This window comes from Micromonospora sp. NPDC049081 (assembly GCF_040648835.1).
GTDB classification, from domain to species: domain Bacteria; phylum Actinomycetota; class Actinomycetes; order Mycobacteriales; family Micromonosporaceae; genus Micromonospora; species Micromonospora antibiotica.
The window spans coordinates 57,672-173,014 of sequence record NZ_JBEZEK010000001.1; the positions used below are offsets into that span (position 1 = coordinate 57,672).

The window sequence follows — 115,343 nt, forward strand, 5'->3', positions numbered from 1 at the left end:
CGGTAGGATCAGCCGGTGGACCTGGACGACACCGCCGCCCGACTCGGGGTGCCCGTCGCGGAGGTCGAGCGGGTGCACCGGCTCGCCGGTGACCGGCCGGCGGCCCCGCTGCCCGCCAAGGCCGACGCGCCCCCGATCCTCGACCGGCTGGCGGTACGACCGGACGACGCAGCCGAGATCATGGCCGGCTGGCCGGACCCCGGCTCTCCGTTGTGGACGCCGGAGCTGCGCTGGCTGCTCGACCGTTCGACCGCCCTGGTCCGCGCCGACCTCGGCGGGCACGAGTGGCTGTCGCCCGGCCCGGAGCTGCCCCGCGACCGGGGGCCCGCCTGGCGGCACCTCTACGTGTACGCCTACCTCGCCCTGGTCGACGTGGTCCGTGGGTTCCACCGCGAGCACGGCGTCGCCGGGTCCGTCACCTGGGCGACCCTCGCCGACCTGGGTCGCAACCTGGCGATCGACAGGCGGATGCGTGGCGAGGGCTGGCCGGTCATGCAGAGCTGGCTGACCCTGCACGTCCGGGGCGGCCTCTACGAGCTGGGCCGGCTCCAGCACGAGCGGTCCGGCACCACCATCGGCCTGCACGTCCCCGATGCGGGGCCGATGAGTCCGGCGGCGGTCGACGCGTCGCTCGACGAGGCCCGCGAGTTCTTTCCCCGGCACTTCCCCGACGAGCACCACACCGCGTTCTCCTGCGGCTCCTGGCTGCTAGACCCGCAGTTGCGCGACTACCTGCCCGAGGATTCCAACATCATCCGGTTCCAGCGCCGGTTCGAGTTGCTCCCCTACGTGCCGGCCGACGGGCCGGACGCCGACGTCGAGGTGCGCCGGTTCGCCTTCCGTACGCTCAGCACCCCGCTCGACCAACTGCCCCGGCGTACGGTGCTGCAACGCGCGATCATCGACCACCTGGCGGCCGGCGGCCACTGGCACTGGCGACACGGCCAATTCCCGATCTAGCGATGTCCCGACGCCCGGTCTGTGGGTCGGTGCTCATTTGATCCATTCATCGCCGACCGCAGTGCCGTCGCGAGGTGTCGGATGTCCGACCCGGTTCGGAGGCATCCTCACCGACATCGTCACGCATCCCTGAGGCATGGAGTCCCTTTGCGACATTCCCTGGCAACCCGGGCCTCGATCCATGATCATGCCGGTAACGTCTCCCTTTGATGATTGGGTGACTCACCGACCGGGTACCGGTCGCCACGCACCGTCGCACCACGGTGGGCCACCAACGCGTCCGCCGGCACCGCTTCTCATTCCCCCCGGAGGACACCGATGACGACATTGCGAAAACGTGCCCCGAACGGCGAATAGCCTCTGTGGACACTGCACGGCCGCCCGTTGACCCGGAATGGGATGATAAGATAACAATCCGTACAGATCGGCATTTCAGGAGCTGATCATCATGGGCACGAACACATCGACGTCCGACATTCAGGAGACCGAGCAGGGCGATTCCGTGCACCTTCGGGTCTCCGGGCGCGGGGCAGACCGGGAACTCGACGCGCTGGCCAGCTGGCTGCGGGGTAACGCCCTGCTCGGCGGCGGTTGGCCGGTCTCCCGGCTACGACCGGACGATGATCCGGACGGCACCCGGATGGGTGTCGGCGACCTGGACACTCTGCTGGTGATCCTCCAGTCGACGCTGGGGCTGGCCGAACTGATCATGGCGGTCAGGACGTGGCGGGAGGCACGCGCGATCAGGGGCCGACCCGATCTCGTGGTCACGATCGTCCACCAGGGAAAGACCGTCGTCGTCAGCGACGACGGCGACCACGTGGATGCATCCGGTCGAAGCCCACTGCCGGCGGCCGAACCCGCGCCGCAAACGCCGACGGAGACCGACGATGACGAATGCTGACCGGGATCCGGTCGGCGATCCCGCCCTGTCGCACGCCGTGCTCATCGGCACCGCCGTCTACCGGCACCCTTCCTACCGTGGCCGGAACCTCCCCGGGGTCTCCGCCAACGTGGCCAAGCTGGGGTTGACACTGCTGCAGGACGTGCCGTGGGGCCTGGAGCCGGCACGGTGCACGGCAGTGATGAACCCGGCATCGGCGGACGAGATCCTGACGACCATCGAAAGTGCCGGTGCCCAGTGCCGCGCCACCCTGTTCGTCTACTACGCCGGGCATGGGTTCTGCTCGTCGACGAGTCCGGACGAGCTGTACCTCACCCACTCCGGGTCGGCCGAGGACCGGCAGGCGACGGCGCTGGAGTACCGGCACCTGCGTGACGCACTCATCCACTGCGGCGCCCCGAACAAGATCCTGGTGCTGGACTGCTGCTATGCCGGCAACGCGACCCGGGCCATGGGGTCCCTCAACGGGCACCTCGCCATCGAGGGCACGTTCGTGCTCGCCGCCACCGGTCCGAACCGGGCCGCCCGCGCCGACTCCGCGACCGGGCTCACGGCCTTCACCAACGAGTTGGTCGGCGTGCTGGGCAAGGACGGCGTACCGGATGCCGGGCCGTTCGTCAGCATCGAGGAGATCGCCGCGCGAACCCACGAACGACTGGAGGCCAACAATCTTCCGCTGCCGACCAGGCAGGCACACGGATACGCCGGCCGGAGGCCGATCTTCAAGAACTACGCCCATCCGACGATCATCGCCGGGATGCTGGACAGCCTCACGGAGCCGGAACCGGAGCCGGCCGCGCGCAGCCCGCAGGTGTCGCTACCGCACCTGTTCTGGGGGCTGCTGTGGTCACTCGTCGTCGGCGTCGCCTGCGCTGCGATCGTGCGGTCCGGTCACTCCGAGGTCTGGGCGCTTCGTGCCGGGGTCGCCACCGGTGTGCTGGCCTGCGTGGCCTTCTTCACCACCGGGGCGTGGATGGCACTCCCTCGCACCCGACCCGTCACCGCCGGACGCCGGAGCACCCCATGAACCTGCCGACGAGACGGCTGTCGCCGCCACTCCTCCTCCCGCTCACCGCGGCGACAGCCGTGGGGGTGATCATGACCGCGCTCTCGATGGTGGTCCTCCCGAAAGAGACCGGACCGACGCCCACGTCGTCGGCGGACCCCGCAGCGGTCGAGCTCACGCCGCTTCCGGCCGGAGAGGAACTGCTCATCGCCAGCGGAGTCGACCAGAGCAGAAACAGGGCCCGGCAACAGGCGGTTGACGAATGGAACCGCCGGCACGGGGACATCCGGGCACGCATCGTCGAGGTCCGCGGCGACACCGATGAGCAACGTCGCAGGTTCAAGAATCTGCTCGGCCCGCGGGAGCCGGAGCCCATCGACATCGTGAATCTCGACTCCGCGCACCTGGCGGAATTCGCCGAAGCCACCACGGAGGAAGGTCAGCCGTTACTCGCCGCACTGGATGCGAAAGCTCCGGACATCCCCAACCCGATCACCGGGGACCTGCTCCGGACCTTCCTCCGCAACCCGCTACTGACCTGCTACTGGGATAACACGCTATATTCCCTGCCATTCAACTCTGATGTCGGTCTGCTGTTCTTCCAGGCGGGCACCACACCTCCGGAGACGGCGGAGGATCTCCCCCGGGCGCTGTCCGCCAACCCCTCGGTGCCACACCGGATCGCCATCCAACTCAGCCCGGACGAGGCTTTCGTGGTCAACATCCTCGAGCAGTTGCTGGCGGTCAACCCGAAGCTGTTGAGGGAGAACGGCACTGCCCCGACGATCGTCCAGGAGGAGTGGGAAGAGGCGTTGGCGGTGGTGCGGGACAAGGTGAAGTCAGGTCTGCTCTACTATCCCGACGACCTGAAGGCGGATTCCGCCGAGGCGAAAACCACGCTGGCCTTCCAGAACAAGACCGTCGCTGCCATGCGCAACTGGCCGGTGTGGTTCGGCGAGATCCAGCCGGAGCCCGAGGTACGCAGGTTGTTCGGACCCGGCATCCTGGGTGGGCAGAACCTGGCGGTGGCCGCGAAGAGCCGGCACAAGGCCCAGTCGATCGAGTTGATCAAGTTCCTCACCAGCGCCGAGATCCAGCAGAAGCTCCTGCTCGACGGACGGTTCGTGCCGACCACCGAATCGACGTACACGTCATCGCCGGCGCAGGCCATTCCGTACATCGACCAACTGCTCGAGGCGGTCAAGCAGGCCCGACCCCGCCCGATCACGCCGAACTACTACCGGGTCTCCTCGGTCATCATCGACAACCTGTACCCAGCCGTCTGGGGGAAAGCGGAGATCCCGGCGACCTTCGAGCGGCAGATGCAGGACGCCCTCGGCTGATCCGGACCGGGTGGCAGCGAACCTCACGGAGTTCGCCCCGCGAGTCGCACCCGGACGGTGGAGGCGGTCGGGCAACGCGCGGGCCGTGCTGCAACGCGCGATCGTCGACCATCTGGCCGCCGGTGGCGACTGGCAGTGGCGACAGGTCCGGTTCCCGCCCTAGACCCCGTTCGCCCGGGTCTCTCCCGAGGGTCGGCCCGCTCCTGCCGGCGGTGGCCCGTCGGGGTCGTCGTCGGGCCGGGGCTGCGCCAGCCGACCGGCGATCCGTTCCAGGGCGGCGAGGTCCTGCGGGGTGAGCCGGTCGACGAGGTGCCGTCGTACCGACTCGACGTGGACCGGTGCGGCGTCGCGCAGGGCGGCCATCCCCGGCCCGGTCAGCACGAGCAGGCAACCCCGCCCGTCGGCCGGGTCCGGTGCGCGGCGCAGCAGTCCGCGCGCTTCCATCCGGCTGGCGTGCCGGGACAGCCGGCTGCGCGACCAGCCCATCTTGTCGGCCTGCACGCCGAGGGTGCTGGTCTGCGCGGGCTGTTCCGACAGGGTGCTCAGCACCTCGTAGTCGGCCTCGGACAGGCCGATCGCCGCCAGGTCGTGCGCGGTGCCGGCCTGGACGGCGACCATCACGCGCCGCAGGGCCCGCCAGGCGCGTTCCTCGGCGGGCGTCAGCCACCGCACCGACCCCGACTTTGTTGACATGTAATCAATCTAGCATCTAGCCTTCGTTTCCATGTCAACGAAATCGCTCCGTGTCCTCGTGCTGACCTGCGCCACCCGTCCCGGCGCACTCGGTCCCGCCGTGAGCCGGTGGCTGCTCGACGCGGTCACCCCCCGGGCTGCGGCACTCGACGTCGAGGTGGTCCCGGTGGCGCTCGGCGACCTTGACCTGCCGTTCCTCGACGAGGAGGAATCACCGTCGTCGGGCGTCCACCGGCACGACCACACCCGCCGGTGGAGCGCGACAGTCGACGCGGCGGACGGCTTCGTCGCCGTCACCCCGGAGTACAACCACGGGATGCCGGCGACGCTGAAGAACGCGCTGGACTACCTCGCCGTCGAGTGGGCGTGGAAGCCGATCGGTTTCGTCAGCTACGGCCACACCTCGGCCGGCACCCGCGCCGTCGAGCACGCCAAGCAGGTGGTGACCGCCCTGCGCATGGTCCCGACGGGCACCACGGTCGCCGTCCGCATCGGCGACGCCCTACGCAACGGCCGGCTGCGGCCCGACGCCGACCGCGACGCGGCCGGTGCCGCCCTGCTGGACGAGGTGGTCCGGCTCGCCCACGCCCTGCGGCCGATGCGCGAACGCGAACGGGCCACCCCCGGCCCGCTACCCGGCTCCTACGCCCGACGGCTGACCGGCGACGACGCGCCCGAGGTCACCGTGCTGCAACGGTGCTGCTGGACGGAGGAGGCACTGGTCAACGACACCCTGGCCATCCCCCCGCTGCACGAGTCGGTGCCGGAGGTGCGGCAGTGGCTGGCGGACTGGCACACCATCGGCCTCTGGCGCGACGGTCGGCTGCTGGGCATGGTGCGGACCCGCACCGACGGCACCGACTGCCACCTCGGGCGGCTCGCCGTCGTACCCGACCTGCGCGGTCGGGGGCTGGGCCGGTGGCTGCTGCGCGCCGCCGAGGCGACCGCCGGGCCGCAGTGCCGCCGCATGCTGCTGTTCACCGGCGTCCGGAGCCGGCGCAACATCGACCTCTACCAGCGGATGGGCTACCGGCCGGTGCCGGTGGCCAGCCCGGACGGCACCGTCTGCCTCGCCCGGGACCTGTCCGACGGCTAGCTAACCCAGGGTGGCCGCCAGCTCGGCGGCGTTCTCCCGGACGGACGCGGCCCGTCGCGCCTCGTCGGCGGTGAGCACCACCCGCCCGGCACGGTCCAACAGCTCGGCCGCGGTCGCCGGGTCGTCCAGGCCCAGCGCCAGTTCCGCACGGTAGACCAGGGCCTCCACGTGGACGACCGGGTCGTCGGCCGCGCCGGGGCGGGTCAGGGCGCCGTCGAGGATCCGGACGGCCTGACGCAGGTCGCCCCGCGAGTCGGCCTGCACCACGGCGTCGGCCAACGCCCGGGCCAGCCGACCGACGGGCGGTGCCGACGAAGCGCCACCCCGGTGGACGACACGGACCCAGTTGCCGCCCGGGTCGACGATGCTGAACCCCGTCACCCCGTCGGCGTTACGCCGCGCCCGGGGCCGGGTCATCCGGGGCCGGCCCGACACCGGCACCCTGCCGTAGGCGGCGCGCAGTCCGGCGGCGAACGCCCGGTGCATGCCCTCGATGTCGGGGGTGACGACCAGGCACGAGCCGTACGACTGCTCCGGGTCGAAGCCGGCGAGCTCGAAGAAGTGCAGGCACAGGTCCTCCCATTGGACGACCACGTACGGGTTGGGTCGGCGTTGCCGGTAGGTGGTGTGGAAACCGAGCGCCTCGTAGAAGGCGAGGGTGTCGTCGATGGAGGCACAGGGCAGCAGCGGAACGGTCACCTCGTCGGCCATGCCTCCGTTCTACGCAGGTGACACCGCCCGACGCACATGGAATTGACCTTTCGTCCAGATCGGACACCCGGACGGTGGAGGTGGGTCGGGCGGTGCGGGTCAGCGGGAGCCCGCGCCGCGTCCTGTCGTCCCCGCACGGCCCTGCCAGTCCTCGGCCGAGGTGAGCGGCACGGGGTGGGGTCGCCGCACCGTCGTGCCCAGTGCGATCCGCCGGCCCTCGGCCGCCGACCGCAGCAGCCCGGTCATCGTGTCGAGGACGTGCAACGCCAGGTCACCGCCCGCCCGGGGGGCCCGGGTGGCGTCGGCGCGGACCGCGTCGATCAGCCCCAGGCCCCGGGCACCGGCCTGGTAACCCGCCGACGGGGCGAGCGCCTGCCAGCCGTCGCCGCCGAGCGGGCACAGCCGGACCTCGCCGTCGAAGTAGTTCGGGTCGGGCACGGCGAGGGTGCCGGTCTCCCCGTGCACCTCGATCGGCGCGGCCGTCGTGGTCACCCCCTCGAAACTGGTGGTGATGGTGGACAGCACCCCGCTGTCGTGTTCGAGCACGCCCGACACGTGGGTGTCCACCAGGACGGGGACGCGCTGGCCGAGGCGCGGGCCGTTGCCGATGACCCGTTCCGGGCGCAGCCGGCTGGCCGCCCCGGTCACCGCGCGCACCGGGCCGAGCAGGTGGATCAGCGCCGACAGGTAGTAGGGGCCCATGTCCAGCAACGGGCCGCCACCCGGGGCGTAGTAGAAGTCGGGGTGGGGGTGCCACCGCTCGTGCCCGGGGGTGACCATGACGGCCGAGGCGGCCAGCGGACGCCCGATCAGCCCGTCGTCGATCGCCGCGCGGGCCGTCTGGGTGCCGGTGCCCAGGACGGTGTCGGGCGCGCAGCCCACCCGCACCCCGGCCGAGGCGGCCCGGTCGAGGACCGTGCGGCCCTGCGGTAGCTCCACGGCGAGCGGTTTCTCGACGTACACGTGCCTGCCGGCGTCGATCGCGGCGAGCGAGACCTCCACGTGGGCGGCGGGGATGGTGAGGTTGAGCACCGTCTGCACGTCGGGGTGGTCGAGCAGGCGCGCGACGCTCATCGCCTCGGCGTCGGGGAGGGCCGCGGCGGCCGCGGCCGACCGGTCGGCGTCGAGGTCGGCCACCGCGACGATGCGCAGCTCGGGGTGGTGGGCCAGGGTGTCCAGATAGGCGCGGGAGATGACCCCGAGCCCTACGACGCCGACGCGGTGCGGGTCGCCCACAGCATGCCCCTCTCGATGACGGTCCGCACGGACGGGTGCTCCAGCACGTCGAGGCTGTGCCCGGGGGTCGTCACGACGACCCGGCCGGCGCCCCAGCGCCGGGTCCAGATCGCCGGCGAGGTGACCGGCCGGTGCCAGGGGTGCCAGTCCCGGGTGGGGTGGACGGTGGTGGCGAGGACGTCGACCAGGTCGTCGTGCAGCACCCAGTACTGCTCGGTGACCAGCTCGAAGTCGGCGATCCCGGCGGTGATCGGATGCTCCCGGCCGAGGTCGGTGACCGTCACCGTGTGCGGCAGGAAGTTGTCCTGCTCCCCGCCCTGCCGCTCGCAGGGCTCCCGCCCGGGGTGGGTCGCGAACTGGCCGCCCACCAGGTGCAGGTAGTCCGACGAGGCGCGGAACGCGTCCACGATGCCGCCGTGCCAGCCGGTCAGGCCCGTCCCGGCGACGACCGCCGCGCGCAGGCCGGCCACCTGGTCGGCGGTGATCTCGGCCATCGTCATGCACTGCACGACGAGGTCGGTGCCGGCCATCGCGTCGGCGTCGGCATAGACCGCGGTGGACTCCTCGATGCGTACGGAGTAGCCGTTGTCCTCAAGGAACGGCAGGAACAGCTCCGTCGCCCGGACCGGCTGGTGTCCCTCCCAGCCGCCGCGTACCACCAGTGCTCTGCGCTGCGTCACGCTCGCTCCCTCCACGGTCGACCGCCGGTCGGCCGGCGACGTGCCGCCGGCGGGCGTGCCGGCCGGGCACCGGAAACCGTACCCGGATCCGCCGACACGGTCGGCCCCGCGCGGATCACGGCACCGCCGACGGACCGGCCCCGGGTGGGTGGGGCGCGGCTCAGGGCCGGGGCATCCACGGGCGCAGGGCGACCTCGGTGGCCTGCTGGAGGGACGCGCGGATCGCGGCCGGGTCGGCGCGCCGGCGCGGGTCCTCCAGGAGCGTGGTCAGGGCGGCGGTGGCCGCGCCGACGAACGCGCCGACCAGGGCGGCGGCGCTGACCTCGTCGAGGCGGTCGGGATAGGCGGCGGCGAGGTGCCGGGCGATCTCGCGTTGACTCTCCCACTGCAGTTGCAGGGACCGACCCCGGACGGCGGGCACCTCCATGGTCAGCCGGATCCGCAGTGCGGCGAGAGGACCGGTCATGTCCCCGCTCTCGTCGTTCGCCTGCCGCAGGGCACGCAACAGCACCTCGGCCGGTTCCTCGTCCGGCGACCGGCCGGCGATGGCGTCGACCGCGACGCGCACCCGACGGTCGGCCTCCGGGAAGAGCAGATCCTCCTTGCTCGGGAAGTAACTGAAGAAGGTGCGGGTGCCGATGTCGGCGGCGGCGGCGATCTCGGCGATCGTGGTCGCCTCGTAGCCCTGGCGTCCGAACAGGTCGACGGCGGCGTCGACAAGCGCCTGCCGGGTGCGGGCCCGCTTGCGGTCGCGGAGGGACATCGGCACACCTTAGCGCACCGAACGCAAATCCGCACTCATTGCATTTCTGCACTGAGTGCGGAAAAGTTCGGGTCATGCGTACCGTACTCATCTCCGGAGCCGGCGTGGCCGGCCCGACCCTCGCCTACTGGCTGGCCCGCGCGGGGTGGCGGCCCACGGTGGTCGAGCGCGCCGCCGGGCAGCGCTCCAGCGGCAACCCGGTCGACGTCCGCGGACCGGCCCTGCCGGTGGTCGAACAGATGGGCGTGGTGGATGCCCTGCGGGCGGCGGCCACGCACGCCACCGGGCTGCGGATCGTCGACCCGGCTGGCCGGCCCGGTCGCCGCATCGCGATGCCCGCCACCCGCAGCCCGGCCGGCACGGCCGAGATCGAGGTGCCCCGCGCCGACCTCGCCCGCATCCTGCACGACGCGGCCCGCGACGACGCCGAGTTCCGGTACGACGACACCGTCACCCGACTCGACCAGGACCCCGACGGGGTGGACGTCACCTTCGCCACCGGCCCGCCCCGCCGGTTCGACCTGGTCGTCGGCGCGGACGGACTACACTCCACGGTCCGCCGGCTCGCCTTCGGGCCGGAGCGCGACGTCGTCCGCCACCTCGGCCTCTACGTGGCCACCACACTGCTCGGCGAGGCACCGGAGCACCCCCACGACGTCCTGCTGCACAACACACCGGGCCGGCTCGTCGCGATCCACCCGGTCCGGGGCGAGGCCGGGGTCGCCTTCATCTTCCGGCACCCCGCCGTCGTCGACTTCGACCACACCGACGCGGCCCGGCACCGGCAGATCCTCACCGACGCGTACGCCCGGGAACGTGGCTGGCGGATCCCCGAGTTGCTGGCCCGGGCCCGGCAGGCGGACGACCTCTACTTCGACGCGGTCACCCGGGTGGTGCTGCCGTGCTGGTCCAGCGGGCGGGTGACCCTGCTCGGCGACGCGGCGGCCTCGGTGTCGTTGTTCGGCGACGGGTCGAGCCTGGCCATCGCCGGGGCCCGTACCCTGGCCGCCGCCCTCGCCGGGAACAAACCCGCCGCCGCCCTGCGCCGCTACGAGGCCGAGCACCGACGCCGCACCGACCGTCGCGGGCGGTCCACCGGCCTCGTGGCGTCGGTGCTGGTCCCGAGGAGCCGCCCGGGTGTCGCCGTCCGCAACGCGCTCGCCCGGTTGCTGCCGGCCGGCTGACCCCGGGAGGGGCACCCCGACGACGCTGCCCACCCGCGCCGCCGGGGCACCGGACAGATGCCCGCCGCCCGTACGATTTCCCCGTGCGCGAGCTGCTGCGATCCTGGTGGCGTGAGCCCCGCCCGGCACGCCCTGCGCCGCACGGGTGGCACGACGGTGCGCTGGTCGCCCTGCTCGCGACGGCGGCGCTGGTGGAGGGGCTCGCCCGGTGGGGCACCCTGCCGCAGCCGGCGGCCGTGCCGGTCCTGATCGGTGCCGGTCTCGCCCCGGTCCTGCTGTGGCGGCGGAGCCGGCCGCTGCTCGTGACGCTCGTCGCCTTCCCGGTCTGCGCCGTGGGCGAGGTCGTCGTCGGTGGCGACCTCGGCCTGCACACGCTTGCCTACCTGCTGCTGGCGGTGTTCGCGCTGACCCGCTGGGGGTCGGGGCGGGAGGCCGGATTCGGTGCGATCCTCGTCGCCACGAAGATCACCTGGTCGACCGTGGTCGGCCACCTCGGCCCGGACGACGCCCTGGGCGGGGCCGGGGTGGTCGCGGCGGCGCTCGCGGTCGGGGCCGCGCTGCGCTGGCGGGACCGGGCCCGACGGCGGGAGGTCGAGCAGGTGACGCTGCGCGAGCGGGAACGGCTGGCCCGCGACCTGCACGACACCGTCGCCCACCACGTGTCCGCGATAGCCGTCCGGGCCCAGGCCGGGCTCGCCCTGCTGGAGACCCGACCCTCGGCCGCCGCCGACGCGTTACGGCTGATCGAGACGGAGGCGAGCCAGGCCCTGACCGAGATGCGCACCCTGGTGCGGGCCCTGCGCCGCGACGAGCCGGCCGACCGGGAGCCGAGCCCCCGCATCGCCGACCTGCGGCAGTTGGCGAACCGGACCGGTGACGGTCCGGCCGTCGAGGTGGACCTGGTCGGCGACCTGGACGGCCTGCCGGCCCCGGTGGCGGCCACGATCTGCCGGCTGGCCCGGGAGTCGGTCACCAACGCCCGCCGGCACGCCCGGGACGCGACCCGGATCACCGTCCGGGTGGTGGCCGACGAGGACACGGTGCGGCTGCGGGTCTACGACGACGGCGTCGGCCCGCCGGCACCCGGACGCGACGGCTACGGGCTGGTCGGGATGCGGGAACGGGCCCACCTGCTCGGCGGCTCGCTCGACGCCGGCCCCGACCGGGACCACGGGTGGACGGTCACCGCCGCGCTGCCCCGGGCCGTGGCGTGAACGGCGGGACCCGGGTACGGGTGCTCGTGGCCGACGACCAGGAGATCGTCCGGACCGGGCTGGCGATGATCCTCGCCGCGCAGCCCGACGTCGAGGTGGTCGGCGAGGCGGCCACCGGACAGCGGGCGGTCGAGCTGGCCCGGCGGCTGCGCCCCGACGTGTGCCTGTTCGACATCCGGATGCCCGGCGTGGACGGGATCGAGGCGACCCGGCTGCTGGCCGGTCCGGGGGTCGCGGACCCGATGGCGGTGGTGGTCATCACGACGTTCGACCTGGACGAGTACGTCTACGCCGCGCTGCGCGCCGGGGCCCGGGGCTTCCTGCTCAAGGACTGCGGCCCGGCCCTGCTCACCCAGGCCGTCCACGCGGCGGCCGCCGGGGACGCGCTGATCGCGCCGCAGGTCACCACCCGGCTGCTCCGGGCGTTCGCCGACGCCGGCCCGGCCACCCCGCCCCGCCAGCCGGTCGACCGGCTCACCGACCGGGAGGAGCAGGTGCTGGGCGCGGTGGCCCGGGGACGCACCAACACCGAGATCTCCGCCGAGCTGCACATCACGCTGAGCACGGTCAAGACGCACGTCGCCAGCCTGATGGCGAAGCTGGGGGCCCGTAACCGGGTCGAGGTCGCGATGTGGGCGTACGAGACCGGCCGGCTGCGCGGCGGCTGAGCCGATCCCCGACGGCGGCGTGGCCCCGGCGGGACGGTCGAGGGTGGACGCCGCCGAAAGTACGGCCCACGACCCCGACCATCGGCCGGTCCGACGGCGGCCCGCGGACCGATGAGCCGGCCGGCCCCGGTCGCCATGCTCGGGTCATGACGACGCGACGACGGGACTGGCCCCTCCTCACCGGGCTCATCGTGCTCAGCGCGGCCCCCACCCTCGGCAGCGCGCTGCGGGTGGCATCGCTCGCCGGTGCGGCCGAGATGACCCCCGCCAACGAACGCTTCTTCGCCGCGCCGGTCCCGGTGCTGCTGCACATCGTCGCCGCCGTCACGTTCAGCCTGCTGGGGGCGTTCCAGTTCGCGCCGGGGTTCCGGGACCGCCACCGGGCCTGGCACCGCCGGGCGGGCCGGGCGCTGGTCGGCTGTGGGCTGGTGGTGGCCGCGTCCGGATGGTGGATGAACGCCACCTATCCGCTGCCGCCGGGCGACGGCCCGCTGCTCATGGTGCTGCGGTACCTGTTCGCCGCCGGCATGTTCGTCGCCGTCGCCGCCGGTTTCGTGGCCGTCCGACGGCGACGGCTGTCCCAGCACCGGGCCTGGATGATGCGGGGTTACGCGATCGCGCAGGGTGCGGGGACACAGGCGGTGCTGCTGTCGACCTGGGCGCTGGCGGTGGGGCCGACCACCGAGCTGTCCCGGGCGCTGCTCATGGGGGCGGCCTGGACGCTCAACCTGCTCGTCACCGAGTGGCTGATCAGGCGGCGGCCCAACCCGGTCGCGGCGGCCCGCCCGGCGACGCTCGCCGCCACGGGATGACGGGCAGGCCGGACCGCCCCCTCCCCGGGGTGGACCGGTCGGCGGGTCAGGCGAACCGGTCAGCGAGCGCGGTCAGCTTGGCGACGTACGCCGGCCACTCCTGGTCGTCGATGACCTGCGGGCTGTCCCGTCGCCAGCCGACCGTCGCGTCGTGCTGCTCGCGCAGGATGTCGGCGTGGCCGGCGTGCCGGGCGAGATCGCAGGTCACGTGGATGATGATCTGGTGCAGGGTCACGTCCTGGTGCCCCGGCCGCCACCACGGCACCCGCCCCGGCGCGTCGAGCGGCAACTCGGCGATCGTCTGGTCGGCGAACTCGGCCACCCGGCGGTACAGGTCGATCAGGCCGTCCTTTGTCTCGTCCGCCCGCGCGTACCAGTCCGCCTGCGGGTCCTCGTCGTACGCCGCCAGGGGGAGCAGTTCGCCGGGCGACGGAAACTCCCGGCCGAAGGTGGGGCCGAAGTAGCCGGCCTCGACGTTCAGGCAGTGCTTGAGCAGGCCCAGCAGGTTGTTGCCGGTGGCGGTGCGGGGCAGCCGGGCCTCGCGTTCGTCGAGCCCTTCCAGCTTCCACACCAGGTCGTCGCGGGTGGTCTGGAGGTAGTGCCGCAGTGCCGCCTTCGGATCGTCCCGTTCCGTCATGCCCGGCAGTCTCCCCCACCGGTACGACACCCGTGGGGCAGGCCCGTCGCGGCAAACAGCTTCCTGACAGTCGACGGTGATGCTGGGCCCCGGCGAGATCGCCGTAGAGCTGACCGGAGGCGTGACGATGAGGAAGCAACTTATGGCTGCGTTGTGCGGCGCCGTACTGCTGGTCGGCGGGTGCTCGACCGCCGAGGAGGCCCCACCCGCCGCCAGCAGCACCGGCGGGGCGGAGGTGGCCACCCTCCAGACCGGCACGCCCACCCCCGCCGCGTCGGCGACGACGCCGCAGGACGAGCGGCCACGGGAACGCCTCGACGACACCCCGGAGGACACGAAGGAACGCCTCAAACCGTATACGAAGTGCCTGACCGAGCATGGCGTCGACATCACCAGGCGGCGCAGCGACGGCACCGGCGCGGACGGGACCGATGAGGCCAACAAGGCGTGTGAGCACCTGATGCCGCTGCCGCCGTGGGAGTTCGACCCGGCCAACCCGGAGGCGAAGGACTTCGCCCGGGACGTGGTGAAGTGCCTCAAGGACAAGGGCGTCCGGTATGTCGAGGTGGGTGCCGACGGCACGGGCTGGGCCTTCGGTGGCAAGAACAACGACTCCGAGTCGATCTCCAATGGGTTGAAGTACTCCCCGGCGTGTGAGCGTGAGGTCGCCGCGAAGCGGAAGTAGCCGCCCCGGCCGGCGGCGTCGCCCATCCCCGGGCGACGCCGCCGACGGTCGTCCGCCGGCGATGGTGCCACCGGTTTGTCAGGAACCGGTCAAGGCGGGGCATGACCTTTTTCTCACGAACGTCGGATCTCCCCGTCACCCGCCCGACGAACTGCGCACGGACCGAGAGGTGCCCGGTGTCACCGCCTTCCGCTGGATCCGCGTCGCCCCTGACCTGCTCTATATTCCCCAGCATGTGCGCACACGTGATGCTCGCGGAGGACGATCCGCGGCAGGCCGAGGCGCTGCGCCGCTACCTCACCGCAGCGGGTCACCGGGCCACGGTGGTGGCCGACGGTGAGACGGCGCTGCGTCAGGCCCGGGAGCAGGCGTTCGACCTTCTCCTGCTCGACGTGATGCTGCCGAAACTGGACGGCATGCAGGTCTGCCGGATCCTGCGGCAGGAGTCGGACGTGCCGGTGCTGATGCTGACCGCGCGGTCCGCCGAGGACGACCTGCTGCGCGGGCTGGACCTGGGCGCCGACGACTACATGACCAAGCCGTACAGCCCGCGTGAGCTGGTGGCCCGGGTGCGTACCCTGCTGCGGCGGGTGCGCACGACGCCCCAGGAGTCACCGGTGCACCGGCTCGGGCGGCTCACCGTCGACGAGTCCCGACGCCTGGTCACCGCCGGGGACACCACCGTCGACTGCACCGCCGGTGAGTTCGCCATCCTCGCCGCGATGATCCGGCAGCCCGGCCGGGTGTTCAGCCGGGTGCAACTGCTCGAACACACCCGGGGCGTCGACCGGGAGTCGACCGGACGCACCATCGACGTCCACGTGATGAACCTGCGCCGCAAGATCGAGTCGAATCCGCGCCGGCCGCAGCAGCTGCTGACCGTCTACGGCGTCGGCTACAAGCTCAGCGCCGGCACGTCGTGACCGGGCAGCAGCGGGTCCCTCTGCACCGCAGCCTGGTGGTGCGGCTGCTGGCCACCTCGCTGCTGGTGGCGGTCTGCGCGATCCTGGCGACGACCTGGCTGGCCGTGCAGTCGACCACCCGGGCGATCCAGCAGGAGCAGGGGCGTTCGCTCGCCGACGACAAGAGCATCTACGACACGCTGCTGGACCACGCGGCGACCCACCGGGACTGGACCGGGGTCGACGCGGTCCTCGCCGAGCGGGCCGACCGGCTCGAACGGCGGATCACCCTGATGACCCCGGACCGGCAGGTGATCGCCGACTCCGCGCCGGACGGCCCGTCGTTGCAGACCGCCCGGCCGTCCGCGACCGTCGACCCGCTGCAGGTCGACCTGGGGCTGACCGGCGGGACCGAACGGGTCGATCCGCGCGCGGTCGGGCCGTACCGGCTGACCAAGCGGGAGAGCAACAACATCCGGGAGCTGGCCGAGCGGCAACTGGGCTGCGTGCGCGCCGAGTCCAGGGCCGACGCGCGGGTCGTGGTGGATCCGGCCGGCCGCGCCTCGGTGCAGGTGAGCGACCCGAGGGACCGGGGCATCGTCGGGTTCTGCCTGCCCGACGAGCTGACCCGCCCGATGCCGAGCGAGGCCGCCGGGATCGCCCAGTTGGAGACCCTGACCAAGACCTGCCTCAGGGAGCTGGGGGCACCGACCCGGGTCGACATCCGCGCCGACCGGACCGCGGCACCGAGCCGCGACGCCCGCTTCGACCAGCAGGTCGCCGGCTGCCTGCAGCAGGCCCGGACGACCCAGCTCCGGGCGTACGTGGCGCCACCGGCGTTGCTGTTCGTCACCGACGAGGCGCAGGGCGGCTCCGAGCCGGTGTTCAACCTGTCCCGGGCCAACGTGGTCCGCATCGCCCAGGTGACCGGGGCGGTGCTGGTGGCCACCGTGCTGATCACCGTGCTGGTCGGGCGGCGGCTGGTCCGGCCGTTGCGGGCGCTCACCGACGCGACCCGGCAGCCGATGGACGAACCGGCCCGGGTGCCGGTGACCACCCGTGACGAGATCGGCATGCTGGCCACCGCGCTCAACGATCTCGCCGCCCGGCGGGAGCAGACCGAGGCGTTGCGCCGGAGCATGGTCAGCGACGTGGCGCACGAGTTGCGGACGCCGTTGACCAACATGCGCAGCTGGTTGGAGGCCGCGCAGGACGGTCTGGCGCAGCTCGACACGCAGCTGCTCACCCTGCTGCTCGACGAGGCGCTGCTGCTGCAGCACATCATCGACGACCTGCGTGACCTGGCCGCCGCCGACGCCGGTGACCTGCGTATCCACCGCGAGCCGTACTTCGTGGCCGACCTGCTGGAGCAGGTCGTCGAGGCGCACCGGGGCGCGGCCGAGGCGGCCGGGGTCCGGCTGGGCACCTCGGTGGGCGCGGACCTGGAGATGGCCGTCGACGGGGCCCGGCTGCGCCAGATCGTCGGCAACATCGTCGCCAACGCGGTGCGGCACACCCCGGCGGGTGGGTCGGTCGTCGTGCGCCTGGAGGTACGCGACGACCAGCTCGCCATCGCCGTGTCCGACACCGGCACCGGCATCGCCCCCGCCGACCAGGCGAAGATCTTCGACCGGTTCTGGCGGGCCGACGACTCCCGTACCCGCAGCACCGGTGGCAGCGGGCTCGGGCTGTCGATCGCCCGCAAGCTCGCCGAGGCGCACGGCGGCACGATCGGCGTCGAGAGCGTCCCGGGTCAGGGCAGCACCTTCACCGTCCGGCTGCCGATCGTCGTCCCGGCGCGGGGCTGAACCCGCCGCCGGTCCGCCCCTTCCGGGTACGACCGTCTTCCGGGTGGTGCCGGCTTTTTACATTGCAGTTGCACTGCAACCCGCGTACCTTCTTTGCAATGCAGTCGTATTGCAAAAGGGAGGCGCAGGTGTCGGTGATCCCCCTGTCGGAGGCACACGCCGACCTGGTCCCGCTGGTCGGCGGCAAGGCGGCCGGTCTCGGCGAGCTGATCCGCGCCGGCGAGCGGGTACCCGAGGGTTTCTGCGTGACCACCGAGGCGTACCGCGCCAGGGTGGTGCCGCGGGACGAGGTCCGGGCGGCGTACGCGCGGCTGGGCGGCGGCCCGGTGGCGGTGCGGTCGAGCGCGACCGACGAGGATCTGCCGGACGCCAGCTTCGCGGGCCAGCACGACACGGTGCTGGACGTCGAGGGCGAGGCGGACCTGCTGGCGGCGATCGGCACCTGCTGGGAGTCGCTGCACGGCAGCCGGGCGGCGGCCTACCGCCAGGCGCGCGGGACCGACCCCGCCGACGTGCGCATGGCGGTGGTGGTGCAGCGGATGGTCACCCCGGTCCGGGCCGGCGTGCTCTACACGGCCAACCCGGTCACCGGCAACCGCACCGAGATGCTCGTCGAGGTCGGGCCGGGCACGACGGTCGTCGACGGCCGCACCGACGTGACGCGCGTCGTGCTCGCCGACCCGGCCGGTAGCGACGGGCGGCGGCCGGAGCCCGGGTGGCAGGGCGACCTGTGGGCCGTCGGCCGGCGGGTACAGGCGCACTTCGGCGGGCCACAGGACGTCGAGTGGGCCATCGACCACGACGGGACCCTGTGGTTGCTCCAGTCGCGGCCGGTCAGCACGCTGTTCCCGGCGCCGCCGCAGACCGACGACCTGCGGGTGTACGTCGAGTTCGGCAACGTACAGGGGATGCTGCGACCGGTCACCCCGATGGGCATGGCCACGCTCCGCGCGATGATCGCCGCCATGGTCGCCTCGCTCGGGATGCGGGTGGAGATCGTCGACATCGGCGGACGGCTCTACGGCGACCTGACCGACCTGGTCCGCCGGCCGGCCAGCCGCCGACGGCTCGTCCGGCTGATGGCCGTCGACTTCGGGCCGCGCGCCCAGGCGGTGATGGAGCACGTCCTGCGGGACCCCCGGTTCGCACCGTCCGGTGACGGCTCCCGCCGCCGCGCGGCGGACGCCTCGTCGGGCACGGCGCTGCGGGCCCTGCGGGGCATCCTGCGGGCGCTGACGCGACCGGACGCGGCACGGCGTCGGCTGGTCGCCGCCGTCGACCGGCTGCGGGCCGAGTCGGTGGCACCGGCACACCTGCGGACGGCCCACGAGCGGCTGCGGTTCGTCCGCGACCACGGCGACGGCGACGGCGGCGTCGCCGACGACATCACCTGGCCGATCGTGGCCGGAATGCTCGCCTCGGCCCTGCCCGCCCACCTGCTCAAGGGGGTCGCCACCGAGGACGACGTCCACGCGGTGCTGCGTGGCGTCCCGCACAACGTGACCATCGAGATGGACCTCGCACTGTGGGCGCTGGCCAGCGCCGCCCGCGAGCACCGCGACCTGCTCCTCGACACGCCACCGGCCGAACTGGCGGCCCGGTACCTGCGGGGCGCGCTCCCCGAGATCGGCCTGTCCGGGTTCCTGTCCCGCTACGGCCACCGGGCGGCGGCCGAAGCCGACGTCGGTGTGCCGCGTTGGGCCGAAGACCCCACCCCGGTCTTCGCGGCCGTCGCCAACTACCTGCGGCTGACCGACCCCGCGCAGGCACCCGACCGCCGGTTCGCCGAGGCCGCCGCAGCAGCCGGGGCCGCGCTCGACGAGTTGGCCGCCCGGGTCCGCCGACGTCGCCCGGTCCGGGGCCGGATCGCGATCTTCCTGCTGCGGCGGGCACGACGGCTGGCCGGACTGCGGGAGGCCGGCAAGTTCGCCGGGCTGTACCGGCTCCGGACCGTACGCGAGCAGTTGCTGCTCATCGGGGCGACACTGTTCCCGACGGCGGACGACATCATGTTCCTCACCCTCGACGAGGTCGGGGCGGCCCTCGACGGTGCCGACCTGACCGGGCTGGTCGCCCGACGCCGGGCGACCCACCGGCGTGAGCTACGCCGCCGGGTCGTGCCGGTGGCACTACTGTCCGACGGGACCGATGTGGAGAGCACCCTGCCGGCCCCCACCGACGGGGCGGGACTGCTGCGGGGCGTGGGGGCGGCGACGGGTAGGGTGACCGGCCCGGCCCGGGTGGTCACCGACCCGGCCACCGCGTACCTCGAACCCGGGGAGATCCTCGTGACCGCCACCACCGACCCGGGCTGGACGCCGCTGTTCCTGACCGCCGGGGCGCTGGTCACCGAGACCGGCGCGATCATGGCGCACGGCCCGACGGTGGCCCGCGAGTACGGCATCCCGGCCGTGATCAGCGTGCCGGGCGCCACCTCGCGGATCGTCACCGGTCAGGTGATCACCGTGGACGGCGCGGCCGGCACCGTGACGACGGCGCGGTAGGCCCCGATGCCCAGGAAGGTCGATCCCCGGCAGCGCCGCACGCTGATCGCGGACGCGCTCATGCGGGTCGCCGCCGACCGGGGTCTGGAGGCGGTGAGCCTGCGGCACGTGGCCGCCGAGGCGGGGGTGTCCGCCGGCATGGTGCAGCACTACTTCACCACCAAGGACGAGATGATGGCCTTCGCGCTGTCCGTCGTCCGGGACCGGGGTCGGGCCCGGGTCGAGGCGGCGGTCGCGGCGCTCGGGCCGGACCCGCGGCCCCGGCTGCTGCTGCGCACCCTGCTTGCGGCGCTGCTGCCGTTGGACGAGGCGGCGCGCGCGGACGGACGGGTGGCGTTGGCGTTCCTGTCCTGGACCGCCCTGCACCCGGCGGCGGCCCCCGGCCTGCGGCCCGACACCGCGCAACTGGTGGAGTTCATCGCCGGGCTGCTGCCGCGGCCACCGGCGTCGGACGCCGCGGCCGGGCTGCTGGCGCTGGTGGAGGGGCTGGGGGTGTACCTGCTCGGCGGGCAGTACACCCCGGCACAGGCGACCGCGGTCCTCGACCACCAGTTGGACCTGCTCTTCGCCTGACCGCAGGCGGCGTCCCACGGGTCGGCGGTGCCCCGGCGCGGACCGCTCGCCGTGCGGGCGCGGCCGACCCGTGAAATCCTCTGTGGACAGTGATCGTCACCTATCGACAGGAGACTTCCATGCGATCTCGGCTCCTCTCCATCGCCTCCGCGCTGACCCTCGCCGCGAGCGGCTCGGTGCTGGCCCTGATACCCGCCAGCCCGGCCAGCGCCCACTGCGACGGCCACGGGCAGCACCCGGACCTGTACAGCGGCGGCGGGATCTCCTGGGGCGACGGGACCTTCATCCGCGCCTACCCCCACCAGGACTGCCAGCCCAAGGGCCAGGGGTACCCGAGTCAGAACATCGACGTCCACTGCGCCACGCTGACCGGTGACCTGTGGTTCTTCGTCCGCAACACCTCCACCGGGATCAACGGGTGGGCCCGCCGGGACGCGCTGCGCTTCTCGCAGACCGTCACCATCGACGACTGCGCCAACGGGCTCGCCCCGCACCGCGTGGCCTGACCGGGGCTGCCGGCCCGGCCCGGCACGGCGTGCCCCTCGACGATTCGAGCGGTGCGCAGGTGTGACGGGACCCGGCAGCCCGGGGTGGACGGCAACCGCGTCCACCCCGGGCAGGCCGGCCCCGCAGGTCGACCCGACGGCGTCAGGTCAACAGCGCCGGGCGCAGCTCACCACCCACGTTGATCGTGCCGACGACCCGGTCGCCGGTGAGGTCGAAGACGTCGACCGCCCGGTTGGTGCGCATGAGTTCCCGCACCGACGGCGGCAGCGGCGGGGGTTCCTTCATCGCCGCCCGGACGTCCCGGGTGGTGGAGATCAGCCGGCCGACCAGTGACGCCCCGTCGTGGTCCACCCGGACCCGGCCGTACTCCCAGCCGCAGGTGGTGAGGTCGAGCACCTCGAACAGGCGGGCGAGCAGCGGATGCGGGTCGGTCGCCCGGACGAACTGCGTCGCCCTCGTCCCGACGACCGTGGCGGCGGCGGCGACGTGCACGTACGGGTGCAGGCCGCCCGGCAGCGCGAACAGCGGCCAGTGCAGCCGGCCACCGGCCGCCCGCCACAGTGGCCGGTAGTTGCGCCGGTCCACCGGGAACCGGTGACCGGTGCGCCGGTACAGCTCCGCCGTCTGGGCCGACAGGTCCGCGTGGGCCGCGTCGGCGAACTCGCCGACGATCCTGGCCGCCACCGCCAGGCCGTCACCGTCGTCGAGCAGGCCGACGATCCCCGCCACCTGGTCGGCCGGCGCGACGGCCACGTGGGTGCCGTACCGCTGCCGCACCTCGGCCGACAGCGCCGCCTGCCGGACCGGATCCTCCTGGACCTGCCGGCCCCCGCCGCCCAGCACCCGCCCGAGCCATCCCATGTCGCCTCGTCTCCGCCACCGTCACCGACCGCAGCCATGCTAGTGCGACCCTGCGTCAGAGATAGCTCACGCCGGTCAGTTCCTCGGCCGCCGTCCACAGCCGCCGGCCGACAGCGGGATCGGTGGCCTCCGGGCTGGCCCGCACCTCGGTGACCGGACCCCAGGTCTGGAAGAGCCGGGCCGGGCCGAAGAACTGGCCGCCACGGACCGCCGGGTCGGTGGCGGCGCGCAGCTGGGGCAGCGCACCCCGCTGCACCGGCTGGGTGGCCAGCAGGCCCAGCCAGGCGACCACCCGGCCACGCCGGCCCCGGTGGGCCATGGCCCGGGGGGTCAGGTTGGTGCGGGTGACACCGGGATGGGCCAGCACGCTGAGCACCGGTGCTCCGGCGGCGCGCAGCCGCCGGTCCAGCTCCACGCCGAAGACGGTGGTGGCGAGCTTGGACCGGCCGTACGCGGCGGCGCCCCGGTAGCCGCGCTCGCCCATCAGGTCGGCGAAGTCCAGGTGTGCGTTGCGGTGGGTGATCGAGCTGAGGTGGACCACCCGGGCCGCCCACGCGGCGGCCAGGTTGTCCAGCAGCAGACCGGTCAGCGCGAAGTGGCCCAGCAGGTTGGTGGCGAGGTGCAGCTCGTGGCCGTCGACACTGGTGCGGCGCGGGCCGAGCAGCACCGCACCGGCGTTGTTGACCAGCAGGTCGATCCTCGGATGGGCGGCGGCCAGTCCCGCCGCGAACGCCCGGACCGAGGCGAGGGAGGCGAGGTCAAGCTCACGTACCTCGACGTTCCCGCCGATGCGCCGGCCGGCCTGCCGGCCGGCGGCGGTGTCGCGGACGGCGAGCACGACGTGCGCACCACGGTGGGCCAGCGCGGTGGCGGTGACCAGGCCGAGGCCCGAGTTCGCGCCGGTCACGACGGCGGTACGGCCGTGCTGGTCGGGGATGTGGTCGGCGGTCCAGGTCATCTGCTGCTCCTGAGCGGTCGGGGTGGGACGCCGACGTTAGGGGCCGCCCGGCCGGGCTCGGTCGTCCCCGGTCGCCTAGGTCCCGCAGTCCTACCCACCCCGGTCCGGGCCGCGTCACACTGGCCCCATGACCCATCCGTACGCCCGCGAACTCGGTGACTTCCTGCGCGCCCGACGCGGCCGGCTGCACCCCCGCGACGTCGGCCTGGAGCCGGGCGGGCGACGGCGGGTCACCGGGCTGCGCCGCGAGGAGCTGGCGCTGCTGGCCGGGTTGAGCACCGACTACTACCAGCGGATGGAGCAGGGCCGGGAGGTCCGCCCGTCCGACCACGTGCTGGACGCGCTCGCCGCCGCGCTCGCCCTCGACGACGAGGAACGCCGGCACCTGTTCACCCTGGCCCGCGCCGCCCGCCGGCCGGTACCGGCCCGGGTGGACCACGGCCCGGAGCGGGTGCCGGAGCGCACCCGCCGGCTGCTGCGGGTGCTGGACACCCCGGCGGTGGTGCTCGGCCGCCACCTGGACCTGCTCGCCTGGAACGCGTGGGCGGTGGCGCTGCTCGGCGATCCGGCGGACCTCCCGCCGGGCCGGCTCAACATGCTGCTGCTGATGTTCGACGAGGCGGCGTCCCCGGTGCGGCGCTGCGCGTCCTGGGAGCAGCAGGCGCTGGACTACATCGGCATGATGCGTGCCGCCGTCGCCACCGACCCCACCCATCCCCGGGCCACCGCGATCGTCGGTGAGCTGAGCATCCGCAGCGCCGAGTTCCGGCGGCTGTGGTCGCGGCACGACGTGCGCGGGTCGGTCACCGGCACCAAGACCTTCCAGGTCCCCGGGGTCGGTGACATCGTCCTGGACTGGGACACCTACCCGCTGCCCGGCAACCCCGGCCCGGTGCTGCTGGTCTTCACCGCCGAGCCCGGCAGCGCCGACGCGGACGCCCTGCGGCTGCTGGCGTCACTGCGGGCCACCGACCGGTCGGAGGAGAGTTATCTGACACGCCGACGCGACATCTAGTGTTGCCTCTCCCCCATCCACGCCATATATGGTGTGCCACGCAGCTGGTTCGACCGGGCCCGGTGGTCCGGTCGAGGCAACAGGGAACCCGGTGGAAATCCGGGACTGCCCCGCAGCGGTAAGTGGGAACGACCGCCGTCATCGAGCACTGGACCGCCAGGTCTGGGAAGCGACGGCCAGTAGGCGACCGGCGACCCCGGTCACGCCCGCGAGTCCGAAGACCTGCCAGTGCGCCGTGCGCTGCTGCGCGCGGCGGTCGGAGGTCGCGCGGGACGACCGACGCCAGCACCCGGGCCGGCCGTCGCGCCGTGCCCGTTGGCGTTCTCCCGCGTCCGATGACCATCGGTGACAGCGAGGAGAGGTCATGACGAACGTAGCGGAACGCCCACCGTCCGAGGTCGACGGCGCGGAGTCACGCCGGCCGGCGATGCGGGTACGCAAGCGCGACGGCGACACCGAGCCGGTCGACGTCAACCGGATCGTCACGGCGGTCGCGCGGTGGGCCACCGACCTGGACGAGGTCGATCCGCTGCGGGTGGCCACCAGGACGATCAGCGGCCTCTACGACGGGGCGACCACCGCCGAGCTGGACAAGCTGTCGATCCAGACGGCGGCGGAGCTGATCGGCACGGAACCGCAGTACTCCCGGCTGGCGGCCCGGCTGCTGGCCGCCTACGTGGACGAGGAGGTCCGCGGGCAGGAGGTGACCTGCTTCAGCGAGTCCATCCGGTACGCCCACGGCCTCGGCCTGATCGCCGACGACACCGCCGCGTTCGTGGCCCGGCACGCCCGGCAGCTCGACGACGCCGTCGACCCGGCCGGTGACCTGCGGTTCGAGTATTTCGGGCTGCGGACGGTGGCCGACCGCTACCTGCTGCGGCACCCGCAGTCGCGGCTGGTGGTGGAGACCCCGCAGTTCTGGCTGCTGCGGGTGGCCTGCGGGCTGTCCACCACGCCCGACGAGGCGGTCGGGTTCTACCGGCTGATGTCGTCGCTTGCCTACCTGCCGAGCTCCCCGACGTTGTTCAACTCCGGCACCCGGCACACCCAGATGTCGTCGTGTTTCCTGGTCGACTCGCCGCGCGACGAGCTGGACTCGATCTACGAGCGCTACCACCAGGTGGCGAAGCTGTCGAAGTTCTCCGGCGGCATCGGCATCTCCTGGTCGCGGGTGCGGGGCCGGGGCGCGCTGATCCGGGGCACCAACGGCCGGTCCAACGGGATCGTGCCGTTCCTCAAGACCCTCGACGCCGGGGTGGCGGCGGTCAACCAGGGCGGCCGGCGCAAGGGTGCCGCCTGCGTCTACCTGGAACCCTGGCACCCGGACATCGAGGAGTTCCTGGAGCTGCGGGACAACACCGGTGAGGAGGCCCGGCGTACCCACAATCTCAACCTGGCCAACTGGATCCCCGACGAGTTCATGCGCCGGGTCGAGGCCGACGGCGACTGGTCGCTGATCGACCCGTCGGACGCCCCGGAGCTGCCCGACCTGTACGGCGAGGAGTTCGACGCCGCGTACCGGGTCGCGGAGAAGAAGGCGGTCCGCACGGTGAAGGCCCGGGACCTGTACGGGCGGATGATGCGCACCCTGGCGCAGACCGGCAACGGGTGGATGACGTTCAAGGACCCGTCGAACCGGCTGTCCAACCAGACCGGCGTGCCGGGCAACACGATCCACCTGTCCAACCTGTGCACCGAGATCCTGGAGGTCAACAGCGACACCGAGACGGCGGTGTGCAACCTGGGGTCGGTCAACCTCGGCGCGCACCTCACCGACGACGGCGTCGACTGGGAGAAGCTGCGCGCCACGGTCCGGACGGCGGTGGTGTTCCTGGACCGGGTGATCGACATCAACTACTACCCGGCCGAGCAGGCGGCGGCGTCGAACCCGCGCTGGCGCCCGGTCGGGCTGGGGCTGATGGGTTTGCAGGACGCGTTGTTCGCGCTGCGCCTGCCGTTCGACTCGGCCGGGGCCCGGGAGCTGTCCACCCGGGTCCAGGAGGAGATCTTCCTGACCGCCCTGGAGACGTCGGCCGGCCTGGCCGAACGGTTCGGCGCGCACCCGGCGTACCCGCAGACCCGGGCGGCCCGGGGTGACCTGCACCCGGACCTGTGGGGGGTCGAACCCACCCAGACCGCGCGGTGGGCGGCGCTGCGCACCCGGATCGCGGCGCACGGCCTGCGCAACTCGCTGCTGGTGGCGATCGCCCCGACCGCCACGATCGCGTCGATCGCCGGCTGCTACGAGTGCATCGAGCCGCAGGTGTCCAACCTGTTCAAGCGGGAGACCATGTCCGGGGAGTTCCTCCAGATCAACACCTATCTGGTACGCGAGCTGAAGGCCCGCGGCCTGTGGACGGCGGAGATCCGCGACCAGATCAAGCGGGCCGAGGGTTCGGTGCAGGGCATCGTCGACCTGTCCGTCGAGGTGCGGGAGTTGTTCCGGACCGCGTGGGAGCTGCCGCAGCGGGCGCTGATCGACCTGGCCGCCGCGCGGGCGCCGTACATCGACCAGTCGCAGTCGCTGAACCTGTTCCTCAGCGCGCCGACCATCGGCAAGTTGTCCTCGATGTACCTGCACGCCTGGAAGTCCGGGCTGAAGACCACCTACTACCTGCGGTCGCGTCCGGCGACCCGGATCCAGCAGGCCACCGTCACCGTCGCCCCGGTCGTCACGGCCGATGCCGAGGCGTTGGCCTGTTCCCTGGAGAACCCCGAGAGCTGCGAGGCGTGCCAGTGACCACCGTCGACGAACCCCGCACCGCCGGGCGGCAGCTGCTGCTCGACCCCGGCATGGACCTCACCCTGCGGCCGATGCGCTACCCGCACTTCTTCGACCGGTTCAAGGACGCCATCCGCAACACCTGGACGGTGGAGGAGGTCGACCTGCACGGCGACCTGGCCGATCTGGAGCGGCTGTCACCGGCCGAGCGGCACCTGGTGTCCCGGTTGGTGGCGTTCTTCGCCACCGGTGACACGATCGTCGCCAACAACCTGGTGCTCAACCTCTACCAGCACGTCAACTCTCCCGAAGGCCGGCTCTACCTGTCCCGGCAGCTGTTCGAGGAAGCCGTGCACGTGCAGTTCTACCTGAACCTGCTCGACACGTACGTCCCCGACGAGCAGGAGCGGTTCGCCGCGTTCGCCGCGATCGAGAACATCCCGTCGATCCGGCGCAAGGCCGAGTTCTGCTTCCGCTGGATCGACTCGGTCTTCGAGCTGCGGGAGCTGCGTACCCGGGCGGACCGGCGGGCGTTCCTACTCAACCTGATCTGCTTCGCCGCCTGCATCGAGGGGCTGTTCTTCTACGGCGCGTTCGCCTACGTCTACTTCCTGCGGTCCCGGGGCCTGCTCAACGGGTTGGCGTCGGGCACCAACTGGGTGTTCCGCGACGAGTCGATGCACATGGCGTTCGCCTTCGACGTGGTGGAGACCGCCCGGCGGGAGGAGCCGGACCTGTTCGACGCCGACCTGGAACGTCAGGTCACCGAGATGCTCGCCGAGGCCGTCGAGTGCGAGGTGCAGTTCGCCGAGGACCTGCTCGACCAGGGCGTGTCGGGGCTGTCGCTCACGGACATGCGGGCCTACCTGGAGCATGTCGCCGACCGGCGGCTCACCCAGCTCGGCATCGCGCCGCGCTACGGCGCGCAGAACCCGTTCGCGTTCATGGAGCTACAGGACGTGCAGGAGCTGTCGAACTTCTTCGAGCGCCGGGTGTCGGCGTACCAGGTGGGGGTCAGCGGCAGCGTCACCTTCGACGACGAATTCTGACCGGCGCGGCCGGGGCCCGGTCCGGTGGTGGGGTGTGCGACCACCGGACCAGGCCCCGGCCGCCCGCTCAGGGGCCGGCGTTGCCGAACACCTCGATCTCGGCGAGGCCGGCGTTGACGGTGCCGCCGCCGACCCCGGTGACGGTGAGCGTGACGCTGGTCACCGTCTTCGCCGCCGGGAGGATGACCTCGGTCGGGCCGCCGCCGTTGTCCAGGGCGCCGACGGCCGTGGAGGTGCCGTCGCTGAACAGCAGGGTGCCGCCGGTGATCTGGTCGTTGGGGTTGGGCCGGTCGTAGAGGACGACCCGGCGGATGGTGCGCGGGCCCGACCAGCTCAGGGTGAGCTGGGTGCCGACCCCGCCGAAGACGGTGGCCCACTCCCGGGTCGGGTCGTCGGGCCAGCCGGCGATCACCCCGTCGACGGCCTTGGCCGCCGTCTGCCCGCTGCCGGTGTCCTGGCTGGTCGCGGTGACGGTCGCCGTGCGGGCCAGGTTGGGGCCGAGGACCTTGTACTGCCGCTGGAGGAAGGCCGGGTAGTCGTAGCCGGCACAGGTGGGCAGGCTGGTGCAGGCTCCGTCGTCGTACTGGCCGTAGGCGAAGAAGGCCGCGGACTTGCCGGCGACGTCGGTCGATCCCAGGTTCACCGGATAGTTCTTGATCTTGTAATCGTGGTAGCCGGTGAACGTGGGCGACCCGACGTACGCCTGCTCGGCGGCCTGGGCGAAGTAGGCCGCGCCGTGGTGGTCGCTGTGGTCACCGTCGCCGAACCCGCCGACGTGGTCCTGGGTGTTGACGGCGGTCGGCTGGTAGGAGGCCATCAGCCCGGCCAGGGTGCTGATCAGGGCGGCCCGGCTGTAGCTGGACGCGCCGACGCCCAGCGACGTGATCGTGGAGATGCCGTTGAGCCAGAGCTTCTGCAGGCTCTGCGAACCGGTGTTCGGGTGCCCGGTGCCGCCGGGATAGCCGTCCGGGAGCCGGAGGAAGACCAGCGAGACGGTGGGCCTGCCGGTGAGGGTGAAGACCGGGATCGGATGCCCGCTGATGCCGGCGTCCGCCTGGGTCCAGGTGTTGGCGACCCCGGCCATCTGGGCGTACGCCACCTTGGCCCCGGTCTCCCGGCCGCCCCAGTAGGTGCTGTCCCGGCCGGCGTCGCCCGCCGTGACGAAGACCGTCCGGACGCAGCGGCCGGCCTGTACGTCGTGCAGCAGGTCCGGGCTGAGGAAGAGCAGGTCGTCGTCCTGGTGGGCGACCACGTTCATGACCGCTCCCGCCGGACAGCCCGGCCCGGCCTGGGCGGCGGGCGGGCCGGCCAGGGTCGCCGCCACGCAGGCGGCCACCATCCCGACGGCCAGCGACCATCGGCCCGGACGACGGCGATCTGTTCGCATGACAAAGTGACGCACGGTTACCTCCCCGTAGCAGCAGCGTGCGTCCTCTTTCTACCATGGACGAACGTCTACCTCTGCCCCGTCACGACGGCCCCCGGCGTCGGACGGCCGGGCCGGATCACTCCGGCAGCCCGGCCTCGGTGAGCCGGCCGTCGGCCAGCCGGAGCCAGCGATCCACGCCGATCCCGGCCAGGAACCGGTCGTCGTGACTGACCACCACGAACGCCCCCCGGTACGCCAGCAGCGCGCTCTCCAACTGGGCCACGCTGACCAGGTCCAGGTTGTTGGTGGGCTCGTCGAGCAGCAGCAGGTGCGGTGCCGGTGAGGCGTTGAGCAGGCAGGCCAGGGTGGCGCGCAGCAGCTCACCGCCGGAGAGCACCCCCGCCGGCAGGTGGACGCGGGCACCCCGGAACAGGAAGCGGGCCAGCAGGTTCAGCCGCTCCGCCCCGGTCCGCGCCGGGGCGAACCCGGCGAGGTTCTCCGCGACCGTCCGGGTCGGATCGAGCAGGTCGAGGCGCTGCGACAGGTACGCCACCCGCCCCGACGCCCGCGCGACGGTGCCCGCCTCCGGCTCCTGCCGGCCGCCGACCAGCCGCAGCAGCGTCGACTTGCCCGCACCGTTGGGCCCCGTCAGGGCGATCCGTTCGGGACCCCGGATGGTCAGGTCGACCCCGTCACCGGCGAAGACCGACCGGCCCGCGTAGCCGGCCCGCATCCCGTGGCCGGCGAAGACGGTACGACCGGCGGGCACCGTGGTGTCGGGCAGGTCCAGGACGAGCTGGTCGTCGCGACGGGCCGCCTCGCCGGCCTGGTCCAGCCGGGCCTGGGCGTCGGCGACCCGGGCGGTGTGCACGTCGTCGGCCCGGCCCGCCGACACCTGCGCGTCCCGCTTGAGGTTGCCGGCGACGATCCGGGGCAGCCCCGCGTCGGACAGGTTCCGGGCGGCGGTCGAGGCCCGGCGGGCCGCCCGCTCGCGGGCCTGCTGGAGTTCCCGCCGCTGCCGCTTCACGTCCTGCTCGGCCTGACGCACCTGCCGCTCGGCGACCTCCCGCTCGGCCCGTACCACCTGCTCGTAGTGGGTGAAGTTGCCGCCGAAAAGGCGGATCCCGCCGTGGTCGAGGGCGGCGATGCGGTCCATCTCGTCCAGCAGCGCACGGTCGTGGCTGACCACGAGCAGCGTGCCCGGCCAGGACCGCAGCACGGCGAGCAGTCGTTCCCGCGCCGGCCGGTCGAGGTTGTTGGTGGGCTCGTCGAGCAGCAGCACGTCGGGCCGTTTGAGCAGTTCGGCGGCGAGGCCGAGGGAGACCACCTCGCCGCCGCTGAGGGTGCCGAGCCGGCGGTCCAGCGTCACCCCGGTCAGGCCGAGCCGGTCGAGGGCGACCCGGATGCGGTCCTCGACGTCCCAGTCATCGCCGACGGTGGCGAAGTGCTCCTCGGCGGCGTCGCCGGACTCGATGGCGTGCAGCGCGGCGACGACGCGGTCGACCCCGAGCACCTCGGCGACGGTCTGCCGCGTCGCGAAGGGCAGGTGCTGCGGCAGGTAGCCCAGCACCCCCTCGACGGTGACGCTGCCCGTGGTGGGACGCAGCTCGCCGACGATGAGCCGCAGCAGGGTGGACTTGCCGGCGCCGTTCGCCGCGACCAGACCGGTGCGGCCGGCGGGAACGGAGAACGACAGGTCCTCGACGACCGGGGTGTCATCCGGCCAGGAGAAGGACAGGTGGGAGCAGACGACGTGAGTGTCGGACATGGTGAACCTCGGAGACAGGTGATCCGGGCGCGCGGGCGCTGCCCGGGGTGAACAGGGCAGGACGACAGGAGCGACGCGACGGGGCGGTCATCCGCCGTCGGTCACCGCAGCCGGGTGTTCACCCGGAGATGTCGTCGTCACCTGCCACGATCTGCTCCCTGCCCTGGTCGAACTGTTAGCTGCCTGGTCGAACCGTGCCCTGCCTGGTCGACCGGACCAGGATAACCCGGTCCGCCCGGCACCGGCGGCCCGGCGCACGCCCGGCGTGGGCGGCTAGCACGGCTCGTAGTCGAACCAGTCGAAGGCGACGTCGCCCCGGGCGGCGTACATGCCGATGACCCGGCCGGTGAAACCGCCGGCGACCTCGGTGGACAGGTACCTGCCGTCGAGTTCGGCCAGCACGTCGAAGGCCCCGTCCGGGTGCTCGACGCCGAGCCGGAGCAGGTCGGGTTCCTTGGCGGGGTGCCAGTCGCCGGGCGACGGGGCGAGCACCTCGATCCGCAGCCGGACCGGGCCGGCCCCGACCGGGCGGGTGGCGAGCGTCGACCGCACCGACCCGATCCGCGCGACGACCCGTACCTCGCCGCCGCCCACCTCGATGTCGTAGTGGTGGCGCTCGTCGAGGCGCACCACCAGACCACCGTGCCCGTCGGCCGGGTCGACCACGGTGCGGACCCGGCAGGACGGGTGCTGCTGGCGGCGGCCGACGAACGTGACGTCCGGTGCGTCCGGCGACGCGCCCCGGGCCCGCAGCGTGAGCCAGCCGGGCCGTTCGGTCAACGACCACACGTCGGCCGGCCGGGACCGCACCGAGACCCACCGGGGATGCAGCCGGTCGGCGTCGAAGTCGTCGCGGACGGGCGGCGGCGCGACGGGGTACGCGGCCCACGGCGGCGCGGCCATCTCCGGCGTGACCGCGCCGACCACCGGCCAGCCGTCCACCCAGGTCACCGGGGCCAGGAACGTCTCCCGCCCGAGCACGTGCCAGCCGGGGGTGCCGCCGCCGGGGCGGACCCCGAGCAGCACCAGCCACCACGACCCGTCGGGCCCCTCGACCAGGTCGGCGTGGCCGGTGTTCTGGATCGGCCGGTGGGTGCCCCGGTGGGTGAGGATCGGGTTGGCCGGGCCCGGCTCGAACGGGCCGTCGGGCGTGCCCGCGCGGGCGATCGAGACAGCGTGCCCGCGCTCGGTGCCGCCCTCGGCGATCAGCAGGTACCAGTGGTCACCGATGCGGTACAGGTGCGGCGCCTCCGGGGCCTGCGCGCCCGGCGCACCGGACCACAGCTGCCGGGGCGGGCCGACGGTGTGGCCCGTCGCCGGGTCGAGGCGCACCTGCGCGATCCCCGCGTAGGTGCACCAGCAGGTGCCGTCGTCGTCCCAGGCCAGGTCGGGGTCGATGCCGTCCACTCCGGGGGCGCGGACCGGGTCCGACCACGGACCGGCCGGGTCGGTGGCGGTGCAGATCAGCGTGCCACCACCGTCGGCGCAGTTGGTGACGATCAGCCAGAACCGGCCGTCGTGGTGGCGTAGCGTCGGCGCGTACACCCCGGCCGACGACGGCATCGTCACCGGCAGGGTGAGCTGGCCCGGCCGGTCCAGCACGTTGCCGATCTGCTCCCAGTGCACCAGGTCCCGGCTGTGGAACAGCGGCACCCCGGGGAAGTACTCGAAGCTGGAACACGCCAGGTAGTAGTCGTCGCCGACCCGGCAGACGCTCGGATCGGGATGGAACCCGGCCAGCACCGGGTTGGCGAAGGTGCCGCCGACCCAGCCGGCCGCCCCCTCGGGCACCGCGTCGGCCCCGACCGGATTCATCCACCAACCCCCTGGGATCGTGATCGGGAGGGATACCCGCTCACGATCCCATGTGGGCGGCACCGTCTGCTGCCCCACCGGATTCCGCCCGCCGGGCCGGGCCCCGACTTTCCGGCCCCCGTCCCACCGGGCCCCGACGTTCCGGCCCCCGCCCCACCGGGCGGCGGGTTCCGGCGTCGCCGGGCCGGCACCGGCCGGGAGGAGCCAGGCCCCTCCCGGCCACGCGGTGGCGTGTCAGCCCACCGGCACGGGCCGCCGGGTCGGACCGAAGTGCCGGGCGTACGCCCCGGTGGTGAAGAACGCCGGCAGGTCCTCGCCGAGGGCGGTGTCCTCGACGATCCGGGCGGCCCGTTCGGCGCGGTCCCGGTTGGCACCCACCCGCCCGTCGACCAGGGCGGCCAGCTCCGCCGCGAGGATCGACCGGACCAGGTCCTCGGTCACGCAGCCGCCGTCGGCCAGCGGGGTGCCGTGGTGCAGCCACTGCCAGACCTGGCAGCGGGCGATCTCGGCGGTGGCCGCGTCCTCCATCAGGTTGCCCAGCGCCACCGCGCCGGTGCCGCCGAGCCACGCGTCGACGTAACGCACGGCGACGGCGATGTTGGCCCGCACCCCGGCGGTGGTGACCTGGCCCGGGGTCTTGTCGACGGCGAGCAGGTCGGCGGCGGTCACGGCCACGTCGTCGCGCAGCCGGTCGAGCTGGTGCGGGCGGTCACCCAGCACCGCGTCGAACTCCCGACGGCAGGTCTCGACCAGGCCCGGGTGGGCCACCCAGGAACCGTCGAACCCGTCGCCGGCCTCCCGCCGCTTGTCCGCCCGGACCCGGTCGAGGGCCACCTCGTTGACCTGCGGGTCCCGGCTCGGGATGAACGCGGCCATCCCGCCGATCGCGTGCGCCCCGCGCCGGTGGCAGGTCGCCACCAGCAGCTCGGTGTACGCGCGCATGAACGGCACCGTCATGGTGACCTCGGACCGGTCCGGCAGGACGAAGTCCGGCCACTGCCCGAAGTTCTTGATCACGCTGAAGATGTAGTCCCACCGGCCGGCGTTCAACCCCGCCGAGTGTTCCCGCAGCTCGTAGAGGATCTCCTCCATCTCGAACGCGGCAGTGATCGTCTCGATCAGCGTGGTGGCCCGGATGGTGCCCCGGGGCAGGCCGAGGCGCTGCTGGGCGAAGACGAAGACGTCGTTCCACAGCCGCGCCTCCCGGTGACCCTCCAGCTTCGGCAGGTAGAAGTACGGTCCGGCGCCCGCGTCGAGCTGCCGCTGCGCGCAGTGGAACAGGTAGAGCCCGAAGTCGACCAGGCTGGCCGAGATGGGCCGGCCGTCCACCACGATGCCCTTCTCCACCAGGTGCCAGCCGCGCGGCCGCACGACGATGGTGGCCAGGTCCGCGCCGAGGGCGTACCGCTTGCCGCGCGGGTCGGTGAAGTCGATGCGCCGGTCCAGGGCGTCGATCAGGTTGAGCTGGCCGGAGATGACGTTGTGCCAGGTCGGGGCGGTGGCGTCCTCGAAGTCGGCGAGCCACACCCGGGCCCCGGAGTTGAGCGCGTTGACCGTCATCTTGCGGTCGGTCGGTCCGGTGATCTCGACCCGCCGGTCGAGCAGGCCGGGTGCGGGCGGGGCCACCCGCCAGTCGGGGTCGGCCCGGATCGCGGCGGTCTCCGGCAGGAAGTCGGGGAACTGGCCGGTGGAGTAGCGGTCCCGGCGGGCCCGGCGGGTGTCCAGCAGGGCCACCCGGCGGGCGGCGAACTCACTGTCCAGCGCCACCAGGAACTCCAGCGCCCCGGGGGTGAGGACCTCGTCGAACCGGTCGGCCAGCGCTCCGATGATCTCGTACCTCATGCGAACTGCTCCTCTTCGGTGGAGCCGCGCAGGGCGGTGGTCTCGGCGGCCGGGTTGAGCACGGTGCTGATCAGGTCGAAGTAGCCGGTGCCGACCTCGCGCTGGTGCCTGACGGCGGTGTAGCCGGCCGGTTCGGCGGCGAACTCCCGTTCCTGCAACGCCACGTAGGCGGACATGCCGTCGGCGGCGTAACCCCGGGCCAGGTCGAACATCGAGTAGTTGAGGGCGTGGAAGCCGGCCAGGGTGATGAACTGGAACCGGTAGCCCAGGTGGCCGAGCTCGCGCTGGAACTTCGCGATGGTCGAGTCGTCGAGGTGCTTGCGCCAGTTGAACGACGGCGAGCAGTTGTAGGCGAGGAGCTGGTCCGGGTACTCGGCCTTGACCGCCTCGGCGAAGCGGCGGGCCACCTCCAGGTCGGGGGTGGAGGTCTCCATCCACAGCAGGTCGGCGTGCGGGGCGTAGGCCAGCCCCCGGGCGATGCACGGCTCGATGCCGTTGCGCACCCGGTAGAACCCCTCGGCGGTGCGCTCGCCGGTGACGAAGGGCCGGTCCCGCTCGTCCACGTCGGTGGTGAGCAGGGTGGCGGCCTGCGCGTCGGTGCGGGCGATCACCACCGACGGCACCCCGGCCACGTCGGCCGCGAGCCGCGCCGCCTCCAGGGTGCGGACGTGCTGGCCGGTCGGGACGAGCACCTTGCCGCCCAGGTGGCCGCACTTCTTCTCGGCGGCGAGCTGGTCCTCCCAGTGCACGCCCGCCGCGCCGGCCCCGATCATGGCGGTCATCAGCTCGTAGGCGTTGAGCGGGCCACCGAAGCCGGCCTCGGCGTCGGCGACGATCGGCGCGAGCCAGTCGACGCCGCCGTCGTCGCCCTCGGCGGTGGTGATCTGGCCGGCGCGCAGCAGCGCGTTGTTGATCCGGCGCACCACGGCGGGCACCGAGTTGGCGGGGTAGAGGCTCTGGTCGGGGTAGGTGTGCCCGGCGAGGTTGGCGTCGGCGGCCACCTGCCAGCCGGAGAGGTAGATGGCCTTGAGCCCGGCCCGGACCATCTGCACGGCCTGGTTGCCGGTGAGCGCACCCAGGGCGTGGATGTAGTCCTCGGTGTGCAGCAGCTCCCACAGCCGTTCCGCCCCGCGTCGGGCCAGGGTGTGCTCCTCCTGGACGGCCCCCCGCAGGCGGACCACGTCCTCGGCGCGGTAGCTGCGGCGCACCCCCTGCCAGCGGGGGTCGGTCTCCCACTCGGTACGCAACCGCTCCACGTCGTTCTGCATGATCTCGTCTCCTCGGATGTCGTGACGCCGGCACCGGCCGTCGTGCCGTCCGGCGGTGCGAACGCGTCGCCCGGCCGGCGTGTCACCCACGGTCACACGGTGTCGCAGGGGTGGTCGAGGGACGGAAGAAGCCAAGTTCTGAGAAGTTCACCCCCGGTTCTGCGAAGTTGCGAACAGGTATATTCGCACTCTGCCAAGGGGTGCTGGGCTGCTGAAAGAGCAGTGGGGAGGTGAGCGTGGTGAGCAAGACCTTCGCGGGTGCCCGACTGCGCCGGATGCGCGAGGACCGCGCGTTGAGCCAGTCCCGGCTGGCCCGGCTGCTCAACATCTCCCCCAGCTACCTCAACCAGATCGAGCACGACACCCGGCCGCTGACCGTGCCGGTGCTGATGCGCATCACCGAGGTGTTCGGCGTCGACCCGACCGTGTTCGCGCCCCGGGACACGCCCCGGCTGGTCGCCGGGCTGCGCGAGGCGCTGCCCGGCCGGCCGGGCGTCGCCGACCTCACCGAACTCGCCACCCGGCTGCCCGAGGTCGCCGAGGCCGTCCTCGACCTGCACCGCCGCTATCGGCAGGCCGACGAGCAGCTCGCCGAGCTGCTGGGCGACCGGGAGACGGTCGGGCGCAGCCCGCACGACCGGGTGACCGAGTTCTTCTACCGGCGGCAGAACTACGTGCCGGATCTGGACGAGGCGGCGGAGCGGCTGGCCGCCACCATCGACCTGCGTCGTGGCGAGGTCCGGGCCGGGTTGCAGGACCGACTCGCCCAACGGCACGGCGTGCAGGTCCGCCACGACGACGCCAGCCTGCTCGGCGACGAGCTGCACCGCTACCGGCCGCAGACCCGCACCCTGCACCTGTCGACGTCGCTGCGCGCCGGGCAGGAGGCGATGCGGATGGCCGCGCAGATCGCCCTGCTGGAGTACGCCGACGTGATCGACGAGGTCGTGGAGGAGGAACGGTTCGACGACCCGCAGACCCAGATCCTCACCCGGGTCGGCCTGGCCAACTACTTCGCCGCCGCGCTGATCCTGCCGTACGGGCCGTTCCTCGCGGCGGCCGAACAGCACCGGTACGACATCGAGCTGCTCTCCCAGCACTTCACCATGGGCTGGGAGACCATCTGCCACCGGCTCAGCACCCTGCAACGGCCCCGGGCGCGCGGGGTGCCGTTCTCCTTCGTCCGGGTCGACCGGGCCGGCAACCTGTCCAAACGCCAGTCCGCCACCGGCTTCCCGTTCTCGCTCACCGGCGGCACCTGCCCACTGTGGAACGTCTACGAGGCGTTCGGTGCGCCCGGCCGGGTGGTGGTGCAGGTGGCGGCGATGCCCGACGGGCAGCGCTACCTGTGGATCGCCCGCACCATCACCCGGCACCACGGCGGCTACAACCAGCCCGGCAAGGTCTACGCGATCGGGCTCGGCTGCGAGATCCGGCACGCCGACCGGCTGGTCTACTCCCGGGGCATCGACCTGTACGCGGCCGACGCCGTCACGTCGATCGGCCCGGGGTGCAAGACCTGCGAGCGGATGACCTGCCCGCAGCGGGCCGCCGCGCCGATCAGCGGCCGGCTCGACCTCGACGAGAACCGCAGCACCTTCATCCCGTACCCGTTGAAGGGCTGACGGCGGCGGCGTGCGGGCGTCACTGGGTCGGGCTGGTATAGAAGATCACCTTGGCTTCGGCGAGCTTGCCCAGCTCCACCGGACGCCACTGGCGGAACCCCTGCCGGCCGGTCAGCTCCCCGCTGATCCCCACCGCCGGGCAGTACAACCAGTTGCCGTTGCTCAGGTTGGGGAACTCCGCCCACGCCTGCACGTGCACGTCCCCCTGCGGGAACGACAGCGTCTCCGACAGGTGCACCATCGGCATCCCGTCGGACCCACGGTGCATGACCAGCCGGTACCCGCCGTCGACGATGCCCACCCGGCCCTCGTCCGGGACCACCAGGTCCGCCTTGTACCACCCGCTCTGCCCGAGCTTCGGGTCCTCGAAGTCGATGTCCGCGCCGAACGAGGTGAGGATCTCGTGGAGGTTGTCGTACATGGTCGCCTCTTTCCGTGGTGGGGGGTCAGGCCTTGCGGAAGACGTCCTTGACCAGGATCTTGCCGTCGCGCAGCGTGAACACGTCCACGCCCCGTTCGAGCACCTCGCCGGTCGCGGACTCGCAGCGGAACTCCAGGAACTCCCGGTCCGCCACGACGACGCGCTCGCCGTACACCATCCGGGCACCGGCGGCGTCGAGTTCGTCGCGCTTACCGATGATCTCGGCCAGGAACCCGGGTATCTCCTTGCGGTGGTAGGTGTGGCCCGGTTCGGGGCCGGCGGCGACGATCCACACCCCGTCGGGGGCGAAGCAGTCGGCGGCGGCGTCCAGGTCGTCGGCGTCACAGGCGGCGAAGAACGCCGCCACCGGGCTGGTGTCGGTCATGGGGTCCCCTCTGCTCGGATGGGTGGTGGGGTTCAGTCGAAGCGCACGGGCAGCGACTCGATGGCGCGGAACTGGAGGCTGTGCCGCCAGGCGACCTCGTCGTCGGCGACGGCCAGCCGCCAGTGCGGGTGGCGGGCCAGCAGCCGCTGCAACACCACCCGGCCCTCCAGCCGGGCCAGCGGTGCGCCCAGACAGTGGTGGATGCCGTGCCCGAACGCCAGATGGCCGTCGCGGTCGAGGCGGACCGCGTCGGGATCGGGGAACCGGTCGGCGTCGCGGTTGGCCGCGCACAGCGAGATGAACACGATCTCCCCGGCCGGGATGACCGTGTCGCCGACGGTCACCTCCTGCTCGGTGAACCGGATCGTGCTCAGGTTCAACGGGCTCTCGTAGCGCAGCACCTCCTCCACGAACGCGGGCACCCGCCCCGGGTCGGCAGCCAGCTCCGCACGCAACTCCGGCCGCCGGTGCAGCAGCAGCACAGCGCTGCTGAGCATCGCCGCAGTCGTCTCGTAGCCGGCGTTCATCATCAGGAACACGGTGGACAGCAACTCGTCGGTGGCCAGCCGGCCGCCCTCGTCGTCGGCGGCGATGAGCGCGCTGATCAGGTCGTCGGCCGGCGCGGTGCGCTTGACCGCGATCAGGTCCCGCACATAGCCGTAGGCGTCGGCGATCACCTGCTGCTTGTCGGAAAGCGAGGTGCCGACGCTGCCGAGTTCCGCGCTCCACCGGCGGAAGTCGTCGAACGCCTCCTCGGGGATGCCCAGCAGCGAGCCGATCACCGCCATCGGCACGGGCAGCGCGACGTCGGTCACGAAGTCGACCGTCTCCCCCGCGACGATCCGGTCCAACGCGGCGTCGGTGAACCGTTCGATAACCGGAATCAGGCTCTGCACCCGCCGGGTGGTGAACGCGCCGCCGACGATCCGGCGCAGCCGGGTGTGGTCGGGTGGATCACTGAACAGCATGCTCGGCGGGTTGTCGGTGACGTGCTCGTCCGGGTCGACGGCCTGGGCGCGGATCACCGAGGCGATACGTCCGGCGTCCTTGGACAGCCTCGGGTCGGCCAGCAGCCGGCGCGCGTCGGCGTGCCGGGTGACCAGCCAGGCGTACACGGCGGTGGAGAACGTCTTGAGCCGGAACCGGTCCACCGTGCCGCCGTCGCGCAGCCGGGCGAACCCCGGGTACGGGTCCTGCGCGAACTCCTCGGTGAGCATGTCCGTCGGGTGGGGAGTAGAGGTTTCCTGCTGTCCGATGGTCATCGGCTCCGCCCTGTCGGTGAGGGGATCAGTGGGGTGTTCGTCGGTGCCGGCGGCAGGCAGTCGGCCAGCGCGGCGGCCGTGGTCGGGGCGTCGCCGGTGAGGACGCCCAGGTGGTCGCCCGGCACGGTGTGCCACCCGGTGTCGGCCGCCCAGCCCGGTTCCCGCCCGCCGGGCGCCGCTGCGGCCCGCAGATGGGTGACGGGGACCGCCAGCGGCTGCGGTCGCCAGTCGGCGAACAGCGCCAGGTGCCGTCCCATGGCCAGCAGCTGCCGGTCGGTGACCAGTTCGGTGACGCTCCGGTCGGCAGCCATCCGGGTGAACAGGGTCGGCATCGTCGCGTCGTACCAGGACCCGCCCGGGACGTGCACGTCGACCAGCACCACCCGCTCGGGCGGTGTGCCGAGGTCGGACAGGGCCGCCGCCACGGCATGCGCCAGCCAGCCGCCCGAGGAGTAGCCGACCAGCACGTACGGCCGGTCGCCGAGGTGCGCCCGCAGCGCCGCGACCTGGGCGTCGACGACCTCGGCGCGGGTGGTCGGCAGCGCCTCCCCCGGCCGGTAGCCGGGCAGCGGCAGCACCACGGCGGGCCGGTCCAGGCAGGCCAGCAGCCGGGCGTACTGGTAGGGGCTGGCCGGGGCGACCATGCTGGGCAGGCAGACCAGCAGCGGGCCGTCGCCCTCGGCGAACACCAGCGGCGGCGCGGGGGCGGCGGTGCCGCCGGCCGACGCCCGGTCCGCCGCGGCGGCGAGCAGGTCCAACCCGGCGGGTACGTCGCCACTTGCGCACGCCGCCGCGAACGCCGCCCGCACCGCGCCGTCGTCGGGGTCCTCGTCGGCCCGCCCGGCGAGGGTGCCGGCGAGTTCGTCGGCGGTGACGGCGGTGAGCAGGTCGGCGGTGCCGACGGGCAGCCCGGTGGCCTGGGTCAGCCGGTCGCGCAGTTCCACCGCGCTGAGCGAGGTCAGGCCCAGCTCGGCCAGTGACCGGTGCGGGTCGACGGGGGCCGCACCGTGGCCGAGCACCGCCGCCACGTGCCGCAGCACCACGTCACGCAGCGTGCCCGGGGCCGGTGTGGTCGCCGGGGGTGCCGACGGCACCGACGGCGGGCCGCCGGTGGCGGACCCGAACCGGCCGTCGGGCCAGAACCGGGTCCGCTGGAACGGGTAACCGGGCAGCGCCACCGGTGCGGCACGGGTGCCGGCGAACACCGCCGCCCGGTCCAGGTGCCCCCGGACCAGCAACGCACCCATCGCCACCGGCACCGACACCGGATCGGGCACGTCGGGACGCAACGTCGGGACCGCCACCGCGTCGGTGGGCGTACGCAGGCAGTCCACCACCGTGCCGGTCAGTGCCGGGGCCGGCCCCACCTCCAGGAAGGTGCGTACCCCGCGCCGCTCCAGCACGCGTACGGCGTCGGCGAACCGCACCGGCCGGCGGGCGTGCGCCAGCCAGTGCCCCGGCCCGGCCAGATCCTCGACGGTCAGCACCGCCCCGGTCAGGGTGGACACCACCGGCAGGCGGGGCGCGGTGAACCGTACCCCCGCCAGCACCTCGGCGAACCCGGCCAGGGCCGGCTCCATCAGCCGGGAGTGGAAGGCGTGGCTGACGTCGAGCCGCCGGCACCGGTGACCACCGGCCCGCAGCAGCCGGGCCGCCTGCTCCACCCCGTCGACCGTGCCGGAGAGCACCACCGCCCGGGGACCGTTGACGGCGGCCAACTCGACGTCGTCGCCGAGCAGCGGGGTCACCTCCGCCTCGTCGGCCCGTACGGCGAGCATCGCCCCGCCCGCCGGCAGCGCGGCCATCAGCCGGCCCCGGGCCGCGACGACGGTGGCCGCGTCGGCCAGCGACAACGCGCCCGCCACGTGCACGGCGGTCAACTCGCCGACGGAGTGCCCGGCGACGGCGGCCGGGGCGAGCCCGTACGACGCCAGCAGCCGGTACAGGGCGACCTCGACCGCGAAGATCGCCGGCTGCGCGGTGCCCGTGTCGTCGAGTCCGCCGCCGTCGGCGACGGCGTCGGCCAGCGGCCGGTCCAGCAGCGGATCGAGGTGCCCGCAGACATCGGCGAACGCCTCCGCGTAGGCGGGGAACCGCTCGCCCAGCGCCAGGCCCATCCCGACCCGCTGCGCGCCCTGCCCGGTGAACAGGACCGCGAGGTCACCCCCGCAGGTCGTGCCCGCGCCGACCCCGGCATCGGCCAGCTCGGCGAGACCGGCGAGCAGCCCGGCGCGGTCGGTCGCGGTGACGCACGCCCGGTGTCGCAGGGCCGCCCGCCCGGTGGCCAACGCCAGGCCGAGCCCCGCCGGGGTGAGCGTCGGGTCGGCCCGCACCAGCGTCGCCAACCGGCCGGCCTGCTCCCGCAGGGCCTGCGGGTCGGCGGCGGAGAGCAGGCAGGGCACTGCGGGCAGCGGGATGACCGCCGGCCCGTCGGCGGCCGGTGCGGGTGGTTCCTCGACGACGACGTGGGCGTTGGTGCCGCTGATCCCGAACGCCGACACCGCCGCCCGGCGCGGGCGCGGCCCACGGGGCCACGGCTGGGCCGCGGTCAGCAGCCGCACCGGGGAGTCGTCCCAGCGCACCGCCGTGGTCGGGGTCGCGGCGTGCAGCGTACGCGGCAACCGCCCGTGCCGCAGCGCCAGCACCAGCTTGACCAGCCCGGCCAGGCCGGCGGCGGCCTGGGTGTGGCCCAGGTTGGACTTCACCGAGCCCAGCCACAGTGGCCGGTCCCGATCCCGGCCGTAGCTGGCCAGCAGCGCCTCGGCCTCGATCGGGTCGCCGAGCCGGGTGCCGGTGCCGTGCGCCTCCACGACGTCGACGTCACCGGGGGTGAGCCCGGCGTCGGCGAGCGCCCGTTCGATCACCCGCCGCTGGGCGGGGCCGTTCGGCGCGGTCAACCCGTTGGACGCCCCGTCGGAGTTGACCGCGCTACCGCGCAGCACCGCGTGCACGGTACGCCCGTGGGCGAGCGCGTCACCGAGCCGTTCCAGCAGCAGCACCGCCCCACCCTCCCCCCAGCCGACCCCGTCGGCGGCGGCGGAGAACGCCTTGCACCGGCCGTCGGCGGCCAATCCCCGCTGGCGGCTGAACTCGGTGAACCCGACAGGTGTCGACATCACCGTCGCCGCCCCGACCAGGGCCAGGGGCACCTCGCCGCAGCGCAGCGCACGGATGGCCTGGTGCACGGCCACCAGCGCCGACGAGCAGGCGGTGTCCACGGTCAGCGACGGCCCGGTCAGCCCCAGCACGTACGAGATCCGGCCGGAGGCGACGCTCGCAGCGTTGCCGGTGAGCAGGAAACCCTCGGTGTCACCGGCGGCGTGGGCGAGCAGCAGCGGATAGTCCTGGCCGTTCGTGCCCACGTACACCCCGGTCTCGGTGGCGCGCAGCCGTTCCGGGTCGATGCGGGCGTCCTCGACCGCCGTCCACGCCAACTCCAGCAGCATCCGCTGCTGCGGGTCCATCGCCGACGCCTCCCGGGGGGACACCCCGAAGAAGCCGGCGTCGAACCCGGCGACGTCGGGCAGGAACCCGCCGGAGTCGACGTAACTGCGCCCGGGGGCGGTCGGGTCCGGATCGTGCAGGTCCGCCGGCCAGCCCCGGTCGGTGGGGAACGGGACGACCGCGTCGCGGCCCTCGTCGAGCAGTTCCCAGAACCGGTCCGGGGTGTCCGCGCCGCCGGGGAACCGGCAGGACATCCCGACCACGGCGACCGGTTCGGCGGCCGGGGCGGTGGCCCGGTCGAGTTCCCCGCGCAGCCGGTCCACCTCACGCAGCGCGTTACGCAGGGCCGCCACGTACTGTTCGGTGCCGGCGCTCACTGCTGCCCCACCGTCTGCGCGGCCAGCGCGAGCAGTTCCTCGCCGGAGAGCGCATCGAGGTCGTCCGGGCTGTCGGTCGGCCCCGCCGGGTCGTCCGGTCGCGGCGGCTCGTCGGCCAGGGCCAACAGCCGGTCCAGCAGGCCGGCGCGGCGCAGCCGGTCCACGGGGAGGGCGCGCAGTGTCGCGCGGATCCGCTCGTCCTCCGGGTCCGTGTCGGTGGCGGTGTCGAGCTGGGTGAGCAGGTACGCGGCGAGTGCCGCCGGGGTGGGATGGTCGAACACCGCACCCACCCCGAGCGGCACCCCGGTCGCCGCGCTCAGCCGGTTGCGCAGGTCCACCGACGTCAGCGAGTCGAAGCCGAGGTCGTGGAAGACGCCCGTCACCGGCAGCAGCGTGCCCGGCTGGTGGCCCAGCACGGTGGCGGCGGTGGCCCGGACCAGGTCGGTGACCGCCTGCCGTCGGCCCGACCCGTCCAGGCCGGTCAGGTCCAGCACGGGCGGGGAGGTGGGTCCCCCCGCCGGCAGCAGGGTCCGCAGCAGGGCCGGGGCGGTGGCCGGGTCGAGGGTCGCGGTGCGCAGGGCCGCCGCGACGACCACCGGTTCGGTGCTGGTCAGCGCCGCGTCGAAGAGGGCCAGCCCGGTGGCCACCGGCAGCGGGTCGAGGCCGGCGGCGGCGAGCCGGGCCCGGTCGGCGACGCCCAGGTCCCCGGTCATGCCCGCACCGGACCACGGCCCCCAGGCGATCGAGGTGGCCGGCAGCCCGGCCGCCCGGCGACGCTCGGCGAGGGCGTCCAGCGCGCTGTTCGCGGCGGCGTACGCGGCCTGACCGGCCGCCCCGAACAGGCCGGCGACCGACGAGAACAGCACGAAGAAGGCCAGCTCGGTGTCGCGGGTGAGCCGGTCGACGACCCGCGCGCCGGTCACCTTGGCCCGCCAGGCCAGCTCGAGCTGGTCGGGGGTGAGCCCGGACAGGACCCCGTCGGCGAGCGCGCCCGCCGCGTGCACCACCCCGCGCAGGGTGCGCCCGCGCAGCGCGGCGGCCACCGCGTCCGGGTCGGTGACGTCGCCGACGACCGAGGTGGCGGTGACGCCGAGCGCGGCCAGTTCGGCGGCCAGGTCCGGCGCTCCACGGCGGCCGAGCAACACCAGGTCCCGCACACCGTAGGCGGTGACCAGGTGGCGGGCGACAGCGCTGCCGAGGGCACCCGCCGCCCCGGTCACCAGGACCGTGCCGTCGACCGGTGGGCGGGGTCCGGTGGCGGCGGGGGTCAACTCCGGGACGCTGGCGACGCCGGCACGCAGCCGGACCTCGTCGCGGCCGGCGGCGGCCGCGGCCGGCAGTGCCGCCAGCGACGCCGGGCTGCCGTCGTGGTCGACGAGGGCCACCCGGCCCGGATGCTCGGTCCGGGCGGCACGCAGCAGACCGACCACCCCGTCGGCCGTCGGATCGGTGCCGTCGAAGCCGACGACGAGCCGACCACCGGTGGGCTCGGTGAGCCGCCGCTGGAGGACCGCGAGCACTTCGGCGGTGCCGCTGCCGGCGCAGTCGAGCACCGCGGCCTCCCCGGCGGGCAGGTCCGTCGGCGTCCACCGCACCGCGTACAGCGGCGGCGTCGCCGGACCGGCGGCGAGCCAGTACCGCTGCCGTTGGAACGGGTACGTCGGCAGGTCGACGGTCCTACCGCCGCCGTAGTACGCCCGCCAGTCGACCTCGTGCCCCCGCACCCACACCTGCGCCAACCCCGTCACCGCCGACCTGGCCTCATCCACGCCCGGCCGCAGCATCGGGACACCGTCGGTCAACAGGGACGACAAACCACCATCCGGACTGAGTTCCCACCACGACCGGGGGCCGGCCGCCTCGATCGCGTCGTGGAACCGCACCGGCTCACGCACCTGCCGCACCCAGTACTCCGGGTCCGCCAGATCCCCAACCTGCCCGGTCACGGTCGACACCACCGCAATCCGCGCCGGGTGAAACGACAATCCCTCGACGACCGTGCGGAACTCGTCGAGCATCGGCTCCATCAACGGCGAGTGGAACGCATGGCTGACCGACAACCGCCGCTGCCGCACACCCAACACGGTCGCTGCAGACTCCGCCGCCCGCAGGGTCTCCCGCTCAGGGCCGGCGATCACCACCGCCAACGGACCATTCACCGCCGCGACAACCACATCACCGGACAGGAACGGCTCCACCGCATCAGCCGATGCCCGCAACGACACCATCGCCCCACCCACCGGCAACGCCGCCATCAAACGAGCACGCGCCGACACCAACATCACCGCATCCGACAGGGACAACACCCCCGACACATGCGCCGCCGCGATCTCCCCGATCGAATGACCCACCAGAACCGCCGGACGCACACCCCACGACTCCACCAACCGGAACAACGCCACCTCCACCGCAAACAACGCCCGCTGCGCCACCCCCGTCCCATCCAGACCCACCCCGGAGACGATCGCCTCCCGCACATCCCCACCCAACAGCGCGCACACCTCGTCGAACACCGACGCGAACACCGGAAACGCCCCACACAAACCCACACCCATCCCCACCCGCTGACCACCCTGCCCCCCGAACACCACACCCAACCCCGCAGGAACACCACCGGAGGAAACCCCGCCCGACGACACCGCCCCTGACAACGCCGCACCACCCGACGACCCCGCGACCGGGTCCACCGCGGAAGCAGCAACCACACCGGACGCCAACGCCCGAACCCCGGGAGCCAGCGACCCCCCGTCCGCGACCACCACACCGTCGAGCAGCACCACCCGCTCGTCGAACACCGACCGCGTCGACGCCAACGACCACCCCACATCCACCGCCGACACCCCCACCACCGTCGACCGCAACCGCTCCACCAGACCCCGCACCCCGGCAACCGACCGCGCCGACACCGGCCACGGCGTCACCGGCACCCCCGAACCCGCCTCCGCCGGAGCGCCCGTCTCCACCGGCGGCGGCTCCTCCACGATCACGTGCGCGTTGGTGCCACTGATCCCGAACGACGACACCCCCGCCCGACGGCGGCCCCCCTCAGCCACCGTCCACTCCCGCGACTCCCGCACCACCTCCACCGAGCCTGACGACCAGTCCACGAACCTCGACGGCTCGTCCGCGTGCAGCGACCCCGGCACCACCCCGGCCCGCATCGCCGACACCATCTTGATCACCCCGGCCACACCCGCCGCCGCCTGCGCATGACCGATGTTCGACTTCACCGACCCCAACCACAACGGCACCGACCGACCCCGCCCATACGTCGCCAACAGGGCTTCCGCCTCGATCGGATCACCCAACCGGGTGCCGGTGCCGTGACCCTCCACCACCTGCACGTCGTTGACCGACAGGCCCGCCACCGCCAACGCCCGACGGATCACCCGCTCCTGCGACGGACCACTCGGCGCCGTCAGGCCGTTCGACGCGCCGTCGGAGTTCACCGCACTACCCCGCACCACCGCCAACACCCGGTGACCGTGGCGGCGGGCGTCGGAGAGGCGCTCCAGCAGCAGCAGGCCCACGCCCTCCCCCCAGCCGACGCCGTCGGCGGTGTCGGCGAACGCCTTGCACCGGCCGTCCGGGGCCAGACCACGCTGCCTGGCGAACTCCACCAGCAGGTCGGCGGTGGGCATCACCGTCACGCCCCCGGCGAGCGCCAGCGAGCACTCCCCGGCACGCAGCGCCGACGCCGCCAGGTGCAGGGCGACAAGCGACGACGAGCAGGCGGTGTCGAGGGTGACCGCGGGCCCGGTGAAGCCGAACTGGTAGGCGATCCGGCCGGAGACGATGCTGCCGGCGCTGCCGCTGATCAGGAGCCCTTCGAGTTCGTCGGGCACGTCCTGACCGCCGAAGGCGTAGTTCTGGTACATGGTGCCGACGAACACGCCGGTCGGACTGCCGGCGAGCGAACCCGGGTCGATGCGGGCGTGTTCGATCGCCTCCCACGAGGTTTCCAGCAGCAGCCGCTGCTGCGGGTCCATCGCCAACGCCTCCCGGGGGGAGATGCCGAAGAAGTCGGCGTCGAAGCCGGCGACGTCCGCGAGGAAGGCACCGCCGGTGGCGTACGTGGTGCCGGGGTGGTCCGGGTCGGGGTGGTAGAGCCCGGCGAGATCCCAGCCCCGGTCGGTCGGGAACCCACCGACCGCGTCGACCCCCTCGGCGACCACCCGCCACAGGTCGTCCGGGCCCCGTACCCCGCCGGGCAGCCGGCAGGCCATCCCGACGATCGCCACCGGCTCGCTGATCCGGCTCTCCAACTGGGCGACGCGGGCCCGTGACCGGCGCAGGTCGGTTGTGGCCTTGCGCAGGTACTCGACGAGCTTGGCGCTGTCCTCGGCCATCACAGCTCCGTTCCCTGGTCGATGATGTCGTAGAGGCGGTCCACCGGGATCGTGTCCAGGTCGTCGGTGTCCGGGTCGCCGTAGTCGGCCGGTGGACGCAGTTCGATCAGGAGGCGTTCCAGCCGGTCGACCATCTCGTCGCCGCCCGCGTCCCCGGTGCGCAGCGCGGCCTCCAGCCGGTCGAGGGCGGCCATCGCCGAGCCGTCCTCCCGCTCCTGGTCCGGCCAGCGCAGCCCGCAGACGAAGTCGGTGAGCGCGGCGGGGGTGGGATGGTCGAACACCACCCCGGCCGGCAGCGGCACACCGGCGGCGGTGCTGACCGCGTTGCGGAGCTGGGTGGCGGCCAGCGAGTCCACCCCCAGGTCGGCGAAGCGGCGGCCCGGGTCGACCTCGGTCGGGTCGGCGTGGCCGAGCACCTTCGCCGCCTGGGCGGTGACGAGGTCCAGCACCGCCTGGCGGCGGTCGGCCGGAGCGAGCGCGGCGAGCCGGTCGGTGGCCGGTCGCTGCTCCCCCGGCGTACGACGGGGGGTGCGGACCAGGGCGCGCAGCACGGGCGGCGGCGCGTCGATCGCCCGCAGCGCGGCCGGGTCGAGGCGGACCGGCGCCTGCACGGCCCGGTCGTGGGCCAGCGCCAGGTCGAACAGCGCCATGCCCTCGGCCTCGGTCATCGGCACCACACCGGTCCTGGCGACGCGTTCCCGGTCGTGCGCGTCCAGAGTGCCGATCATGCCGCTGTCCTGCGCCCACAGTCCCCAGGCCAGCGACACGGCGGGCAGGCCGAGGTGGCGGCGCAGCCGGGCCAGCGCGTCCAGCCCGGAGTTGCCCGCCGCGTAGTTGGCCTGGGCGGGCGGGCCGAGCAGCCCGGAGATCGACGAATACAGCACGAACGCGTCGAGGTCGAGATCCCGGGTCAGCTCGTGCAGGTGCCAGGCGGCGTCGACCTTCGGGGCCAGCACCCCGTCCAGCCGTTCCGGGGTCAGCGCGGGCAGCACACCGTCGTCGAGCACCCCGGCGGTGTGGATCACGGCGCGTAGCGGGTGGGCCGGGTCGGTCCCGGCGAGGAGTTCCGCGAGGGCGTCCCGGTCCGTCACGTCGCAGGCGGCCACGGTGACGTCCTGTGCGCCCAGGTCGAGCAGTTCCGCGCGGAGTTCCGCCGCGCCCGGGGCCGCCGGCCCGCGCCGGCTGACCAGCAGCAGGCGGCGTACGCCATGGGTGGTGACCAGGTGCCGGGCGGCGAGCGCCCCCAGCCCACCGGTGCCGCCGGTGACGAGCACCGGTCCGGCCCACCGGCGGGACGTCGGGGTGGCACCCCGGCTGCGGACGAGCGTCGGGGTGGTCACCACACCGCCGGTCGCGGTGAGTTCGGTGGTGCCGGCGAGCAGGGCGTCCGGGAACGCCCGCGCCGAGCGGCGGTCCCCGTCGAGGGTGACCAGGCCGAACCGGTCCGGGTACTCGCTGATCGCCGAGCGGACCAGCCCCCAGGCGGTGGCCAGGACGACGTCCCGGTCCACCCCGGAGGCGACGAAAACCAGGCGGCACGGGGCGAGTGCCCCGTCGCGGAGCCAGTGCTGGGACAGCTTCAGCACCCGTTGCGCCACCGTGTGCGCGTCCGCCGCCGGGTCCCCGGTGTCCGGGTAGGTCAGCGGGTGCAGGAGCACGTCCGGCCGGCCCCGCGCCGAGCCGAGCAGTTCGGCGAGGGTACGGTGCCGGCGCAGGCCGTCCAGCCCGTCGAGCAGCCCGAGTTCGTCGTCACCGAGCACCGCCCAGTCACCCGGCACACCGCCCGTCTCCCGTGTCGGGACGCGCCGGTCCTCCAGGTGGAACAGGGCGTCGCCGACGGACGGGCCGGCGTCGCCGCCGAGTTCGAGTTCGGCTTCCGTGGTGACGGTGCCGTCGTGGTCGACCAGGGCGATCCGGACGTGCCCGGTGTCGTGGTGCGCGATCTCGACGTCCACGGCAGGGTCGGCCCGGTGCACGGTCAGGTTCGTCCAGCGGACGGGCCGGGCGGGGGCGAGGTCGTCGAGTGCGGAGCGGAGCACGGCGGTGGGCAGTGCGCCGCCGTCGCCGGGTTCGGCGGAGAGCTGCCCGGTCGCGTGTTCGACCCAGGTGCCGTTGGGGCGGGAGGCGATGGTGAAGCCGACGCCGTCCACGGTGACCCGCAGTGGGCCGGGGTGCTCGGGCGGCACCTCGGGGACGAGTTCGGCGACGCCGGTGACGCCCGCGTGGCGGGCCGCCGCCAGCGCCGCCTCCGCCAGGACGACGTGCGGCCCGGCCTCGGCCAGCGCCGACGCGGTCAGTACGCCGGCGAGGACGAACGAGTCGTCGGACAGTTCCACCGCCGCGCCGAGCAGCGGGTGTTCCACCGGGTCGAGCCCGATGCCCGCCACGTCCGTCCGGGGTGCCGGGGTCAGCCAGTACCGCTGGCGTTGGAACGGGTACGTCGGCAGGTCGACGACCCTCCCGCCACCGTAGTACCCCCGCCAGTCGACGTCGTGCCCCCGCACCCACACCTGCGCCAGCCCGGTCACCGCCGACGTCGCCTCGTCGATGGTCGGCCGGAGCATCGGGATGCCGTCAGCCAGCAGGGACGACAGACCACCGTCCGCGCTCAGCTCCCACCACGACCGGGGACCGGCAGCCTCGATCGCGGCGTGGAACAGCACCGGCTCACGCACCTGCCGCACCCAGTACCCCGGCTCCCCCAGACCACCGACCTGACCCGTCACCGTCGACACCACCGGAATCCGCGCCGGACCGAACGACAACCCCTCCACCACCGCCCGGAACTCGTCCAACATCGGCTCCATCAACGGCGAGTGGAACGCGTGACTGACCGACAGTCGCCGGCGCCGGACGCCCAGCGTGGTCGCCGCCGTCTCCGCTACCTGCAGCGTCTGCTGCTCCGGGCCGGCGATCACCACCGCCGACGGACCATTCACCGCCGCCACCACCACATCACCGGACAGGAACGGCCGCACCGCATCGACCGAGGCCCGCAGCGACACCATCGCGCCCCCGGCCGGTAGCGCCGCCATCAGACGAGCGCGGGCCGACACCAACGTCACCGCATCCGACAGGGACAACACCCCCGACACGTGCGCCGCCGCGATCTCCCCGATCGAGTGACCCACCAGAACCGCCGGACGGACACCCCACGACTCGACCAGGCGGAACAGAGCCACCTCCACCGCGAACAACGCCCGCTGCGCAACGCCCGTCTCATCCAGACCCACACCAGAGGAGATCGCCTCTTGGACGTCCCCACCCGACAGGTCACACACCTCGTCGAAGACGGACGCGAACACCGGGAACGCCCGGTACAGGCCAGAACCCATCCCCACCCGCTGACCACCCTGCCCCCCGAACACCAGACCCAACCCCGCAGGAACGACACCAGACGGCACCCCAGCCGACGATTCGGCGCCATCCGACGGCGACCCCGCGACCGGGCTCAGTGTGGAAGCAGGAACCGCACCGGACGCCAACGCCCGGACCCCGGGGGCCAGCGACGCCGAATCCGCGACCACCACACCGTCGAGCAGCACCGCCCGCTCGGCGAAGACCGACCGCGTCGACGCCAACGACCACCCCACATCCACCGCCGACACCCCACCGCCGACGGTCGAACCCGACGGACCACCATCGCTGCCCGTACCGTCTGCCGGACCGACCGCCGTCAGGCTGAGTTGCCCGAGCACCTCCTGCACCCCGGCGGCGGTCCGCGCCGACACCGGCCACGGCGTCACCGGCACCGGCGATCCCGTCGCCGCCGCGGGACCACCCACCTCCACCGGCGGCGGTTCCTCCACGATGATGTGCGCGTTGGTGCCGCTGATCCCGAACGACGACACCCCCGCCCGACGGCGGCCCCCCTCGGCCACCACCCACTTCCGCGACTCCCGCAGCACCTCCACCGCACCCGACGACCAGTCCACGAACCCGGACGGCTCGGCCACGTGCAGCGACCCCGGCACCGTCGCGTGCCGCATCGCCAGCACCATCTTGATCACCCCGGCGGCACCCGCCGCGTGCTGCGTGTGGCCGATGTTCGACTTCACCGACCCCAACCACAGCGGCTCCGACCGATCCTGCCCGTACGTCGCCAACAGGGCTTCCGCCTCGATCGGGTCACCCAACCGGGTACCGGTGCCGTGCCCCTCCACCACCTGCACGTCGGACACCGACAGGCCCGCCACCGCCAACGCCTGGCGGATCACCCGTTCCTGGGAGGGGCCACTCGGCGCGGTCAGGCCGTTCGACGCGCCGTCGGAGTTCACCGCACTGCCCCGCACCACCGCGAGCACCGGGTGCCCGTGGCGGCGGGCGTCGGAGAGGCGTTCCACCAGCAGCATCCCGGCGCCCTCGGCCCATCCCGTGCCGTCCGCGTCGGCCGAGAACGCCTTGCACCGGCCGTCCGGTGACAGCCCGCCCTGCCGGCTGAACTCGACGAACAGGGTCGGGGTGGACATCAGCAGCGCACCACCGGCGAGGGCGAGGTCGCACTCCCCGGCGCGCAGGGCGTTCGCCGCCAGGTGCAGGGCCACCAGCGACGACGAGCACGCCGTGTCCAGGGTGAGGACCGGGCCGACCAGGCCGAGGTGGTACGCCAGCCGGCCGGACGCGACGCTGTTGGCGCTGCCGGTCAGCAGTTGCCCCTCGAACTCGGGCACGGTGGCGAGTAGCGAGCCATGGTCCTGGCTGCTGACCCCGACGAAGACACCGGTCCGCGAGCCTCGGGCGGCGAGCGGGGGAATCCCGGCCCGCTCGAAAGCCTCCCACGAGGTTTCCAGCAGCAGCCGCTGCTGCGGGTCCATCGCCAACGCCTCCCGGGGGGAGATGCCGAACAGGGCCGGGTCGAAGTCGGCGATCCCGTCGACGAAGCCACCCTGGGTGGCGTACGTGGTGCCGGGGTGGTCCGGGTCGGGGTGGTAGAGGTGGTCCAGGTCCCAGCCCCGGTCGGTCGGGAAGTCACCGATCGCGTCGGTGCCCTCGGCGACCACCCGCCACAGGTCCTCAGGGCTGCGTACCCCGCCGGGCAGCCGGCAGGCCATCCCGACGATGACGACGGGGTCGTCGTGGGTACGGACCGGGGTGGCGACCGGGGCGGGAGCGGGGGCGCCGGCGATCTTCGTGGTCAGCCAGGTGGCGACCGCCGACGGGGTGGGATGGTCGAACACCAACCCGGCGGGCAGGCGCAGCCCGGTCGCCGTCGCCAGTGCGTTGCGCAGTTCCACGGCGGTCAACGAGTCGAAGCCCAGCTCGGTGAAGGGCCGGTCGGCGGGGACCGCGTCGACGCCGGAGTGACCGAGGACGCCCGCGACGCGTTCCCGTACCACCTGGAGCAGGGCGGCGGTGAGTTCCGCGCCGCGCTGTCCGGCGAAGACCGCGGTGGGGTCGGCCGCCGCCACGGCCCGCCGGGCCGGGCGACGGACCAGCCCCCGCAGCACCGCCGGTGGCTCACCGGTGATCCTCGGCAGGTCCATCCGCATCGGTACGAGGTGCGGGTGGCCGGTCGCGGCGGCCAGGGTGACCGCCGTGTCGAACAGGGCCATCCCCTCCGCCCGGTCCAGCGGGGTCATGCCGGCCCGGGTGATCCGGTCCCGGTCGGCGGTGGTGAGGGCGGCGGTGATGCCGCCGTCCTGTCGCCACAGTCCCCAGCCGAGCGACAGCGCGGGCAGCCCCCGGGCCCGGCGGTGGGCGGCGAGCGCGTCGAGGAACGCGTTGGCGGCGGCGTAGTTGGCCTGCCCGGGGCCGCCGAACACGGCGGCCGACGAGGAGTAGAGGACGAACGCGTCCAGGTCCCGGTCCGCGGTCAGCTCGTGTAGGTGGCAGGCGGCGTCCACCTTGGGGCGGAGCACCCGGGTGAGCTGCTCGTCGGTGAGTGCGCCGACGACCGCGTCGTCGAGCACCCCGGCGGTGTGCACCACCGAACGGACGGGATGGCTGTCGAGCAGCCGGGCCAGGTCGTCCCGGTCGGCCACGTCGACGGCGGCGACGCTGACGGTGACGCCGAGGCCGGTCAGCTCGGCCACCAGGTCGCTCGTGCCCGGTGCTCCGGCGCCCCGGCGGCTGGCCAGCACGAGTTCGCGTACGCCATGGGTGGTCACCAGGTGGCGGGCGACCAGCGCGCCCAGCCCGCCGGTGCCGCCGGTGACCAGCACCGGGCCGGGGAGGCACACGGGTCCGGCCGTCGGGGTGGCGACCCGGGCCAGCCGGGCGGCGGTCCAGGTGCCGGTCCGGACGCTCACCTCCGGTTCGTCACCGGCGGCGAGCCCGGCCGCGACGGTGGGGACGGTGGCCGGGTCGTCGGTGTCGACCAGGACGAGCCGTCCGGGGTTCTCGGTCTGGGTGCTGCGCAGCAGCCCCCAGGCGGCGGCCAGGGCGGGATCGTCGGCGACGCGTTCACCGGCGACGACCACCCGGGTGTCGGCGTACGCGTCGGTCAGCAGGGTACGGACCAGGGCGAGGGCGGCGGCGACGGCGGCGTGGGTACGGCCGGCGAGGTCGGGGTGGCCGGGGTCGACGGTCAGGTGGTGGCAGGCCACCGGGGCGGGGCCCGCGTCGAAGGCCGGAGCGGGGGCGGCGACGGGCGGGGCCGGCACCGGCACGGCCACCCGCTCGTAGAGGTGTTCCTGGTGGGGCCGCCCGGCGGACCGCAGCGCCTCGGCGGAGACGGGGCGGGACAGCAGCCCTCCGACGGTGACCACCGGCGCACCGGACTCGTCGTAGCCGGTCAGGGTGAGGCTGCCGGTCGACTGTTCCCGCAGCCGTACCCGCAGGGTGGTCGCGCCGCCACGGTGCACCTGCACGTCGCTCCAGGAGAACGGCAGGCCACCGGGGCGGGTGTCGTCGAGCACGCCACGCAGCAGCGGGTGCAGGCAGGCGTCGAGCAGGGCGGGGTGCAGCACGAACGCGTCGGCGTCGGCGTGCCGGTCGGCGGGTAGGCCCACCTCGGCGAGGATCTCGTCGCCGAGGTGCCACAGCCGGCGCAGGCCACGGAACGCCGGGCCGTACCGGTGGCCGTCCTCGACCAGGCGGGGGTAGGCGTGTGTGACGTCGACCTCGCGGCTGCCGGGTGGCGGCCAGGTCTCCTGCCCGGTGGGGGTGGTGGGGGGCGCGGCGGTCAACAGCCCCTCCGCGTGGGTGGTCCAGGCGGGGTCGTCGCCGCCGGTGGTGTGCGGGCGCGAGTGGACGGTCACCGGTCGCCTGCCGTCGGGGTCGGGCGCGCTGACGGCCACCTGGATCTCCACCGGTTCATCGGTGAGCACCAGCGGCGCGGCGATGGTCAGCTCGTCGACGACGCTGACGCCGAGGTGGTCGCCCGCGCGCAGGACGAGGTCCACGAAGGCCGTCCCGGGCAGGAGCACGGTGTCGAGCAGCGCATGGTCGGCCAACCACGGATGGGTACGCAGCGACACCCGTCCGGTGAGCAGCACGCCGTCACCGGCGGCCAGTTCGACGGTCGCGCCGAGCAGCGGGTGCCCGGCGGAGCGTAGGCCGGCGCTGGTCACGTCGCCCCGCCCGGCCCCGGCGTCGAGCCAGTACCGCTGCCGTTGGAACGGGTACGTCGGCAGGTCGACGGTCCTACCGCCGCCGTAGTACCCCCGCCAGTCGACCTCGTGCCCCCGCACCCACACCTGCGCCAACCCCGTCACCGCACTGACCGCCTCGTCGGCTCCCGGCCGCAGCATCGGGATACCGTCGGTCAACAGGGACGACAAACCACCATCCGCGCTCAACTCACACCACGAGCGGGGACCGGCCGCTTCGATCGCGTCGTGGAACCGCACCGGCTCACGCACCTGCCGCACCCAATACCCCGGCTCCCCCAGATCCCCGACCTCGCCGGTCACGGTCGACACCACCGGAATCCGCGCCGGATGAAACGACAAACCCTCCACCACCGCGCGGAACTCGTCGAGCATCGGCTCCATCAACGGCGAATGGAACGCGTGACTGACCGACAACCGCCGCTGCCGCACACCCAACGCGGTCGCTGCAGACTCCGCCGCCCGCAGGGTCTCCCGCTCAGGGCCGGCGATCACCACCGCCGACGGACCATTCACCGCCGCGACAACCACACCACCGGACAGAAACGGCTCCACCGCATCAGCGGAGGCCCGCAACGACACCATCGCCCCACCTGCTGGCAACGCCGCCATCAGACGAGCACGCGCCGACACCAACGTCACCGCATCCGACAGGGACAACACCCCGGACACATGCGCCGCCGCGATCTCCCCGATCGAATGACCCACCAGAACCGCCGGACGGACACCCCACGACTCCACCAGACGGAACAACGCCACCTCCACCGCGAACAACGCCCGCTGCGCCACCCCCGTGCCATCCAGACCCACACCGGAGGAGATCGCCTCGCGCACATCCCCACCCAAGAGGCCACACACCTCGTCGAACACCGACGCGAACACCGGAAACACCCCACACAAACCCACACCCATCCCCACCCGCTGACCACCCTGCCCCCCGAACACCACACCCAGGCCGGAGGCCACCACCCGGGAGTCGACGTCCGTCCCGGCCGGGGACGACGGTTCGGCGTCGCCTGCCGGTGGGACCGCCGCCGACCAACGGAGTTCCGGGGGCACCGAGGCCGAGTCCGCGACGACGTCGCCGTCGAGCAGCACGGCGCGGTCGTCGAACACCGTCCGGGTCGACACCAGGGACCAGCCCACGTCGGCCGCCGGTACCGTCGGGTCGGCGGCGGCGCTCCACGGGCGGAGCCGCTCGACCAGGTCCCGTACCCCGGCGGTCGTCCGCGCCGACACCGGCCACGGCGTCACCGGTACGGCGTCGGACCCGCCTGTGGCCCCGGCCGACGGGTCCGCTCCGGCGGGTGACCCGTCGGGCGGCGGGTCCGTCACGGCGGGCGGTTCCTCCAGGATGACGTGCGCGTTGGTGCCGCTGATCCCGAACGACGACACCCCCGCCCGCCGACGGCCCTCCGCCGTCCACGGCCTCGACCCGGTCACCACCTGCACCGCACCCGACGACCAGTCCACGAACCCCGACGGCTCCGCCACGTGCAACGACCCCGGCACCACCCCGGCCCGCATCGCCGACACCATCTTGATCACCCCGGCCACACCTGCCGCCGCCTGCGCATGACCGATGTTCGACTTCACCGACCCCAACCACAACGGCACCGACCGACCCTGCCCGTACGTCGCCAACAACGCCTGCGCCTCGATCGGGTCACCCAACCGGGTGCCGGTGCCGTGACCCTCCACCACCTGCACGTCCGTCGGGGTCAGGCCGGCGGATTCGAGGGCCTGCCGGATGACGGCGCGTTGGGCGGGGCCGTTGGGTGCGGTGAGCCCGTTCGACGGACCGTCCTGGTTGATCGCGGAACCCCGGACGACGGCGAGCACCGGGTGGCCGTGACGGCGGGCGTCGGAGAGCTTCTCCAGCAGCAGCATGCCGGCGCCCTCGGCCCAGCCGACCCCGTCGGCGGCGGCCGAGTACGACTTGGCCCGGCCGTCCGGGGCCAACCCCCGCTGCCGGCTGAACTCGACGAACGTGCCGGGGCTCGCCATCACGGTGACGCCACCGGCGAGGGCCAGCGTGCACTCCCCGGCACGCAGCGACCGGGCGGCGAGGTGCAGGGCGACCAGGGACGACGAGCAGGCGGTGTCGACGGTGACGGCGGGACCGGTCAGGCCGAAGGTGTAGGCGATCCGGCCGGAGGCGACACTGCCGGCGCTGCCGGTCAGCAGGTAGCCCTCGAACTCCTCGGGGACGTCGCGGACCCGCAGGCCGTAGTCGCCGTACATGATGCCGGTGAACACCCCGACCGGGGTACGCCGCACCGAGGCGGGGAGGATACCGGCCCGTTCGAACGCCTCCCAGGTGATCTCCAGCAGGAGCCGCTGCTGCGGGTCGACGCCGAGCGCCTCCCGGGGGCTCATCCCGAAGAAGGCGGGGTCGAAGGCGGCGGCGTCGTGCAGGAAGCCACCCTCGTGGGCGTAGCTGTGGCCGGCCCGTTCCGGGTCGGGATCGTAGAGGTCCGCCGGCCAGCCCCGGTCGGTGGGGAAGTCGGAGATGGCGTCCCGGCCCTCGGCGACCAGGTCCCACAGGTCCTCCGGGGAGCCGACCCCACCCGGGTAGCGGCAGGCCATCCCGACGATGGCGATGGGTTCCCGGTCCCGTTCGGTCAGCTCGGTCAGCCGCTGCCGGGCCTTGTACAGGTCGGCGCTGACCTTCTTGAAGTATCCGAGCAGCTTCTCGTCGGCCATGTCGGTCTCTTCCGCCCTTGGTCGTCAGATGGGGTCGGTCGGTGTGCCCGTCGGGTCATTCCAGGGAGATGCCGAGTTCGCGGTCGACGAAGGCGTAGACCTCCTCCGCCGAGGCGTCGGCGAGTTCCGCGTCGACGTTCTCCCCCGCTGCGGCGGGCTCGTCGAGCAGGGCGAGGATGTCCTTGAGCCGGGCCCGCGCCGCCGCCCGTGCCGCTGCGGCGAGATCCGCGGCGAGCACCTCGGCGTGCAACCGGTCCAGCCCGCCGAGCACCGCCGGGCCGGTGTCCCCGGCTCCGTCGGCGAACCGTTCCGCCAGGTAGGCGGCCAGTTCGGCCGGGGTGGGGTGGTCGAAGACGAGGGTGGCGGGCAGCCGCAGCCCGGTCGCCGTGCCGAGCCTGTTGCGCAGGTCCACGGCGGTCAGCGAGTCGTAGCCGAGGTCCCGGAACTGCCGTCCCGGGTCGACGTCACCGGCGGTGAGCCCGACGACGGCCGCCACCTGGCCGCGTACCAGGTCCAGCAGGACCGGGTCCCGGTCCTGCGGCGGGAGGGCGGCGAGGTCGACGGTCGGGGTGACGGGCACGCCGGTGGACCGGGCGGCGGGGACGAGGCCGCGCAGCACGGCGGGCAGCGCGTCGCCCTGCCCCCGCAACGCCGCCGGGTCGAGGCGCAGCGGAAACACCCAGGCCCGGGGCTGGGCCAGGGCGACGTCCAGCAGGTCGAGGCCGTCGGTGACGGGGATGGCGGCCACACCGGAGCGGGCCATCCGGCGGAAGTCGGCCTCGGTGAGGTGCCCGGTGATGCCGCCGACGCCCTCCCACAGCCCCCAGGACAGGGTGGTCGCGGTCAGCCCCCGGGCGCGACGGTGGTGGACCATCGCGTCGAGGAATGCGTTCGCGGCGGCGTAGTTGCCCTGCCCGGGCGCGCCGAAGACCGACGCGGCCGAGGAGAACAGCACGAACGCCGACAGGTTCCGCCCGGCGGTCAGCTCGTGCAGGTGCCACACCGCGTCGACCTTGGGCCGTAGCACGGCGTCGACCCGGTCCGGGGTGAGCGAGCCGAGCACGCCGTCGTCGGAGACTCCGGCCAGGTGCACCACGGCGGTCAGCGGGTGCTCGTCGGGGATGCCGGCGAGCAGCGCGGCGACGGCGTCCCGGTCGGCGGTGTCGCAGCCGACGACGGTGGCCTCCGCGCCGAGTTCGGCCAGTTCGGCGACGAGTTTCCCGACGCCGTCGGTGTCGGGTCCCCGGCGGCTGGTCAGCAGCAGCCGGGTCACGCCGTACCGGCGGACCAGGTGCCGGGCCAGGGCCGCGCCGATGCCGCCGGTACCGCCGGTGAGCAGCACGGTGCCGGACGGGTCGAGTGTGGTGCCCGGCCCGTCGACGGTCTCCAACCGGACCAGGCGGGGCACCAGCACCCGCTCGCCGCGTACCACGGCCTGGGGTTCGGCGGCGGCGACCACGGCGGGCAGCAACCGGCGGGCGGCGGCGGACCCGTCGAGGTCGACCAGCACGACCCGGCCCGGGTTCTCGGTGGCGGCGGTGCGCAGCAGGCCGAGCGCCGCGGCCAGCGGCAGGTCGTGGGGTTCACCGCCGGCGGTCGGCACGGCGTTCGTGGTCAGCACGACGAGGGTACGGTCGTCGGCGGCGGCCAGCCATTCCTGGACCAGTCGCAGTGCCCCGGTGGTGGCCGCGTGCGTGCGGGCGACGGTGTCGGTGCCGTCCGGGCCGGTCAGGGTCACCAGCCGGACCGGGCCGTCGGGGCGCTGCCAGGACGGCGGGTCGTCCCCGGCCGCGCCGACGGCGACCTCGGTCCAGTCGAGCCGGTACAGCGACTCGTGGTGGGTGGGACGCAGCGCTCCGGCGGACACCGGCCGCCAGTCCAACCGTTCGGCGACGGCCACCGGTTCGCCCGTACCGTCGGCGAGGGTCACCGCCACCGCGGACTCGCCGACCGGGACGAACCGGGCGCGCAGCGCGGTGCCACCGGGACGGACCACCCGCACCCCGCTCCACGCGAACGGCAGGCTCGGTTCGGCGGCGGTGAGGGAGTCGAGCATGACCGCGTGCAGGGTCGCGTCCAGCAGGGCGGGGTGCAGGGCGTACCCGGCGGCGTCGGGGCGGGCCGGTTCGGGGAGGGTGATCTCGGCGTACACCTCGGTGCCCCGTCGCCAGGCCCGGCGCAGCCCCTGGAAGGTGGGGCCGTACCGGTAGCCGGCGGCGGCGAGCGCCGGGTACGCGGCCGACACGTCGATCTCGGTGGCGTCGCGCGGCGGCCACTGGCGCAGCGCCTCCACCGGGCCGCCGTCGGGGGTGAGCGTGCCGTTGGCGTGGGTGGTCCACCCGGTGCCGCCGGCCGGCCGGGACCGGACGGTGACCGCCCGGCGGCCGTCGTCGGTGGGTGGGGCGACGGTGACCCGCAGGTCGACGGCCCTGCCCGCCGGCAGCACCAGCGGCGCGGCCAGGGTGACGTCGTCGACGCCGGCGCAGTCGACGCGACGGGCGGCGGTGACCGCCAGGTCGACGAACGCCGTGCCGGGCAGCAGCACCGTGTCGAGCACGGCGTGGTCGGCGAGCCACGGGTGGGTGGTGGTGGAGATCCGGCCGGCGAGGGTCAGCCCGTCGTCGTCGACGTGTTCGACGAGCGCGCCGACCAGGCCGTGGTCGGTGCCGGTGAGGCCGGCGGCGTCGACGCCGCCGGTGGGGCGGGCGGTGAGCCAGTACCGTTCCCGGGCGAACGGGTAGGTGGGCAGGTCGACCACGCGGGCACCGCTGCCCCGGTAGCAGGCCGCCCAGTCCACCCGGTGCCCCCGGGCGAACACCTCGCCGACGGCGGCGACCAGGGTGGCCGCCTCGTCCCGGTCCCGGCGCATCGTCGCGGTGACCGTGGCGTCCCCGGTCAGCAGGTCGACGGTCAGCGGGGTGAGGGCGGCGTCCGGGCCGACCTCCAGCAGGGTGTCGACGCCGGTGTCGCGCAGCGCGGCGACCGCGTCGGCGAACCGCACCGGTCGGGACACGTGGGCCACCCAGTGGTCGGGGTCGGTCAGGTCGGCGGGTCGCCCGGTCACCGTGGACACCACCGGAATCCGGGGCGGGTGGAAGGCGAGCCCGCCCACCACGGCGCGGAAGTCGTCGAGCATCGGCGCCATCAGCGGCGAGTGGAACGCGTGGCTGACCGTCAGCCGCCGGCCCGGCACACCGAGGGCGTCGGTCACCGCGGCCACGCCGGACGCGGTGCCGGAGAGCACCAGGGAACGGGGGCCGTTGACGGCGGCGATGCCCACCTCGTCGGTGAGCAGCGGCACCACGTCGGCCTCGGCGGCCCGGACGGCGGCCATCACACCGCCGGACGGCAGCGCGCCCATCAGCCGCCCCCGCGCGGTGACCAGGGTGGCCGCGTCGGCCAGTGACAGCACGCCCGCGACGTGCGCGGCGGCGATCTCCCCGATGGAGTGCCCGGCCAGCACGTCCGGCCGCAGCGACCAGGATTCCAGTAGCCGGAACAGGGCGACCTCGACGGCGAAGATCGCGGGTTGGGTGACGGTGGTGTCGTCGAGGCCGTCGCCGGTGTCGACGACGTCGGCCAACGAGCGGTCCAGGTGCCCGTCGCAGGCGGCGCAGACCTCGGCGAACGCGGCAGCGAAGACGGGGAAGGCGGCCCGTAGTCCCCGGCCCATGCCGACCCGCTGCGCGCCCTGCCCGGTGAACAGGAACCCCAGGTCGCCGGGGCCGGGGGTGACCAGCGGAAGGCCCCCGTCGGCCAGCGCCCGCAGGCCGACGGTGTCGGTGACCACCGCCCGCCGGTGCAGCGGCTGGCGGGTGGCCGCCAGGGAGAACCCGAGGTCGGCCGGGTCGACCCGGTCGGCGACGGTGAGCAGGTCGGCGGCGACGGCGCGCAGGCCGCGCTCGTCCCGCCCGGTCACCACCCACGGGGTGACCGGCGGCGGGGTCGGGGGTGCCGGGTCGACGGTCGGCGGGGCGGCCTCGACGATCACGTGGGCGTTGGTGCCGCTGGCCCCGAAGGAGGAGATCGCCGCCCGGCGCGGCCCCGGACCGGCCGGCCAGGGGCGCTGCTCGCGGAGCAGTTCCACCGCGCCCCGCCGCCAGTCGACGAACGGGGTGGGTTCGTCGGCGTGCAGCGTGCGGGGCAGTACGCCGTCACGCAGGGCGTGGACGAGTTTGATGATCCCGGCCACCCCGGCGGCGGCCTGGGTGTGACCGATGTTCGACTTCAGCGAACCCAGCCACAGTGGCCGGTCGGCCGGTCGCCCCTGACCGTAGGTGGCCAGCAGCGCCTCTGCCTCGATCGGGTCGCCGAGCCGGGTGCCGGTGCCGTGCGCCTCCACCAGGTCGACGTCGGTGGCGGCGACACCGGCCGTCCGCAGCGCCTCGGTGATCGCGGCCTGCTGGGAGCGGCCGTTCGGCGCGGTGAGGCCGTTCGACGCCCCGTCGGAGTTGACCGCGGACCCCCGGACCACGGCGAGGATCCGGTGGCCGTGGCGGTGCGCGTCGGAGAGTCGCTCGACGAGCAGCATGCCCGCGCCCTCCGCCCAGCCGGTGCCGTCGGCGTCCGCGCCGAACGCCTTGCACCGCCCGTCCGGGGCCAGGCCCCGCTGCCTGCTGAACTCGACGAACGTGCCCGGGGTCGACATCACGGTGACCCCGCCGACCAGCGCCATCGTGCACTCCCCGGCGCGCAGCGCGTGCCCGGCCAGGTGCAGCGCCACCAGCGACGACGAGCAGGCGGTGTCGACGGTCAGCGCCGGGCCGACCAGCCCGAACAGGTAGGCGATCCGGCCGGCGACGACACTCGCCGCGTTGCCCGTCATCAGGTAGCCGTCGACGCCCTCCGGGACGCGGGTCATCGTGGTGGCGTAGTCGTTGCCGTTGCCCCCGGCGAACACCCCGACCCTGGTCCCGCGCAGCGACTCCGGGGTGATCCGGGCGTGTTCGACGGCCTCCCACGCCGTCTCCAGCAGCAACCGCTGCTGCGGGTCCATGCCCAGCGCCTCCCGGCGGGAGATGCCGAAGAACCCCGGGTCGAACTCGGCCACCCCGGTCAGGAACCCGCCCTGGTCGGTGTAGCTGGTGCCGGGATGGTCGGGGTCCGGGTGAACCAGGTTGGCGAGGTCCCAGCCCCGGTCGGTGGGGAACGACGAGATGGCGTCGACGCCGTCGAGCACGAGCCGCCAGAGCTGTTCGGGAGTACGCACCCCACCGGGCATCCGGCAGGCCATCCCGATGATCGCCAACGGCTCGTCGGGGGCCGCGACGATGGAGCCGGGGGCGTCGCCGCCGGCGGGGCGGGTTCCGGCGGCGAGGTGCCCGGCCAGGGAACGGGCGGTGGGATGGTCGAACACGACGGTGGTGTGCAGGTCCGTCCCGGTGACGGCGGCGAGGCGGTTGCGGATGGTGACCGCCGTCATCGAGTCGATGCCCAGCTCCCCCAGCGGCCGGTCGGCGGTGACCCGGTCGGTGTCCGGGTGCCCCAGGGCGACGGCGATCTCCCGGCGTACCAGGGGCAGCAGGTCGGCCGGGTCGACCTGCCCGCCGGTGGGCTCGGGCGGCGGGCCGACGTACCCGCCGAGCACGCCGCGTACGCCCGGGGGGAGGTCGGCGACGCCGAGGGTGGCCGGGGTGAGGGCGGCGACCACCACGGCGGGTAGCCGACCGCCGACCGCGCGCCGCAGCGCGGCGACGGCGGCGTCGGCCGGTGCGGCGTCCACCCCCGCCACCGGCCGGTCGGCCGGGTCGGCCCAAGCCACGACGCTCGCGGTACGGCCCTGCCCGGCCAGCTTACGGGCGGTGTGGACGGCGACCGCGTGCCGCTGTCCCGCCGCCGGCAGGTCGGGCGCACCGAGGACGCCCGCGAGCGGGGTGAGCAGCACGACGGTGTCCGGCCCGCCGGTGAGGTCGAGGGCGTCGGCGTCGACGCCCGGGTCGGCGTGCACCAGGGCGGTCACCTCCGGTCCGGCCAGCGCGGCGGGCAGGTCGTCCGGGTGCACCCGGCGGACCGTCGCCCGCTCGGCGGTGAGCAGGTCGGTGAGCAGGTCGACGCCGGGGCCGTCGCCGGTGACCAGCACGGTGCGGTGTGGCGTCCACTCGGGCCCGCCGACGGGCACCGGGGTGAGTCGGCGGGCGCGGGCCCCGCCGGGACGCAGTTCGAGGTGTTCGGTGACCGGGCCGGTGGCGGCGAGGGCGGCCACCAGCAGGGCACCGGTGCGCGGGTCCGGGTCGGCGGGCAGGTCGAGGGTGCCCCGCCAGGTGTCCGGCCACGCCCAGCCCAGGGCCCGGCCCCGGCCGATGGTCGCGGCGTCCCCGGTGACCTGCCACACCGGGCCGGTGCCGGCGGTGAGCAGCGGGACCGGGTCGGCGGTGAGGGCGAGGACGCCGGTGACCGGGGTGCTGCCGGGGCCGTCGGCGACCTCGACCCGGGCACCGTGCCCGGTGAGCAGGTCGACGAACGGGCGCGGGTCGACGGTGCCGTCGGTGACGATGCGCCAGTCACCGTCGAGGGTCGGGGCCGCCGGCAGGTCGACGCTGTGCCAGGTTTCCTGGATCAGGTACGGCTCATCGCCACGGCGTACGGCTTCCAGCCAGTACCGCTGCCGTTGGAACGGGTACGTCGGCAGGTCGACGGTCTTGCCGCCCCCGTAGTACCCCCGCCAGTCGACCTCGTGCCCCCGCACCCACACCTGCGCCAACCCCGACACCGCACTGACCGCCTCATCCACACCAGGCCGCAGCATCGGGATACCGTCAGCCAGCAGGGACGACAGAGCGCCATCCGCGCTCAACTCCCACCACGACCGGGGGCCAGCCGCCTCGATCGCCTCGTGGAACCGCACCGGCTCACGCACCTGCCGCACCCAATACCCCGGATCCGAAAGATCCCCCACCTGCCCGGTCACCGACGACACCACCGCAATCCGCGCCGGATGAAACGACAAACCCTCCACCACCGCGCGGAACTCGTCGAGCATCGGCTCCATCAACGGCGAATGAAACGCGTGACTGACCGACAACCGCCGCTGCCGCACACCCAACACGGTCGCCACCGCATCCGCCGCCCGCAGGGTCTGCTGTTCCGGACCGGCGATCACCACCGCCGACGGACCATTCACCGCCGCGATCACCACGTCGTCGGACAGGAACGGCTGCACCGCATCAGCGGAGGCCCGTAGGGACACCATCGCCCCACCTGCCGGCAACGCCGCCATCAGACGAGCACGCGCCGACACCAACGTCACCGCATCCGACAGGGACAACACCCCCGACACATGCGCCGCCGCGATCTCCCCGATCGAATGACCCACCAGAACCGCCGGACGGACACCCCACGACTCCACCAACCGGAACAACGCCACCTCCACCGCGAACAACGCCCGCTGCGCCACCCCCGTCCCATCCAGACCCACACCGGAGACGATCGCGTCGCGCACATCCCCACCCAACAAGCCACACACCTCGTCGAACACCGACGCGAACACCGGAAACGCCCCACACAACCCCACACCCATCCCCACCCGCTGACCACCCTGACCCCCGAACACCACACCCAACCCATCCGACGCCAGCGCCCGAACCCCGGGAGCCAGCGACGCCCCGTCCGCGATCACCACACCGTCGAGCAGCACCGCCCGCTCGTCGAACACCGACCGCGTCGACGCCAACGACCACCCCACATCCACCGCCGACGAACCACCGACCACCCCCACCCCATCACCCGAACCCACAGCCAACCCGCCGAGCCGCCCGACCAACTCCCGCACCCCCGCGACCGACCGCGCCGACACCGGCCACGGCGTCACCCCCACCGGCACCGGTGACCCCGTCACCACCGCATCCGGCTCCGGAGTGTCCGCCTCCACCGGCGGCGGCTCCTCCACGATCACGTGCGCGTTCGTGCCACTGATCCCGAACGACGACACCCCCGCCCGCCGACGACCCCCGCCAGCCACCACCCACTCCCGCGACTCCCGCACCACCTCCACCCCACCCGACGACCAATCCACCAACCCCGACGGCTCACCCACATGCAACGACCCCGGCACCACCGCGTGCCGCATCGCCAACACCACCTTCAACACCCCAGCAACACCCGCCGCATGCTGCGTATGACCAAGGTTCGACTTCACCGACCCCAACCACAACGGCACCGACCGACCCCGCCCATACGTCGCCAACAACGCCTCCGCCTCGATCGGATCACCCAACCGAGTCCCCGTCCCATGACCCTCCACCACCTGCACGTCAGACACCGACACACCCGCCACCGCCAACGCCCGACGAATCACCCGCTCCTGCGACGGACCACTCGGCGCCGTCAAACCATTCGACGCACCATCCGAATTCACCGCACTACCCCGCACCACCGCCAACACCCGGTGCCCCTGCCGACGCGCGTCCGACAGGCGCTCGACCAGGAGCAGGCCGGCGCCCTCGCCCCAGCCGACACCGTCGGCGTCGGCCGAGAACGCCTTGCACCGGCCGTCCGGGGCGATCCCCCGCTGCCGGCTGAACTCGACGAACGTGCCCGGGGTGGACATGACCATCACCCCACCGGCGAGGGCGAGGTCGCTCTCCCCGGTGAGCAGCGAGCGGACCGCCAGATGCAGGGCCACCAGCGACGACGAGCAGGCGGTGTCGATGGTGACCGCCGGGCCGGTGAGCCCGAGCTGGTAGGCGACGCGGCCGGAGGCGACGCTCGCGGTGTTACCGGTGAGCAGGTGACCCTGCACCTCGGGCGGGGCCTCGTGCAGGCGGGGGCCGTAGTCCTGGTCGGTGGCCCCGACGAACACGCCGGTCGGGGTGCCACGCAGCGTCGACGGGTCGATGCCGGCCCGTTCCACCGCCTCCCAGGACAGTTCGAGCAGCAGCCGCTGCTGCGGGTCCATGCCGAGCGCCTCACGGGGTGAGATGCCGAAGAACTCGGCGTCGAAGTCCCCCACGTCGTGCAGGAAACCACCGGTGCGGGTGTACGTGGTGCCGGGGTGGTCCGGGTCGGGGTGGTAGAGCCGGTCGACGTCCCAGCCCCGGTCGGTGGGCAGCGGGGACGTCACGTCCACCCCGTCGGCGACCACCCGCCACAGGTCCTCCGGGCTGCGTACGCCGCCGGGGAACCGGCAGGCCATGCCCACGATGGCGATCGGCTCGGTGGCGCGTTCCTCCCATTCACGCAGCCGGCCGCGCGCCTCGCGCGCGTCGGCGATGGCCCGTCGGAGGTACTCGCGCAGTTTGTCCTCGTCCGCCACGTCAGTCCACTCCCAGTCAGGCAGGGTCGGGTGTCAGTTCTGTTCGTCGACGAGCGCGAACAGTTCGTCGTCGGTCGCGGTGTCCAGATCCACGTCGGGAACGGCCGCCGGGGTCGGACCACACATCGCCAGCAGGTCCCGCAGTCGGTCGGCGACGGCACCGGTGGGTCGGTCGGTGAGTTGACGCATCGCCTGCTCCAGCCGGTCCAGCTCGGCCAGGACGCCGGTGGGGCTGCCGTCCGGTCGGGGCGGGGCGTCCAGGGGCAACTGGCCGCGCAGGTGGGTGACCAGTTCGGTCAGGGTGGGATGGTCGAAGACCACCCCGGCGGCCAGGCGCAGCCCGGTGGCGGTGCCGAGCCGGTTGCGCAGTTCGAGGGCGGTGAGCGAGTCGAAGCCGAGGTCACGGAAGGCCCGGTCGGGGTCGACGACGCCGTCGCCGCCGTGGCCGAGTACCGCGGTCACCTGGGCGCGGACCAGGTCGGTCAGGGCGGTCGTCCGGTCCGCCTCGGTGAGCGGGGCGAGCCGGTCGGCGAGGGTGCCGGCCGTCGCCTGGGTGGTGGCGGTCTGCCGGCGGGAGGTCCGGGTGACCAGGCCGCGGAGCAGGGCGGGCAGCGCGTCACCCTGGGCGCGCAGCGCGGGTAGGCCGAGTTTGGTGGGCGCGACCACGGGCAGGCCGGCGGCCAGACTGTCGTCGAGCAGGCTCATCCCCTCCCCGGCCTCCAGGGGGCGCAGCCCTTCGCGGGCCATCCGGGCCAGGTCCGTCTCCGACAGGTGCCCGGTCATGCCGCTGGCCTGCGCCCACAGTCCCCAGGCCAGGGAGACGGCGGGCAGCCCGGCGGCGCGGCGCAGCGCGGCGAGGCCGTCGAGGAAACCGTTGGCGGCGGCGTAGTTGGCCTGTCCCGGGGTGCCCAGCAGCCCGGCGAACGAGGAGAACAGCACGAACGCGGACAGGTCCCGGTGTGCGGTCAGCTCGTGCAGGTGCCAGGCGGCGTCCACCTTGGCCGCCAGGACGGTGTCGAACTGGGCGGTGGTCAGGGCGGTGAACAGCCCGTCGTCGAGGACCCCGGCGGTGTGGAACACGGCGGTCAGCGGGTGCGCGGCGGGGATGTCGGCGAGCAGCGCGGCGAGGGCGTCGCGGTCGGCGACGTCGCAGGCGACCACCCGGGCCCGCGCGCCGAGGTCGGCCAGGTCGGCGACCAGGTCGGCCGCGCCGGGGGCGTCCGGTCCGCGCCGGCTGACCAGCAGCAGTTCGCGTACGCCGTGGGTGGCGGCCAGGTGCCGGGCGGTGAGCCCGCCGAGGGTGCCGGTGGCCCCGGTCACCAGGACGGTGCCCGCCGGGTCCAGCGGCCTCGGCACGGTGAGTACGACCTTGCCGATGGTGCGGGCCTGTTGCAGGGCCCGGAACGCCTCCCGGGCGCGGCGCACGTCCCAGGTGGTGACGGGCAGTGGGGCGAGCACCCCGGCGGCGAAGAGGTCCAGCACCTCGGCGAGGATCGTCCGCAGCCGCTCCGGTTCGGCCCCTTCGGCGTCGGGTGCGGTGACCGCCAGGGCCGTGAGGTCGTACGGTCGGTAGTCGACGGTGGGGTACGCGGCGTGCACCTCGGCGCGGTCCCGGATGTCGGTCTTGCCCATCTCCAGGAAGCGTCCCCCGTCGGCGAGCAGGCCGAGTGAGGCGTCGACGAAGTCGTCGGCAAGCGAGTTGAGCACCACGTCCATCCCTCGTCCGCCGGTGGTGGCGCGGAACGCCGTCGCGAAGTCGAGGGTGCGCGAGTTGGCGATGTGGTCGTCGTCGAGGCCGAGCGCGCGCAGCGTGTCCCACTTGCCGGGGCTGGCGGTGCCGAACACCTCGGCCCCGAGGTGGCGGGCGAGCTGCACGGCGGCGATGCCGACCCCACCGGCGGCGGCGTGGACGAGCACCCGGTCACCGGGGCGGACGCGGCCGAGGTCCACCAGGCCGTAGTAGGCGGTCAGGAACACCACCGGCACGGTGGCCGCGCGGGCGTACGGCCAGTCGTCGGGCATCCGGGCCAGCAGCCGCCGGTCGGCGACGGCGACCGGGGCGAACGCGCCGTCGAAGTAGCCGAACACCCGGTCGCCGGGGGTGAGGTCGGTGACGGCGGACCCGACGGCGAGGACCTCGCCCGCGCCCTCGGCACCCATCAGCGCGTGCTGCTGCGGGACCAGCCCGAGGGCGATGAGCACGTCGCGGAAGTTCAGGCCACCGGCCCGCACGGCGAGCCGGACCTCGGTGGGGCCGAGTGGCTGCCACACCTGCGGGCAGGGTTCGAAGGCCAGGCTGTCCAGGGTGCCGGGGCGGGTGACGACCATCCGGTGCGCCTCGTCGGTGGGCAGTGGCACCAGGTCGGGCCGGGCGGCGGCGAGCCGGGGCACGGACGCCGTCGCGGCCCGGACCGCCACCTGCGGTTCCCCGCTGGCCAGTACCGGGCCGAGCAGGTCGTCGAGCACCGCGGTGGCGTCGACGTCGAGCAGGACGACCTGGTCGGGGTTCTCGGTCTGGGCGGTGCGCAGCAGACCCCAGACGGCGGCGGCGGGCAGGTCGGTGCCGGTGGGGCCGGCGCCGGTGGTGACCACGACCAGGCGCGCGTCGTCCGGGTGGTCGGCGGCGAGCCAGGTCCGGACGTCGTCGCGGACCCGGCTCAGGGTGGCCCGGATGTCGGCGGGGACGTCCCCGGTGGTGGCCGGGCGGACCACGAGCACCTCGGTGCCGGCCGGGACGGGTGCGGCGGCGGGCAGGTCGAGGGGTGTCCACTCCACCCGGTACAGGGCGTCGCGGGACGGTGCGGGGGCGACGGCCGGCCGCAGCACGACCGTGTCGAGGACGGCGACGACGGTGCCGCCGGGGTCGGCGGCGACGACCCGCGCGGTGCCGTCCGCCGGGTCCCCCGTCGACAGGTGTACGCGCAGCGCGGTCGCCCCGGTGGCGGTCACCCGCACGCCCGACAGGCTGAACGGCAGACCCGCCGGCCGGTCGCCGACCACCCCCGGCAGCATCGGGTGCAGCGCCGCGTCGAGCAGCGCCGGGTGGACGAGGAACCGGTCGTCGTCGGCGGTGGGGAGCGCCACCTCGGCGTAGACGTCACCGTCGGGTCCGGTCCACGCGGCGCGCAGGCCACGGAAGGTCGGGCCGTAGTCGTAGCCGTGCGCGGCGAGCCGGTCGTACACGCCGTCCAGGTCGACCGGTTGCGTGCCGGCCGGCGGCCACACCAGCGGGAACGGTGGGGTGTCCGGGGTGGCGGGCGCGACGCTGCCGGTGGCGTGCAGGGTCCACGGGTCGTCCTCGGCGGCCCGGCCGTGCACGGTGACCTGCCGGACGCCGTCGGCCTCCGGCGTGCCGACCCGGACCTGCACCCGCACCGGCGTCCGGTCGGGTACCGCGAGCGGGGCCACCAGGGTCAGTTCGCGCACCTCGCCGCAGCCGACCTCGTCACCGGCGCGTAGCGCCAGCTCCACCAGGGCGGTGCCGGGCACCAGGACCGTGCCGGAGAAGACGTGGTCGGCCAGCCAGGGCTGGGTGCGGTGGGACACGCTGCCGGTGAGCAGGACCGTGCCGTCGGGCAGGGCGGTCACCGCGCCGAGCAGCGGGTGCGCGGCCGGGTCGAGGCCGGCTCCGGAGACCTCGCCGCGGGGTTGCCGGGTCAGCCAGTACCTGGCGCGTTGGAACGGGTAGGTGGGCAGGTCCACGCTCCGGGCCCCGGGGAACAGCGCGGTGAGGTCCACCGGTACCCCCCAGGTGTAGGCGGTGGCGGCGGCGGTGAGGAACTGGTCGAGGCCGCCCCGGTCGCGGCGCAGCGAGCCGGCGACGCGGGCGTCCGGTGCCGTCTCGGTGAGCCCGACGGCGAGCACGGGGTGCGGGCTGATCTCGACGAAGACGCCGTGCCCGTGGCCGGTCAGTTCGGTGACGGCGTCGTGGAACAGCACGGTGTGCCGCAGGTTGCGGTACCAGTAGTCGGCGTCCATCGGTTCGGTCAGCGGACGGCCGGTGACGGTGGAGTACAGCGGCACCCGGGGCGGCTGTGGTGTCACGTCGGCGAGGAGCGCGGTGAGCGACGCGGCGAGGGGTTCGATGTGCGCGGAGTGGGAGGCGTAGTCCACGTTGACCATGCGGGAGCGGACGTCCTCGGCGGCGAAGCGGGCGTGCAGGTCGGCGAGCGCGTCGGCGTCGCCGGAGACCACTGTGGAGCGTGGCCCGTTGAGCGCGGCGATGGACAGCCGTCCACCGTGGCCGGCGAGCCGGTCGGCGACGTCCTCGGCCGGCAGGGCGACGGAGAGCATCCCCCCGCCGCCGGCGATGTCCCGCAGGGCCCGGCTGCGCAGCGCCACCACCTTTGCCCCGTCGTCGAGGGTGAGCGCCCCGGCGACGACGGCGGCGGCGATCTCGCCCTGCGAGTGTCCGACGACGGCGTCGGGTTCCACCCCCAGCGAACGCCACAGCGCGGCCAGCGACACCATCACCGCCCACAGCGCGGGTTGCACCACGTCGACCCGGTCGAGGGCCAGGTCCGGGTCGGTGACGTCGACGTCGAGGTACGGGGCCAGGGCGGTGGCGCAGGCCCGCATCGACGCGGCGAAGACCGGTGACTGTGCCATCAGCGGTGCGGCCATCCCCGTCCACTGGCCGCCCTGCCCGGGGAAGACGAACACGACGCCGCCGTGGTCGGCGGCGGTGCCGACCACCAGGGCGGATTCGGTGTCACCGCCCGGTCCGGGCTGCGGGTCGTGGCCGGCGAGGGCGCGCAGGGCGGTGGCGTGGTCGGCCAGCACGACCGCACGTTCGGGCAGGTCGGCGCGGGTGGCCGCGAGTGACCAGCCCAGGTCGGCGCTCGGGGCGTCGCCGTCGAGGAGGTCGGCGAGCTGGTCGGCGCGGGCCCGCAGCCCGGCGGGGGTGACGGCGGAGAGCACCAGCGGCACGATGGCCGGTGCGGTGCCGGGGTCGGGCGCGGTGGGCGTCGGCACCGGTGGGGCGGCCTCGATGACGACGTGCGCGTTGGTGCCGCTGATCCCGAACGAGGAGACGGCGGCGCGGCGTACCCGGCCGGTGTCGGGCCAGTCCCGGGGTTCGGTGAGCAGCCGTACCGCGCCCGCGGACCAGTCCACGAACGGCGACGGCGAGGAGACGTGCAGGGTCGCCGGCAGTGTGCCGTGGCGCATCGCCTCGATCATCTTGATGATGCCGCCGACGCCGGCGGCGGCCTGGGTGTGCCCGACGTTGGATTTCAGCGACCCGAGGTAGAGCGGTTCGACCCGGTCGTGGCCGTAGGTGGCCAGGACGGCCTCCGCCTCGATCGGGTCGCCGAGGCGGGTGCCGGTGCCGTGCGCCTCCACCGCGTCGACGTCGCCGGGGGTCAGTCCGGCGTCGGCGAGCGCCGCCCGGATCACCGCCCGCTGGGAGCCGCCGTTGGGGGCGGTCAGCCCGTTGGACGCGCCGTCGGAGTTGACGGCGGTCCCGCGCAGCACGGCCAGCACCGGGTGCCCGTACCGGCGGGCGTCGGAGAGCCGTTCCAGCAGCAGCACGCCCACGCCCTCGCCCCAGCCGGTGCCGTCGGCGTCCGCCGAGAAGGACTTGCACCGCCCGTCCGGCGACAGGCCCCGCTGCCTGCTGAACTCGACGAACGTGCCGGGCGTCGACATGACGGTGACCCCACCGGCGAGGGCCAGCGAGCACTCACCGGCGCGCAGCGCCCGGACGGCCAGGTGGGTGGCGACCAGCGACGACGAGCACGCCGTGTCGACGGTGACGGCGGGACCGGTGAGCCCGAGCACGTACGCCAGCCGGCCGCTGAGCACGCTGCCGGTGTTGCCGGTGAGCAGGATGCCCTCCAGATCGCCGGGCATCGCGTCGACCGGCGGCGCGTAGTCGTGGTACATCTGCCCGGCGAACACACCGGTGGTGCTGCCGCGCAGCGAGTACGGGTCGATGCGGGCGCGTTCCACCGCCTCCCACGCCGTCTCCAGCAGCAGCCGCTGCTGGGGGTCCATCGCCAGCGCCTCGCGGGGCGAGATGCCGAAGAACGCCGGGTCGAACTCGTCCGCCCGGTGCAGGAAGCCACCCTCCCGGACGTAGCTGTGCCCGGGGCGGCCCGGGTCGGGGTCGTAGAGGTCCTCCGGCCAGTCGCGGTTGACCGGGAACTCGGAGATCGCGTCCCGCCCCTCGGCCACCAGCCGCCACAGGTCCTGCGGGGAGTCGACCCCGCCGGGGTAGCGGCAGGCCATGCCGATGACGGCGATCGGGTCGTGGGCGTCGGTGACGGTGCCGGTCGCCGGGCCGTCCGGGTCGGTCTCGCCGGTCAGCTCCCGCAGGTGGTCGGCGAGCGCGGCGACCGTGGGGTGGTCGAACACCACCGTCGCCGACAACGCCAACCCGGTGACCGAGACGAGCCGGTTGCGCAGCTCGACGGAGGTGAGCGAGTCGACACCGAGGTCGGTGAGCGCGGCCCGCACCCCGACCTTCGTCCGGTCGGTGTGGCCGAGGACGGCTGCCACCTCGGCGCGGACCACCTCCACCAGGTCCCGGTGCGACGGGCCGTCGGCGACCGGCCGGGGGTGGGCGGCCCGGGGGCGGACCAGGCCGCGCCACACGGCGGGCAGGGCGGCCGGGTCGTTCACCGTGGCCAGCGCGGCGGTGTCCAGCAGCATCGGGACCAGTAGCGGGCCGGGCAACCCGAGGGCCCGGTCGAACAGGGCCAGGCCGTCGTCGTGCCGCAGCGGGGCCACCCCGTTGCGGGCCATCCGGGCCAGGTCGGCCGTGCCGAGCGTTTCGGCCATGCCACCCTCGGCGGCCCACAGCCCCCAGGCCAGCGAGGTGGCGGGCAGGCCGGCGGCGTGCCGGTGGGCGGCGAGCGCGTCGAGGAAGGCGTTGCCGGCGGCGTAGCTGGCCTGGCCCGCCGCGCCGATCTGCTGGGAGATCGACGAGTACAGCACGAACGCGACCAGGTCGAGGTCGGCGGTGAGCCGGTGCAGGTGCCACGCCGCGTCCACCTTGGGCCGCAGCACGGCGTGCAACGCCTGCGGGGTGAGGGTGGCGACGAGACCGTCGTCGAGCACACCGGCCGCGTGTACCACGGCGGTGAGCGGCAGGTCGGCGGGAATCAGGGAGAACGCGGCGGCCAACTGCTCCGGGTCGGCCGCGTCGCCGGCGGCCACGGTCACCACCGCGCCGTACGCCCGCAGTTCGTCGGCGAGTTCGTCGGCGCCGGGGGCGTCCGCGCCCCGGCGGCTGAGCAGCAGCAGCCCCCGTACGCCCAGGTCGCGTACCAGGTGGCGGGCGAGTCCGGTGCCGAGCGCGCCACTGGCGCCGGTGATCAGGACGGTGCCGTCGCCGAGGTCGACCGGGGCGCTCGGGGTGTGGTCGTCGCGGCGCAGCCGGGGGACGGTCAGCGCGCCACCGGCGAGGCGTACCTCCGGTTCGTCGAGGGCGGCCACCCGCGCCAGGTCCGCCGCGTCGACGTCGGTGTCGTGGTGCAGGAGGACGAACCGGCCCGGGTGTTCGGTGCGGGCGCAGCGGACGAGCCCGGCGGCGACGGCCAGGGCCGGTGCGTCGTCGGCGACGGTGAAGACCACGGTGGGTCCGTCGTCGGTGGCGAGCGCGGCGTGGATCTCGTCGAGGACGTCCTCGGCGACGGCGTGTGCGGCGGCGGCCTGGTCCGTGCCCCGGGCGGCCAGCGCCACGGCGGTGACCGGGTGGGACGTGCCGGTGGGGGCGGCTGCCGGCACCCAGCCCCGGGTCAGCACCTCACCGCGCCGTACCGCGCCCACCGGCCGCCAGACCAGGGAGGCGACCTCGGCGACCAGCGTGCCGTCGTCGGCCACGGCCGTCATCGACAGCGTCTGCGGCCCCGTCCAGGTGTACGCCACCCGGAGCCGGCGGACGCCGGTGGCGTGCACCTGGACACCGGACCAGGCGAACGGCAGCGCGGCCGGGCGGGCGTCGTCGGCCACGCTGGGCAGCGCCGGGTGCAGCGCGCCGTCGAGCAGGGCGGGATGCAGCAGGTACGGCTCCACCGGCTCGCCCGCGTCGAGGGCCACCTCGGCGAACAGACCGTCGGGGGTGCGCCATAGGCGGCGGAGTCCCTGGAACGCCGGGCCGTAGTGGTAGCCGTGTGCGGCGACGGACTCGTAGACCCCGGTCAGGTCCAGTTCCTGTGCGTCGGCCGGCAGCCGGGGGACGGCCGACGCCGGCCGGTCGGGTGCCAGGGTGCCGACGGCGTGCCGGGTCCAGTCGGTCGAGTCGGCCGCGCGGGCGTACACGGTGACGGTGCGGTGGCCGTCGTCCGTCGGCGGCCCGACGGTCACCTGGAGGGTGACGGCGGTGGGGCCGACCGGGAGGGGGGTGAGCAGCGTGAGGTCCTGGACGCGGGGGCAGCCGCATTCGACGCCGGCGCGCAGCGCGGCCTCGAGGAACGCGGTGCCCGGCAGCAGCGTCCGCCCGTCGACGACGTGGTCGGCGAGCCAGCGGTGGCTGCGGGTGGAGACGCGGCCGGTCAGCAGCACTCCCGCGTCGTCGGCGAGGTCGACCGAGGTGGACAGCAGACCGTGCCGGGTGCCGGTGGTCCCGACCGCCGGCTGGTTGTCGAGCCAGTACCGCTGCCGTTGGAACGGGTACGTCGGCAGGTCGACGACCTTGCCGCCGCCGTAGTACCCCCGCCAGTCGACCTCGTGCCCCCGCACCCACACCTGCGCCAACCCGCTCACCGCCGACCTGGCCTCATCCACGCCCGGCCGCAGCATCGGGACACCGTCGGTCAACAGGGACGACAAACCACCATCCGCGCTGAGTTCCCACCACGAGCGGGGACCGGCCGCTTCGATCGCGTCGTGGAACCGCACCGGCTCACGCACCTGCCGCACCCAATACCCCGGATCCGAAAGATCCCCCACCTGCCCGGTCACCGACGACACCACCGCAATCCGCGCCGGATGAAACGACAAACCCTCCACCACCGTGCGGAACTCGTCGAGCATCGGTTCCATCAACGGCGAGTGGAACGCGTGACTGACCGACAGCCGCCGCTGCCGCACGCCCAACGCGGTCGCCACGGCATCCGCCGCTTGCAAGGTCTGCTGTTCCGGGCCGGCGATCACCACCGCCGACGGACCATTCACCGCCGCGATCACCACGTCGTCAGACAGGAACGGTTGCACCTCCTGCACGGAGGCCCGCAGGGACACCATCGCCCCGCCCGCCGGTAGGGCCGCCATCAGACGAGCACGCGCCGACACCAACGTCACCGCATCCGCAAGAGACAACACCCCCGCCACATGCGCCGCCGCGATCTCCCCGATCGAATGACCCACCAGAACCGCCGGACGCACACCCCACGACTCCACCAGACGGAACAGCGCCACCTCCACCGCGAACAACGCCCGCTGCGCCACCCCCGTGCCATCAAGACCCACCCCGGAGGAGATCGCGTCGCGCACATCCCCACCCAACAGCGCGCACACCTCGTCGAACACCGACGCGAACACCGGAAACGCCTCACACAAACCCGCACCCATCCCCACCCGCTGACCACCCTGACCCCCGAACACCACACCCAACCCCGCAGGAACACCACCGGAGGACACCCCGCCCGACGACACCGCCCCTGACAACGCCGCACCACCCGACGACCCCGCGACCGGGTCCACCGCGGAAGCAGCAACCACACCGGACGCCAACGCCCGAACCCCCGGAGCCAACGACGCCCCGTCCGCGATCACCACACCGTCGAGCAACACCGCCCGCTCGTCGAACACCGACCGCGTCGACGCCAACGACCACCCCACATCCACCGCCGACACCCCCACCACCGTCGACCGCAACCGCTCCACCAGCTCCCGCACCCCGGCGACCGACCGCGCCGACACCGGCCACGGCGTCACCCCCACCGGCGTGGCCATCACCTCGGCGGACGACCTCACGCCGCCGACCGGCGTACCCACCTCCGGTGTGTGTCCCGACGACACGGGCGAACCGCCGCCGGCCGGCATCTCCGGCTCGTCCGGTGCTTCCTCCACGATCACGTGCGCGTTGGTGCCGCTGATCCCGAACGACGACACCCCCGCCCGCCGACGACCCCCCTCAGCCACCACCCACTCCCGGGACTCCCGCACCACCTCCACCCCACCCGACGACCAATCCACCAACCCCGACGGCTCACCCACATGCAACGACCCCGGCACCACCGCATGCCGCATCCCCAACACCACCTTCAACACCCCAGCAACACCCGCCGCATGCTGCGTATGACCAAGGTTCGACTTCACCGACCCCAACCACAACGGCACCGACCGACCCCGCCCATACGTCGCCAACAACGCCTCCGCCTCGATCGGATCACCCAACCGAGTACCCGTCCCATGACCCTCCACCACCTGCACGTCAGACACCGACACACCCGCCACCGCCAACGCCCGACGAATCACCCGCTCCTGCGACGGACCACTCGGCGCCGTCAAACCATTCGACGCACCATCCGAATTCACCGCACTACCCCGCACCACCGCCAACACCCGGTGACCATGGCGGCGGGCGTCCGACAGGCGCTCCAGCACCAGCATCCCGGCGCCCTCGGCCCATCCCGTGCCGTCCGCGTCGGCCGAGAACGCCTTGCACCGGCCGTCCGGCGACAGCCCACCCTGCCGGCTGAACTCGACGAACATGCCCGGGGTGGACATCACGGTGACGCCCCCGGCCAACGCCAGCGAACACTCGCCGTTGCGCAGCGCCGATGCCGCCAGGTGTACGGCGACCAGCGACGACGAGCAGGCCGTGTCGACCGTCAGTGCCGGCCCGGTGAGCCCGAGGGCGTATGCGATGCGGCCGGAGGCGACGCTGGGGCTGATGCCGGTGAGCAGGTAGCCCTCGGCGTCGGGGTGGGCCTCGTGCATCCGGGGGCCGTAGTCGCCCCCGGTCGCGCCGGCGAAGACGCCGACCCGGCTGTTCCGCAGGGAGGTGGGGGCGATTCCAGCGCGTTCCAGCGCCTCCCAGGAGACCTCCAGCAGCAGCCGTTGCTGTGGATCCATGCCCAGCGCCTCACGGGGTGAGATGCCGAAGAACGCGGCGTCGAAGCCGGCGGCGTCGGCGAGGAACCCGCCCGAGCCGGTGCCGAGCCGGCCGGAGTCGCGCAGCGCCGTCAGGTCCCAGCCCCGGTCGTCGGGGAACTCTCCGATGACGTCGGTGCCGCCGACGAGCAGTGTCCACAGGTCTTCCGGTGACGCCACCCCGCCCGGGAAGCGGCAGGCCATCCCGACGATGGCGACGGGTTCGTCCACGACGGTCGCGGTGTCGTCGTCGGCTTCGTCGTCGGGGGCCGGGTCGCTGTCGGCCAGCAGCACGGTGAGCCGTTCGGCGAGCGCGGCGGGGGTGGGATGGTCGAACAGCAGCCCGCTGGGGAGGACCAGACCGGTGGCGGCGGCGAGTTCGTCGCGTAGCTCGACCGCCAGCAGCGAGGTGAAGCCCAGGTCGTGGAACGTGGTGGTGGGCGCGATGACGGCGGGTGCGCGTCCGCCGAGCACCCGGCGGACGAGGACGTCGATCTCGGCGGTGAGGTCGCGGTCGGCGGCCGGCCGGCCGGTCCGGGTGGGTTCCGGCCGGGCACCGACCCAGTGCCGGGTGCGTTGGAACGGGTAGGTGGGCAGGTCGACGACGCGGCCCGCCCCGCCGAGCAGGCTGCGCCAGTCCACCCGGTGACCACGGGTCCACACCGTCGCGGCGGCGGTGACGATGCTGGTGGCCTCGTCGTGGTCGACGCGCAGGGTGGGGATGCCGCCGTCGATCAGGGTGGACAGTGAGCCGTCCGGTCCGAGTTCCAGCCAGGTGCCGACGTCGTACGCGGTGCCGGCCCCGGTGACGGCGGCGTGGAAGAGCACCGGTTCGCGTACCTGGCGTACCCAGTGTTCGGGGTCGGTCAGGTCGGCGGGCGCACCGGTCACGGTGGAGACGACGGGCAGGGTGGCCGGCCGGAACGTCACCGTCGACAAAACCCGACGGAACCGGTCGCACATCGGGTCCATCAGGGGGGAGTGGAAGGCGTGGCTGACCCGCAGGTGCCGTACCCGGGCACGGGTCGCCGCCGCGATCTCCCCGGTGACCGCCCGCAGCGGCCCGGCGGGTCCGGCGAGCACCGTCGCGTCGGGGCCGTTGACGGCCGCGACGACCACGCCGTCGCGCAGGAACGGGCGTACGACGGAGTCGGCGGCGCGGACGTTCGCCATGGCCCCACCGGCGGGCAGCGCCTGCATCAGTTCGCCGCGTGCGGACACCAGCCGCACCGCGTCCGGCAGGTCGAGCACGCCGGCGACGTGCGCGGCGGCGATCTCGCCGATCGAGTGGCCGACGAGCACGTCGGGGTGGACGCCCCACGACTCCAGCAGCCGGAACAGCGCCACCTCGACGGCGAACAGGGCGGGTTGGGTGGTGCCGGTGGCGTCGAGCCCGTCGCCGGTGCTGATCGCCGTGCGGAGGTCCACCCGGGCCAGCGCGCACACCTCGTCGAACGCGGCGGCGAAGACCGGGTGGGCCGCGTGCAGGCGCAGTCCCATGCCGACCCGTTGGGCACCCTGACCGGCGAACACGAATCCCAGGGCGGTGTCGCCCGCCTGGCCGGTGAGCACCCGGTCGCCGACCACGACGGCCCGGTGGGTCAGCTCCGCCCGGGTGGTGGCCAGGGACCAGGCCACCGCCGCCGGGTCGGCGTCGCCCTCCCGCAGGCGCGTCACGGCGGCGTCCCGGGCCTGGTGGGACTTCGCGGACACCGGCCAGGCAACGACCGGCACGTCCGGCGTCACCGGGGCGGCCGGCGGCGCGTCGGTGGGGGCCTCGCCGAGGACCACGTGGCAGTTCGTCCCGCCCATGCCGAACGAGCTGACCCCCGCCACCAGGGGCCGGTCCGGGCGCGGCCAGGGCGTCGGGTCGGTGACCACCGTCAGGCCGAGCCGGGGCAGGTCGATGTCGGGGTTCGGGGTGGTGAAGTGCAGGCTCGGGGGGAGTCGGCGGTGCCGTACGGCCAGCGCGGTCTTGATCAGTCCGGCGATGCCGGCGGCACCCTCCAGGTGACCGATGTTGGTCTTGACCGAGCCGACCGCCAGCGGCGCGGCCGGGTCGCCGAGCGCCCGGCCCAGCGCGGCGGCTTCGATCGGGTCGCCGACCCTCGTGCCCGTGCCGTGCAGTTCGACGTACTGGACGTCGGCGGCGGTGGTGCCCGCGCGGCGGTGGGCGGCCCGCAGCGTCGCCTCCTGGGCGGCCGGGTCGGGGGTGGTGGGGGTGCCGCCCGCACCGGCGGAGACCGCGCTGCCCCGGATCACGCAGTAGATCCGGTCGCCGTCGGCGAGCGCCCGGTCGAGCGGTTTGAGCAGGACCGCTCCCCCGCCCTCGCCCCGGACGTAGCCGTTGGCGCGGGCGTCGAAGGTGTGGCAGCGACCGTCGGGTGACAACCCGCCCCAGTCGTCGGAGATGTGGCTGCTCTCCAGCAGCAGGGCCAGGCTCACCCCGGCGGCGAGCGCGGTCGTCGACTCGCCGCTGCGCAGGCTGGCGCAGGCCAGGTGGACGGCCACCAGCGAGGACGACTGGCCGGTGTCGACGGTGACGCTCGGCCCGTTGGCGCGCAGGAAGTACGACAGCCGGTTGGCGATCATGCTGCGGTGCAGGCCGGTCATCGCGTGGCCGGAGCGCAGCGCGGTGCGGTGGCGGTGTGCCACCTGGGCGTAGTCGTCCCAGGTGGTGCCGACGAACACGCCCAACGGGGTGCCGGCCACGGTGTCGGCGGGCACCCGGCCGTCTTCCAGTGCCTCCCAGCCGAGTTCGAGCAGGAGGCGTTGCCTCGGGTCGAGCAGTGCGGCCTCGCGGGCACCGATGTCGAAGAAGGGCGCGTCGAAGGTGTCGACCTCGGTCAGGAAGGCACCCCAGCGGGCGGCCCCGGTGGCGGCGGGCCAGCGGTCCCGGACGTCCCGCACGGTGCTGCGGCCCGCCACGAGCAATTCCCAGAATCGGGCAGGGTCCGGCGCTTCGGGAAAACGGCACGCGATGCCGGTGATCGCGATGTCCGCCGTGGAATCAGCCGACTCGTATCCGTGCAGGACAGCCACGTATTTCCCCCGGGTTCGACGCGGTGGGCCCAGTGACGCGAAGCGCGTGGGAATTGCAGGTGATCGAGAGAGGTGCTTCGATCCGCTCCGCCAACGACCCGTCCAGAGTCGATCAGTGATCGATGCCCTTCAACCCCTAGATTTCCCCTAGAATCGGCAACTCTCCGTTTAATCGATGTTTATCGGCAACGCATTCTGCTCCCTTTTCGGTCACCTCACCCGCGCTGGACCCGGCCGACCCAGCGCCGCCGTCGCAGCGCGCGACGACGGGCGGCACCTGGCCGGTCGCCACCTGACGAACCCGGCCGCGTCGGGCGGCGATGCCGCTCCGAAAGGGCCTCCGTAGTGCGATTTCCGGCCGGCGCGACGCTGGGCGGCGACGGGGCCGGCGGCCGCCCGGCCACACCGGCGGGGCGGCCGCCGCCACATCGACCACGGGCACCGGAGCACCGATACGCATGCTGATCAGAACCGGACTCGTATTGTTTCGTCATCGACTGGCCAGTGGCGTACGACACCAGGACCCTGCGGCGCGCAATTACCACGCGGGGAAAATGCTCGAAAGTAGATCAGCGGCCACCGACAATGGGGGCGGCGGTGGAAACAAGACCGTTCCCCGGCGGAAACAATTCACCGCGCCGGCGTCGACGCCCCGGGAGAACGCGAACAATCAGAGAGGGAAAAGCACGCCGCCGGTCGTGGACGCAGCGGACGACCGGCGCGGAAACAGGGCACGCGACCGGCACGACTATCCAACGCGCGCCGGGCCCTCCGCGCAGCAGGACGGGGGCTGCCCCGCGTGGGGCCACGCCCCGGCGAGCAGAACGGGCCGACTCCGGGCGACGAGCGACCGGGTCGGGGCACGGCGGACGGTCGATCCGGGGAGGCCGGGGGTCACGTACCCCACGCGCGGGATACCTACGGCGGGCCAGCGGCCAGCGGCCAGCGGCCAGCGGCCAGCGGCCAGCGGCCAGCGGCCAGCGGCCAGCGGCCAGCGGCCAGCGAACCTACCTTCCAGCCATGGGCGGACCGCTGTGCCGTGCCGAACGCCAGAGCCGGGGCCAGGAACCAGGCGCGGCGGCGGCCGAGGCGGTGGATGTCGGCGGTGCCGTTGGCCGCGGCCGGCGGTTTCCCAGCCGCAGGCCCGGTAGCCGGGCACGCCGGTCGACCCGCTGCCCTGTCGTGCTGCGGCCGCCGCCACCGGCTGCCCCTCGCACCGGGGGCCGATGGCGGAGGCCGCAGCCGGCCCGGGCTTCAGTCCTGTGCCGGCACAGGGGTCGGGTCCGTCGTGGACGGTCGACCCCGGTCACGGGACCTCCGGGCCACCCGCCCGGTCGGCTGCCGCGCCCATTCCGGGCAGCCGACCGGGCGGGTTCCGACCCGCGTCCAGGCGGCCGGACGGGCGACGCCCCGCGCCGGCTACCACTCGTGCCGGCCCGGACGCGGCGTTCCGGGCCGACGGTCAGGACGCGGTGTGCTCCGCGCCGGAGCTCAGTAGGCGACGGCGAAGTGCGTGCGCGGGTGTGCGCCCTGCTCGGCCTCGTCGAGGACGGCGATGGCGAAGTCGCGGTAGGAGATACGGCTGGCACCGTCGGCGTCGGCGAGCATGCCGGTGTCGCCCGCGCGGTACGCCCCGGTCCGCTCGCCCTCCGGGTCGAACTCCATCGCCGGCACCACCACCGACCACTCGACCGTCGCCGGCGCCTCCCGCAGCACGTCGAGCGCCGCGGCGTGGGCCTTGGCGAAGTCCTGGAACTGCGCCGGGAAGCCGGGGGTGTCCATGACCCGGACGCCGGGCGCGGCGTCGAGGTAGGCCGACAGGCCGATGGCGACCAGGCGGCCCCCGCCGGTCTCGGCGACGGCGTTGACGAGCGCGCCGGCGGCGGCGGTGAAGAACGTCGCCATGTTGTCCCCGGCACCGGGGGCGACCGCGTTCACCACCGCGCCCGCGCCCTTGACCAGGGCGGCGACCTGCGACTGGTCGGTGACGTCGCCGGCGACCACCTCGACGCCGGAACCGGAGAGGTCGGCGTACCGGGTGGTGTCCCGGACGACCGCGACGACCTCGTGCCCACGGCTGGCGGCCTCGGCCACGATCGCCCTGCCCGCCTTGCCGCCTGCGCCGAACACTACGATCTTGGTCACTGGTCGTCCCTCTCTCGCGATGCCGATGTTCCGGTTGCCGCCCACGCGTACGGGCTGTACGGCTGCGAACGGCGCCGGCGTGCCACGGTAACGAGCACCGAGGTTTCTTCCGGGAAACCTCGTTAGGCTGGATCGGTGACGGACTCCACCTCGCGCTTCGATCCGGTCTGCCCGTCCGGCATCGCGCCGATCCACATCGGCGACAAGTGGACGGCGATGGTGATCTCCCTGTTGGCCGAGGGACCGATGCGGTACTCCGACATCCGGGCGCAGATCGGCCCGGTCACGGCGAAGGTGCTGACGGCGGCGCTCCGCGGCCTGGAACGGGACGGCTTCGTCGCCCGGATGGAGCAGCCCGGCCCGCCGCGCAGCGTCCACTATGGCCTCACCGAGCTGGGTCGGACCCTGCTGCCCGCCATCGAGCTGGCCGTCCAGTGGGCGCACGACCACCTCGGCGCGATGCTCGACGCGCAGGAGGCATACGACCGCGAACATGCCCGACAGGGCCGGGTGGAACTGCGCTGATCAGGCATTTCTGTATTGATTCGGGGTGCCGGCCGGATAGCTCAGCGCATCCATTACCGTCGACTCAGGTGATCCAGGACACAATTTCCCTAGGGGAGATCTAGGGGTTCTGGCGAGCGCTTCGACCGTTGGCTGCGGCGAAATTCCCATAGTAAGGTTACGGTCCGTTCGACAGGTGGCGAGCGCATCGCCGCGCGCCCCCATTGACGTTTCTTCGCCGGGCCTCGACGCATCGGGCGCGGTGTCCACCCCACATTCACTCAATTCCAGGGGGAAGCTTGTCCCGGTTGAGCCGTAGGCGGTTGATGTCCGGTGTCGGCACCGTCATCGCCGGCGCAGGTGCGAGCACGCTGATCGGCGACCACGTGGTCGCCGCGCCCGCCCAGGTCGACAGCCTGGCCGGTGGGCAGAAGACTCCAGGGCCGGTGACGATCGGCCCCACCGACCGCCGTTACGCCGACGCCCTCCAGCGCGGGTTCAACCGCCGCTTCGTGGGCAGCCCGGAGGCGGTGCGGATCGTCAGCACCACCAAGCAGGTCGTCGCCGCGGTGCAGGCGGCCGTGACGGCCGGCAAGAAGGTCGTGGTCCGCAGCGGCGGGCACTGCCTGGAGAACTTCGTCGACGACCCGGCGGCGAAGGTTGTCATCGACCTGGTCGAGATGCGCTCGGTCACCTTCGACACCACCCGTAACGCCTTCTGCGTGCAGGGCGGGGTCACCCTCGGCGACCTGTACCGGCGGCTGGACTGGGGGTGGGGCGTCACCGTCCCCGGCGGCTCCTGCCAGAGCGTCGGCATCGGCGGGCACGCCACCGGCGGCGGGTTCGGCATGCTGTCCCGGCAGCACGGCATCGTCGCCGACTACATCGACGCGGTCGAGGTCGTCATCGTCGACGCCACCGGCACGGCGAAGTCCGTCGTGGCGACCCGGGCCACCGGGGACCCGAACCGCGAGCTGTGGTGGGCGCACACCGGCGGCGGGGGCGGCAACTTCGGCATCGTCACCCGGTTCTGGCTGCGCAGCGCCACGGCCACCGGCACCAACCCGAGCACGCTGCTGCCGACGCCGCCCGGTGCGGTCGCCAACACCATCCTCACCTGGAACTGGGCCGACGTGTCCCGGGCGGACTTCGTCCGGATCATGGCCAACTACGGAACCTGGCACGAGCTGAACAGCGCCCCCGGGGCCACCGGCACCAAGCTGTTCTCCGCGCTGACCGCCAACCGCAGCGAGTACGGCCGGCTGTCGGTCGTCGCCCAGGTCGACCCCACGGTCAGCGGCAACAACACCCTGCGCAGCTCCTACGTCAGCGCGATCACCGCGGGCGTCACCGCGACGCCGACGATCCTCGACACCGGCACCCGGCCGTGGCTGACCACCACGCTGAACCTGCCGACCACGGCCGCCGCGTTCGGCATCACCGGCCCACTGCGCTCCAAGAGCAAGGGTGGCCTGCTCAAGCAGCGCTACACCGACGCCCAGGCGGGGCGGGTGTTCGACCGGCTCACGGCGAGCGGCTACACCAACCCGGCGTCCGGCCTGACGCTGCTGTCGTACGGCGGGGCGATCAACGCCACCGCTCCCACCGCGACGGCGACGGCGCACCGCTCGTCGGTGATGGCCGCGTCGTTCACCAGCTACTGGGACGACCCGAGCGCCGACGCGACGAACATCGACTGGCTGCGCGGGCTCTACCGGGACGTGTACGCCGAGACCGGTGGGGTGCCGGCGCCGGACGCCCGCAACGAGGGGTCCTACATCAACTGGCCCGACATCGACTTCCTCGACAGCACCCAGAACACCTCCGGCGTGTCGTGGTCGACGCTGTTCTACGGCGACAACTACCCGCGCCTGCAACTGGCCAAGGCGGCCTACGACCCGCTCAACGTGTTCAGCCACGTCCTGGGCGTGGCGGCTCCGTGACCGGACAGGTCCTGGTGGTCACTGCGGGTGCCGGTGGGATCGGCTCCGCAGTGGCCCACCGCTTCCGGTCCCGGGGTTGGCATGTGGTGATCGTGGACCGTGACGCCGGGCGGGGGCGCGCGGTGGCCGGCGGGTGCGACGGGCTGTTCGTGCACACCGACGCGACCACCATGGCCGGCTGCCAGGAGTACGTCGAGGCGACCCTGGCCCGGCACGGGACACTGGACCTGCTGCACCTCAACGTGGGCGTGCTCGCCGGCACGGCGGTCGGCGACGGGTTCGACCCGCAGGCGTACCAGTCGATGATGCGGACCAACGTCGACTCCGTCGTGTTCGGCGTGCAGGCCGCGTACGCGCCGATGCGGGCGCACGGCGGTGGCGCGGTGCTGGTCACGGCCAGCACCACCGGGGTGCGTCCGTCACCGGACGCCCTGTACTCGGCGAGCAAGCACGCGGTGGTCGGGCTGGCCCGGTCCCTCGCGGGCCCGCTCGGGCAGGTGAACATCCGGATCAACGCGCTCTGCCCGGGCGCGGTGGACACCCCGATGCTCGCTGACCGGCGGGACGCGCTGGTGCGCGCGGGTGTCGGGTTGGTGACACCGGAGGAGGTGGCCGCCGCCGCCGAGCAGGCGCACGCGACGGGACGTACCGGCGAGGCGTGGATCGTCAACGCCGGGCACCCCGTCGCCCCGCATCCGTTCACGGAGGTCGTCATCGCGGGAGAGGAACGGATCTCCCGCTGACGGCCGTACCGCCGGCACGTCCCGGTAAAGATCAGTGCCGGTAAAGATCAGCGGTCGAACAGACAGGAGTGCTTTCATAGGGGCCGGTCACGCAATTCGGAACGACTTGCACGGCAGGGGGACCAATGATAACCGAACCCTTATTCGGCGATTACCCGGAAGAGTTCCCGGGGACGTGGTTGCGGCCCGATGTCGATTCCGCGCGACGGCCGATCAGGCAGGTCGTTGGTTACGACCGGGTGTTCCGGAGAATCGAGGCGAGCCTCGAACCGCTCGCCGGCCACCCCGAGGCACGTGAATCCGACCGGTGGAAGTCGCTGGTGCTGGCCTCCTGCGATTTCCCCGGCGCCCTCGACCGGCTCACCGACCTCTATCCCTGCGGCGAGGCCCGGCACGGCGCGTCCCTTGAGGACATGAGCCGCGAGCAGTTGATGACCCTCGGGTTGGTCAACGCGATGACCGCCACCTGGCCCGGCCTGGACCACGTCACCATGGCCCGTGACTACCTGGAGAACCAGGACGCCCAGATCCCCACCGGCGTCGAGTGGCTGGTGAGTTGCGCGATCCGCATCCTGCTGCTGTCCGGGGATCCGAACGCCGCCGCCTGCGCGGCGGCGGCCCGGCAGCGTCTCGGCGGGCAGAACCCGATCGGTTGGCGGGCCCGGCTCACCAGCCTGCACGCCGTCTGCGCGCTGCTCGACGGCGACGTGCAGGGCGGCGTCGAGTGGGGTGAGCAGGCGCTGCGGATGATGCAGCCGAGGCGCTGGGCGCACCGGATCGGTGAGCCGCTGGCCACCGTGGTCCTGGGCAACCTGGCCCTGGGCCGGATCGGCGCGGCGGTGCACCACCTGCGTACCACCCCGTCGGCGTTGATGGACGAGTCCAGCTACAGCCTCTGGTACCGGCACGGCTTCGGGCACTTCTGTCTGGGCACCGGTGACCCACGCGGCGCGGTGACCCGGTTCATGAGCTGCGGGCGGAGCATGGCCGAGTGGGGCATGGCGCTGGAGCACCTCTTCCCGTGGCGGCTGGCGGCGGCGGCCGGCTACCAGATGCTCGGCGAGCAGGACATCGCCGTACACCTGGTGGATGCGGCGTTGCAGGCCCGCGGCGACGAGATACGGGCCCGGGCCATGCAGACCACGGACAGCGTCGGGGTGGTCTTCGGCGGTGCCCGCGAGGCGATCCTCACGACGCTGGAGCGGTTCTCGTCGAGCCCCGACTTCTTCCTGATCCTGCGCCGGTTGCAGACCGAACCGCTCGACTTCGGACGCGGGGACTACGCTACCGTCACGGTGCTGGAGCGGCGTCCGGTGGCGTTCCTGTCGACGCTCACCGACAGCGAGTTGAAGGTCGCCACCCTGGCCGGCCGGGGCAAGCAGAACAAGATGATCGCCCGGGATCTCAGCATCACGATCAGCACGGTGGAGCAGCACCTGACCCATGTGTACAAGAAGCTCGGCATCGGCAACCGCAAGGAACTCCGCCTGATCATGGGCTGACCCACCGCGTCGCCGGGGCGACGCCCTCCCGACCTGATCGCCCTCACCACGGACCCCGGACGCCGGGGCCCACACCTCTAACGGAACCTCATGTCTAGTCACCTCTCCGCACCGGATTCCGCCGGGGCGCAGGAGCACCGGGGCCGGCCGACCCGCCGGGCACAGGTCCACGCGGTGGCCGTGCTGCTGGCCACCACGGTCCTCCCGCTGACCATCACCGGGGCGTCGGTCGCGTTGCCCGGCATCCAACACGACCTCCAGACCAGCACCGTCGCCGCGCAGTGGGTGGTCAACGCCTACAACGCGACGTTCGCCGCGTTCCTCGTGCTGGGCGGCGCGGTCACCGACCGGTGGAGCCCCTACCGGGTGTTCCTGTCGGGGGTGGCGGTCTTCGCGGTCGCCTCCGCCGCTTCGGCGTTCGCACCGACGGTGCTGGTGCTGAACCTGACCCGCGCCGTCACGGGCGTCGGCGCGGCGGCCACCGTGACCGGCGGGGTGGCGCTGCTGTCGGTCGTGCTGACCGGCCGGGCGCAGGCCCGCGCCTTCGGCCTGCTGGGCACCCTGCTCGGCGTGGGGTTGGCGTTCGGCCCGCAGCTCAGCGGCGTGGCGTTGGAGACGCTGGGGTGGCAGGCCGTGTTCGGGGTACCCGCCGCGGTGGGCGTGCTGGTGATCGGTCTCGCCCTGGCCGCCCGCCCGCCCGCCGCCGCACGCCGGACGTCGGCCCACCCGCCGTTCGACTGGGCCGGGGCGCTGCTGTTCACCGGGGCCTCGCTGATCGGCATCGCGACCCTGGTGGAGGCGCCCCGGCTCGGGGCGACGCATCCGCTGCTGTGGGGCGGGGCGGCCCTGTCCGCCGTGCTGCTGCTGTCGTTCGTCGGTGTAGAGCGTCGGGTGGCGCACCCGGTGACCGACCTGACGCTGCTGCGCAATCCCCGGTACACGGCGATCGCGATCACCGCGGGCACCCTGATGGTGGTGCTGGTGCCGATCCTGGTCTACCTGCCGTCGTACCTGATCAACGTGGTGGGCCTGTCCCCCACCGAGGCGGGCGCCTGGATGCTGGTACTCACCGCCCCGACGATCGCGTTGCCACCGGTGGGCGGCATCCTGATCAGGAGCGTCGGGATGACCCCGGTCCTGGTCACGTCGGTGGTGCTCTGCGGGCTCGGCGCGCTGGGGCTGGTGACCCTGTCGCCGGGCAGCACGTTGCCCACCATGGCGCTGCCTCTGCTCGCCATCGGGGCGGGGGCCGGGCTGCCCTCCGGTCACATCGACCGGCTGGCCGTCTCCGAGGCGGACGAGAGCCGACGGGGGGCGGCGGCCGGGCTGTTCAACACCATCCGACTCTCCACCGAGAACGTGAGCATCGCGGCGGCCGGGGCGTTCATCGCCGCCGCGAGCCCCGTCGGCCTGCGCGGACGGCACTTCACCGACGCGCTGCACACGGTGGCGCTGGCGCTGGCGGCGGTAGCGATCGCCGTCGCGACGCTGCTCGTGGTCGTCGACCGTCGGACCCGGGGCGCGGCCCGGGTGGAACACGCCCCGGGCCCGGTACGGTCGGCAGTGAGCGAGTAGCCGGGTGGCGGCCGGTGGGCCGTCGCTCAGCCCAGACTGATCACCGGTCGGGTCAGGGTCTCGTCGGCGTACCCGTCGTCGGAGGCGAGCCACCGGCCGAAGTCCCCGTCCCGGTAGGCCGTCGCGAGGGTGAGCCAGCCCAGGAAGAAGCCGCTGCCGCCGCAGGTGACGACACCGCCGTCACCGCCGCACACCACCGTCGGTTCGGTCGTCACCTCGTACCGGTAGGAGTCCTGACCGATCGCCAACCCCCACAGGTTCGGCGTGCGGTGCACCCCGGTCACCTGCTCGACCGGGTAGCCGTCGTCGGGGGTGTCGTCGCCCCAGCGGAACAGGGTGGTCGCGCCCGCGCCGCAGGCCCACTCCCACTCGTCCGGGCTGGTGGTCCGCAGCCCGAGGTCGGTGAGGGCGGCCATCGCCTCGTCGTGGTCGAACTCCTCGACCAGCACCGCGCGGGTCACCCGGCCGGTCGCGTCCAGCTCGACGGTCAGCCCGTCGGCGGAGCTCACCGTGCCCGCCCCGTCGCTCCGGCGGCCGAGGGACGCGACGAGTTCACCGACCCGGGGGTCGTCCGGCGGCACCGGCATCTCGCCGGGTTCGAACGCCTCCACCGCGACCAGCATCGCCGGCAGGTCGACGTCGCGCACGGGCGAGGTCATCGCGTCGAGGTGCTCGGTCAGCGGCGGCAGGCCGTACTCCTCGGCGCTGTCGGCGTAGCTGGCCTGCTGACCCGCGCTGGGGTGGAACCGGGCCGCGTCGTAGCCGAGCGTCGGCCGGCCGCCGGGCACCAGCGCGAACCGCAGCCCGCCCCGGTCGAACACCGCCGTGCGGTGCCGGCGTCCCGCGTAGGTGGTGTCCCGTAGGCCCACCACGGTCAGGTCGTGCCGTGCCGCGATCTCCCGGGCCAGTCGGCCGGCGGCCTCCTCGGACCGGTCGTTCCACTGGTCGACACGGAGCTCGGCGTACGACATCGGGCCAGGATAGGGCCGGACGCGCCGGCACCGGCGGGCGGGTTCGGCGTCCGCCGGTGTGCCGGGCGCCGGGTGCCGGGTGTGGTCAGTAGCCGATCCGGAAGGTGGCGTCCTGCCGGTCGGTGGCCGGTGAACTGCTGGTGAGCGGGTCGATGCGCAGCAGGTAGTCGTAGTGGCGCAGGTAGCGGTCGGGGAAGTTGTACGACCGGAACGACGTCCACGACGAGTCCGCGAGGCCGGCCGTGCGGTAGAACGTGGCGTCGCCCCGGAACGCACTGGTGCCGTCGTTGGCCGCCAACCGGATCGTGTAGTCGTAGTGGCGCAGGTACCGGTCGGGGTAGTTCACCGAGCGGAACGACACCCCGGCCGGGTCGGCAAGGCCCGGCACCAGGGTCCACAGCTGGTCCTGGTACGGCTCGAACGGGTACGGGTCGATGCGCGCGACGTTGTTGCCGTGCCGCAGGTAGCGGTCGGGGAAGTTGTACGACTTGATCCGGTTCCAGCTGGGCGGCCCCCAGGCGGCGGTGAGCGCGGTCAGCTCGGCCGAGGTCACCGGGGCGATCCCGGGGTGCTTGGAGTTCAGCGGCTGGGTGTACGCCCGGTCGTTGAGCAGGCTCCACGTGCCGCCGGCCACGTTGCTGGTCTGCCAGCAGAAGAACCGGCCGTTGGGGCTCCACGTGTCGCCCCACAGGTACCAGGTGTTCGCGGTGTGGGACTTGACGATCTGCGGGGCCTCGACGCCCCGACCGGGGCCGATGGCGGCGGTGTGGATGCTGAAGCTGCCCGGGTTGAGGGTGGTGGAGCGGGTGCCGAGCAGGGTGCTGTTGGTGTTGTTCTTGAAGTACATGTAGTTGACCCCGTTGACGCTGACGAAGCTGCCGTCGATGGCGTCGTAGCCGGGGTCGAAGAACGTCTGCGGGGCGGAAGCGGTCACGAAGTCGCTGGTGTAGTTCACCATCAGCACGTTGCGGCCGCCGGTGACGGCGGAGTAGACCACGGCGTACTGCCCGCGCCCGGCGTCCCAGTACGCCTCGGGCGCCCAGGCGTGGGTGGCCAGCGAGTGAACCTTGAGCAGCCGGTAGCCGGTGAAGGTGCGCAGGTCGGCCGAGTCCCAGACGTGCAGGTACTGGCTCTGGTAGTTCCAGTCGGTGCCGTTGAGGTCGGTGGCGAGCACCACGAAGCCGCCGTTCTGCTTACGCAGGACGAACGGGTCGCGCAGGCCCCGGCTGCCCAGCGTCGGGGTGGCGACGGGGCGGTTCTGGTTGAGCGGGGTCCAGTTCAGGCCGTCGCTGCTGACGGCGAGGTGCAGCCCGTAGTTGGCGGCGGTCATGCTCGGCGACTCGGTGAAGTACGCCATGACGTAACCGTCCCCGGGGGCGGCGGACGCGGTCGCGGGGCGCAGCAGGGTCGCCCCGGCCAGGGCGGCACTGGTGGCGGACAGCAGGGTGCGACGCTTCAACTGATCACCTCGGGTGGCGGGCGGCAGGGCGGCACTGACCCCCGTACGTTATCGCTAACATCGATGACGTCAAGTGTTAACACGAGCCGGACCAGCCTGCGCAGGGTGCCGCCCACCGGACCCACGGGGACAGGTTGCCGTCGGAGACACCGGCAGCCTCGACGGCGGAGAGCCCGTCGAGGCGGCACGGGTGCAGAGTCCGTGCGATCGATCCGTGGTCGAGGCTACGGCGGGGGCCGACCCCCGTCGCAGCCGTGGCGACGACGGGAACCGGCCGCCGGCGGAGTCAGTCCTCCAGCCACCCGTGCGAGCGGGCGAACTGGGTGAGGTGCTGCCGGATCTGGCTGATCTGGCCACCGGTGAGCGTCGGGACCTGCTCCACCAGGAGATCGGTGATGTCGGCGCGGAAGGCGGCGGCGGTCAGCACGTCGCACTCGTCGTCGTCGGCGCGGTCGGCCGGCACGCCCGTCGCGGCCGGCACGCTGCGCGCGACGGTCGCGCGCGGTGTCACCGGGCCCGGGTTGAGCAGCCGCGCGTAGAGCGCCTTGACCCCCCGGTTCCCCTCCACCGACTCGAACTCCACCCGCATGCCCGGGGCCACGTTCGGCCGCTGATCGCCGAAGTCGTTCGCGTGGACGAAGACATCCTCGCCACCGCCCTCCGGGCTGATGAAGCCGTACCCCTTCACGTCGTCGAAGCTGAGAATCGTTCCGACCGCCACCGCGACCACCACCCCAATAACAGGAACCACCAGAACAGGAAAAAACCACCGCATCGGATGCCACCGCAAGGGTACCGCCCCCGAAGCGACACCCATGGTAAGCGACGGGTGCCCGATCCGGGGGGCACCGAGCCGCCGGGACCCGGTCCACACCGAGCCGCCGCGTGCGGCCCGCCTGCCGCCGCGCGGGCGGTCGACGGGACGCGGTCATCCGGGATGACGGTGGGCGGTGGCGGTGGGCGGAGCCACCCGACGCATTCCGGCCCGGAATCAATTGTCGCCGGGCACGGGCACGGCCCGCTCCGGCAGGTGTTCCCGGCCCCATGCCCCCAGGGGCTTGAGCGCCTGATTCAGCGCCTGACCGCGATCGGTGAGTGAGTATTGCACCCGCAGCGGCAGGCCCGGGGAGGTCTCCCGGTGGACGATGCCGTCGGCTTCCAACTCGCGCAGATGCTGGAACAACACCTTTTCGCTCACTCCGATGAGCCTTCTCAGCTCACCGAACCGTCGGTGCCGGTCGCTGAGGGCCCACAGGATCACGACCTTCCACTTGCCACTGATCACCTCGATCGCGGCGTCGAGTCCGCAATGCGTCGGCCGCACCCTGACACTCAATTCGCCCACTCCCCGAACGGCCGGGACGCGTTCCCCGCGCGCCCCGGTGTGCCGCAGAGTCTAGCGCGCGAAGTCGCCCGGTCCCCCGTTTCGTGGGGCGCCCGGCACAGGTGATCCCGACTGCGGCGCGGGCACCCGTGGTGGCCGGGGCCAGGTGCACCAGGGCCCACGGCACCAACCGTCGGGCCGACGCACGGCACGGGTCCACCCCAGTTCCGGTCGCCGTCGGAATTGACTTCCGGTGATCTCGAAAGTTCGCCCGACGGGGGCACGGTGTGCGTCTGCTCCGGCGTCCCGGAATGCGGGCCGATTCCGGTCCCGCGCCTGGCGGCGACACGTGGTCGGCTGCCCTTTTCCGCGATCACGGAAAGGTCGGCACCACCCGACGGGCCCGGCGTCCGGAAACCCATTTCAGCCACCCCGGGCTGGGGGAACAGCCATCGTCCGCGGCCGGCTCCGCCGGGTGGGGTGATCGGCGACCGGTCACATACCTTGCAGTAAGTGGTTGAGGGCTCATCTGCCCGCGTCTAGGCTCACCACTGTCGGATCGGCGGCGGCACCTGCTTTCTGTGTGCCGGCACCTAATCCCTTTCCTGCCTTTTCCGGAACACAGAGGAGTGTGACACCGGTGTCCGGTGACAATGGCGTACGCGTGTCGGTCGTCGGCCTCGGAATGATGGGTTCGGCCCTGGCGGGCGCATATCTCAGGGCCGGCCACCCCACGACGGTGTGGAACCGCTCCGCCAGCCGGGCGGACCCGCTTGTCGAGCAGGGCGCGCGCCGCGCGGACACGATCGCCGACGCGGTCGCCGTGAGCGACCTCCTGGTGGTCTGCGTGGTCGACTACCGGGCCCTGTACGAGATCTTCGAACCGGTGCGGGAGGCACTCGACGGCAAGACCATCGTCAACCTCACCTCCGGGGTGCCGGAGGACGCCCGGGGGGCCGCGCGGTGGGCGCAGTCCCTGGGGGCGAGCTACCTCGACGGTTGCCTCCTGACGGTGCCGCCGGCCGTCGGGCTCCCCCAGACCCTGCTGTTCTACGGCGGCCCGGCGGAGGTCTTCGACACGTACGAGTCGACCCTGAAGGTCCTCGGCGGCAACAGCGTCCTCCTGGGCGCGGACCCGGGGGTCGCCAGTCTCTACGACCTGTCGCTGCTGGGCATCCTCTGGTCGTCGCTCGCCGGCGCGCTGCACGGCTTCGCGATGCTCACCGCCGAGGGCGTCCCCGCGGCGGCGCTGACGCCGTTCGTCGGGTCCTGGATCACCCACGTGGTGCTGCCCAGCATCACGGGTGCCGCCCGGCAGGTCGACGCGGGCCGGTACGCCACCGACATCTCCACGGTGGGCCTGAACGCCGCCGGTCTGGCCAAGTTGGTGGAGGCCAGCAGGGGCCAGGGAATCCGGCCGGACGTGATGGTCCCGATCCGGGACATGCTCCGGGAGCGGGCCGGCAGCGGGCACGGCGACGAGGCGCTGGCCAGCATGATCGAGGTCATCAGGAGGCCCCGGGGCACCGCGTCGTGATCCGCCCACCCGGCCTGCACCCGCCCGACCTCCGGTCCGTCGTACGCCCACCGTGGCGGGGGTACGACGGACCGGAGGTGACGGGCTAGCGGACGGTGAAGGTCAGCGGGTTCGAGATGCCGACACCACCGTGGGAGTCGTGGACCCGCACGGTGAAGGTCGACGACGTGCCGGCGGACAGGGGCACCTGGAACTGGTAGCGCTGCCCGCTGTTGGTGGGCGTCACGGCCAGCTTGGTCGTGCCGAGATACAACTCCACCCGACTGATGGTGTCCCCGGCGTCGGCGTCGGTGGCGTCGGCGACCAGGGTGACCGTCGTGGGTTCAAGGAAGTACGTCTGCCCACCGGGGGTGCTCAGCGCCACCGCCGGCGGGTGGTTGGTGCCGGAGGACGGGGGCGTGACCACCGTGACCAGCAGCGGCGGCGCACCACCGGACAGCGACTGGTCGGTGCCGGCCGAGACGTTGAGCAGGTAGGTCGTGCTGGTCCCGGGAGCGCCGGTCGGGGGCGTCCACTGTGCGTCGAACCGGTCGCCGGTCGTCCGCACACCCTGGGCCACCGTGACGCCGTTGACCCGGAACGACACCCCGGTGATGTAGTGGCCGCCGCCCACGGTCGCGGTCGCGGCCAGCGGGACGGGGCCCGGTGCGGTGTAGACCGCGCCGACGGTCGGACTGACCCAGTTGACGATCGCCGGGTAGTCGGCGACCGGCGGCGAGGTGGTCGGCCCGGCCGTCGTCCTGCTGGGCAGGACCCCGCCGGTGCAGGCGACGCCGTTGAGCGTGAACGACGCCGGCACGGGGTTGCTGAGGAACCAGGCACCGACGAAACCGATGTTCGCGGCGCCGTTGGTGCCGAGGGTCGCGTTCCAGCTGAGGTTGGTCGCGCTGACCTGCTGGCCGGACTGGGCCCAGGTGGCGCTCCAGCCCTGGGCGAACTGCTGGTCGACAGCGGGGAACGCGAACCGCAGCGTCCAGCCGTCGACCGGCTCGCCCAGGTTGGTGACCGCGACGTCGGCGTGGAAGCCGCCGGTCCACTGGCTGGTGACGACGTAGTCCACCCGGCAACCGGCGGCCGCGTTCGCCGCACTGGCGTGCGAGACCGCGGCCATCATCGCGACGATGGCAACAACGACGGCGGCCACAGCCGTCAGCGACTTACGCATGGCACCCCTCGCCTATAGATCGTTAATCATCGATAAGTATGACGACTGTCCTGCCGTTCGGTCCTGCTGTCAAGGCACTCCGGCAGTCCTGCCGCCGGCAGGACATCAGCGCATTCACCGCATCAGCCCGCAGCGACGCGAGGGCCGGCGACGACCCCCCGTAGGTAGCGCAGACCGTCCGTGGCGAGCCGGTCCTGCGACGGGGCCAACGGACGCCAGATCGCCGCGGCGGTGGCGATGGTCTCGTTCTCCGCCGTGAACGACTCGATGCAGACCGCACCCCGGTAACCGGTCTGCCCCAGCACCGCGAAGAAGCGCGGCCAGTCGAAGTGGTCCGCCCCGGGTGAGCCCCGGTGGGTGCCGCTGACCTGGACGTGCTTGATGTACGGTCCGGCGGCGGCGAGGGCCGCGTACGGATCGGACTCCTCGATGTTCATGTGATAGGTGTCGATCATGATGCCGACGCTCGACGGCAGTCCGTCGATCAGCTCGACCGTCTGCGCCACGGTGTTGACCACGCTGGTCTCGTAGCGGTTCAACGCCTCCACCCCGATGCTCACGCCACACGCACCGGCCTGCTCGGCCACCGGCGACAGGGCCCGCCGGAACTCCGCATAGCAGTCCGCCCGGGCCGCCGGTGACATCCGCCAGGTGCGCCCGACCGAGGCGTACACCGGACCACCGACACAGGGGGCGCCCACGGCCGCCGCAGCCGCCACGCACCCCCGCAGGTACGCGACGGTCGACGCCACGACCGCCGGGGACGCGTTCACCAGGTCCCGCCCCGGCGGGGTGACCGCACAGACGCCGGCCGCGACGAGGCCGTGCGCGGCCAACAGGTCCCGGGTCCGCACCGGGTCCCAGTCGCCGGGCTGCTCGATCGGCAACTCGACCGCGTCGAAGCCGAACCCGGCGATCCGGGGGATCAGCTCGGCGAGGGCGTCGTCGTCGACGGGCGACGCCCACACCCAGGGGTTGACGCCGATGGCGTACACCGGGCCTACTTCCAGCGCTGTGGGTAACCGGGCAGGTCGGTGCAGCCGCACATCGCGTAGTGCAGCGGCGGCATGTCCGTGTCGAGGTACCGGTCCAGGTTGTCCTGGGTGATGGTCGGCTGGGGCAGCTTCCACGGGCTGGGCACCTGCTGGCCGTCGAGGATCCGCAACGCCGCGATGATCGGGGTACGCCACTGGTAGGTCGGGTAGGTCGGCGCGATCGCGGTGAGGTTCTTGTCCTTCCACACCTTCAGGAAGTCGAGCTGGTCCTCGCCGTTGATCGGCGGCACCGGCTTGCCCGCGTCCTGGAACGCCTCGACCGCGGCGACGGCGACCGCACCCGCGTCCATCCAGACACCGTCGATGGTGCCGTACCGCTGGAGGTAGTCGTCGACGATCTTCTTGGTCTTGGCCGGGTCACCGTCGGTGAACTCCACCCCCACCACGTCGACCTTCGCCTTGTCGAACGCCACCTTCGCGGCCGACCAGCGGGTCTCCAGGACGTCGACCCCGGGCAGGATGCGCAGGGCGAGGACCTTGCCGCCGGGCTTCATCTTCTGGCTGACGAACTCGGCGCCGGCGTGACCGAAGCCGTACCCACCGATGGGGTTGATGAACGTCACCGGGCACTTCGTGTTGACCCCACGGTCGAAGACGATCACCGGCAGCCCGGCCTTGCAGGCCGCCTCGACCGCCGGGGTGAGCGTGGCGGTGGTGTTCGGCGAGACGATCAGCGCGTCACAGCCCTTGCCGAGCAGGTCGTTGATGTCGGCGATCTGCTTCTGGTCCTTGCCCTCGGCGTCGACGTGCACGAACTCCTTGATGCGGCTCTTCTGTGCCTCCACCTCGGCCTGCATCGTCTTGAACCCGACCTGCCGCCACGGGTTGTTCAGCGCGGCGTTCGAGAAGCAGATCTTGTGCGGACCGGCCTTCCTGAACGTCGCCGTGTCCACCATGGTCGGGTTGAGCATCTGCTCCCACGGCTTGTCCGCCGGCCCGGTCGGGGTCGCGCCGAGCAACGCCAACTCGGCGTCGTAGTCGGCCTGGACGAAGAACTTCGACTGCTCCCCGGTCCCCGACCCGGCGGCCGAGGAGGAGGAACCGCCCGACGGGCCCGCGCCCGGTTCGTCGGTGGCGCAGGCGGTGAGGGACAGCAGGGTGACGGCGGCCAGCGCCGCCATGCAACGTCGCACTATGGATTCCCCTTATCGTGACGAAGAACGGGTTGCCGAAACCGCCACGGCGAGCAGGATGATCGCGCCCTGGACGGTGGACCGGAGGGCGCCGGAGACGCCGTAGAAGTTCATCAGGGCGAACAGCAGTTCGAGGGTCAGCGCGCCGAGCATCGCGCCGACGACCGAACCGCGCCCCCCGCCCAGCGCGACGCCGCCGAGGACGACCGCGGTGATCGCCCCGAACTCCAGGCCCGCGCCGGCCTGGAACGACACCCCGCTGTAGCCACCCAGCAGGATCGCCGCCACGGCCGCCGCCAGCCCGCTGAGGATGAAGGCGACGGTCCGGGTACGCCAGACCCGTACCCCGCTCAGCTGCGCGGTGCGCGGATTGTCCCCGACGGCGACCAGGGTCCGACCGAAGTCCGACCGCATCAACGCCACCGCGAGCACCGCGACGACCACCAGGACCAGCAGCGCGTACGGCACCCGGCCGAGCAGCGGCACGTCCTCGATCGCCCGCCGGCCGAACCGCCGGAACTCCTCGGAGAGGCCACCCTTCGGTGCCCCGTCGGACCACAGGTAGACCGCGCCGACCAGGATCAGGAACATGCCCAGGGTGGTGATGAACGACGGCACCCGCAGGCGGGTCGTGATCAGGCCGTTGACCAGCCCGACCAGCGCGCCGAAGGCGAGCAGGAGCAGCACCACCGGCCAGGTCCGGGCCGGGTCGCTGTCGATCAGCCGGGCCGCGACCACCACCTGCGCGGTGACCAACGAGCCGACGGACAGGTCGAACTCGCCGGAGACGATCACGAAGTACTGCCCGGCGGCGAGCAGGATGACCGGCGCCGAACGGCCGAGGAAGGACATCAACGACGGCGGGTCGAGGAAACTGGGCTGCCGGATGCCGACGAGCACCAGCAGCACCGCGAGGATCGCCAGGATCGGCAGCACCCCGCCGGGGCGGAGCCGGACGCGGCGCAGGGGCAGCGGACGACGCTGGACGATCTGCATGGTCAGGACGCCGCCTTTCGCAGGGCCCGACGGGCGTAGACGGCGACCGCGGCGATGATGATGACGCCCCTGATCACCTGCTTGAAGAAGGCGTCCACCTCGAGCTGGTTGAAGATCGCATCGATGCTGGCCAGCAGCAGCACTCCCCCGACCGTGCCGACCACACCGCCGCGTCCACCGGCCAGCGCGGTCCCGCCGATCACCACCGCGGCGATCGACTCCAGGTCGTAGAGGCCCTCGGTGCCCACCCGGGGTGCACCCGAGCCGAGCCGGCTGGCCAGGTAGACCCCGGCGAGCCCGGCACACAACGAGCACAGCACGTGGGCGGCGACCAGGACCCGGTCGTTGCGGACGCCGGAGAGCCGGGCGACCTCCGGATCGCCGCCGACGGCGACCAGGTGGTGACCGAACCGGGTCCGGGACAGCACGAACCAGGCGGCCCCGGTCACGGCGAGCAACAACAGGAACGACAGCGGCACCGGGCCGACCCGCTGATAGCCGAGGGACTGCACGAGGCCGGGCGAGGTGGCGCCGGCCGGACCGTCATAGTTGCTGTCGAGATACCCCTTGAGCAGCAACCCGACGCCGAGCGTGGCGATGAACGCGTTGATCCGCAGCCTGGTCACCAGCAGCCCGTTGAACAACCCGACACCGGCGCTGACCGCGAGCGCCAGGCCCACCGCCGGCAACAGCGCCCCGTCGCTGCCGTTCATCGTCTCGGCCGCGACGAGGGTGCTCAGACTGATCACGTACGCCACGGAGAGGTCGAGCGACCCACCGAGAATGACGAGCGTCTGACCGACGGCGACGAACCCGAGACCGGCGGCCACGTGCAGCAGGCTGACCGTCGTGGACTGGTTGAACAGCTGACCGCCGTCGACCTGGACGACCAGCCAGCCGATCGCGAGGGTGAGGGTCAGGGCCACGAACACGCCCGGCACCCGACGCCGCACCGGCAACAGCGTCAGGACACTCACCGGTCGGTCTCCGTGATGTGGCCGACGGCCAGGGCCATGACGTCCTCCTCGGTGGCGTCGGCGGGCAGTTCGCCGGCGATCCGGCCGTCGCGCATGACGACGATCCGGTCGCTCATCCCCAGCAACTCGGGCAGGTCCGAGGAGATCATCAGGACGGCCGCGCCGTCGCGGGCGAGGCGGCGGACGAGGTCGTGGATGGCCGACTTGGCACCCACGTCGATGCCCCGGGTCGGCTCGTCGAAGAGCAGGACCTGCGGGTCGAGCGCGAGCCAGCGGGCCAGCACGACCTTCTGCTGGTTGCCCCCCGACAGGAAACGGATCTCCTGGTCGTCACCGGCGGCACGGACCTCGACGGTGGCGAGCAGTTCCCGCACGCGTCGGGTGCGGGCGGCACGACCGGAACGGGCCGCGCCGACGGCCCGGGTGGCGAGCAGCGCGTTGTCGAGCACCGACTGCCGGGGCACGATCCCCTCGCCCTTGCGGTCCTCGGTGACGTAGGCGATGCCGGCCCGCATCGCGCTACGGGGTGAGCGCAGCCGGACCGGCCGGCCGTCCAGGGTCACCTCGCCGGTGGTGAACGGGGTGACGCCGAAGAGCGCCCGGGCCAGCGCGGACCGTCCGGAGCCCTGTAGGCCGCCGACGCCGAGCACCTCGCCGGCCCGCAGCTGAAGGTCGACGGCGTGCAGTTTCCGGTTGCCCGCGTCCCGGACGGCCAGCCGTACCGGGCCGAGGTCGTCGGAGGTGGCCCGGTCGGGGTAGTAGCTGGACAGCTCCCGGCCGACCATGTGCCGGACCAGGTCGTCGGTGTCGGTGTCGGCGGTGTTCACGGTGGTGACCCGGCGGCCGTCCTTGAGTACGGTGATCCGCCCGGACAGGTCGAAGACCTCGGTGAGCCGGTGCGAGACGTAGAGCAGGCCGATGCCCCGCTGCTGGAGTCGGCGCACCAACCCGTAGAGCAGTTCCACCTCGTGGTCGGCCAGCGCCGCGGTGGGCTCGTCCATGATGAGCACCCGGGCGTCCAGGGCGAGCGCCTTGGCGATCTCGACGACCTGCTGCTGGGCGACACCGAGCCCGCCGACCGTGGCGTCGGGCGCGAGGGTGGTCTCGCCGATCGAGGCGAGCAGCTGGCCGGTGCGCTCGCGCATCGCCCGACGGTCCACCAGTCCCCGGCGTACCGGCTCGTGTCCCAGGTGGACGTTCTCCGCGACGGTACGGTCCGGGAGCAGGTTGAACTCCTGGTGGATGATGCCGATCCCGGCCCGCTGGGCGTCGCGCGGGCCACGGAAGACCTGCGGTGCGCCGTCCACCTCGACGGTGCCCCCGTCGGGGGCGTACCCGCCCGAGACGATCTTCATGAGGGTGGACTTCCCGGCACCGTTCTCGCCGACGACGGCGTGCACCTCACCGGGCGCGACGTCGAGGTCGACGCCGTCGAGGACGCGTACCCCGAGGAAGGACTTCCTGATGCCCCGCAGGGTGAGCAGCGACGCGGGTGGCGGATCTGGCATTCCGGGAACCCTCACAGAAAGTAGTCATCGACGTGGTCCGCGTCGCGCCGCCGGCCCGCGCGAAGGGCTGGTTGGGCCGGCTTTTGCCTGCTGCCGCAGGTGCTTACGTCTCGACGACGCAAACTTTCCTTGACATCGACGAAACATCACACGTATGAAGATAGATGTTTCGATGCGTGTCCACAATCCTCCTCCCGACGCAATTCCCAGGCCGATCCCTTCTACTCGGCACCGAAGCCGGGTCGCAGCACCCCCGGGCGACCACCGTCGACCCGTCGAAACATCGAACCTCTTCGAATCCATTGACACGTATCGATGACTGGCCCATCCTGGCGTCGCGGCCCACGGGACGAGAACACCAGCCACGTCACTTTCTGTGACCTCTGCGGGGCGGACGGCCGTTGCGGCGGACGGCACGACGACCCGAGCAGCACACCCGTGCCCTCGTGCGCCCAGCTGACACCTGGGTGCCGACGGACCACGGTCGCCACCGGAGTTGCCCGCCGAAAACTAGGAGACGGCATGCGTCGTACCACACTGCTCATCGCCATGATCGCCGGCCTGTTACTCTCGCTCGGCCTCGCCCCACCCGCGTCGGCGGCCCCGGCCTTCCGCGCCCTGTTGTTCACCAAGACGGTGGGCTACCGGCACGACTCGATCCCCGCCGGGATCAGCATGTTCCAGCAGCAGGCGGCGGCCAACAACTTCGAGCTGGTGCAGACCGAGGACTCCAGCGTCTTCACCACGGCCAACCTCGCGACCTTCGACGTCATCATCATGTTCCAGACCTCCGGCATGGTCTGGACCTCGGCCGCCCAACGGCAGGCCGTGGAGGGCTACCTCGCCAGTGGCAAGGGCATCGTCGGCATCCACAACGCCCTGGACATGGGCATCGAGGGCGAGTACCCCTGGTGGGACCAGACCCTCAACGGCGGCGCCCACATGCCGGAGCACTCCCCCGGCGTGCTGCCCGGCACCGCCATCGTCGCCGACAAGCAGCACCCGTCGACCACTGGCCTGCCGGACCGGTGGAACCGCAGCGAGGAGTGGTACAACTTCGACGCCAACCCGCGCGGCAACGTACACGTGCTGGTGACCGCCGACGAGCGCACCTACAACCCCGGCTCCCGGGCGATGGGCCCGGACCACCCGATCTCCTGGTGCCGCACCGCCGCCGGCGGGCGGGTGTGGGCCACCGCGATGGGCCACGCGATCGACTCCTACAGCGAGACGAACTTCCGCAACCACGTCCTCGGTGGCGTGAAGTGGGCCGCCGGCAACCTGCCCGGTGACTGCGGCGGCACCGTCTGGGGCAACTTCGAGAAGCGCACCCTGGACGACAACACGGTCGACCCGATGGCGCTGAACGTGCTGCCCGACGGCCGGGTGATGTACGTCCAGCGCGGCGGCCAGGTCAAGATCTTCAAGCCGACCACCAACAGCACCGTGACCGCCGCCACGCTGAGCGTCTACACCGGCGGCGAGGACGGTCTCACCGGCATGGCGATCGACCCGAACTTCGCCACCAACGGCTACGTGTACCTGTACCACTCACCGGCGAGCAGCAGCACCGACGTCAACCGCGTCTCCCGCTACACGCTGTCCGGTGACACCCTCAACCTGTCCACCGAGGCGCGGATCATAGACATCCCGGCGTACCGGGACCGCACCTTCCCCGAGCCCGGCCACACCGGCGGCTACATCGACTTCGGCCCGGACGGCAACCTCTACATCGGCACCGGTGACGACACCCCGCCGAACCTCGACCCCAACTGGCAGGGCTACGCGCCGCTGGACTGGCGCTCCGGCAAGTCCAACCTCGACGCCGCCCGCAGCGCCGGCAACACCAACGACCTGCGGGGCAAGCTGCTGCGCATCCGTCCCTCGGACAGCGGCGGCTACACCGTCCCGACCGGCAACCTCTACCCCCAGGGCACGGCGCAGACCCGGCCGGAGATCTACGCGATGGGTTTCCGCAACCCGTTCCGCTTCTCGATCGACCCGGCCAACGGCTGGGTCTACCTGGCCGACTACGGGCCGGACCGTAACCCGCCCACCACCAACCGCGGCCCCGAGGGCCTGGTCGAACTCAACGTGATCAAGCAACCCGGCAACTACGGGTGGCCGTTCTGCCACGGCGACAACCAGCCCTACGCGCCGTACAACCCGGACACCGGCGTGGTCGGTGCCAAGTTCAACTGCAACGCCCCGGTCAACAACTCGCCCAACAACACCGGCCTGACCAGCCTGAAGCCGATCGTCGCCCCCAACATGTGGTACGGCTACGGCACCTCGTCGACCTTCCCGGAGCTGGGTTCCGGCGGCTCCGGCCCGATGGGCGGGCCGGTCTACCGGTACGACCCGGCGAACCCGTCGGCCACCAAGTTCCCGCCCTACTACGACGGCGTGCACTTCTTCTACGAGTGGTCGCGCAGCTACATCAAGGAGGTGCACTTCGACTCCGCGACGGCGGTGACCCGCACCAACACGTTCCTGCCCGGCGGGCGGTTCAACAAGCCGATGGACCTGGAGTTCGGCAAGGACGGCTCGCTCTACGTGCTGGAGTGGGGCACCAACTTCGGTGGCGGCAACAGCGACTCCGGGCTCTACCGGATCGACTACATCCAGGGCGGCCGGTCCCCGATCGCCAAGGCCGTCGGGACGCCCACCAGCGGCCTCGCCCCGCTGAACGTCCAGTTCAGCAGCGCCGGCACGGCCGACCCGGACCCGGGCAACACGCTCAGCTACCAGTGGACGTTCGGCGACGGCACCACCTCGACGGCAGCCAACCCGTCGCACGTCTACACCACCAACGGCAACTACACGGCGCAGTTGAAGGTCACCGACAACACCGGAAAGACGGGCTTCGCCAACGTCCAGATCACCGTCGGCAACTCCGCGCCGGTGGTCACCATCACCACACCGGCCAGCGGCGGTATGCTCACCTTCGGTGACAAGGTGTCGTACCAGATCAGCGTCACCGATCCGGACGGCGGCACGGTCGACTGCACCAAGGTGCTCCTGAACCCGGCGTTGGGTCACGACGACCACGCGCACGAGACCACCGAGTACCCGGGTTGCTCGGGCACCATCTCCACCGACCTGCTCGGTGGGCACCCGGACGGCGCCAACCTGTTCTACGTGCTCAACGCGCGCTACACCGACAGCGGTGGCCCGGGCGGCTCGTCCCCGCTCACCGGCACCGCGCAGGCGATCCTCCAGCCGAAGCACAAGCAGGCCGAGTACTTCAGCAGCCAGTCCGGCATCCGGGTCGTCGACGAGGCCAGTGCGGAGAGCACCAAGCGGGTCGGGGACATCTCCAACAACGACTGGATCGCGTTCACCCCGATGAGCCTGGCGGGTATCTCGACGGTCAGCTACCGGCTGTCGTCGCCCTCCGGTGGCGGCACCATCGAGTTGCGGGCCGGCTCGCCGACCGGCACCCTGCTGGCCACCACCCCGGTGCCCAGCACCGGCGGCTGGAACAACTACCAGTCGACCGCACCGGTGAGCGTGTCCGCGCTGTCCGGTACGCAGACGCTCTACATGGTGTTCAAGGGCAGCACCAACAACTGGTTCGACCTCGACTCGCACACCTTCGGCGGGAATGGTGTCGGCACGCCCGGCACCGGCACCGGCACCGGCGTGGCGGGGAAGACCTGGACGCTCACCGCCCTGCACAGCGGGAAGCTGATGGACGTCAGTGGCGTCTCCACCGCCGACGGCGCCCAGCTCACCCAGTGGGCGGCCACCGGTGGCAACAACCAGAAGTGGCAGGCCGTGGACGCCGGTAGCGGCGCGGTCTACCTGAAGGCGGTGCACAGCAACAAGTGCGCCGAGGTGATCGGCGGCTCCACCACCGCGGGTGCGTTCCTCCAGCAGGCCACCTGCAACAACAGTGACCGGCAGAAGTTCACCGCGACGGCGACCACGACCGCCGGGGTCTACACGGTGCGCAACGTGCAGAGCGGGCTCTGCATGGACGTCAACGGTGCTTCCACCGCCGACGGCGCCCGCCTGTTGCAGTGGACCTGCCACAGCGCCAGCAACCAGCAGTGGCGGTTCACCCAGGTGTGACGCACGACCCGCCGCCGTCACGGCGGCGGTAGGCCGGGAGGGCCGGCTCCGGATGTCGGAGCCGGCCCTCTCCGGTTGCGTCGGCGCCCCGCCCGCCCCGGGTGGTGGGCGGGCCATCCCGGTCCGGGCCGGCGTGATGGTGGGCGGGATGCCGGATCGCTGCGACGGGACGGGACCGCCGCAGCCGGCCCTCGGGACCGCCCGGGGTACGGCTGGCCTGACGATGCCCCGGACCCCGGGCGGCGGATCGGCCGGGGTGAGGGCTCCGGCCGGTCGTGGACGCCGCCGGCCGGTGCCGGCCGGCAGGTCGGCACTGCTCCCACCCCGGGTGTCGGCGGCGAAACGGTGATCGGCAGGGCCCGAGGTGCGGGCCCTGCCGATCGGTGGTGCGGAGGTCGTTCAGGTGATCCGACGGCCCGGTCTATCCCGGGCCACCGGCGGACGTCAGGAAGCCCCGAGGTCAGCCGGTGCGCATTTTCAGCGCTGCCGGGTGAGCAGACCCGGCCGGTAGGGCAGCAGGCCGTAGTCGACCCCGTTGGAGCTGGGCGACCGGCCCTGGTAGAGCAGTTGCAGGTTGCACGGGTCGATGGTCATGGTCTGGTCCGCGCTGGTGCGCAGCAGCTCACCGTGGCTGATGTCGTTGGTCCAGGTGGCACCGCTGTTGGCCTTGCCCGCGAACGGGTTGCTCTCGGTCGCCGCGTTCGGCGTCCACGAGCCGTTCAGGCTGGTGGCGGTGAAGGACCGGAAGTAACGGCCCTGGGAACCGATCGCCTCGACGATCATCAGGTACTGGTTCTGGCCCGCGACCTTGTAGACCTGCGGCGCCTCGAACAGGTTGTTCGTGGTGTCGCTCATGATGGTGGTGTAGCTGGAGCCGAAGTTGCCGGGGAAGTTCCCGATCGGCATGCTGGCCCGGTAGATCTTGCCGTTGTCACCGGCGAAGAACAGGTACATGTTCTGGCTGTCGGCGATCAGCGTCTGGTCGATCGGGCCGGTGCCGGAGCCGGAGATGCTGCCGGTGAACATCGTCTGGGCCGGGCCCCACCCGTTCGGGTTCGTCGGGTCGGTCGACGTGCGGTAGGAGAACGCCGCGCCACCCCACTGGTAGGCGAGCACCCAGATGTTCTTCGGCGCGAAGTAGAACAGCGACGGCGCGACGGTCCCGGAGTTCATGCCGTTCTGCGACGCCGAGGCCATCTCCGACCAGTTGGTGAACAGGCCGAAGTTCATCGACCCCCATGAGCTGCCGAAGTCGTGCGTGGTGGCGTAGACGAGCTGCTTGCCGTTGTACGGGGCGACGGTGAAGTCCTTCAGCGACACCCAGCCCGACTTCGGGGTGGCCAGCGATCCCGTCGACGACCACCGGTACGACGACGGCAGCGTGCAACTGCCGCTCGGCGGCGGGGTCGTCGTGGGCGGGGTGGTGCCACCGACCCGGACGAGCTGCCACTGCTGGTTGGTGCCGTTCCAGTCGGCGTACTGGACGATGTTGCCGCCATCGGCGGTGGACGCGCCCTGCACCTCGACGGCCTTACCGCTGTTGCGGTTGATCAGCTGAATGTAGCCCTCGACGTCCTGGATGCTGAACTGCTGGTTGGTGCCGTTGTTGTCGGTCCACTGCACGATCGCCCCGCCGTCGGCGGTCGACTTGCCGGAGACGTCGAGCACCTTGCCGGACAGCTTCGACTTCAGCCGGTAGTAGCCGCCGCCGGAGTCCACGAACTGCCACTGCTGCTGGCTGCCGTCGTTGCGGGTCCACTGGGTGATCCGGGCCCCGTCGGTGGTGGCCAGGTTGTAGACGTCGAGGGCCTTGCCGCTGTTGCGGTTGACCAGCACGTACGAGGCACCGGTGTCGATCGTGGCGGCAGCGGCCTCGGTCGCGCTGGCGGCGACGAGGACACCGCCGCTGAGGGCGGTCAGGATCGCCGTGGCCGCCGGCAGCAGCCATCGCCGCCGCCGGGGGCCGGGCCGGCGGGGAGCCGGGCCGGGTCGGTCAGCCTGGAGATGCATGGGGGTGCTCCTTCATGGGGGACGGGTGGTGCCTTTCCGGGGGATCCCGGTGCGGTGGCCTGCGGTGACGGTGTCACCGAGACCGGGTGGTGTGGTCGGCCCGCGCGTGCCCGGTGTTCCTTGGTCTGGGCCGGACCGCCAGGCAATGTGAACGCTCACATGGGCGGACGACCGGCGAACACTGTGTGGACGGACAGGAAGGGGCGAACGGGCCGGCCGGGGTCCCATTCAGATCCGGCGATGTTACCAGAGCGTTTCGGGCGGCTCAAGAGCTGCTCACAGTAGGTGACCACACCGCCGCCACCGCAGCCAACCGGCGCAGCGGCGATCACCACGGAATTGATTGTTAACGCTAACGAGAATGCCGGCCGTCAATGACGACCCCCGTCCGGACGAACGGGTCCACCACCCTGGAGGAGATCCGGATCCCTTCCGCTCCGGTGGGTGATGTGTCATCTTCGATGGATGGGGGTCGGTGGCCGCGCGGGCGGACGAGGGCGCGTCCGGGCACGCGGGCACGGGGCGGAAGCACGGTGCCGTTGAGCGGCGGGGTGCGGTCGGCCCCCCGTACCCGCCCCCGCACCGGGCTCGCCGTCGGCCTGCTGGTCGTCGCCCTGCTGACCCTGGTCGGGGGTCTGGCGTACGCCGCCCTGCTGCACGTCCAGGGCGCGAAGATCCGCCACGAGCTGGACTGGGCGATGGTGCACGGCCGCCCGGCCGACCCGTCCGGCTGCACCTGGATCTTCGGCGGCGCGAGCGACACCGGGCACGCCGGTGCGCCGCCGGCCGGTTTCCCACAGCACGCGGCCATCCACGCCGTGGCCCGCACCGGCCGGCCGCAGGTCGACCAGGTGGCCCGCAACGGCACCGTCTACCACGTCCGCACGCAACTGCGCGGCGACGAGGTCGTCCAGGTGGTCTTCGACGCCCGTTTCCAGCTCGCCGAGCGGCGACACCTGCTCTGGGGGGTGTCGGCCGCCGCGGTGGCGGTCCTGGTCGCGGCGACCGCGACCGACCTGCGGCTGCGCCGCCGGTCGGTGCAGCCGCTGACCGAGGCGCTCGACCGGCAACGCCGCTTCGTCGCCGACGCCAGCCACGAGCTGCGGGCCCCGATCACCCGGGTGCACACCGCCGCCCAGTTGCTGGCGCAGCGGTCGACCTGCGCCGACAGCGGAGCCGACCGGCGGGACCTGGACCGGCTGCTGCGCACCACCCGACTGCTCGGGGAGATCGTCGACGAGCTGCTCCTGTCGGCCCGGCTGGCCGACCCGTCGGCGGTGACCCGGCCGCTGACCCCGGTCGACCTGGCGGCACTGGTCGCCGAGGCGGTCGAGGCCGACGCGCCACGCGCCGCCGCGGACGGCGTGACGTTCACCGTGGCCGGCGTGGACGCTCCGGTCCCGGTCTGCGGCGTCGGGTCGGCGCTGCGCCGGGTGGTGACGGAACTGCTGACGAACGCCCTGCACCACACCCCGCCCGGCGGCCACGTCGAGGTGCGGTTGCGACCGGCGTCCGCGGACCACGTCGAGCTGGTGGTCAGCGACTCCGGTCAGGGCCTCGACCCCCGACACACCGACCGGATCTTCGACCGGTTCCACCGTGGCCCCGGGGCCGGGGACCGCCGGGTCGGGCTCGGTCTGGCCCTGATCCGCGAGGTGGTCACCGCGCACGGCGGCACGATCAGCGCGGCCGGCCGACCGGGGACGGGAGCCACCTTCACCGTACGGCTGCCGACGGGTGGTGGGCAGCAGGACGGCCCGCCGCCGGGTGTCGATCCCACCGGGACCCGGTGGCCGTTCTGCTGGTGGGGGGCGTACCGCGAGCGGTCGGGTCAGCGCGACGAGCTGAGCAGATTCTGATCGGCGAGATATTCCGCCGGTCAACCTTCTCCCGTTTCGGTGCGACCATGAACGGATGACCGACCCGTCACCCCCGGCGCACGGCCCGTTGCTCCTCGTCGAGGACGACGTGGAACTCGCCGACATGCTGGTCGAGCTGTTCCGTCGGGCGGGGTACCGGATCGATCTGGCCCGCGACGGCCAGCGGGGACTGCACCTGGCGCTACGCGGCCCGTACCAGGTGATCATGTTGGACCGGCGACTGCCGGCCATCGACGGGGTCGACCTGCTCATCCGGCTGCGGCGACGCTCCGTCGCCGCCCGGGTGCTGATGCTCAGCGCGCTCGGCGACCTCGACGAACGCATCCGGGGCCTCGACGCGGGCGCCGACGACTACCTACCGAAACCGTTCGAGGTGCCGGAGCTGATGGCCCGGGTACGGGCGTTGACCCGCCGCCGCTTCGACGGGGCCGAGCTGATCCCGATCGGGGCCGGGCAGCTCGACCTGGCCCAGCGCGGGGTGCGGCTGCCCGACGGTCGGGAGGTGACGCTCAGCGGGCGGGAGTTCGAACTGATCCGGCTGCTCGCCAGCCAACCCCGGATGGTGCACAGCCGCAGCCAGCTGCGCGGGCGGGTGTTCGGCGCGGACCGGACCGAGGCGGTGGTCGACACGTACGTGCACTACCTGCGGCGCAAGCTCGGCGACCGGGTGGTCCGCACGGTGCACGGGCTCGGCTACCAGATCGGCGCGCTGTGAGCCGGCCGTCCGGGACCCGTCGGGTCCCGGACGGCCGGAGGGCTCAGCGACCCGCGAACCGGGCCGGGCGTTTCTCCAGGAAGGCGGCCATGCCCTCCCGCTGGTCCTCGGTGGCGAACAGGGCGTGGAAGGCCCGCCGTTCGAACAGCACCCCGGCCTGCACACCGACCTCCTCGGCCTGCCGTACCGCCTCCCGGGCCAGCATCGTCGCCAGCTTGGGGTGCCCGGCGACCACCGCCGCCGCGGCCTTCGCCTCGGCCAGCAGCCGGTCCGTCGGCACCACCCGGGACACCAGACCCCACCGGTACGCCTGCTCCGCGTCGAGCTGCCGCCCGGTGAGGACCAGGTCCATCGCCCGCGCCGGACCGATCAGCCGGGTCAGCCGCTGGGTGCCGCCGATGCCGGGCATCACCCCCAGCCGCAGCTCCGGCTGGCCGAACCGGGCATTGTCCGCCGCGAAGATCAGGTCGCACATCATCGCCAGCTCGCAACCGCCGCCGAGGGCGTAGCCGGCCACCGCGGCGATCTTCGGGGTACGCAGCGCGGCGAACGCGTCCCAGCCGGCGAAGTGGTCCTCCAACGCCACGTCCAGGAAGGACTTGCCGGCCATCTCCCGGATGTCCGCCCCGGCCGCGAAGACCTCGTCGGAGCCGGTGAGCACGAAGCAGCCCACCCCCGGATCGCGGTCCAGCGGTCGCAACGTCTCGACCAGCTCCGTCAGCAGCGCCGTGTCCAGCGCGTTGCGCACCTCGGGCCGGCACAGCCGCACCGTGACCACCCGGTCGTCCTTCTCCACGGTGATCCTCATCGTCGCCTCCATGTCGTCAGGAATCCCAGATGGCGCCGTACGCGGGCACCCCGCGTTCCTCCATGCCCCGCACCACCTGCCAGGTCAGCGGGCGGTTCGAGATGCAGATGACCGCCTCCGCGTCGAATTCGCGGTACGCCTGCCAGGCCAGCCGCAGCATGTCGGGCTTGCCGTCGCGGGCGGTGTCCCACAGCAGCGCGTCGGGCTGGTGGGCGAGGATCTCGTCGACCAGCCCGTCGCCGAAGGTCTCCCGGTGCCGGCGGGCCACCCAGACCAGGCGGGCCGGCACCTGCCCGGCCAGCAGGTGCGGCAGCACCGGGCCGATCCCGCTGCCGGTCGCCACGTACACCACCCGCCGGAACAGGGTCTCGATGTTGGCCACCCCGGCGGTGCTGATCCCCTTCACCCAGACCCGCTGCGGCGCGTCGTCGATGAACCGCCCGGTCCAGTCGCCGGCCCGGGAGACGGTCAGCCGGAACCCGCTGCGGCCCGGCGCCGGCACGTTGGCGAAGGAGTGCCACTCCCACAGCGGGCTGCGGCTGACCGCGGTGGACGAGCCGGGGAACGGGGTCACCCCGTGGTCGAAGTGGACCAGCGCCACGTGCGACGAGGGGCGTTCGACCACAACCGGCACCCGGCGCAGCCGCAGCCAGGGCAGGGCGATGCTGGCGGTCAGCACCGCGAGCACCCCGCCCTGCGGGGAGGTGGCCAGCGCGGCCGGCCCGCCGGCCAAGAAACCGGCCTGCGCCCAGAGCAGCAGCAGGACCGCCCAGCCGCCGAGCCGGTGGGTGCGTTCGAACAGGTCGTGTCGGCGCGACCGTACCGGTGGCAGCGCGGTACCGACGACCGCCAGCAGCCCGACGGCGGCGGCGTACCCGGTGACCAGCGCCCCGGCCGGCGCGTCGCCGACGGTCAGCGCGCCGAGTTGCGCCAGGTACCAGGCGGTCCCGGCCAGTGCCGCGCCGACGTGCAGCCCGCCGAAGTGGTAGACCTTGCCCAACGTCGCGCGGATCCGCAGCGGCCAGTGGGTGGGTGCCCGGGTGGCCAGCCAGAAGAGCAGGTTGACCACGTACTGCTGGCGTACCAGCACCGCCAGCGCCACGTTGGCCAGTGCGGCGGCACCCAGCGCGCCGGGCGCGGCGGGGCCGCCCCACCAGCCGGCGGTCAGCCCGTACGCCAGCAGGGCGAGGTTGGTCGCGACGACCGCCGCGACCAGGCGGTGGTGGTGCATGAACCGGGGATGGGCCAGCAGCCGGCGCAGCGTCGAGCCCGGCGGTGGCGGCGCGTCGCCGGTCGTGACCGCCGCCGCGGTACGCGGACGCGCCGCAGGAACCGGCGGGGGTCGCAGTCCGGTGGTGCTCACGCCGCCGCCGCCTCGATGTGCGCCCACTGCCACCGCAGGTCGAGGGCGATCCGGCGTAACGCGTCCCGGTCGACCTTGCCCCGCCCGGTCATCGGCAGTTCGGGCAGCGGGTGCACGGCCGCCGGCACGCAGTAGTAGGGCAGCGCGGCGGCCACCGTGTCCCGGCACCGTTGCGGGTCCACCTCCGCCGGGGCGACGAAGGAGACCAGGTCACGGTCGGTCAGCCGGAGCGTGACCGCCAGCCGGCAGCCGGGCACCGTCTCCAGCACGGTGGAGACCGCGTCCAGTTCGACCCGGAACCCCCGGACCTTGACCTGGTCGTCGGTGCGGCCCAGGTGCTCCAGTTCCCCGTCGGCACGCCAGCGCCCCCGGTCCCGGGTGCGGAACATCCGCCGGCCACCGCCCAGGAACGGGTCGGGGGCGTACCGCTCGGCGTTGAGCACGTCGTTGTCCAGGTAACCGGCGGAGACGCAGTCACCGCCGGCCCACATCTCCCCGGTCTCGCCGATGCGGCAGGGCCGGCCGTCGGCGTCGAGGACGTAGACGGTGTTGTTCGGGGTCGGCCGGCCGATGGTGAGCGCCCCGCCGGGCCGGTGGCGGTGCATGGTGTTGACGATGGTGGTCTCGGTCGGCCCACAGCAGTTGTAGAAGACCCGGCCGACCGCCCACCGGTCCGCCAGCGGACGCGGACAGGGCTCCCCCGCCACCGCGACCACCCGCACCCCGTCGCACCGGTCCAGGTCGATGCGGCCGAGCACCGACGGGGTGGCGATCACCACGTCGGCGCGGGCGGCGGTGGCGGTGAGGTCCCGGTCGCGTACGAGCAGGGTGCCGCCGTTGGCGAGGCAGCCGAGGATCTCCCAGGCCGCCATGTCGAAGGCGACGTTGAGCAGTTGGGCGACCGTCCGTCCGGGCCGGATCCCCAGGTCGCCGGGGGCGGTGAGCAGGATGTTGGCCACGTTGCCGTGGGTGACGGTGACCCCGTTGGGGGTGCCCGTGGTGCCGGAGGTGAACAGCACGTAGCAGCCGTCGTCGGCGCGGACCGGCCGGTCCGGGACGGGGGCGGTCAGGTGCTGCCCCGGGGGCAGTGGTTCGGCCATCAGCTCGTCGACCGCGAGCCGGGGCACCCCGGGCAGTTGCGGCACCGCGTCCAGGGTGGCCGCGGTGGTCAGCACCACCCGGCACCGGGCCGCCGAGGTGACCTGCCGCAGCTGCGTGGTGGGTGCGACCCGGACGTCCTGTGGGACGTAGGCCGCCCCCGCCTTCAGCGTCGCCAGGATCCCCACCAGCATCGGCAGGGACCGGCTGGCGAAGACGCCCACGGTGTCCCCGGTCCGTACGCCGAGGGCGGTGAGCCGGGCGGCCAGCCGGTTGGCCTGGCGGTCCAGTTCGCGGTAGCCGATCCGTACCCCGAGGTGCTCGGCGGCGACGGCGTCCGGGACGGCGGCGGCCCAGCGGGCGAACGCCTGGTGGACGCGCAGTTCGGGGGCGGGCACCCGGGGGCCCTGACCGAACCGGTGGAAGAGCCGACGTTCGCGGGGTGGCAGGTGGTCCAGCAGGGGGCCCCGCCACCCGTCCGGTGCGGTGGGCAGGGTGCCGACCGGGCGCGTGGCCGGGTCGTCGAGCGTACGGGACTGTCGTACGGACATGGCTGCTCCTGTTCTGACCAGCCGCCCTGCGCGGCGATCGAGATCGATGCTCGCCAATGCAAATGGGAAATCTCTTAGATCCGGCGCGCGACAGCCGGCCCGGGACGGCACACCTGCTGGACGTCCACCGGCGACCCGGAACCGGGCAGACCGGGGAGCCGCACGGGGTGGCGGGGCGGGCGGCGGGGGCCGGAGCGGCCGACTCACCTCGACAGGAGCAAGAAAAAGAGAGCCTTCGATGTTAGCGTTCGTTTCTGCACCGGGACGGGAGTGTCCCCGCCTCGCCACCGAGGCTCACCGGTCGGGCCGACCGCTCGGCCCGACCGCTCGGCCCGGTCACGGGCGCGGCGGCGCGATTGGTATGACGCCTGCCCGCCGCACCTCGCCGAGGACACCCGGATTGCTGGCATATTCAGCACCGCGCTCGACGGTCGAGGCATTGACGTTACACACTGGAAACTCTAACGTCTGATGTCTCGGTCGAGCGTGCAGGAAATCACCCCGCACCCACCCGCCGTCAGGAGGGATCTCCGTGTCCCGTCCCGCGTCCGTCGCCATCCCCGGCCCCAGCAGCCGCACCGAGAGCCGGGCGTCGGTCGGCCGACGCCCGGCGGCCGACGCCCCGGCGTACCTGCTGGAGCTGACCTCCGGCGGCGACTGCGCCGCCGCCGGCCCACCGCTGAGGCAGTGGCGCTTCGACCGCAGCACCAACCTGCCGTGGACCGTCGCTCCCGGCTGATCCGCGCGGCGCACCAGCCGGCGCGGTCGCGGCGACACCCGCGCCGGACCACTCCCCCGAGGAACGGAGCGAACACGATGAACCACCGACATCTGGTGAGCGCGGGACTGACCGTGCTGCTCGGGGTGACGGCCACCCTCGCCGCCGGCTGCGGTGACCGGTCGGGCGGCGGGACCGCAACGGGCAGTGGCAAGCCGCTGATCGGGGTCGACTATCCCCGCTCGGACACCGACTTCTGGAACTCCTACATCAGGTACGTGCCGCAGTCCGCCGACGGGTTGGGGATCGAACTCAAGACCACCAACTCGCAGAACGACATCGCGAACCTCATCTCGAACGCCCAGACCTTCATGAGCCAGGGCGTCAAGGCGGTGGTGATGGCCCCGCAGGACACCGCCGCCATCGCGCCCACCCTGACCCAGCTGGAAGGTCGCAAGATCCCGGTGGTCACCATCGACACCCGACCCGACAGCGGCAAGGTGTTCATGGTGGTCCGCGCCGACAACCGCGCGTACGGCACCAAGGCGTGCCAGTTCCTGGGCGCCAAGCTGGGCGGCA

At 73.1% G+C, this 115,343-nt stretch carries 66 protein-coding genes and 1 riboswitch (1 of these 67 only partly in view); of the genes, 30 read left to right on the plus strand and 36 right to left on the minus strand.

Annotation, left to right across the window (positions count from 1 at the left end; translation table 11 throughout):
- The first annotated feature begins 15 nt into the window (after positions 1–15).
- The 4 genes from AB0B63_RS00120 to AB0B63_RS00135 all read left to right on the plus strand — a co-directional run bounded on the left by AB0B63_RS00120 (position 16) and on the right by AB0B63_RS00135 (position 4,213).
- Positions 16–960 carry an acyltransferase domain-containing protein gene (locus AB0B63_RS00120; RefSeq protein ID WP_357013126.1) on the plus strand — a complete coding sequence of 315 codons (945 nt, stop codon included), beginning with the start codon at positions 16–18 and terminating at the stop codon, positions 958–960.
- Positions 961–1,408: 448 nt separating this feature from the next.
- A complete protein-coding gene (locus AB0B63_RS00125) occupies positions 1,409–1,864 on the plus strand; it encodes a hypothetical protein (RefSeq protein WP_357013129.1) in 456 nt (151 codons plus the stop codon).
- Positions 1,851–2,891: a caspase family protein gene (locus AB0B63_RS00130; protein ID WP_357013132.1), complete on the plus strand. Its 1,041-nt coding sequence runs from the start codon at positions 1,851–1,853 to the stop codon at positions 2,889–2,891. Before AB0B63_RS00125 ends, AB0B63_RS00130 begins: the two co-directional genes overlap by 14 nt.
- Positions 2,888–4,213, plus strand: coding sequence for an extracellular solute-binding protein (locus AB0B63_RS00135; RefSeq protein ID WP_357013136.1), 1,326 nt, complete (start codon positions 2,888–2,890; stop codon positions 4,211–4,213). Before AB0B63_RS00130 ends, AB0B63_RS00135 begins: the two co-directional genes overlap by 4 nt.
- Positions 4,214–4,372: 159 nt before the next feature.
- Here AB0B63_RS00135 and AB0B63_RS00140 read toward each other — a convergent pair whose 3' ends face one another.
- A complete protein-coding gene (locus AB0B63_RS00140) occupies positions 4,373–4,906 on the minus strand; it encodes a MarR family transcriptional regulator (protein ID WP_357013139.1) in 534 nt (177 codons plus the stop codon).
- Positions 4,907–4,937: 31 nt separating this feature from the next.
- Between AB0B63_RS00140 and AB0B63_RS00145 the strand changes: the two genes are divergently transcribed.
- Positions 4,938–6,002 carry a bifunctional NAD(P)H-dependent oxidoreductase/GNAT family N-acetyltransferase gene (locus AB0B63_RS00145; protein ID WP_357013141.1) on the plus strand — a complete coding sequence of 355 codons (1,065 nt, stop codon included), beginning with the start codon at positions 4,938–4,940 and terminating at the stop codon, positions 6,000–6,002.
- Here the strand turns inward: AB0B63_RS00145 and AB0B63_RS00150 are convergent, their stop codons facing one another.
- From AB0B63_RS00150 to AB0B63_RS00165, 4 genes are all read right to left on the minus strand, one after another.
- Positions 6,003–6,713: a VOC family protein gene (locus tag AB0B63_RS00150; protein ID WP_357013144.1), complete on the minus strand. Its 711-nt coding sequence runs from the start codon at positions 6,711–6,713 to the stop codon at positions 6,003–6,005.
- A 99-nt stretch (positions 6,714–6,812) separates the two neighbouring features.
- Positions 6,813–7,949 (minus strand): Gfo/Idh/MocA family oxidoreductase, encoded by a 1,137-nt coding sequence (locus AB0B63_RS00155; protein ID WP_357013147.1) that lies wholly within the window; start codon positions 7,947–7,949, stop codon positions 6,813–6,815.
- Complete coding sequence (locus tag AB0B63_RS00160; protein WP_357013150.1) at positions 7,919–8,629, minus strand: ThuA domain-containing protein; 711 nt, start codon at positions 8,627–8,629, stop codon at positions 7,919–7,921. Before AB0B63_RS00160 ends, AB0B63_RS00155 begins: the two co-directional genes overlap by 31 nt.
- A 160-nt stretch (positions 8,630–8,789) precedes the next feature.
- Positions 8,790–9,392 (minus strand): TetR family transcriptional regulator, encoded by a 603-nt coding sequence (locus tag AB0B63_RS00165; RefSeq protein WP_357013153.1) that lies wholly within the window; start codon positions 9,390–9,392, stop codon positions 8,790–8,792.
- Between the two features lie 74 nt (positions 9,393–9,466).
- Between AB0B63_RS00165 and AB0B63_RS00170 the strand changes: the two genes are divergently transcribed.
- The 4 genes from AB0B63_RS00170 to AB0B63_RS00185 all read left to right on the plus strand — a co-directional run bounded on the left by AB0B63_RS00170 (position 9,467) and on the right by AB0B63_RS00185 (position 13,270).
- The gene (locus AB0B63_RS00170) at positions 9,467–10,576 is read left to right on the plus strand and encodes an FAD-dependent monooxygenase (RefSeq protein WP_357013155.1); all 1,110 of its coding nucleotides are present in this window, start codon (positions 9,467–9,469) and stop codon (positions 10,574–10,576) included.
- A gap of 83 nt (positions 10,577–10,659) precedes the next feature.
- Positions 10,660–11,790 (plus strand): sensor histidine kinase, encoded by a 1,131-nt coding sequence (locus AB0B63_RS00175; protein ID WP_357013157.1) that lies wholly within the window; start codon positions 10,660–10,662, stop codon positions 11,788–11,790.
- A complete protein-coding gene (locus AB0B63_RS00180; RefSeq protein WP_357013159.1) occupies positions 11,787–12,458 on the plus strand; it encodes a response regulator transcription factor in 672 nt (223 codons plus the stop codon). The genes AB0B63_RS00175 and AB0B63_RS00180 overlap by 4 nt, the downstream gene beginning before the upstream one ends.
- Positions 12,459–12,604: 146 nt before the next feature.
- Positions 12,605–13,270: a DUF2306 domain-containing protein gene (locus tag AB0B63_RS00185; protein WP_357013161.1), complete on the plus strand. Its 666-nt coding sequence runs from the start codon at positions 12,605–12,607 to the stop codon at positions 13,268–13,270.
- A gap of 46 nt (positions 13,271–13,316) precedes the next feature.
- Here AB0B63_RS00185 and AB0B63_RS00190 read toward each other — a convergent pair whose 3' ends face one another.
- The gene (locus AB0B63_RS00190; protein WP_357013163.1) at positions 13,317–13,907 is read right to left on the minus strand and encodes a DinB family protein; all 591 of its coding nucleotides are present in this window, start codon (positions 13,905–13,907) and stop codon (positions 13,317–13,319) included.
- 127 nt (positions 13,908–14,034) lie between these two features.
- Here AB0B63_RS00190 and AB0B63_RS00195 point away from each other — a divergent pair, with 127 nt between their 5' ends.
- The 6 genes from AB0B63_RS00195 (at position 14,035) to AB0B63_RS00220 (ending at position 20,885) form a co-directional block, all read left to right on the plus strand.
- Positions 14,035–14,592, plus strand: a complete 558-nt coding sequence (locus AB0B63_RS00195; protein WP_357013166.1) for a hypothetical protein — start codon at positions 14,035–14,037, stop codon at positions 14,590–14,592.
- Between the two features lie 233 nt (positions 14,593–14,825).
- Positions 14,826–15,515 (plus strand): response regulator transcription factor, encoded by a 690-nt coding sequence (locus AB0B63_RS00200; RefSeq protein ID WP_208567513.1) that lies wholly within the window; start codon positions 14,826–14,828, stop codon positions 15,513–15,515.
- A complete protein-coding gene (locus AB0B63_RS00205; protein WP_357013169.1) occupies positions 15,512–17,302 on the plus strand; it encodes a HAMP domain-containing sensor histidine kinase in 1,791 nt (596 codons plus the stop codon). The genes AB0B63_RS00200 and AB0B63_RS00205 overlap by 4 nt, the downstream gene beginning before the upstream one ends.
- A gap of 128 nt (positions 17,303–17,430) precedes the next feature.
- A complete protein-coding gene (locus AB0B63_RS00210; protein WP_357013171.1) occupies positions 17,431–19,806 on the plus strand; it encodes a PEP/pyruvate-binding domain-containing protein in 2,376 nt (791 codons plus the stop codon).
- Positions 19,807–19,812: 6 nt separating this feature from the next.
- Complete coding sequence (locus tag AB0B63_RS00215) at positions 19,813–20,379, plus strand: TetR/AcrR family transcriptional regulator (protein ID WP_208567515.1); 567 nt, start codon at positions 19,813–19,815, stop codon at positions 20,377–20,379.
- Positions 20,380–20,498: 119 nt separating this feature from the next.
- Positions 20,499–20,885 (plus strand): hypothetical protein, encoded by a 387-nt coding sequence (locus AB0B63_RS00220; RefSeq protein WP_208567516.1) that lies wholly within the window; start codon positions 20,499–20,501, stop codon positions 20,883–20,885.
- Positions 20,886–21,027: 142 nt separating this feature from the next.
- Here AB0B63_RS00220 and AB0B63_RS00225 read toward each other — a convergent pair whose 3' ends face one another.
- Positions 21,028–21,747 (minus strand): hypothetical protein, encoded by a 720-nt coding sequence (locus AB0B63_RS00225; RefSeq protein WP_219463225.1) that lies wholly within the window; start codon positions 21,745–21,747, stop codon positions 21,028–21,030.
- 55 nt (positions 21,748–21,802) lie between these two features.
- The gene (locus AB0B63_RS00230; RefSeq protein WP_357013176.1) at positions 21,803–22,705 is read right to left on the minus strand and encodes an oxidoreductase; all 903 of its coding nucleotides are present in this window, start codon (positions 22,703–22,705) and stop codon (positions 21,803–21,805) included.
- A 127-nt stretch (positions 22,706–22,832) separates the two neighbouring features.
- Between AB0B63_RS00230 and AB0B63_RS00235 the strand changes: the two genes are divergently transcribed.
- The 3 genes from AB0B63_RS00235 (at position 22,833) to AB0B63_RS00245 (ending at position 27,491) form a co-directional block, all read left to right on the plus strand.
- Positions 22,833–23,720 carry a helix-turn-helix transcriptional regulator gene (locus AB0B63_RS00235; RefSeq protein WP_357013178.1) on the plus strand — a complete coding sequence of 296 codons (888 nt, stop codon included), beginning with the start codon at positions 22,833–22,835 and terminating at the stop codon, positions 23,718–23,720.
- A 28-nt stretch (positions 23,721–23,748) separates the two neighbouring features.
- Positions 23,749–23,965, plus strand: a riboswitch (cobalamin riboswitch).
- Between the two features lie 119 nt (positions 23,966–24,084).
- Entirely contained in the window at positions 24,085–26,460 is a 2,376-nt protein-coding gene (locus AB0B63_RS00240) for a ribonucleoside-diphosphate reductase subunit alpha (RefSeq protein WP_357013181.1), read from the plus strand.
- Positions 26,461–26,513: 53 nt separating this feature from the next.
- A complete protein-coding gene (locus AB0B63_RS00245) occupies positions 26,514–27,491 on the plus strand; it encodes a ribonucleotide-diphosphate reductase subunit beta (protein ID WP_357014346.1) in 978 nt (325 codons plus the stop codon).
- Positions 27,492–27,558: 67 nt separating this feature from the next.
- Here the strand turns inward: AB0B63_RS00245 and AB0B63_RS00250 are convergent, their stop codons facing one another.
- The 5 genes from AB0B63_RS00250 to aceA form a co-directional block, all read right to left on the minus strand.
- A complete protein-coding gene (locus AB0B63_RS00250) occupies positions 27,559–28,878 on the minus strand; it encodes a PIG-L family deacetylase (RefSeq protein WP_357013184.1) in 1,320 nt (439 codons plus the stop codon).
- Positions 28,879–28,996: 118 nt separating this feature from the next.
- Positions 28,997–30,628, minus strand: a complete 1,632-nt coding sequence (locus AB0B63_RS00255) for an ABC-F family ATP-binding cassette domain-containing protein (protein WP_357013187.1) — start codon at positions 30,626–30,628, stop codon at positions 28,997–28,999.
- 273 nt (positions 30,629–30,901) lie between these two features.
- Positions 30,902–32,443, minus strand: a complete 1,542-nt coding sequence (locus AB0B63_RS00260) for a glycoside hydrolase family 43 protein (RefSeq protein WP_357013190.1) — start codon at positions 32,441–32,443, stop codon at positions 30,902–30,904.
- Between the two features lie 234 nt (positions 32,444–32,677).
- The gene (aceB, locus tag AB0B63_RS00265) at positions 32,678–34,285 is read right to left on the minus strand and encodes a malate synthase A (protein WP_357013193.1); all 1,608 of its coding nucleotides are present in this window, start codon (positions 34,283–34,285) and stop codon (positions 32,678–32,680) included.
- The gene (gene aceA, locus AB0B63_RS00270) at positions 34,282–35,553 is read right to left on the minus strand and encodes an isocitrate lyase (RefSeq protein ID WP_219463241.1); all 1,272 of its coding nucleotides are present in this window, start codon (positions 35,551–35,553) and stop codon (positions 34,282–34,284) included. Before aceA ends, aceB begins: the two co-directional genes overlap by 4 nt.
- A gap of 239 nt (positions 35,554–35,792) precedes the next feature.
- Here aceA and AB0B63_RS00275 point away from each other — a divergent pair, with 239 nt between their 5' ends.
- The gene (locus AB0B63_RS00275) at positions 35,793–37,178 is read left to right on the plus strand and encodes a short-chain fatty acyl-CoA regulator family protein (RefSeq protein WP_357013196.1); all 1,386 of its coding nucleotides are present in this window, start codon (positions 35,793–35,795) and stop codon (positions 37,176–37,178) included.
- Between the two features lie 19 nt (positions 37,179–37,197).
- Here AB0B63_RS00275 and AB0B63_RS00280 read toward each other — a convergent pair whose 3' ends face one another.
- From AB0B63_RS00280 to AB0B63_RS00320, 9 genes are all read right to left on the minus strand, one after another.
- Complete coding sequence (locus AB0B63_RS00280) at positions 37,198–37,599, minus strand: hypothetical protein (RefSeq protein WP_357013200.1); 402 nt, start codon at positions 37,597–37,599, stop codon at positions 37,198–37,200.
- 25 nt (positions 37,600–37,624) lie between these two features.
- The gene (locus AB0B63_RS00285; protein ID WP_219463246.1) at positions 37,625–37,984 is read right to left on the minus strand and encodes a nuclear transport factor 2 family protein; all 360 of its coding nucleotides are present in this window, start codon (positions 37,982–37,984) and stop codon (positions 37,625–37,627) included.
- A 32-nt stretch (positions 37,985–38,016) separates the two neighbouring features.
- A complete protein-coding gene (locus AB0B63_RS00290) occupies positions 38,017–39,246 on the minus strand; it encodes a cytochrome P450 (protein ID WP_208567529.1) in 1,230 nt (409 codons plus the stop codon).
- Complete coding sequence (locus AB0B63_RS00295; protein WP_357013205.1) at positions 39,243–43,067, minus strand: beta-ketoacyl synthase N-terminal-like domain-containing protein; 3,825 nt, start codon at positions 43,065–43,067, stop codon at positions 39,243–39,245. The genes AB0B63_RS00290 and AB0B63_RS00295 overlap by 4 nt, the downstream gene beginning before the upstream one ends.
- On the minus strand, positions 43,064–47,416 hold the full coding sequence (locus tag AB0B63_RS00300) for a type I polyketide synthase (protein ID WP_357013208.1): 4,353 nt from the start codon (positions 47,414–47,416) through the stop codon (positions 43,064–43,066). The genes AB0B63_RS00295 and AB0B63_RS00300 overlap by 4 nt, the downstream gene beginning before the upstream one ends.
- On the minus strand, positions 47,416–57,672 hold the full coding sequence (locus AB0B63_RS00305; protein WP_357013211.1) for a type I polyketide synthase: 10,257 nt from the start codon (positions 57,670–57,672) through the stop codon (positions 47,416–47,418). Before AB0B63_RS00305 ends, AB0B63_RS00300 begins: the two co-directional genes overlap by 1 nt.
- 55 nt (positions 57,673–57,727) lie before the next feature.
- Positions 57,728–66,922, minus strand: coding sequence for an SDR family NAD(P)-dependent oxidoreductase (locus AB0B63_RS00310; protein WP_357013214.1), 9,195 nt, complete (start codon positions 66,920–66,922; stop codon positions 57,728–57,730).
- Between the two features lie 33 nt (positions 66,923–66,955).
- Positions 66,956–81,007 (minus strand): SDR family NAD(P)-dependent oxidoreductase, encoded by a 14,052-nt coding sequence (locus AB0B63_RS00315; RefSeq protein ID WP_357013217.1) that lies wholly within the window; start codon positions 81,005–81,007, stop codon positions 66,956–66,958.
- A gap of 1,491 nt (positions 81,008–82,498) precedes the next feature.
- On the minus strand, positions 82,499–83,152 hold the full coding sequence (locus AB0B63_RS00320; protein WP_219463261.1) for an NAD(P)H-binding protein: 654 nt from the start codon (positions 83,150–83,152) through the stop codon (positions 82,499–82,501).
- Positions 83,153–83,287: 135 nt separating this feature from the next.
- Between AB0B63_RS00320 and AB0B63_RS00325 the strand changes: the two genes are divergently transcribed.
- The 5 genes from AB0B63_RS00325 (at position 83,288) to AB0B63_RS00345 (ending at position 89,419) form a co-directional block, all read left to right on the plus strand.
- Positions 83,288–83,677, plus strand: a complete 390-nt coding sequence (locus AB0B63_RS00325; RefSeq protein WP_307799254.1) for a helix-turn-helix domain-containing protein — start codon at positions 83,288–83,290, stop codon at positions 83,675–83,677.
- Between the two features lie 287 nt (positions 83,678–83,964).
- On the plus strand, positions 83,965–85,599 hold the full coding sequence (locus AB0B63_RS00330; RefSeq protein WP_208567535.1) for an FAD-binding protein: 1,635 nt from the start codon (positions 83,965–83,967) through the stop codon (positions 85,597–85,599).
- Positions 85,596–86,342: an SDR family oxidoreductase gene (locus AB0B63_RS00335; protein WP_208567536.1), complete on the plus strand. Its 747-nt coding sequence runs from the start codon at positions 85,596–85,598 to the stop codon at positions 86,340–86,342. The genes AB0B63_RS00330 and AB0B63_RS00335 overlap by 4 nt, the downstream gene beginning before the upstream one ends.
- Positions 86,343–86,581: 239 nt before the next feature.
- Entirely contained in the window at positions 86,582–87,844 is a 1,263-nt protein-coding gene (locus AB0B63_RS00340) for a LuxR C-terminal-related transcriptional regulator (RefSeq protein ID WP_357013224.1), read from the plus strand.
- Positions 87,845–87,934: 90 nt separating this feature from the next.
- A complete protein-coding gene (locus AB0B63_RS00345; RefSeq protein WP_357013227.1) occupies positions 87,935–89,419 on the plus strand; it encodes an MFS transporter in 1,485 nt (494 codons plus the stop codon).
- 26 nt (positions 89,420–89,445) lie between these two features.
- On the opposite strand, the gene AB0B63_RS00350 is transcribed toward AB0B63_RS00345, so the two are convergent.
- The 4 genes from AB0B63_RS00350 to AB0B63_RS00365 all read right to left on the minus strand — a co-directional run bounded on the left by AB0B63_RS00350 (position 89,446) and on the right by AB0B63_RS00365 (position 93,173).
- Positions 89,446–90,390, minus strand: a complete 945-nt coding sequence (locus AB0B63_RS00350; protein ID WP_357013230.1) for a hypothetical protein — start codon at positions 90,388–90,390, stop codon at positions 89,446–89,448.
- A gap of 85 nt (positions 90,391–90,475) precedes the next feature.
- On the minus strand, positions 90,476–91,849 hold the full coding sequence (locus tag AB0B63_RS00355) for a glycoside hydrolase family 43 protein (protein ID WP_357013233.1): 1,374 nt from the start codon (positions 91,847–91,849) through the stop codon (positions 90,476–90,478).
- A 286-nt stretch (positions 91,850–92,135) separates the two neighbouring features.
- Positions 92,136–92,570 (minus strand): cold shock domain-containing protein, encoded by a 435-nt coding sequence (locus tag AB0B63_RS00360; protein ID WP_308291102.1) that lies wholly within the window; start codon positions 92,568–92,570, stop codon positions 92,136–92,138.
- Positions 92,571–92,840: 270 nt separating this feature from the next.
- On the minus strand, positions 92,841–93,173 hold the full coding sequence (locus tag AB0B63_RS00365; RefSeq protein ID WP_307799255.1) for a helix-turn-helix domain-containing protein: 333 nt from the start codon (positions 93,171–93,173) through the stop codon (positions 92,841–92,843).
- 640 nt (positions 93,174–93,813) lie between these two features.
- Between AB0B63_RS00365 and AB0B63_RS00370 the strand changes: the two genes are divergently transcribed.
- Positions 93,814–94,710 (plus strand): NAD(P)-binding domain-containing protein, encoded by an 897-nt coding sequence (locus tag AB0B63_RS00370; RefSeq protein ID WP_357013237.1) that lies wholly within the window; start codon positions 93,814–93,816, stop codon positions 94,708–94,710.
- Between the two features lie 85 nt (positions 94,711–94,795).
- Here the strand turns inward: AB0B63_RS00370 and AB0B63_RS00375 are convergent, their stop codons facing one another.
- From AB0B63_RS00375 to AB0B63_RS00400, 6 genes are all read right to left on the minus strand, one after another.
- Positions 94,796–95,875: a cellulose binding domain-containing protein gene (locus tag AB0B63_RS00375; protein WP_357013240.1), complete on the minus strand. Its 1,080-nt coding sequence runs from the start codon at positions 95,873–95,875 to the stop codon at positions 94,796–94,798.
- Between the two features lie 122 nt (positions 95,876–95,997).
- Positions 95,998–96,870, minus strand: coding sequence for a sugar phosphate isomerase/epimerase family protein (locus AB0B63_RS00380; protein ID WP_357013243.1), 873 nt, complete (start codon positions 96,868–96,870; stop codon positions 95,998–96,000).
- A 5-nt stretch (positions 96,871–96,875) separates the two neighbouring features.
- A complete protein-coding gene (locus AB0B63_RS00385) occupies positions 96,876–98,063 on the minus strand; it encodes an ABC transporter substrate-binding protein (protein WP_357013246.1) in 1,188 nt (395 codons plus the stop codon).
- A gap of 12 nt (positions 98,064–98,075) precedes the next feature.
- Entirely contained in the window at positions 98,076–99,059 is a 984-nt protein-coding gene (locus AB0B63_RS00390) for an ABC transporter permease (protein ID WP_208567544.1), read from the minus strand.
- Positions 99,060–99,061: 2 nt separating this feature from the next.
- Positions 99,062–100,036 carry an ABC transporter permease gene (locus tag AB0B63_RS00395; protein ID WP_357013249.1) on the minus strand — a complete coding sequence of 325 codons (975 nt, stop codon included), beginning with the start codon at positions 100,034–100,036 and terminating at the stop codon, positions 99,062–99,064.
- On the minus strand, positions 100,033–101,544 hold the full coding sequence (locus tag AB0B63_RS00400; protein ID WP_357013252.1) for a sugar ABC transporter ATP-binding protein: 1,512 nt from the start codon (positions 101,542–101,544) through the stop codon (positions 100,033–100,035). Before AB0B63_RS00400 ends, AB0B63_RS00395 begins: the two co-directional genes overlap by 4 nt.
- Positions 101,545–102,066: 522 nt before the next feature.
- Between AB0B63_RS00400 and AB0B63_RS00405 the strand changes: the two genes are divergently transcribed.
- Positions 102,067–105,621, plus strand: coding sequence for a ThuA domain-containing protein (locus AB0B63_RS00405; RefSeq protein ID WP_357013254.1), 3,555 nt, complete (start codon positions 102,067–102,069; stop codon positions 105,619–105,621).
- Between the two features lie 477 nt (positions 105,622–106,098).
- On the opposite strand, the gene AB0B63_RS00410 is transcribed toward AB0B63_RS00405, so the two are convergent.
- Positions 106,099–107,631 carry a non-reducing end alpha-L-arabinofuranosidase family hydrolase gene (locus AB0B63_RS00410; protein WP_357013257.1) on the minus strand — a complete coding sequence of 511 codons (1,533 nt, stop codon included), beginning with the start codon at positions 107,629–107,631 and terminating at the stop codon, positions 106,099–106,101.
- Positions 107,632–108,164: 533 nt separating this feature from the next.
- Between AB0B63_RS00410 and AB0B63_RS00415 the strand changes: the two genes are divergently transcribed.
- Together AB0B63_RS00415 and AB0B63_RS00420 are read left to right on the plus strand one after the other, a co-directional pair.
- The gene (locus AB0B63_RS00415) at positions 108,165–109,490 is read left to right on the plus strand and encodes a HAMP domain-containing sensor histidine kinase (RefSeq protein WP_357013260.1); all 1,326 of its coding nucleotides are present in this window, start codon (positions 108,165–108,167) and stop codon (positions 109,488–109,490) included.
- Positions 109,491–109,545: 55 nt separating this feature from the next.
- A complete protein-coding gene (locus AB0B63_RS00420) occupies positions 109,546–110,226 on the plus strand; it encodes a response regulator transcription factor (protein ID WP_208567550.1) in 681 nt (226 codons plus the stop codon).
- A gap of 43 nt (positions 110,227–110,269) precedes the next feature.
- Here AB0B63_RS00420 and AB0B63_RS00425 read toward each other — a convergent pair whose 3' ends face one another.
- Genes AB0B63_RS00425 through AB0B63_RS00435 form a run of 3 tightly spaced genes read right to left on the minus strand, consistent with a single transcriptional unit; the run spans position 110,270 to position 114,046 of the window.
- Complete coding sequence (locus AB0B63_RS00425) at positions 110,270–111,034, minus strand: enoyl-CoA hydratase-related protein (protein ID WP_219463294.1); 765 nt, start codon at positions 111,032–111,034, stop codon at positions 110,270–110,272.
- A gap of 16 nt (positions 111,035–111,050) precedes the next feature.
- Entirely contained in the window at positions 111,051–112,397 is a 1,347-nt protein-coding gene (locus AB0B63_RS00430) for a hypothetical protein (RefSeq protein ID WP_357013262.1), read from the minus strand.
- Positions 112,394–114,046 carry an amino acid adenylation domain-containing protein gene (locus AB0B63_RS00435; protein ID WP_357013264.1) on the minus strand — a complete coding sequence of 551 codons (1,653 nt, stop codon included), beginning with the start codon at positions 114,044–114,046 and terminating at the stop codon, positions 112,394–112,396. Before AB0B63_RS00435 ends, AB0B63_RS00430 begins: the two co-directional genes overlap by 4 nt.
- 532 nt (positions 114,047–114,578) lie before the next feature.
- Between AB0B63_RS00435 and AB0B63_RS00440 the strand changes: the two genes are divergently transcribed.
- Positions 114,579–114,785, plus strand: coding sequence for a hypothetical protein (locus AB0B63_RS00440; protein ID WP_357013266.1), 207 nt, complete (start codon positions 114,579–114,581; stop codon positions 114,783–114,785).
- A 77-nt stretch (positions 114,786–114,862) separates the two neighbouring features.
- Positions 114,863–115,343 carry the 5' end (the start) of a sugar ABC transporter substrate-binding protein gene (locus AB0B63_RS00445; RefSeq protein WP_357013269.1) on the plus strand. It continues 590 nt past the right edge of the window, so only the first 481 of its 1,071 coding nucleotides appear in the window; the start codon lies at positions 114,863–114,865; the stop codon falls past the right edge of the window.

Excerpts from the sequence above, each read along its gene's own strand:
- AB0B63_RS00400 (WP_357013252.1), bottom strand. The coding sequence starts at position 101,544 with ATGCCAGATCCGCCACCCGCGTCGCTGCTCACCCTGCGGGGCATCAGG.
- AB0B63_RS00345 (WP_357013227.1), top strand. The coding sequence starts at position 87,935 with ATGTCTAGTCACCTCTCCGCACCGGATTCCGCCGGGGCGCAGGAGCAC.
- AB0B63_RS00245 (WP_357014346.1), top strand. The coding sequence starts at position 26,514 with ATGGACCTCACCCTGCGGCCGATGCGCTACCCGCACTTCTTCGACCGG.
- AB0B63_RS00235 (WP_357013178.1), top strand. The coding sequence starts at position 22,833 with ATGACCCATCCGTACGCCCGCGAACTCGGTGACTTCCTGCGCGCCCGA.
- AB0B63_RS00140 (WP_357013139.1), bottom strand. The coding sequence starts at position 4,906 with ATGTCAACAAAGTCGGGGTCGGTGCGGTGGCTGACGCCCGCCGAGGAA.
- AB0B63_RS00225 (WP_219463225.1), bottom strand. The coding sequence starts at position 21,747 with ATGGGATGGCTCGGGCGGGTGCTGGGCGGCGGGGGCCGGCAGGTCCAG.
- AB0B63_RS00280 (WP_357013200.1), bottom strand. The coding sequence starts at position 37,599 with ATGTACGACAACCTCCACGAGATCCTCACCTCGTTCGGCGCGGACATC.
- AB0B63_RS00420 (WP_208567550.1), top strand. The coding sequence starts at position 109,546 with ATGACCGACCCGTCACCCCCGGCGCACGGCCCGTTGCTCCTCGTCGAG.
- aceA (WP_219463241.1), bottom strand. The coding sequence starts at position 35,553 with ATGCAGAACGACGTGGAGCGGTTGCGTACCGAGTGGGAGACCGACCCC.
- AB0B63_RS00410 (WP_357013257.1), bottom strand. The coding sequence starts at position 107,631 with ATGCATCTCCAGGCTGACCGACCCGGCCCGGCTCCCCGCCGGCCCGGC.
- AB0B63_RS00220 (WP_208567516.1), top strand. The coding sequence starts at position 20,499 with ATGCGATCTCGGCTCCTCTCCATCGCCTCCGCGCTGACCCTCGCCGCG.
- AB0B63_RS00165 (WP_357013153.1), bottom strand. The coding sequence starts at position 9,392 with ATGTCCCTCCGCGACCGCAAGCGGGCCCGCACCCGGCAGGCGCTTGTC.
- AB0B63_RS00390 (WP_208567544.1), bottom strand. The coding sequence starts at position 99,059 with ATGCAGATCGTCCAGCGTCGTCCGCTGCCCCTGCGCCGCGTCCGGCTC.
- AB0B63_RS00240 (WP_357013181.1), top strand. The coding sequence starts at position 24,085 with ATGACGAACGTAGCGGAACGCCCACCGTCCGAGGTCGACGGCGCGGAG.
- AB0B63_RS00375 (WP_357013240.1), bottom strand. The coding sequence starts at position 95,875 with ATGCGTAAGTCGCTGACGGCTGTGGCCGCCGTCGTTGTTGCCATCGTC.
- AB0B63_RS00300 (WP_357013208.1), bottom strand. The coding sequence starts at position 47,416 with ATGGCCGAGGACAGCGCCAAGCTCGTCGAGTACCTGCGCAAGGCCACA.
- AB0B63_RS00250 (WP_357013184.1), bottom strand. The coding sequence starts at position 28,878 with ATGCGAACAGATCGCCGTCGTCCGGGCCGATGGTCGCTGGCCGTCGGG.
- AB0B63_RS00130 (WP_357013132.1), top strand. The coding sequence starts at position 1,851 with ATGACGAATGCTGACCGGGATCCGGTCGGCGATCCCGCCCTGTCGCAC.
- AB0B63_RS00125 (WP_357013129.1), top strand. The coding sequence starts at position 1,409 with ATGGGCACGAACACATCGACGTCCGACATTCAGGAGACCGAGCAGGGC.
- AB0B63_RS00200 (WP_208567513.1), top strand. The coding sequence starts at position 14,826 with ATGTGCGCACACGTGATGCTCGCGGAGGACGATCCGCGGCAGGCCGAG.
- AB0B63_RS00405 (WP_357013254.1), top strand. The coding sequence starts at position 102,067 with ATGCGTCGTACCACACTGCTCATCGCCATGATCGCCGGCCTGTTACTC.
- AB0B63_RS00190 (WP_357013163.1), bottom strand. The coding sequence starts at position 13,907 with ATGACGGAACGGGACGATCCGAAGGCGGCACTGCGGCACTACCTCCAG.
- AB0B63_RS00195 (WP_357013166.1), top strand. The coding sequence starts at position 14,035 with ATGAGGAAGCAACTTATGGCTGCGTTGTGCGGCGCCGTACTGCTGGTC.
- AB0B63_RS00425 (WP_219463294.1), bottom strand. The coding sequence starts at position 111,034 with ATGAGGATCACCGTGGAGAAGGACGACCGGGTGGTCACGGTGCGGCTG.
- AB0B63_RS00255 (WP_357013187.1), bottom strand. The coding sequence starts at position 30,628 with ATGTCCGACACTCACGTCGTCTGCTCCCACCTGTCCTTCTCCTGGCCG.
- AB0B63_RS00215 (WP_208567515.1), top strand. The coding sequence starts at position 19,813 with ATGCCCAGGAAGGTCGATCCCCGGCAGCGCCGCACGCTGATCGCGGAC.
- AB0B63_RS00285 (WP_219463246.1), bottom strand. The coding sequence starts at position 37,984 with ATGACCGACACCAGCCCGGTGGCGGCGTTCTTCGCCGCCTGTGACGCC.
- AB0B63_RS00150 (WP_357013144.1), bottom strand. The coding sequence starts at position 6,713 with ATGGCCGACGAGGTGACCGTTCCGCTGCTGCCCTGTGCCTCCATCGAC.
- aceB (WP_357013193.1), bottom strand. The coding sequence starts at position 34,285 with ATGAGGTACGAGATCATCGGAGCGCTGGCCGACCGGTTCGACGAGGTC.
- AB0B63_RS00260 (WP_357013190.1), bottom strand. The coding sequence starts at position 32,443 with ATGAATCCGGTCGGGGCCGACGCGGTGCCCGAGGGGGCGGCCGGCTGG.
- AB0B63_RS00305 (WP_357013211.1), bottom strand. The coding sequence starts at position 57,672 with ATGGCCGACGAGAAGCTGCTCGGATACTTCAAGAAGGTCAGCGCCGAC.
- AB0B63_RS00185 (WP_357013161.1), top strand. The coding sequence starts at position 12,605 with ATGACGACGCGACGACGGGACTGGCCCCTCCTCACCGGGCTCATCGTG.
- AB0B63_RS00290 (WP_208567529.1), bottom strand. The coding sequence starts at position 39,246 with ATGACCATCGGACAGCAGGAAACCTCTACTCCCCACCCGACGGACATG.
- AB0B63_RS00350 (WP_357013230.1), bottom strand. The coding sequence starts at position 90,390 with ATGTCGTACGCCGAGCTCCGTGTCGACCAGTGGAACGACCGGTCCGAG.
- AB0B63_RS00135 (WP_357013136.1), top strand. The coding sequence starts at position 2,888 with ATGAACCTGCCGACGAGACGGCTGTCGCCGCCACTCCTCCTCCCGCTC.
- AB0B63_RS00435 (WP_357013264.1), bottom strand. The coding sequence starts at position 114,046 with ATGTCCGTACGACAGTCCCGTACGCTCGACGACCCGGCCACGCGCCCG.
- AB0B63_RS00230 (WP_357013176.1), bottom strand. The coding sequence starts at position 22,705 with ATGACCTGGACCGCCGACCACATCCCCGACCAGCACGGCCGTACCGCC.
- AB0B63_RS00145 (WP_357013141.1), top strand. The coding sequence starts at position 4,938 with ATGTCAACGAAATCGCTCCGTGTCCTCGTGCTGACCTGCGCCACCCGT.
- AB0B63_RS00170 (WP_357013155.1), top strand. The coding sequence starts at position 9,467 with ATGCGTACCGTACTCATCTCCGGAGCCGGCGTGGCCGGCCCGACCCTC.